This window comes from Microvirga massiliensis, assembly GCF_001006805.1.
Taxonomy (GTDB): Bacteria; Pseudomonadota; Alphaproteobacteria; order Rhizobiales; family Beijerinckiaceae; genus Microvirga; species Microvirga massiliensis.
Map to the genome: position 1 here is coordinate 563,324 of NZ_LN811350.1, position 115,343 is coordinate 678,666.

Below are 115,343 nucleotides of genomic sequence, written 5' to 3' on the forward strand. Positions count from 1 at the left end.
GGGATGAGGCTTTCCTCATCCGTGATGAACGTTCCTGCGCCAAGCTGGCCGACAATCTCGTCCGCTACTTGGCGCGTTATGACAGGTCGATGACCTCACCCGAATTTGCTTGGAAGTGAACCATGGCACGCCAGGACGCCAACGAGACCTTTCTGCAAACTGCCTTTCTCTACGGGGCGAATGCCTCCTACATCGAGAATCTCTACGCTCGTTACCAGGACGATCCCGGCTCGGTCGACGCCGAATGGCAGGCCTTCTTCGCAGGCCTGAACGACGACAGACAGGCCGTCACCAAGAACGCGCGCGGCGCATCCTGGAAGCGGCCCAACTGGCCGGTTCCGGCCAATGGTGAACTCGTCTCGGCGCTCGACGGGAACTGGGCGCAGGTCGAGAAAGCCATCGGCGAGAAGATCAGCGCGAAGGCGCAGGCCAAGGGTGCCGTGATTTCCGCGGCCGACGTGCAGCTGGCGGCGCGCGATTCCGTCCACGCCATCATGCTCATCCGCGCCTACCGGGTTCGCGGACACCTGCACGCGAAGCTCGATCCGCTCGGAATCCAGCCCCATCCGAACGACGAGGAATTGCATCCCTCCCATTACGGCTTCTCGGAAGCGGATTGGGACCGCAAGATCTTCCTCGACAACGTGCTCGGCCTCGAGTTCGGCACCGTGCGCGAGATCGTTGCGATCCTCGACCGCACCTATTGCCAGACGCTCGGCGTCGAGTTCATGCACATCTCCGACCCTGTCGAGAAGGCATGGATCCAGGAGCGCATCGAGGGACCCGACAAGGAGATCGCCTTTACCCGGGAGGGCAAGCGCGCGATCCTGAACAAGCTCATCGAGGCCGAGGGCTTCGAGAAGTTCCTCGATCTCAAATACACGGGCACCAAGCGCTTTGGCCTCGACGGCGGCGAGTCTCTCATTCCGGCGCTCGAGCAGATCATCAAGCGCGGTGGCAATCTCGGCGTGAAGGAGATCGTCTTCGGCATGGCACACCGCGGCCGGCTGAACGTTCTCACGCAGGTGATGAACAAGCCGCATCGCGCGCTGTTCCACGAGTTCAAGGGTGGCTCCTTCGCGCCGGACGACGTCGAAGGCTCGGGTGACGTGAAGTACCATCTCGGTGCATCATCCGATCGCACCTTCGACGGCAACAACGTGCATCTCTCGCTGACCGCGAACCCGTCGCATCTTGAGATCGTCGATCCGGTCGTTCTCGGGAAGGTGCGCGCGAAGCAGGATCAGCACAACTGCTCTCCCGACGATCGCCGGGCGGTCATGCCGCTGCTCATTCACGGCGATGCGGCCTTCGCCGGCCAGGGCGTGGTGGCCGAGTGCTTCGGTTTGTCCGGCCTGAAAGGCCATCGCACCGGCGGCTCGCTCCACTTCATCATCAACAACCAGATCGGCTTCACGACCGATCCGCGCTACTCGCGCTCTTCGCCTTATCCCTCGGACGTCGCCAAGATGGTGGAGGCGCCGATCTTCCACGTGAACGGGGACGATCCGGAGGCTGTCGTCTTCGCCGCGAAAGTCGCGACCGAATACCGGCAGAAGTTCCAGAAGCCGGTCGTCATCGACATGTTCTGCTATCGCCGCTTCGGCCACAACGAGGGCGACGAGCCGGCCTTCACGCAGCCGCTGATGTATCGGCGGATCCGGTCGCATCCCTCCACGCTCGAGATCTATTCGAAGAAGCTTCTCGACGGGGGCATCGTCACCGAGCCCGAGATCGAGGCGATGAAGACCTCGTGGCGGGCAACGCTCGATGCGGAATTCGACGTGGCCCAGAGCTATAAGCCCAACAAGGCGGATTGGCTCGACGGCCGCTGGTCCGGGCTCAAGGCCGTGCGCGAGGATTGGGATGATCCGCGCCGCGGGCGGACGGGTGTCGCGGTCGCAACGCTGAAGGAGATCGGCACCAGAATCACTACGGTCCCGGAAGGATTCCACGTCCATCGCACGATCCAGCGCTTCCTCGACAACCGGCGCAAGATGCTGGAGACCGGCGAAGGGATCGACTGGGCCACGGGCGAGGCACTCGCCTTCGGGTCGCTGCTTCTCGAAGGTCATCGCGTGCGCCTGTCGGGACAGGACGTCGAGCGCGGCACCTTCTCGCAACGCCATTCCGTGTTGACCGACCAGGAGAACGAGGAGCGCTACACACCGCTCAACCACCTTCGCGAGGGCCAGTCCCGCTACGAGGTCATCAACTCGATGCTCTCGGAGGAGGCCGTGCTCGGCTTCGAATACGGCTACACCCTTTCGGAGCCGGATGCGCTCACCCTGTGGGAGGCGCAGTTCGGCGACTTCGCCAACGGCGCGCAGGTGGTCTTCGACCAGTTCATCTCGTCCGGCGAGCGCAAGTGGCTGCGCATGTCGGGGCTCGTCTGCCTGCTCCCGCATGGCTACGAGGGGCAGGGGCCGGAGCACTCGTCGGCCCGGCTCGAGCGCTTCCTGCAGATGTGCGCCGAGGACAACATGCAGGTGGCCTATTGCTCGACGCCGTCGAACTACTTCCACGTCCTACGCCGGCAGCTGAAGCGGGATTTCCGCAAGCCGCTGATCCTGATGACGCCAAAGAGCCTGCTGCGCCACAAGCGCTGCGTCTCCAGCCTCTCGGAATTCGCCGAAGGAACATGCTTCCATCGCGTTCTCGAGGATGATGCGCAGCGCGCAAGCGACGGCATCAAGCTCGTGAAGGACGACAAGATCCGGCGCCTGATCCTGTGCACCGGCAAGGTCTATTACGATCTCTTCGAGGAGCGCGAGAAGCGCGGGATCGACGACGTCTATCTGATGCGCGTCGAGCAGCTTTATCCGTTCCCCGTGAAGTCGCTGGCCGCCGATCTCGCCCGGTTCAGGAATGCCGACGTCGTCTGGTGCCAGGAGGAGCCCAAGAACATGGGCTCCTGGTCCTTCGTCGAGCCCTATCTCGAATGGGTGCTGAAGACCGCAGGATCCAAGGTGGAACGGCCTCGCTATGTCGGGCGGCCGGCCTCCGCGGCAACGGCGACCGGTTTGATGTCGAAGCACACCGCGCAACTTCAGGCCTTCCTCGACGAGGCCTTCGCAGCCTGACGTGACAACGACGACGGCCCGCACGGGCCGGCCGCAGCAGAGACAGAAAGCAGGGGCCCCGTATGGCGACCGAAATCCGCGTTCCGACCCTGGGTGAATCCGTTTCCGAGGCGACCATCGGGAGGTGGTTCAAGAAACCCGGAGATGCCGTCAAAGCCGACGAGCCGCTCGTCGAGCTCGAAACCGACAAGGTGACGCTCGAGGTGAACGCGCCATCGGCCGGAACGCTCGGCGACATCCTCGCGAAAGACGGCGAGACCGTTTCGCCTGGTGCAGTGCTCGGTTCGATCGTCGAGGGCGGAGCCGCATCCGCTCCGCCGGCGAAGGCGGAAGCCGCACCGGCTCCCAAGGCCGAAGCCCCGAAGCCGGCTCCGGCTGCTCCGGCGCAGGCACCGGCGGCCAGGGACAGCGGCCCTGCCGTTGCCCGGATCGCGGCCGAGAGCGGTGTCGACCCTGCCAGCCTCGCTGGAACGGGCAAGGGCGGCCGGGTCACGAAGGGCGACATGCTTGCCGCGATCGCCACCGGCGCCGCCGCAGCAGCACCGGCTCCGGCTGCACCCGTTCAGATGCGGGCGCCGTCCGTGCCGGACGATGCCGCACGCGAAGAGCGTGTGAAGATGACGAAGCTGCGCCAGACGATCGCGCGGCGTCTGAAGGATGCGCAGAATACCGCCGCCATGCTCACGACGTTCAACGACGTCGACATGAGCGCCGTGATGGGTTTGCGCACCCAGTACAAGGACGTGTTCGAGAAGAAGCACGGCGTGAAGCTCGGCTTCATGGGCTTCTTCACGAAGGCCGTCGTCCAGGCCCTGAAGGAGATCCCCGCTGTCAATGCAGAGATCGACGGCCAGGACATAGTATACAAGAACTACTACCACATCGGCATAGCCGTCGGGACCGAGAAGGGCCTCGTCGTGCCCGTCGTGCGCGATGCGGATCAACTCTCGATCGCCCAGATCGAAAAGACGATCAGCGATTTCGGCCGGCGCGCCCGCGACGGGCAGCTCAAGATCGACGAGATGCAAGGCGGCACCTTCACGATCACGAATGGCGGCATCTACGGTTCGCTGATGTCGACGCCGATCCTCAACGCACCGCAATCCGGAATCCTCGGCATGCACCGCATCGAGGAACGGCCCGTAGTACGCAACGGGCAGATTGTTGCGCGGCCGATGATGTATCTCGCGCTTTCCTACGATCACCGCATAGTCGACGGCAGGGAGGCCGTCACCTTCCTGGTGCGCGTGAAGGAGGGGCTGGAGGATCCGGCGCGCCTGGTGCTCGATCTCTGAGTTCGTTCCGCAGATGAAAGGCGGCCTGCGGGGCCGTGTTCTCCGGCCGTGACGGCCGGGCAGGTGGAGATTTTCGATGTCCTACGATCTCGTCGTCATCGGCACCGGCCCCGGGGGCTATGTGTGCGCCATCCGCGCGGCGCAGCTCGGGCTCAAGACCGCCGTCGTCGAGAAGCGCCCCGCCCATGGCGGCACCTGCCTGAACGTGGGTTGCATTCCGTCGAAGGCTTTGCTGCACGCCTCCGAGGCCTTCGAGGAGGCGAAGAGCCATCTCAAGGATCTCGGGATCTCCGTCGGCGAGCCGACGCTCGATCTCGGCAAGATGATGACTTTCAAGCAGGAAGGGATCGACGGCAACACGAAGGGCGTCGAGTTCCTTCTGAAGAAGAATAAGATCGACACGTTCCAGGGGCTCGGGCGCATTGCAGCAGTAGGGCAGGTCGAGGTCTCGGGAGACGATGGTTCGAAGCAGGTTCTCGAAACCAGGAACATCGTGATCGCGACGGGCTCCGACGTCACGCGCCTGCCCGGCGTCGAAATCGACGAGAAGATGGTCGTGTCATCCGAGGGAGCTCTCGAGCTCCCGCAAGTCCCAAAGCGTCTTCTCGTGATCGGTGCCGGCGTGATCGGACTCGAACTCGGCTCGGTCTGGCGGCGCCTCGGCTCCGAAGTCACTGTCGTGGAGTATCTGGACAGGATTCTTCCCGGCATGGACGGTGAGGTCGCCAAGCAGTTTCAGCGCATCCTCGGCAGGCAGGGCTTTCAGTTCAAGCTCGGCACGAAGGTCACGACCGTCGAGCGCCGCAACGGCGTCGCCTCGGTGACCATTGAGCCGGCTGCCGGAGGGACTTCGGAGAATCTCGAGGCCGACGTCGTGCTCGTCGCGATCGGGCGTGTGCCGTATACCGAAGGTCTCGGGCTCGAGCACGTCGGCGTTCAGAAGGACAACCGTGGACGGATCCAGACCGACGAGCATTTTGCGACGAACGTGACGGGAATCTACGCGATCGGCGACGTGATCGATGGCCCGATGCTCGCCCACAAGGCCGAGGACGAGGGCATGGCGGTCGCCGAGATTCTCGCTGGCAAGGCGGGACACGTGAACTACGACGTGATCCCGAGCGTGGTCTATACCTATCCGGAAGTCGCTTCCGTGGGTAAGACCGAAGAGGAGCTCAAGGAAGGCGGCATCGCCTACAACACCGGCAAATTCCCTTTTACGGCGAACGGACGCGCGAAGGTCAATCGCACAACCGAAGGTTTCGTGAAGATCCTCGCAGACGCGAAGACCGATCGCGTTCTCGGCGTGCACATCGTCGGCCCCGATGCCGGCAACCTGATCCACGAGACGGCGATCGCGATGGAGTTCGGTGCGTCATCCGAAGACATCGCGCGCACGTGTCATGCGCACCCGACGCTCAACGAGGCCGTGCGCGAGGCGGCGCTCGCCGTGGAGAAGCGCGCCATTCACATGTGAGGGGTACTGAGCGCACCACATCATCACGGAGGCCATTCCCGCGGAGTCCGTGACGGTCTCGGGCCGAATTGACCGGGCCCTGCGGAAGAGCTTGGCACATGGCTCCTTCTCATCGTCTGAGCCGTCTCGTGATCTTGCCACGCGCTGAACCCGCATCGTCATAGGTGTTTGTCCGCACCGCCTTGACGCTACCGTCGCCAAGAGTGGGGTCGAGGCGTTCGCCACTCCTATGAGCAAGCTGACCCGAGAGCTTCGGTTTCGCCTCGGCACGCAGCCGTTCGACATGATCACGGCCTTTCGCCCGGTTGGAAGCGCCTGCGCGCCTGGCCTCAAGAGAGCTCCGCAGCGAAACACCGGTTGAACCCACGAGACAAAGCCTCCTGGGTGTTTGCTCCAGTCATGGCTCGAAAGAGGGACTGGCGCGTCGCTGTCCTCCAGAAGATATCCGTAGATTACGCCGCCACTTGAGCTGATCTATTCCGACACAATTCGGCAGATTGCCGCTTATTTCCATGTCGTGTGTGTGGTTACCAGATCGACCTTAACAGTGGCGGTCCTCAGGGATACGGGCGCGGATGGGTCGGATCTCCCTCTCCATCACCCTTGCCAGCAGCTCGTGCACTCGGACGATTGGCTAAAACACAATTTTACGCTTGTCACAAAGTCAAAAAGTTGATAAAAAATTACCCGAAGCCGAGGCACACAATAAGACCTGACCAAGTTCGGGCATGAAGGCGTCCCGGTAAAAATTAACACACTGGCAAAAAGCGGCGTTGCGCGCCCAGCCATCCGGCAAGCGAGGCGCTAGCTCGTCGGCGCGGCGTGCGGTGACGACAAAGGGCAATGGGATTTGTTGCCGCGTCCGAGATCGCTCTCTCGGGTGAATGCGGGCGCGCGCAAATATCTCGGAGGGTTCTATGAACTATTACTCGCGGCATGGCTTGATCGGCCCGGGCGATGGCCTGGACTCATCTCGTCGCTCCTCCGAGACGGTATCCAAGACGGCACTCGTCACGGGCGGAGCAGGCTTTCTTGGCTCGCATCTTTGCAATCGTCTCATGCGAGACGGCGCTCGCGTGGTGTGTCTCGATAATTTCACCACCGGAAGCTTCGAGAACATCGCGCACCTCATCGACGATCCTCACTTCGCCACCGTTCGGCAGGACGTTTGCGAGCCGCTGCTCGCAGAGGTCGACGAGATCTACAATCTCGCCTGCCCGGCATCTCCGCCTCACTACCAGGCGGATCCGGTTCAAACGATGAAAACAAATGTCTTGGGCGCGCTCAACGTTCTGGAGCTTGCCCAACGCAGGGATATTCCCGTGTTCCAGGCCTCCACATCTGAGGTGTACGGCGATCCTCAACTCCATCCGCAACCAGAGGGTTACTGGGGTCATGTCAATCCGATTGGGCCTCGCTCCTGTTACGATGAAGGCAAGCGCGCCGCGGAAACGCTGTTCTTCGACTTCGCGAGGATGCACGGAACCAAGATCAAAGTAGTTCGGATCTTCAATACCTACGGGCCTCGGATGAGACCCGACGACGGCCGCGTCGTATCGAACTTCATCGTCCAGGCGCTCAAGGGTGACGACATCACCATCTACGGTGACGGCAGCCAGACCAGATCATTCTGCTATGTGGATGACCTCATTGAAGGTTTCGTTCGTTTCATGCGGGCGCCGGCCCATGTGATGGGGCCGATTAACCTGGGCAATCCAGGCGAATTCACGATACGGGAACTCGCCGACCTCGTTGTCGATATCACGAACTCTCGGTCGCGCGTCGTGCACGTCTCGCTGCCGATCGATGATCCCAGGCAGCGCCGCCCGGATATCACTCGGGCTGACCGTCTGCTCGGCTGGCAGCCTCGGATCCCGTTGGTCGACGGGCTCGCCCGGACGATTGCCTACTTCGATATCTTGCTCAGCGCCGGGCGAAAAGCCCTGCCGGAGGTCGTCGCGTGAACGGCCGGCCCGTCTTCGTCACCGGCGGTGCCGGATTCATTGGCAGCCACACATGCAAGTTGCTGTCGTCAGTCGGCATCGAGCCTGTGGCCTTCGACAATCTGTCGACGGGGCATCGCGAATCCGTCCGCTGGGGCCCACTCGTCGAGGGTGACATTCTCGATACCGACCGGCTTGGCGGCGCTCTGCGGATCTACCGGCCGTCCGCAGTGATTCACTTCGCGGCCTCGGCCTATGTCGGAGAGAGCGTCACAGATCCCAGCAAATACTATCGGAACAACGTCGTTGGCACTCTCTCGCTGCTTGAGGCCTGCCGAGCGGCCGAGGTATCCAACGTCATCTTCTCGAGCAGTTGTGCCACCTACGGCACTCCCGCCTCGTTTCCCATCGACGAGGAAACGCCACAGCAGCCCATCAACCCGTATGGGCGCAGCAAACTGACATGCGAGCAGCTGCTGCGCGACTTCGCGGATGCATACGGACTGCGCTTCGTCAGCTTGCGATATTTCAACGCCTGCGGTGCGGATCCCGACGGAGAGCTCGGAGAGTGGCACGACCCGGAGACACATCTGATCCCGCGTGCCCTCATGGCAGCTGCTGGACGGCTGCGCTACCTGCCGGTGTTCGGGGATGATTATGACACGCCCGATGGGACATGCATCCGCGACTACATTCATGTCTGCGACCTGGCGCGGGCTCACGTCGAGGCGGTGCGCTATCTGGCTGCCGGTAGTGAGAGCATAGCCCTCAATCTCGGCGCCGGCCGCGGGCTGTCGATCCTCGATGTCCTCTCGGCGATCGAGCGCGTGACGGGTCGGCAGGCCCCGATTCTCTTCGAGCCGAGGAGGCCAGGTGATCCGCCTGTGCTCGTAGCACACACGAAAGCAGCCAAAGAGCATCTCGGTTTTTCGGCAGAGCTGTCCGACATCGACACGATCATCCGCACAGCGGCCCCGTGCTTCGGCCTTGGAGTGCAGACATGACCACAATCCTCCCGGATCGTGGCACCGGGCCAATCACGGAAATAGCGGGCGCGGCGGGAGCCCCGCGTCTCGAGCCTCTCCATTCGCGCTTTCAGAAACTGGAATATCTAGCTTGGTGCGCGCTCTGGGTGCTCGCGCTCGGAAGCTTCTGGATCTGGTGGTTCGATCCGGCTCACAAAATCGGCCTTGGTCCCTTCATCCTGATTACTCTCGTCCTTGCGTGGATCACGCTGCTTCCGATCTATTTCCTCCTCATTTACTTCGGCGCTAGGCGCCAAATCGGACCGCTGTGCCTGCCGCCCGCAAGTCGCGTAGCCATGGTCGTCACCAAGGCGCCCTCGGAGCCGTTCTCAGTTGTTCGCCAAACGCTGGAGGCGATGCTCGACCAGGATCTGCCTCACGACACCTGGCTTGCCGATGAAGACCCTGCTCCGGAGACGCTGGCCTGGTGCGCGGCGCGCGGAATCAGCATTTCAACTCGCCGTGGAAGGCCCGACTATCATCGTGCCACCTGGCCGCGGCGGACGCGATGCAAGGAAGGCAACCTTGCGTATTTCTACGATCATTTCGGATACGAGCGCTATGATTTCGTGGTTCAGCTCGACGCCGACCACGTTCCGACGCGGACATATCTTCGCGAGATGCTGAAGCCCTTCGCAGATCCACGCGTCGGCTATGTCTCTGCGCCAAGCATCTGCGATCTCAATGCACGCGAGAGTTGGTCGGCCCGAGGCCGCCTGTATCTCGAGGCCAGCCTCCATGGCGCGCTCCAGGCAGGCTACAACGGAGGCTGGGCTCCGCTTTGCATCGGTTCCCACTACGCCGTGCGGACGAAGGCCCTGAGAGAGTGCGGGGGCTTGGGGCCCGAACTCGCGGAAGACCATTCCACCACGCTGATGTTGAACGCAAGCGGCTGGCGGGGCGTGCACGCCATCGATGCAATTGCGCATGGCGACGGACCACGCACCTTCGCGGATCTCGCGACGCAGGAGTTCCAGTGGTCACGAAGCCTCGTTACGATCCTGCTTCAATACGCGCCGACCCTGGTGCGGCGGCTGCCTCCCAGGCTCAAGTTCCAGTTCCTGTTCTCTCAGCTCTGGTATCCGCTGTTCTCGCTGTCGATGGCGATCATGTTCGCCCTGCCGATCATCGCCCTTCTGTCCGGCAGGAATTTCGTGAGCGTCTCCTATCCGGACTTTCTCACGCGGTTCGTGCCGATCTCGGCGGTGCTCGTCCTGATGGCGCTCAGGTGGCGCGCCGCAGGCCATTACCGCCCTTGCGACGCGAAGGTGCTGAGCTGGGAAGGCACCCTTTTCCTGTTTGCACGATGGCCCTGGTCGCTGTGGGGGTGCATCATGGCCGTGCGCGACTGGACGACCGGGTCATTCGTCGATTTCCGCGTGACGCCAAAGGGCAATGGCAAGGTCGGCCCATTGCCTCTGCGGGTGATTGCTCCCTACGCCATTCTCGCCCTGATCTCGGCGTTGCCGCCGCTTCTGGTCGCGGATGCCGGGGCCGCCCGAGGCTTCTATGCCTTCGCGATCCTCAACGCCTTCGTATACGCAGGACTGTTCTGCGCGATCGTGCTTCTGCACGCCCTCGAGAATGCACTTCCGCTCCTCGAGGCGCCTCGGCCCATCCTGGCGCAGGCCGCGATAGCCGCGATCCTCCTCTTCCTTCCTGCGGTCGCGACAACCACTCGTGGCCCCAGCGGTGTCGAAGCACTGACCTGGGGGGCTCCTGGCCTACAGCTCACGCACGCCGAGTTCCGGGTGGCCGGGGCCGGCCAGGGCGGAGCTGCTCTGCGTAAGGTCAGGTTCCGGTCGTGGTCCGCCATTCCGCGGACGGGCTGACGTCGATGTTGCAGATCGGATCGGCAAAATTGGAGAGATGGCTTCCCGCAGATCCGATCGCTGCGCGAGGCCAAGCAGAGAGCAAGGTTGCGGCTAAGGGCAAGTGAGCAGGGCGGCATGAATTCGATCACGGCAAGATTGTTGAGCTTGATAATGGCGGCCGCTTGGCTCGGTTGGAGCGGAACTGGTCACGCATCCGAAAGCCGCGATCCGGGAGGAACGGTTCTTTCCGCAGGCGAGCTCTATGAAATCTACAAGAATCGGACCTGGCTCTGGGACAAGGGTGCCGGCCATTTCGCCGTCGACCGTAGATTCACTGCTTGGTCTGGAGATGGCTCCTCGGCGACCTATGCGGACGGACGCTGGCACGTGACCGATAAGGGCCAAATGTGCTTCAGCGCTGTCTGGCACTACCAGGGCGGCGAGAAACCGGTTGTCACATGCTTCGGGCACCGGAAAGTCGGCCGCGTGATCTATCAGCGCAAAGAACCTTCAGGATCCTGGTACGCCTTCCGCAATTTTCCCCGGAAGAGAACCGACGAGAGCGAAAAGCTCGTCTCCGGAAATCGCGTAGATGGTGATTTCAACAAAGCCGCAGCGCTCGTCGCCGGTTCCCGATGATTGCGGGAGCCGGCTGCGACATCAGGCCGGCTCCGCTCGCCTTCCAGATGGCAGAGGAGTGGACAGTGAAGCATAGAAGCCTTTCCGCAGCCCTGTGCTTCGGCGTGGTGCTCGCAGCCGCCACAGTGGCATGTCCTGCGGCGGCGCAGACAAAACGCCTGCCGTCGGATGTCGGGGCTGCCGGCACGAGCAAGATGCCGGTCATTCATCCTGACGGGATTGCGCTTGGGGCGTATGACCCCCATGGCGACTTCTCCAATGTCGAGAAGGCTACGATCGAGCATCTTTTTCTTCCTTGGCTCGACGTCGATCTTTCGTCTCTGCTGGAGGCGGATGCCTATGCAAGCAGCCGAGGCCGGAAGATCCTCGTGACGGTCGAGCCCTGGTCCTGGTCCGAGAACTGGAGCATGTCCCCTCAGGACCTCCGGGACAGGATCTTGAGCGGCGGGTACGATGACAACATCGATGCCGTCTGTGGGATGATTGCCCGCCTGCGCGCTCCGGTAACCATCCGCTGGGCGCATGAAATGGACGATACGTCCGGACAGTTCCCCTGGTCCCAGTGGACACCTGAACGCTACGTCAAGGCCTACCAGAAATTCGTGACCCGCTGCCGGTCATCCGTTGCCCGGGCGGAGTACATGTGGTCCCCAATCGGGAACGAGAATCTGGCCGAGTACTATCCGGGCAACGACTACGTGGACGTCGTGGGATTGTCGGTATTCGGGCTTCAGCAATACGACAACGACAAGTTCGGTCGGGATCGCTCATTCGCAGACATCCTGAAGCCGAAATACGAAGCGGCAAAGATCTTCAGCAAGCCTATTGTCGTGGCCGAGCTCGGTTATGAAGGTAACACGGAGTACGTCGAGAATTGGGCCAACGCGGTAGCCCTGAAGAACCCGGATTTTCCGGAACTCGCCGCGGTCGTCTACTTCAACGACAGAGAGGTCTATCCGTGGCCGGAAAATTACGGACTGCCGAACTGGCGGGTCGCAAGAGAGGCCGCCGAGTGACCGTATCCGAGCCGGAGAGAGGAATGACTCGATCGGTTTGATGAATCTTGCTCTTCATTCCGTGGGCGACCGGGCCCATTCGAATCCGGCTCGACGGAATGAAACCTGACACGACGAGAGGCAAGATCACGGCTCGTCAAGGCTAATGGATTCTTCATGAGAATTTTAGTGGCCCGTTTCATCGGAACTGCAGGCGGTGAGCGTTTCTTCTTTCGCCATCCATGGCGAGGGAAGAAGACTCATGTTGTTCAGGCAAGGCGAAAGCTCTCACGGATTCAAGCTCAGGATTCTCGCGCAAGTCTTGCTGACCAGCGCTCTCCTCGCAGGCTGCACCTCAACTCAGGAGGCCAGTCTTTCGGCTTTTCCGCAGAGCGACCCAGAGCATACCGGCACAGTCGCGCGGAGCGCCAGTGGGACAGCACCACTCCTGCGGTCGCCGGAGCTGCGCCGCACAGCGCTCTCCTATCTCGGCTCCGCGGATTACATCTGCACGCCGAGTGGCTTTGGCAGGATGTCCCGCTGCTTCGCTCGCCCGCGCTAGAGCAAGCTTCCTGGCGTCCGGTTCATACTGACAAGCACGCGCTGCCCTACGGCGAATCGCACGATTCAGACCCGCGGCTCCTCCTGACCGAAGGCGCCGGTCTCACTCCGTATGAAGGGCATCCGCATGTTACTTAGAACTATCCTTGTCATGGCCGTGCTCGGCGCTCCGGCCGCCGCCCTCGCCGCCTCCGGGCGGACCGTTCCCGCAGTTACGGCCGCGGTGGATCCCGGCAAAGGTGCAGCCTCGGTGCCGCAAACGGATCGTTTCGATGCCGTACGGGCCCGGATCGGCAAGGCGATCAAGAATCCGAAGGTGGCCGTAGACGCTGCCGTGCTCAGGATGTTCCAGGCGGAAGCCGACAGGCTGAAATCCGGAGATGATGCACTCCTGCTCGGCTGGCTCGGCTTCGCGCGCAAGGACTGGGACACCGCGATCATCTGGTTCCGCCGCGCCAAGGCCTGGGGCAGGGACAAGCAGGCCGACGAGGGGCTCGTCTGGGCTCTCAACGGGGCCGGCCGCTTCGCCGAAGCCGAGGACTTCGCCTATGCGCGCCGGGCAACCGGCAAGTTCGGCAAGATCTACGTCGACGTTGTCTCGACACAGCTCTTCGGTCCCAAAGCTCGTGCCCTGCCGCGTCAGCGCCTCAACCGCTTCGAGCGGACTGTGCGGGAAACACGCTCCGCCGCCGGCGCGGAGGCGCTTGCCTGGCACCTATTCAAGCGCAAGGCATACTCGCGCGCCAAACCCTGGTTCGAGCGGGCCATCGCCTGGGGAGCAAATGAATCGCGGGTGCTCGGACTTGCCTATACCCATCAGAAGCTCGGCGAAATGGGCGCGCTACGAAGCCTCGCCACCCGGCACGGCAAACGCTATCCGGCCGTCGCAACCTTCGAGCGACATCTGCGAATGGCTGCCATCCAGGCCAAGGCTGAAAGTCGCAAGTCCAAGGAGGCGGGCGCCCTCTATGATGAAGCCGTCACCCACTTCAAGGCGTGGCGCTACAAGGAGGCAATGGCAGCCCTCGAGGCCCACGAGCGGCTCCTGCCCGGGAATGAGGCGGCTGGGGTCATGCGCGGTTGGACCCTTTATATGCAGCACCGCTATCAGGAGGCGCAGAACCTCTTCGCCCAGATGAACCGGCGGCGCTCGACCAAAGACACTCTTCAGGGGATGTACGAATCCTGCGCGGCCTATACGCCCGAGCAGTTCTGCTACAACCTTAGTCGGTGAGGCGTCGGCGATAGCGACACGTCGGCCATCGACTCTCCAAGGTCGAGGTTCGAAACAGGTGCCCATCAGGTCTTACATAAGGAATGCACCTCGCATTGGCCCGCCAGCGCCGCCTCAGACGACCGAATGAAGCTGGCTCGCCTGAGAACAGTTTGTCGAGGCAGGGCGAAGAGTCTTGCTCGACCAGCGCGAAGTTTGCGCTGAGCCGATCGCTCAAGGCACTTATCTCGAACCCAGTCGATGCAGCCCTGCCTCGATTCCGGACTAGTCAAGTGGCTGCAGATCAGCGTCTCCATGAGGAAGAGGTCATGCCTGATGACGGCTCCCGTCCTCACCATGAGAATATTCGGCGCGAGGGTGCATATACATGCTGACCCTCACGCCAGGGCACCTGCAGGCCTCGCTTCGGCTCTCTCATGGAGAGAGCCGAAGCGATGGACATAATGATACCACGCGGCCTACCGAACGGACTTACGACGGCCGGACGCTTCCCGCCTGGCCCGCGCTCTCGCTATTTGTCCACGGACGCAAGGCCTCAGGCCCGCGCATGTCCCGTGGCGTCTCGAATCCGTCGCGTCGTGCGGTGCCGCGCATGTCCGTCGGCGAGCGTGGGAAGCCGGAGCGGTCGCTATAGTCGCGCAGTGGCGGCAACGGATGCGGGCTTTCTCTGCTGAGCGCCTGGGCGCAGTAGAGATCGAGCGCCGTGACGCCCGCAACGGCGGCCGCAGCGATCCCGACGTTGTCGCGTTTCCGGTTGCCGCCATCGAGGCTTCCCGCGAGCGTGGCGAGATCCAGCGCATCGCCGGCGACGCGACCCCAGATCCATGGCGTCGGATCTCTCGACGCGAGAATGCCGATGCCGGTCGCGATCTCGCGCAATCCATAGGCGCGCACCAAGGATTCCTGGCCTCGCATGCCGAGGGCTCGCGTCAGCGAGTGTGACGCCGCCAATTCGAACAATCCGAGGCCTATCGAGAACACGCCGAGCCCGCGTGCCAGTGTGTCGGTGGTGGAATCCGGATGTCCGCGGCGTCCCGATCTTTGCGTCTCGTAGCGCATCGTTCACCTCCATTACGGTTTTCAGTCCCGTCGTCGCGATTCACCGCGCCCATCCGGGCCAGCGGCTGTTTCCTCGGAGATCGTTACGGCTTGAGCACCACCTTGATGCAGTTGTCCTTCTTGTCCCGGAAGGTCTGGTACATCTCGGGTCCGCGCTCGAGCGGCTCGGTATGCGTGATCACGAAGGATGGATCGATCTGACCTTCCTGAATCCGGCGTAGGAGATCGTCGGTCCAGCGATTCACATGGGTCTGGCCGGTCCGCAGGGTGAGGCCCTTGTTCATCACCATTCCGAACGGGACCTTGTCGATCAGGCCGCCATAGACGCCGGGAACGGACAGCGTTCCGGCAGGGCGGCACACATAGATCATCTCGCGCAACACATGCGCACGATCGCTCTCCAGCATCAGTGCCTGCTTGGCGCGGTCATAGATTGCGTCGAGGGTCGCCGTGGCGTGTGCCTCCATCCCAACTGCGTCGATGCATTTTTCCGGGCCCTTACCTTGCGTGAGATCGTTCAATCTCTCGACGACGCTCTCGTCTTCGAAATTGATCGTGATCGCGCCGCCGGCGCGGGCCATGTCGAGCCGCTCGGGAACACGGTCGATCGCGATTACCTGCTTGGCGCCGAGCAGAATCGCGGAACGGATCGCCATCTGGCCGACCGGGCCGCAGCCCCAGATCGCCACCGTGTCGGTCGGCTCGATGTCGCATTGCACCGCCGCCTGCCAGCCGGTCGGGAAGATATCGCCGAGGAAGAGCACCTGCTCGTCAGTCAGGCCATCGGGGATTTTCACGTGTGTCTTGTCGGCGAACGGAACACGCACGTATTCGGCCTGTCCGCCCGCATAGCCGCCCGTCAGGTGCGTGTAGCCGAACAGGCCCGCCGTGGTATGCCCGAATACCTTTTCGGCAATCTCCTTATTGCGGTTCGAGCGCTCGCAGACCGAGAAGTTGCCCCGTTTGCACTGGTCGCACTCGCCGCAGAAGATCGTGAACGGCACGACGACCCGGTCTCCGACCTTGAGCGCATGCCGGGCACCCGGTGCAACCTCGACGACCTCGCCCATGAACTCGTGACCGACGATGTCGCCCTTCTCCATGCCGGGCATGAAATGATCGTAGAGATGAAGATCGGATCCGCAGATCGCGCAGCTCGTCACCTTCACGATCGCGTCCCGCTCGTCCTCGATCCTGGGATCCGGGACCGTGTCGCAGCGAATGTCGGTCGTGCCGTGCCAGACGAGAGCTCTCATGACGCGCGTCCTCCAGGAGTGATCCGGTTCTCGCGCCCTTCGGTAGTGGCGATACCGTGTCCGAGTTCCGCAGCCGGTCCGGAGCGGGTCGTGCACGCGTCTCGACCGCAAAGGGCCGACGCAAACGCCCGAGGGCGCGAGATGTTGCAGCTCGGCCATATGGACAGGCGAAAGCGGCCTACCGACCGCCGTCCGGGCAATCAGCCGGCGATCGGTGCCCGCTTCGCGCGGGGATGCGCGGAATCGAACGCATCGAGGAGGCGCGTCGTGTCGACCTTGGTATAGAGTTGCGTGGTCGAGAGCGAAGCGTGGCCGAGCAACTCCTGAATGGCGCGCAGATCGCCGCCGCCGGCCAGCAGATGAGTCGCGAAGGAGTGGCGCAGCGCATGCGGTGTCGCGCTGTCGGGCAAGCCGAGCGCACCGCGCAATTCGGCGACGGCGAACTGGATGATCCGGGGCGAGAGCGGTCCGCCCCGAGCCCCGACGAAGAGCGGGCCTTCCGGAGGAAGCACGTAGGGACAGCCGCGGAGATATTCCTCAACCGCCTCCGCGACGGCCGGCACGATCGGCACGCTGCGCTGCTTCCCGCCTTTGCCCGTCACCGTGATCGCGTCGATGCCGCGCAGCGGTGCATCCCGCCTCTGGATTCCGAGCGCTTCCGAGATGCGCAGGCCCGCACCGTAGAGAAGTGCGAGCACGGCGGCATCCCGCGCGAGGATCCAAGGTTCGCGCTCGGTCGCGCCTCGCGTGTCCGGGTCCGTCAAGGCCACGGCGGCCTTCGCGGTCAGGGGACGGGGCAGGTTGCGCTCGACCTTCGGGGTGCGGATCGCCGCAAAGGCCGAGGCGGTGCCATGGCCCTCCCGCTCGAGATGTCGGGCAAACGAGCGGAGCGCAGCGAGCTGGCGCATCAGCGAGCGGCTTCCGATCCCGGCCGCACGCCGCCGCGCCAGGAAGGCCCGGATGTCGAGAGGCGCGAGCGCCAGGATGGCCGCGACGTCCGGCGGCCCGCCGAGATGTTCCGCCAGGAAGACCAGGAACTGTCGAAGATCGCGTCCATAGGCCTCGACGGTCTTCGGTGACAGGCGGCGCTCCCGGGACAGCATCGAGAGCCAGGACAGCATCGCGCGAAAACTGTCGCCGGTCCCGGGAAAGCCGGCGCCGGCTCTATCAGGAGTGGGTGAACGAGCGCTGCTTCTTCCCATGGCGCCATGTGCCACGCCGATGGTTTCCAAACTCTTCATCGCCCCGAATGCACAACCTTGACTTCGTGGCGACGTATGCGACGCACGAGAGTCTCCGCCGATCCTCGATCCCTGGACACCCGCATGGCCTATCCTCCCGTCCCGCCTCGGCTCACCCGTGTGACGATTCCCGTCGCGGGATCGCGGGCGGTTCGGAGGATTCTCGACCGATGAATCGCGGCATGATCGAGGCCCCTGTCGCATCGGCTCTCGGAAGCCAAAGGCCTGCCTTGCCCTCGATGACGCGCGGTACGGGAAAGACGGAGCCATGAGCACCCGCATCGCCGATGTTCTGATCCCGCTCGCGCTCGACACCGCCTACAGCTATCGGGTTCCGGAGGATCTCGGCCTCGTCGAAGGCGACGTGGTCGTGGTGCCGCTCGGCACCCGCGAGACTGTGGGCGTCGTCTGGGGCCTGAGCGAAGGCGGCGGCGCGAACCTCAAGGCGGTATCGGGGAAGGTCGACGCGTCACGTCTCTCGCCCGCGCTGCGCAAGCTGTTCGACTGGCTCGCCTGGTACACGCTCGCTCCGCGAGGCTCGGCGCTTGCGCTCGGCCTGCGCGTTCCGGAGCCGCGCCCCGAGGTGCCGCGAGTGGGCGTGCGCCTCACGGAGCGCGTGCCGGTGCGCATGACTGCGGCCCGACGCCGGGTGCTCGAAGCCGCGGCCGACGGACTCACGCGGTCGAAGCGCGAACTCGCCGATGCGGCTGCCGTGAGCGCATCGGTGATCGACGGCCTCATCGACGAGGGGGCGCTGGAGACCCTCGCCCTCGCCGCGGATCCGGTCGCGAAGATCCCCGATCCCGGTTTTGGGCAAGCCGAGCTCTCGGAGCAGCAGCACGAGGCCGCGCGCGCCGTCTGCGCGGCTTTTCATGACGCTCCGCCGCCGGTCATTCTCCTCGAGGGCGTGACGGGTTCCGGCAAGACCGAGGTCTATTTCGAGGCGGTGGCGGAGGCGCTTCGGGCCGGCAAGCAGGTCCTCATCCTGATGCCCGAGATCGCGCTCACCGCGCAGTTTCTCGAACGCTTCGCGGGGCGGTTCGGGGTGCCACCGGCCGTCTGGCATTCGGGCGTCTCCAGCCGTCGGCGGGAGCGGCTCCATGCCGGCGTCGCGACCGGCGAGGTACAGGTCGTCGCGGGCGCCCGCTCGGCCTTGTTCCTGCCGTTCGAGCAACTCGGATTGATCGTCGTCGATGAGGAGCACGAGACGGCCTACAAGCAGGAGGACGGCGTCCACTACCATGCCCGCGACATGGCGGTCGTCCGCGGCAAGCTCGAAGGAGCGACCGTCATCCTGGCCTCGGCGACGCCCTCGCTCGAGTCCCGGGTGAACGCCACGCGTGGCCGCTATCGCCGGATCGTGCTGCCCGAGAGATTCGGCGGACGCACGATGCCCGAGATCCGCGCGATCGACCTTAAGCGGGAAACGATGCCGCGGGGGCGCTTCATCTCGCCGACGCTCGCCTTCGCCGTTGAGGATACGCTGGCGCGGGGCGAACAGGCGCTGCTCTTCCTCAACCGGAGGGGCTATGCGCCGCTGACCCTCTGCCGCGCCTGTGCCTATCGCTACGAATGCCCGAACTGCTCGGCCTGGCTCGTCGAGCACCGCTTCCGGCGGGCTCTCGTCTGCCACCATTGCGGCCATATCGAGCGCACGCCCGAGGCCTGCCGGAGCTGCGGCAGCGTCGACTCGCTCGTCTCCTGCGGGCCCGGCGTCGAGCGCATTGCCGAAGAGGTGACGGAAATCTTTCCCGGACGGCGGAGCATCGTGCTGTCGAGCGACTTCCCGGGTGGCGCCGAGCGATTGCGGGCGGAACTCGCCGCCGTTGCGGCCGGAGAGTTCGACCTCGTGATCGGAACCCAGCTCGTCGCCAAGGGACACAATTTCCCATTCATGACCCTCGTCGGAGTCCTGGATGCGGATCTCGGGCTGGCCTCGGGCGATCCGCGGGCCTCCGAGCGCACCTTCCAGGTCCTCCAGCAGGTCACCGGACGTGCAGGCCGTGGGGAGAAGCCCGGGCGAGCCCTCGTCCAGACATGGCAGCCGACCCACCCGGTGATCGCGGCACTCGTCTCAGGGGATGCGGAACGCTTCTACCGGGAGGAGGCGAGGGCGCGTGAGGCTGCCGGGCTGCCTCCGTTCGGACGTCTTGCCGCAATCGTGGTCTCGGCTGCGGAGCGTGAAGCTGCCGAAGCGCATGCCCGCGGGATGGCTCAGGTCGCGCATCCTCTGCCCGGCGTCATGGTTCTCGGCCCCGCGGAGGCACCGCTCGCCGTCATCCGCGGACGCCACCGCTTCCGGCTCCTGGTGCGCACGGAGCGCGAGGTCGATCTTCAGTGCTATCTGCGGGACTGGCTGGCGCGCTGCCCCAAGGCTTGCGGGAGCGTGCGGGCCATCATCGATATCGATCCGCAGAGCTTCCTGTGACGTCATGGCTCCGCCCGGTCCAGGGCAGGAGCCATGCGCTGCAAGAGGCCAAGCGGATGCCGGGCGCTGCATCGGGAGAGGGCAGGCCGCCCGTGGCCGGCGCCCATTCCGCAGCGCGGCATTGCCTTGCGCCCCCCTGGAACCCGTGCTAGTGCACCCCCGCCTTCCCGGCGGGTTTCCGCCCCCGTGACTGCGCCTACCCCATAGCTGACGGGCCTGTGCTGCCGCTTCCTGCGATGCCGGCCATTGCTCGTAATGAGAGAGACGCTCAGTGGCTGAAATCGGTCAGACGTCAGGAACCCTTCTCGCGGGTGTCGCGGGCCGTTACGCGTCCGCCCTGTTCGAGCTCGCCCAGGAAGCCGGCCAGGTCGACGAGGTCGGCCGTGATCTCGATCGGTTCGACGCCATGGTCGGCGAGAACCCGGATCTCACCCGGCTCCTGCGCAATCCGGTCTTCACGGCCGACGAGCAGGCCCGCGCCGTCGGCGCCGTGCTCGACCACAGCGGCATCGGCGGCCTCGCTGGCAATTTCATTCGTCTCGTTGCCGCCAACCGGCGTCTCTTTGCGCTCCCGCAGATGATCCGCGCCTATCGCGAGCTCGTCGCCCATGCGAAGGGCATCGTGCGCGCCGAGGTGACGCTTGCCGCTTCTCCGTCCGATGCCGTCATGAACGACATCCGCGCGGCCCTGAAGGATCTCGCGAAGTCCGAGGTCGCCATGGACGTGAAGATCGACCCGAGCCTCATCGGTGGCCTCATCGTGAAGATGGGCAGCCGCATGGTGGATGCCTCTGTTCGTACCAAACTCAATTCCATTCGTCATAGCCTGAGAGAGGTCCGCTGATGGACATTCGAGCCGCCGAGATCTCCGCGATCCTCAAAGAGCAGATCAAGAACTTCGGAACGGAAGCCGAGGTCACCGAAGTTGGGCAGGTCCTGTCCGTTGGTGACGGCATCGCCCGCTGCTATGGACTCGACAAGGTCCAGGCCGGCGAGATGGTGGAGTTCGAATCGGGCGTGCGCGGCATGGCCCTCAACCTCGAATCCGACAATGTCGGCGTCGTGGTCTTCGGCAGCGACCGTGAGATCAAGGAAGGCCAGACCGTCAAGCGCACGGGCGCCATCGTGGACGTGCCCGTCGGCAAGGGTCTCCTCGGTCGCGTCGTCGACGCTCTCGGCAATCCGATCGACGGCAAGGGCCCGATCGAGTCGACCGAGCGCCGCCGCGTGGACGTGAAGGCTCCCGGCATCATTCCGCGCAAGTCGGTGCACGAGCCGATGGCGACCGGCCTCAAGGCGATCGACGCGCTCATCCCGATCGGCCGCGGCCAGCGCGAACTGATCATCGGCGACCGCCAGACCGGCAAGACGGCCATCGCCCTCGACACGATCCTGAACCAGAAGCCGCTCAATCAGAGCGACGACGAGAAGGTGAAGCTCTACTGCGTCTACGTCGCAGTCGGGCAGAAGCGTTCGACCGTCGCGCAGTTCGTGCGGGCTCTCGAAGAGAACGGCGCTCTCGAATATTCGATTATCGTGGCCGCGACGGCCTCCGATCCGGCGCCGATGCAGTTCCTGGCGCCGTTCTCGGGCTGCGCCATGGGCGAGTTCTTCCGCGACAACGGCATGCATGCCGTGATCATCTATGACGACCTGTCGAAGCAGGCGGTCGCCTATCGCCAGATGTCGCTGCTGCTGCGCCGCCCGCCGGGCCGCGAAGCCTACCCCGGCGACGTGTTCTATCTCCACTCGCGCCTCCTCGAGCGCGCGGCGAAGATGAACGATACCATGGGCGCCGGTTCGCTGACCGCGCTGCCGGTCATCGAGACGCAGGCCAACGACGTGTCGGCCTATATCCCGACGAACGTCATCTCGATCACCGATGGCCAGATCTTCCTCGAGACCGACCTGTTCTACCAGGGCATCCGCCCTGCCGTGAACGTGGGCCTCTCGGTGTCGCGGGTGGGCTCCTCGGCCCAGACGAAGGCGATGAAGAAGGTCGCCGGGCGCATCAAGGGCGAGCTCGCACAATACCGCGAGATGGCGGCCTTCGCGCAGTTCGGCTCCGACCTCGACGCGACGACGCAGCGCCTGCTCAACCGTGGCTCACGCCTGACCGAACTCCTGAAGCAGCCGCAATTCTCGCCGCTGAAGATGGAAGAGCAGGTTGCGGTGATCTATGCCGGCGTGAACGGCTATCTCGATCCGCTTCCGGTCGATCGCGTGCGCGCCTTCGAGGATGGCCTCCTGAGCGTCCTGCGCGGTAAGCACACGGACATTCTCGAGTCCATCCGGACGACGCGCGATCTGACGGATGAGACGGCGGCGAAGCTGAAGGGCGTTGTCGAATCCTTCGCCAAGTCCTTCGCGTAAGCACGAGCTGGGATCCGCTCGATGGCGAGCCTGAAAGATCTGCGTAACCGCATCGCCTCCGTGAAGGCGACGCAGAAGATCACCAAAGCCATGCAGATGGTCGCGGCGGCGAAGCTCCGCCGCGCCCAGAGCGCCGCTGAGGCTGCGCGCCCCTACGCCGAACGCATGGCGCAGGTGCTCAGCGGGCTTGCTGCGGGAATCACGATCGGGCCCGAGACACCGCGGTTGCTCGCGGGCACGGGCTCCGATCAGACCCATCTTCTCCTGGTCTGCACGGCCGAGCGCGGCCTGTGCGGCGCCTTCAACTCATCGATTTCGCGTCTGGCGCGCGATCATGCCAACCGGCTCATTGCCGAGGGCAAGACGGTCAAGATCATCTGCGTCGGCCGGAAGGGTTACGAGATCCTGCGCCGCCAGTTCGGCGACCGCATTATCGACGTCGTCGACCTGCGCTCCGTCCGTCAGCTCGGCTACGAGCATGCGGACTCGATCGCGCAGAAGCTGCTCTCCCTCTTTGAGCAGGGTGAGTTCGATGTCGCGACCGTATTCTATTCCCGCTTCCGCTCGGTGATCGCGCAGATCCCGACCGCGCAGCAGATCATCCCGGCTCAGATCGAAGAGACCACGGCCGCTACGTCGGACGCGGTCTATGAATACGAGCCGGACGAGGCCGAGATCCTTGCGACGCTTCTGCCGACCAATGTGTCCGTGCAGATCTTCCGCGCGCTCCTCGAGAACGCTGCCTCCGAGCAGGGTGCACGGATGAGCGCGATGGACAACGCTACGCGCAACGCTGGCGAAATGATCAGGAAGCAGACGATGACCTACAACCGGACTCGTCAGGCGATGATCACCAAGGAACTCATCGAGATCATCTCGGGCGCCGAGGCGCTCTGACCCGTTCAGGAAGGACCAATCATGGCCAACACCGCAACCCCCGGGAGCAATAAAATCGGCCGCATCACGCAGGTGATCGGCGCCGTCGTCGACGTGCAGTTCGATGGCGACCATCTGCCTGCGATCCTGAATGCTCTCGAGACGACCAACCAGGGCAATCGCCTCGTGCTTGAGGTCGCGCAGCAGCTCGGCGAGAGCACTGTGCGCTGCATCGCGATGGACACCTCTGAGGGCCTGACCCGCGGCCAGGAAGTCACCGACACCGGCGCGCCGATCATGGTGCCCGTCGGGGACGGCACGCTCGGACGCATCATGAACGTGATCGGCGAGCCGGTCGACGAAGCAGGCCCGGTCCCGGCGGAGGCCACCCGCGCCATCCACCAGCCGGCCCCGTCCTATGCGGAGCAGTCCACCGAGGCGCAGATCCTCGTCACCGGCATCAAGGTGATCGATCTTCTCGCCCCCTATGCCCGCGGCGGAAAGATCGGCCTGTTCGGCGGCGCCGGCGTCGGCAAGACCGTGCTGATCCAGGAACTCATCAACAACGTCGCTAAGGCGCACGGCGGCTATTCCGTCTTCGCCGGCGTCGGCGAGCGCACGCGTGAAGGGAACGACCTCTATCACGAGATGATCGAGTCCGGCGTGAACAAGGATCCGCAGGAGCATGGCGGCTCCACCGCCGGTTCGAAATGCGCCCTCGTCTATGGCCAAATGAACGAGCCTCCGGGCGCCCGTGCCCGCGTCGCGCTCACGGGGCTGACGGTTGCCGAGCATTTCCGCGACCAGGGCCAGGACGTGCTGTTCTTCGTCGACAACATCTTCCGCTTCACCCAGGCGGGCTCGGAAGTGTCGGCGCTGCTCGGCCGCATTCCCTCGGCGGTCGGTTACCAGCCGACGCTTGCGACCGACATGGGCACGCTGCAGGAGCGCATCACGACGACGACCAAGGGTTCGATCACGTCCGTGCAGGCGATCTACGTGCCGGCCGACGACCTGACCGACCCGGCTCCCGCGACCTCCTTCGCCCACCTCGACGCAACGACCGTGCTCTCCCGCGCGATCTCCGAGAAGGGCATCTATCCGGCCGTGGATCCGCTCGACTCGACGTCGCGCATGCTCGATCCCCGCATCGTCGGTGAGGAGCATTACCAGGTCGCGCGCCGCGTTCAGCAGATCCTGCAGCGCTACAAGGCCCTCCAGGACATCATCGCGATCCTCGGCATGGACGAACTCTCCGAAGAGGACAAGCTGACTGTCGCCCGCGCGCGCAAGATCGAGCGCTTCCTGTCCCAGCCGTTCTTCGTGGCCGAAGTCTTCACGGGCTCGCCGGGCCAGCTCGTTGCGCTCGAGGACACGGTCAAGAGCTTCAAGGGACTCGTGGAAGGCCAGTACGATCACCTTCCGGAAGCGGCCTTCTATATGGTCGGAACAATCGAACAGGCCGTGGAAAAGGCCCAGCGCCTCGCTGCCGAGGCTGCGTAACACCGATCGCAAAAGCCGGAGCGTACGCGCGCTCCGGTCTTCTCCTGCCCGAGCTCCCGGAGCCGCACCGTCATGGCCAAACTCACATTCGAACTCGTGGCGCCCGAGCGGATCATCTTCTCCGGCGACGTCGACGCCGTCGTTCTGCCCGCATCCGAGGGCGACATGACAGTTCTCCCCGGGCACGCGCCGCTCATGACCGCGCTGAAAACGGGCTTTCTCGTCATCACGGACACCGTCGGCAACGGCCGCCGCGTGCTCGTGCGCGGCGGCTTCGCCGACATGAACCCGCAGGGTCTGACCGTGCTCGCGGCGCGCGCACTTCCCGAAGAGGAGATCACCCCGGAGATCCTCGACAGGGAAATCCTCCACGCCGAGATGCTCTACGATGCCACGAACGACCTCGGCGGAAAGCTGGCCGCGGAGGCTGCGATCGCGCAACTCCGAGAAGCCCGCGCAGCCCTGAGTTTCTGAATGACTGGCCGGCCTCGCGCCGGCCTTTTCATTTCTTGGACGTTCCCGCGTTCCGATCGTCATTGTGAGCGGAGCGAAACAATCCAGGCTACCGCGCTAGGAAGAAGCACTTTGCCTGCAAATCGGAACGACGAAATGACATCTGTCACGTCCTGTCTCTTTGCCACACCAGCCTACCGTTCCTGCATGGCCGGAGGCATCGCGTCTCGATTACGCGTCTCGCTCACTCCTGACAGACACCGCCATTCCAAGAAAAACCAGCATGGCTCGATTGAGGCGAAGGACATCCTCGTCATCCAAGCGTCCGATACGAGAGCCAATTTTTGACTTTGGGACGGTGGTGATCTTGTCGACCATCAGACGGCAAGGCGCACGCAAACCATTACGCTCGTTTGGCTCGATCAGAATGCGGAACAGCGGCGCCTCCGTCTCGTCCGTGGTGAAAGCGCAGATCGTGACGGAGTTGGTCGCGTCGAAGCTGTCGTCCTGTACGATCGCGACGGGGCGCGGCTTTCCTGCGTAATCCTTGCCACCAGAGACCGTCCAGATCTCGCCTCGCCTCATTCGTCATTCCAGTTCGACACCGCATCGATGAACGCCTGATCCTCGCGAGCATGGGCGCTCGCGGCGACGGCCCGTGATTGACGATGCGCTTCGGAACGAAAGGCCGGCGCGCGTACGTCCGGTACCCAGATCTGGATCGGGCGCAGGCCCTGACGGCGCAATCGCTCTCGATGCTCTTGTACTTTCACGCGGGAGGGCTTGGACCGAGGCGCCGACGTCATGACCATTCTCCAGGCGGGGTTACATGTAACCTATCACGAGCTGGTCGGTTCAGCCAGTCTCAAGCCCCGGAGGTCACGATGCCGTGCCGAGCTGCAGAGAACTCCCGAACTCCTACACCGATCTATGGGCGCGATTTCCGCAGCCAGATGCCGCCCTCTCCCCCAATCACTCCCCCATCGCGATCAGCGTCGCATTCCCACCAGCCGCGGCGGTGTTGATCGTCACTGTCTGCTCGGTTGCGAAGCGCGGGAGGTAGAACGGTCCGCCGGCCTTCGGGCCGGTGCCGGAAAGACCATGTCCTCCGAACGGCTGCACGCCGACCACGGCGCCGATCATGTTGCGGTTGACGTAGACATTGCCGACCGAGAGCCGTTCGATGATGCGCTCCACGGTGGTGTCGATCCGCGAATGCACGCCGAGTGTCAGGCCGTAGCCGCTGGCCTCGATCGTCTCGAGCACGTGATCGAGATCGCGCGCGCGATAGCGCACCACGTGCAGGATCGGTCCAAAGACTTCCTCCGCCAGAGCCCTTGCGTGCGGCAACTCGAAGACATGCGGCGCGACGTAGAGCCCTTCGGGCGCTATGCCCGCATAATGCACACGAGCCGAGGACTTCTCCATGGCGACGATGTGCGCACCGAGGCGCGCCATCGCATCCGCGTCGATCACGGGCCCGATCTGCGTCGCGATTTCCCGCGGGTCGCCGACCTTCAGCTCGCGGGCCGCGCCGGCGATCATCTCGATCATCCGGTCAGCAACATCCTCCTGGATGCACAGGAGACGCAGCGCGGAGCAGCGCTGGCCCGCGGAGCGGAACGCGGATGTCATGACATCGTCCGCGACCTGCTCGGGCAGCGCCGTAGCATCGACGATCATGGCGTTGATGCCACCAGTTTCGGCGATCAGCGGAACGATCGGTCCATCCTTGTCTGCCAGCGTCCGATTGATCAGGCGGGCCACCTCGGTGGAACCCGTAAAGACGACGCCCGCGACCGCAGGTGACGCCACGAGCGCGGCGCCGATCGATCCGTCACCCGGCATGAGATGAAGGGCCGAAGCCGGAATTCCGGCCTCGTGCAGCAGGCGAACCGCAAGAGCGGCAATGAGGGGCGTCTGCTCGGCAGGTTTCGCGACCACGGCATTGCCGGCGACGAGCGCGGCCGTGACCTGTCCGAGAAAGATCGCGAGCGGGAAATTCCACGGAGAGATCGCCACGAACACGCCTCGCCCGCGCAGGCGAAGCACGTTGCTCTCGCCCGTCGGACCGGGCATGAGCGTGCCGGGTCCGAACAGGCGCTCGCCTTCGAGAGCGTAGTAGCGGCAGAAATCAGCCGCCTCGCGAACTTCGGACAGCGCATCGTCGAGCGTCTTGCCGGCTTCCGCCTGAAGAAGATGCAGGAAGGCGCCCCGGCGCTCCTCCAGGAGATCCGCAGCCCGCCGCAGCGCCGCAGCCCGCTGTTCGACCGGCGTCTCCGCCCACGCGCGAAAGCCTGCCTGGGCCCGTTGAAGGGCAGTCGACGCATCGCCGGGGCTCGCTTCGACCACCTGTCCCACGACAAAGCCGTCGATCGGGCTCGTAACCGCACGCTCCCGACCGGAGCGCTCGCGTCCATCCACCAGCAGAGCCGCGTGGAACGGTTCCGTAGTGCCGCGGCGAATCTCCGCCAGGAGTGATTCAAGGGACGCTTCGTGCCCGAATTCCACGCCACGCGAGTTCGCCCGCTCCGGACCATAGAGATCGCGCGGCAGCGGGAGCTTCGGATGCCGGGCCGCAGCCGGCATCCCGACGAGGTCGGCAGGCCGTTCGAGCAGCGTCTCGACCGGAACGGAAGGATCGGCTGCCTGCGAGACGAAGGAGGAGTTCGCACCATTCTCGAGAAGGCGTCGGACGAGATAAGCGAGAAGATCCCGGTGCCCTCCGACCGGGGCATAGGTCCGGCACGCCGCGCCGGGATTGGCCTCCAGGACGTGAGCGTAGAGCGCCTCGCCCATTCCGTGCAGGCGCTGGAACTCGTAGCCCTCGACGCCGCCGGCCATCTCGATGATCGTCGCAACGGTCAGCGCATTATGGGTCGCGAATTGCGGGAACAGGCGCGGACGGTGCGCCAGCATTCTCTCCGCACAGGCCACGTAGTTCAGATCCGTCATCGCCTTGCGGGTGAAGACGGGATAATCGTCGAGCCCGCGCTCCTGCGCGCGTTTCACCTCGGTGTCCCAATAGGCGCCCTTGACGAGGCGCACCATGAGGCGCCGCCCGAGGTGCTCGGCAAGGCCCGCCACATAGTCGATCACGGCTTCGGCGCGCTTCTGGTAGGCCTGGATCGCGAGGCCGAACCCCGTCCAGTCGGCTAGAGACTCATCGCTCAGAACGGCGACTATGACGTCGAGGGACAGTTCGAGCCGGTCCGCCTCCTCGGCATCGACGGTGAAGTTGAGATCGTATGCTTTCGCGCGCCGGGCGAGATCGAGCACGACCGGGACGAGTTCTGCCATGACGCGATCGCGACTCAGGGCTTCGTAGCGGGGGTGGAGCGCCGAGAGCTTCACCGAGATGCCCGGCCGGTCGGGCAGGAGATCGTTGCCGGCTGCACGCCCGATCGCTTGGATCGCCGCGGCGTAGGAGTCACGGTAGCGCGCGGCGTCGGCGGCCGTCCGGGCTCCCTCTCCGAGCATGTCGAAGGAGTAGCGGAAGAGCCGACCGCTTCCCGAGCGTGCACGGCCGAGCGCTTCATCGATTGTCTGCCCGAGCACGAAGTGATTGCCCATCACCCGCATGGCCTGGCGGGTTGCTGCGCGCACGGCCGGGAGGCCGATGCGCTTTGCGAGCTGCCCCAGGATGCCCTCCGGGGTCTCGCCCGGCTGAATAATTCGCGTGGTCACGCCGAGCGCCCAGGCCGAGGCATTCACCAGGAAGGCTTCCGAACGGGCCTCGTGCCCCGCGAAATTTCCCTGGCCGAGCTTGTCCTCGATCAGCCGGTCTGCCGTGGCTGCGTCGGGCACCCGGAGCAGAGCCTCCGCGAGGACCATCAGCGCAAGGCCCTCCTTCGTGGAGAGCGAATACTCGCGAAGCACTTCCTCGACGCCGCCTAAGCCCCCGCCGTGAGACCGGATCGCTTCGATGAGGCGTGTTGCACGGTTGTCGATCCGGCGTTCCGCATCGGTCGAGCGGCGCGTGGCGGCGAGTAAACGAGCCGCGATCGCCGCATCGTCTTCGGCAAAGGGCGCTCGGAAAGGGGGAAAGGGCAACCGGTCCGGCATTCGGGAACTCCTGGGGCTGCCTTGAACATAAGCGATCTCGAGCCGTGGTTCGATGGGCATTTGGCCAGGATTGCCGTAGTATAATCTAGCAAAGCATCATTACGTAGTGAAAATGACTGACATCGACAGAACAGACCGTCGAATTCTCGGTATCCTCCAGGTCGACGGCCGGATTGCTACCGTTGAACTGGCGGACCGGATCGGACTTTCCCCCACTGCGACGAGCGAGCGCCTCAAGCGCTTGCAGCGGGACGGCTTCATCGTCGGGTATTCGGTGCGCATCGATCCTGCGCGCCTCGGGCTCGGCCTGCTCGTCTTCGTGGAGGTCTTGCTCGACAAGACGACGCCCGATGCCTTCGAGCGGTTCAGTGCGGCCGTCCGGCGCGCGCCGGAGGTTCTCGAGTGTCATATGGTAGCCGGTGGCTTCGACTACCTCGTGAAAACTCGGGTTGCCGACATGGCGGCCTACCGGCGCTTTCTCGGTGAGATCCTCCTGGCACTCCCGGGGGTGAAGGAAACCCGGACCTATGCGGTGATGGAGGAAGTGAAGAGCGATGGAATCCTGCCCGTCTGAGCGGGGCGGCGATCGGATGGCCCGATCCCATCGGACCGTGGAGCGATGACACCCGACCCGACGAGACGAGGCCCGTGCTTCCAAGCGAGCGCCCCGTTTCTTGTCTTTTCACCTCGTCACGAGCGAGGCGCTCGATTGTTCGACAAGCTCTTGACCCAATGCAGCCTTCGTCCTGCAATGCAACTCATCATGGCAGAGATGGCCCTTTCTCATCCCAACGGCATGAGGTTTGCAGTGGGAATCGGAGTTGCGTGGCCGGGCTGTTTGTTTGCGGCAGGAAGACTGTGAGAGGGGGGGAGATGTCGAAGACGAGAGGCGGCGGGCATTCCATCCTGGGGCGGCTCTGGCTGGCGCCCATCTGCGCAGCCCTGGTGGTCCTGACGGCCTTGCCGGCATCTGCGCAGACGCCGGTCCGATTCAGCCTCGATTGGCGGTGGGAGGGACCGGCCGCAATCTTCGCTGTGGCTCTGGACAAAGGATATTTCAGAGAGGAGGGGCTCGATGTCACGATCGAGCCGGCGAGCGGCTCACGCGAGCCGATCTCTCGCATCGCATCCGGAACCCACGACATGGGCTTCGGCGACGTGAATTCGCTGGTCCGCTTTCGGGACGAGCATTCGACGACCGGGCTCAAGGCCGTGATGATGGTTTACGATCGCCCGCCCTTCTCCATCATCGGCCGCCGCAGCCGTGGCATCACAAAGGAGGTCTCCAGCCTCGAGGGGAAGAAATTCGGTGCTCCGGCGACCGATGGCGCCTTTGCGCAGTGGCCGATCTTCAAGGTCTTGAACCGCATCGACGACAGCAAGATGCAGATGGAGAACGTAGGCTTTCCGGTCCGTGAGCCGATGCTCGCGCAAGGCGAGGTCGACGGCATCTTCGGCTACGCGATGACCTCCTACATCAACCTGAAGGCGCGCGGTGTTCCCACGGACGACATCGTCGTCCTTCTGATGAGTGATTACGGGCTCGAACTCTACGGCAATGCCATCATCGTCTCGGAGAAATTCGCCGAGGAGAATCCCGAAGCCGTCAAGGGCATGCTGCGTGCAATCGCGAAGGGGATACGCGATACCATTGCCAATCCGGATGCAGCCGTCGACTCCATTCTCAAGCGCAACGAAATCGCCAAGAAGGATGTCGAGCTCGAACGGCTCAAGATGACTCTCGAGAATTATGTCGTCACACCATACGTGAAAGCGAACGGATTCGGCGGGATCGACAAGGAGCGCTTCAGCCGGACCCTGGATCAGATCGGCCTGGCCTTCAAATACAAGAACAAGCCCGCGATCGACGACATCTTCACGGATGCCTATCTGCCGGCGGCGGAACTCCGCAAGGCGGATTGAGACAATCGAACGGCAGGGCCGGTGCAATATCGTCCCGTGTGAAGGCGGAGACCGACCCGAGCGTTTCGTCGGTCTTCGCGATGTCGCTTGAGCCGATACAGGTGCAGATTGCGGGCCGCTGGTTCGGTCGGGCCGTTTGCTGGAACCCCCGATGAAGGCTTGGTAGAAAGGCGGTTCGGAGCGGAGAGTCCGATCATGCTCGAATACGGCACCGACTACGAGACGCTCGTCGGGCGCTTCCGCTGGAGGATCCCCGAGCGGTTCAACATCGGTGTCGCCGTCTGCGATCGCTGGGCCGAACGCGAGCCCGATCGTGTCGCCGTCCTCGATATTGCGCCGAATGGCGATGTCCGTCCGCTGACCTATGGCGAATTGCGGGACGCGTCGAACCGGCTTGCGCGCGCCCTGCAGGCTCGGGGCATCGGCCCCGGTGACCGGGTCGCGGTTCTGCTACCGCAAGGTGCGACGGTCCCGATCGCGCACGTGGCGATCTACAAGCTCGGCGCGATCGCTCTGCCGCTCGCTGCGCTGTTCGGCATCGATGCGATCGCCTATCGGTTCCATGATGCAGGCGTCAAGGCGCTCGTCACCAACGCTGCCGGCCTCGCGAAACTCGCCGAGCTCGAAGAGCCTGTTCCGACGCTCGACGTGATCCTGTCGGTCGACGGCGCAGAAGGCGCGGCGGAGAGTTTCCACGCTGCCCTCGCGAGCGAGGAGCCCGCCTTCGATCCGGTGGATACAGGGCCGGATGATCCCGCGATGATGATCTATACGTCGGGAACGACAGGAGCCCCGAAAGGCGCTCTTCACGCGCATCGCATTCTCCTTGGGCACTTGCCGGGCGTGCAGATGCCGCACGAGTTTCTGCCTCGCGAGGGGGATCGTCTCTGGACGCCCGCCGACTGGGCCTGGGCGGGCGGTCTCCTCAACGTGCTCCTGCCAGGCCTCTATTTCGGCGTGCCAGTCATTGCGCGGAAGTTCGAGAAGTTCGATCCCGAAGAAGCCTTCCGGCTAATGGCGGATTATGGCGTGCGCAACACCTTCGTGCCCCCGACAGCCCTGCGCATGCTGCGCACCGTCCCAAATCCCCGCGGCCGCTTCGATCTCGCCCTGCGCACGGTCGCCTCCGGGGGTGAATCGCTCGGGGCGGAGACCTTTGCATGGGGTCGCGAAGCTCTCGGGCTCACCATCAACGAATTCTACGGCCAAACCGAATGCAACCTGGTCCTGTCCTCCTGTGCCGAGATCGGCGTGGCGCAGGCCGGCGCGATCGGCAAGCCCGTCCCCGGCCACGAGGTCGGGGTCATCAGGGAGGATGGCAGTCGCTGCGAGCCCGAAGAAATCGGGCAGATCGCCGTGCTGCGGCCCGATCCGGTGATGTTTCTGTCCTACTGGAACAAGGCCGATGCCACGCGCGCGAAGTTCCTGTGCGACTGGATGACGACCGGAGACCAGGGAATGATCGACGCCGACGGCTACGTGCACTTCATCGGGCGCGACGATGACGTCATCACCTCTGCGGGCTACCGGATCGGTCCCGGCGAGATCGAGGATTGCCTCATCCGCCACCCGGCTGTTGCGCTCGCTGCCGTCGTGGGAAAGCCGGATGCGATGCGTACGGAAATCGTCAAGGCCTTTGTGGTCCTGAAGGACGGCTATTCGCCCTCCGACACGCTCGCCGCCGACATCCAGGGCTTCGTGCGGGCACGGCTTTCGGCCCACGAATACCCGCGGGAGATCGCCTTCCGCGCCTCTCTGCCCTTGACCACGACCGGCAAGGTGATCCGGCGCCTCCTGCGCGAAGAGGCCTGACGCTCGCCGCTTATGGCGCGAGATCGGCTTGCTGCCGCTCCCTCTCTGCTACCGCCGCAGCGAGAGTGGGTTGTCGGTCAGGGCCTGCGCATCCGGCTGGTCGATGCCGGCCTTGCCGAGGAAGGCATTCCAGAGATGCTCGACATAGGTGCGGTCGAGATCGTCGACGATCAGCACCAGACGGCTGGTGCGATCCTCGCTCGGCCAGGACGGCAGAATGGCCGGCACGTGCACGACGTGCTGGACACCGTGGATCACGACGGGGTGATCGGGGTCTTCAGCGAGCGCGACGAGACCTTTGAGCCGCAGGAGCTTCGCTCCGCTCGATGATCGCAGGAGGTCGAGGAACATGTCGAGAGTGCCCTGGCTGATCGGCTCGGCACTCGTCAGACAATAGGCGCGGATGCGCTCGTCATGCCGGTTCACGTCATGCGCGTGATCGTGGTCATGGGCGGCGTGATCGTGCCCGTGGCTCGCATGGGCATGCCGCGCCCGCTCGTCGGCCTCGATCGCCTCGGCCCGGAGCCAGTTCGCGACGTCGGCGACCCGGCCCGACAGGTCGAACAAGCCACCGGCGAGGAGGTCCGTGCCCGTCGTGATTGCAGCGGCATCGGCGATGTCGGCCCCGGGATTGAGGGCATGGACGCGGGCCTCGAGCCGGGAGCGGCCTTCGGGATCGATGAGAAGATCCGTCTTGGTGAGGATAATGCGCTCCGCCACGGCGACCTGCCGGCGGGCCTCGACGTGCCGGTCGAGCGTGGCCTCGCCGTTCACCGCGTCGAGGGCGGTCACGACTCCCTGGAGCGCGTAGCGCATCGACAGATAGGGGTGGTAGAGGACGGCGTGCAGGATCGGTGCGGGATCGGCGAGACCGGTGGTTTCGATGATGACCCGCCGGAACGGCATGATGCGGCCGTTGTCGCGCTTGCGCAGGAGGTCCTCGAGCGTCGCGACGAGATCTCCCCGCACGGTGCAGCACAGGCAGCCCGCGGACAGGAGAATCATTCCCTCATCCATGGTTTCGACGAGGAGATGATCGAGACCGATCTCGCCGAACTCGTTGATGATCACCACGGTATCGGAGAATGCCGAATCCTGGAGAATCCGGTTGAGAAGCGTCGTCTTGCCGGCCCCGAGGAATCCCGTGAGGACGGTGAGGGCGATCGGAGGGCCGGGCCGGCGCGGTTCCGTGCTGGTCTCGGTCATTGGGGTGAGTCCGCCATAGCCAGGTCGCCGCTCCGTGGGGTCTGGTTCTCTCGTAACACGTTGGCGATGATCGCAGCGATTACGAGACCACCCCCGAACAATTGAACCGGCTCGATCCCCTCTCCGAGGATGAGGGTCGACGCGAACGCTGCGACGACCGGCTCGAGGCAGAAGGCGATCCCGGCCATGACGGCCGGGATCCGCACCAGAGCCATCAAGTGCAGGGTGAAGCCCAGGACGTAGCCGGCGAGCGTCATGCCGACGCCCAGAGGCTCCAGGGCGAGCGTTGCGGGACCGGTGAGCGTCGCGGTCACGAGGCCGATGACGGCGGAGGCCGGGAGCACGAAGATGTGGACCCAGAATACCTTGGCGACGGTTCCGGTGCGCCGACTGCGTCCCATCGCGAAAAATTGCATCGCCGCCGCGATGCTGGCGCCGAGCGCTAAGGCGATTCCTCGCCAGTCGAGCGCATGGAAGGCCGGCCCGACGACGAGCGCCACTCCAATCAGGGCCAGCACTGCATTCCCGAGGAGAAAAGGCGTCAGGCGCGTGCCCTCGACGAGCGGGCTCGCGAGCACGATCACGACCGGAAAGGTGTAGAAGAGCGCAACGGCGACGGCCACCGGCACGAAGCTGACCGACGAGATGTAGCAGATGCCGACGAGCGTGGTGACGAGTCCGAGGACCACGACGGTGGCCCGCTCGGACGGCGCGACGGCGATCGACCGACGGGTCACGAGAACGAACGCCAGGACTACCGCCAGCATCAAGAGGACGCGGTAGAAGACGAGAGTCGCGCCGCTCACCCCGGCAAAGGATGCGAGGCGTGCATAAGGGATGTTCAGCCCGTAGAACGTCGCCGCGATCAAGGCGCAGGCCAAGCCTGCCCCGACGCGGTGAGGATTTCCGGTCACGGAATTGGCTGCATCAGGGGCCGGCCGCCGTGGACCTGCAACTTACTGAGCTTTCGACGTCTGCTTGGACTCGGCCTTTGCTGCCGATTTCCCGCCATTGAGCTGAAGCGGCTTGCCTGCCGCAGCCTTACCCTTCGACTTCGCATTCGAGGGCGCGGATTCCTTTGCCTCGGCGGCGGCCTTCTTATCGCTGGACTTTGCGGAGGCAGCCTCCTTCTTCGAGCCGCTCACCGGCTTCACGGAGATCGAGGCCCGCCCATCATCCTTGTCGACGACCTTCGTCGATGACGACTTCTTACCCTTCTTCGAGCTGGCTGCCTTCGTGGCCTTGCTGGCCTTCTCGCTGGCTTCTTCTTCCTCGGCCTGCTTCGCAAGCTCCGTCTGGCTGGGCGGGTTGAGGCCGAGCCAGACGCGAATCGGCTGAACGGGACCTCTCGGCTCGAGGATGGTGGGCGCTCCGGGAGCCAGTTGCGGCATGCCCGCGAAGGCGAGGAGGCCGGATGCCAGCGGACCGGACGGGACCGTTCCGGCCATCGTCTGCGACTGGCTGTCGTCCTCATCCGGAACTGGGCCGCGGCGATCGCAGATCACCGAACGCATGTTCGGCGGTTCCGTCGTCGCGGAGGCAGGCAGGAGGTCGACCATCGGGTTCAGGATGCCGGCACTCGCGCCGAAGCCACGATCAAACAGGTTCGCCGCCCGCATCGTGCGTTCGTTCGCGGAGGGAGCCCCGAGAACGACGGTGATCAGGCGTTTTCCGTCGCGCTCCGCCGTCGCGACCACGTTGAACCCGGCCGCGCAGATGAAGCCGGTCTTCATTCCGTTCGCGCCGGGATAACGGCCGATCAGGCCGTTGTGGTTGCGCATGATGCGCCGGCCATACTGGATCGCGCCAATCTCGAAGAGCCCGCCATATTCCGGAAATTCGCGAATTAGGGCCCGGGCCAGGATCGCCATGTCACGGGCGGATGTCTGCTGCCGGTCGTCCGGGAGGCCGTGTGGGTTGACGAAGTGGCTCTCCCGCATACCGAGCTTCGCCGCGGCATCGTTCATCATGCCCGCGAAGGCCTCGGCCGACCCTCCGAGATTCTCGGCAATGGTCGCCGCGACGTCGTTCGCGGACTTCACCATGATGATCTTGAGCGCGTTGTCGAGGCGGATCTGGGAGCCCGGCTTGAAGGCCATCTTGGAGGGCGGAAGACGCGCCGCATCCTCGGAGACGCTGAGCAGCTGGTCCATGGACGCACGCCCGTCCCGCACCATGTCGAGCGCCACGTAGGTGGTCATCAGCTTCGTGATCGAGGCGGGGAACCAGGGTTCGGTTGCCCTCTCCGCATGGAGGACGCGACCCGAGTCGACGTCCACGACGAGAGCGGGGCCATTCGCGTATGCTGTCCCGGAGACAAGAACAGCCACGGCAAATGCAGCAACGCGAAAAGCGTAGCGAAGTGCCATGCGAGACTCCTTACTCAACCTGTCGATGGTTGCGGAGCGATCCCCGCACCGATGAAGCGGAGCCTATTGTTTAGCCCCAGCCGAGGTTATTGCATAGTATGCCGACTCGGGCGACGAGCCTTGTGCAGCACCTTCCTTCAACCGAATCCATGGCAAGACCGTGGCACCGAGGCCGGGCGGACCTTTCTTGGACCTGACGCAACTCTGGATTCCCGCAACGCTCGCGGCAGCCGCTGCCCAGACGGCCCGGAACGCAACGCAGCGCACCCTTACGGAGACGCTCGGAACCGTCGGCGCGACTCAGGTGCGCTTCCTGTACGGGTTTCCCTTCTCGCTGATCTTCCTGGCCGGCGTGATCACCGTCACGGGAGAACAACTCCCGTTGCCGGGAGCCTCCTTCGCGGGCTACCTGATTCTTGGGGCGATGGCGCAGATCCTCGCAACGGCGCTGATGCTGGCTGCCATGCGCGAGCGCTCTTTCTCGGTCGTCACCGCGCTCATCAAGACCGAGCCCGTTCAGACTGCGGTCCTCGGCCTCGTCCTGCTCGGAGACGTGTTGACGCTGCCCCTCCTGGCCGCAATCGTCGTCGCAACGGTCGGCGTCGTTCTGATGTCGATGAATCCGGCCGCTGTGGCCGCGAAGGCCTCTCTCCGGCCGGTGGCGCTGGGAATCGGTGCCGGAGCGTTGTTCGCGCTCTCGGCAACGGGCTTCCGGGGAGCGATCCTGGAACTCCCCTCGGGCTCGTTCCTGGTTCGCGCCACGACGACCCTCGCCTGGTCCCTCGGAGTCCAGACCCTTGTTCTCATTCTGTGGCTCGCCGTGTTCGACCGTGCCGCCCTGTGGGGGAGCCTGAGGGCCTGGCGGCCATCCCTCGGCGCCGGCTTCCTGGGCGCACTTGCCTCGCAATTCTGGTTCATCGGCTTCTCGCTGACGAGTGCCGCGAACGTGCGCACTCTCGCCCTTGTGGAGGTCCTGATGGCGCAGGCGGTATCGCACCGTCTCTTCCGCCAGGAGACGAGCGCCCGGGAACTCCTCGGGATCGGCCTGATCGTGATCGGGGTCGTCCTGCTTCTCGCCGCGCAGTCCTGACGGATAACTGCCCGGCGGGTCGATATTGGGCCCGCACCCGGGTTCCGTTCGACAGTCGAATGGACCTGTATGGTTGGCAGAACGGTCCAGGAGCCGCGATTTACGACGGCCGGCGGACGGCGGGATGCCTTCTGATTCGATTGGGCAGCACATAGAGCGCCCCCAGTCCCAACACGATCAACGTCAAGGCCATCGAAGCCGATACCAAAAGAAACCCCGCCAAGCATGACGTGACCGGGCGGGGCAGGATTGGGAGACGAGCCGGATGAACCGACCTGACCGTCAGGCTGCGCCCGGATGGTTAACGATGGGTTAACGGCCGGTGGTTTTCGAAGGGCAGGCAGGGGCAGAGCATCGGCACCCCTCAGAGAAATCTGCCCGCTCGGCCGGCTCGAGCGTCCCGTAATACCTTGGCCGTATCGGCCCCAGCGATTTGCCGAATAGATTGGCCATCATCCTCCAGCTTACCTTGCAGAACGAATCGCCGGGCAAGAAAGCAGCCATCTCCGGCTCGGCGATGCGCTGGGGATTTTCAGATGACCTGTCACTTTTGCCTCCCGCCATTGACGGCGCGCGCTCTCGATCCGGACGACCTGCGCCTTGCCTCCGCTGTCTATGAGACGGCGCTGGCAGCCATCGACAGACCGGTCCCCGAGGCCTTTCGCGTGTTCCTGGCGCGGCTCATTCTCGAATGCCTGTTCCACGGCGAGCGTGATGCGGACCGTCTGAATGCCGACGCGCTCAAATACGTGAGGTTGGCCTTCCGGAGCACTTGACGGACACGACGATCGGCCGAAGGCGCATGAGAAGTCCGTTGGACTCGAATGGCCGGTCCGAGATCCGGGTGCACTGGCCGCGAATAAGGCCCTCGTCCGGCTGAGCACCGAACGAGGGCCTTGTTGCCTCGGCGGGCCCTTACGCAACGCTGGCCCGAGATCAGACTGTCTCGATCGGGTTAAGGAGATGTTGACGTTGCGGAATGTGTAGGGTGTCTCGTGCCGCTTACGACCGTGGTCAACGACCAACATCCAAGGCCAAGCTCATGGCTGGAGCGGCGGTCGCGAACGCGCTTCCGGCCGAGCCGTCGCAAGAGATCCTCCGCGCAAATGGCTCTGCGCCCTCGACATGTCATCCTGCATCCCGTGCGCCTTGCGAGCCGGCCTCTCTCGTCGCATCTTGAGGCACGAACGGAACGTGAGACGAACCATGACCGCATGTATCGTGGGCTGGGCCCACACCCCCTTCGGCAAGCTCGATACGGAGACGGTCGAGAGCCTGATCGTGCGTGTGACCGACGAGGCGCTCGCCCATGCCGGCATCTCCGTCGAGGACGTCGATGAGGTCGTGCTCGGTCACTTCAACGCGGGCTTCAGCCCGCAGGACTTCACGGCGAGCCTCGTGTTCCAGGCGAATGACGGATTCCGGTTCAAGCCCGCCACCCGGGTCGAGAACGCCTGCGCGACCGGATCGGCCGCCGTCCAGCAGGGCATCAAGACCATCGAGGCCAAGCGCGCCAAGGTCGTGCTCGTCGTCGGTGTCGAGCAGATGACGCGGACGCCCGGCCCGGAGATCGGCCGCAATCTCCTGAAAGCCTCCTATCTCCCCGAGGACGGCGACACTCCGGGAGGGTTTGCGGGCGTCTTCGGCAAGATCGCGGGCCTATATTTCCAGCGCCACGGAGACCAGTCGGACGCCCTCGCCCTGATCGCCGCCAAGAACCACCGCAACGGGGTCGATAATCCCTATGCCCAGATGCGCAAGGATCTCGGCTACGAGTTCTGCCGCGCCGAAAGCGAGAAGAACCCGATCGTCGCCGGACCGCTGAAGCGGACGGATTGCTCGCTGGTTTCGGACGGCGCTGCGACGATCGTTCTGGCCGACACCGAAACGGCCCTGCGGATGAAGCGAGCGGTGGCGTTCCGGTCCACGGCGCACGCCCAGGATTTCCTGCCGATGTCGAAGCGGGATATCGTCTCCTTCGAGGGCTGCGCCGTGGCTTGGCAGCGGGCCCTCGCTCAGGCGGGCGTCCAGATCTCGGATCTCTCCTTCGTCGAGACCCATGACTGCTTCACCATCGCCGAACTCATCGAATACGAGGCCATGGGCCTGACGAAGCCCGGCCAGGGCGCCATCGCGGTGAAGGAGGGCTGGACCGAGCGGACCGGGAAGCTCCCGGTGAACCCGTCCGGTGGCCTCAAGGCCAAGGGGCACCCGATCGGCGCCACGGGTGTCTCGATGCACGCGCTCTCCGCGATGCAGCTCTGTGACGAGGCCGGCGGCATCCAGGTGCGCAATCCGGTGCTCGGCGGCATCTTCAACATGGGCGGAGCCGCTGTCGCGAACTACGTGAGCATTCTCGAGCGGATCAAATAATCCGCCTCGATCCGTTCATGTGCAGGGTACGCGGGAGGGGAGCCGCGCCGCATCCCGGCACAGGGTGCGTCCGGTGGCTTCTCGCGCTCGCCTTTCTTGTCCTGCCGCTTGCCGCGTCTGCGCAGGCGCGTGAGTACCAGCAGAGTGAGGCCGTCCTGGCGGGTCTGGGGCCGATCCCCATCACCCTCGATTCGCCAGCTCTCACCCCGGGCCACCGGACGCTCACGACCTACGACGAAATGCTGGCTCATGTGAAGGGCTTGGCGTCCAGGTCGCCAAATCTATACCTGGGCCGGCTCGGCTTCAGTCGGCAGGGCAGGGAGCTTCCCGTCCTGGTCTTCACGGCCGAAGGCCTCCGTGAGGCCGCAGCAATTCGCGCCTTGGGGCGTCCGATCCTCTGGCTCATCGGCCAGCAGCACGGGAACGAGCCGGCCGGCGGCGAGGCGATGCTCGCGATCGCCTCGGCCCTCGCCACCGGAGAATTGCGCGGCTCGCTGCAGCGGGTCACGGTCGTCATCGTCCCCAGGCTCAATCCCGATGGGGCGGAGGCTGCGACCAGAACCGCCGCCGATGGGAGCGATCTGAATCGCGACCACCTGCTGCTCACCTCGCCGGAGGTCAGCGCGCTTCACGCCGCGATGGCGGAAATGCCGCCGGATCTCGTCCTCGATGCGCACGAGTTCCAGGTCGCAGGGGCTTGGCTCTCGCAGTTCGGAGCCATCCAGAAGAGCGATGCGATGCTTCTCCAGGCGACGCATCCGGCCGTGGTGCGGGAAATCGCCTCTTATGCCGAGCAGGTCTTCATCCCCGCGATCGGGCATGCCTTCGAGCCCGTCGGGCTGAGCTGGTCCTGGTATTACACCGCGATGGGGCGGGAGGTGTCGCTCGGAGGGAACTCTCCCGGGATTTCACGCAACAATTTCGCGATGAGCGGGGCCGTCTCGATCCTCGTCGAAACCCGCGGAATCGGCGTCGGCCGCCAAGGCTACCAACGGAGGGTCGCAACGCATTATCTCGCGGCCAAGGCCGTAATCGAGCAGGCCGCGACGGAACCCGACGCTCTCCTGAGCCATGTCGGGGCCGCGCGGCGCAGGATCGCCGAAACCGATGAGCCGATCGTCATCGAGTATCGGACGGAAAGCGCGTCGGGGGAGATCCCGCTTGCCGATCCCCGGACTGCCGCAGAGATCCGGATGCCTGTGGATTTCACGGATACCCGCCGGGTGTCGATCACGCGCACGCGGCTTCGACCTGTGGGCTACCTGATCCAGCCCGCGGCACAGGCCGTCATAGACGCCCTGAAGACGCGCGGCGTCCATCTCTGCGAGGCGCGGACGGAATCGGTCGTGGCCGAGGCTTTCCTGATCTCCGCGAAAGAGGCGCCGTCGAGACCGCGAAGCATCAATCCCGAGGGGACCGTCGAGGTGAGCCTCGTCAGGCGTGCGATCACCCCGGCGAAAGGGGCCGTCGTCGTGCCGATCAGGCAAGAGGCGGCGGTCATCGTCTCGGCAGCTCTCGAGCCCGATTCGCCGGGCAGCTTCATCGGCTCGGGCCTGATCCCGGTCGAGGCTTCCGGCGAGACATCGATCTACCGGCTCCTGCCCGGGGAACCGCTGCCGGTCTCCGCCGATTGCCCACTGTGATCGTGGGTTTCGCGGCGCCCGCTATTCACCGGGTGCGCGAGCCTTCACGGCAAGGGCGTGAATACCACGGTCGAATGCCTCGCGGACGCTGTCATTGACCATTCGGTGCCGCTCGACGCGACTCTTGCCGATGAAAGCCGGTGATACAATATCAATGCGAAAGTGAGTTTGCCCGCCTTCGCGCCAGCCGCTATGGCCGCGATGCTGTTCCGACTCGTCGATAACGGCGAGTTCGCTCGGTGCGAGACGCTCGTTGAGCATTCGGGTTATCAGGTCTTTCAGGTTCATCGGTTTCCCTCGTCAGCAGGCCTGCGGCGAAAAGCGTTCGGGCCTTGCCCGCACTCGAAGACTCCTCATAATCGGCCAGTCATGGATCTCAATTCGCCCTTGTTCGATCGCATCCGGATCAAGCCGAATTGCGAGGAGCCTCGCGAGTCGCAAGGTCCGGCTTGCGAGCATCCCGGCTGCAATGCGGCGGGGACTCATCGCGCGCCCAAAGGCCGGAACCATGAGGGGCAGTATTTTCGATTCTGTCTCGATCACGTTCGGGATTACAACGCGTCCTACAACTACTTTGCCGGAATGACCGATGCTGCCGTCGCAGAATTCCAGAAGGATTCGGTGATCGGCCACCGTCCGACCTTTCCGATGGGCGTCAACCGCAGCGGCGGCGCGGGCGAGGAGTCGCGATCCCGCGACTGGTCCTATTTCGATCCGCTCGGGATTCTGCAGGGCCAGGATTTCCGTACGGCCAAAGCCAAGGTTGAGGCCCCGGAGGTGAAGCGGCCCCGTCATTCCGGTCCGGTCCGCCGCGCGCTCGATATCCTGGGCCTGGACGAGAATGCCGACGGTCCCACGATCAAGGCGCAGTACAAGGCCCTGGTGAAGCGGTTTCACCCAGATGCGAATGGGGGAGATCGATCTTTCGAAGGGCGTTTGCGCGATATCATCAAAGCGCACGATACGCTCAAGACGGCAGGGATGTGCTGACGCCGCATCCCTGGTGCCGAACTGGAATCACGCAGAATCCTCACCCAATCGGGCCCGGCTCGAAAGAGGCCGCAGGTCAGCGATGCGGAGCGATTCTCCGTGGGGCCAGACGCGCAGGCGAGTTCAGGGCGGGAATGCTGACCCGGACCGTCGACCTGTCGCAGAACCGACCCGCGCGCAGGGGCGTTGTGCAGAAAGCGAAATTGCACCGCTGCGCTGCGGCCTATATGACACCCTGACGCAGTAGCTGCCATTACGATCAAGAGGCCTCCATGCTGGCATCGCCCGAACCGCTGAGCTCAATCCCGGACATGAAGGTCTCCGTGCGTCAGGTCTTCGGCATCGATTCGGATTTCGAGGTGCCGGCCTTTTCGCAGCCCGAGGAGCATGTGCCGGATCTCGATCCCGATTATCTGTTCGATCGGGAGACGACGCTCGCCATCCTCGCTGGATTCGCCCGCAACCGCCGCGTGATGATCACGGGTTATCACGGCACCGGAAAATCGACCCATATCGAGCAGGTAGCGGCGCGCCTGAACTGGCCCTGCGTCCGCGTGAACCTCGACAGCCATGTCTCGCGCATCGACCTCGTCGGCAAGGACGCGATCGTGCTCAAGGAGGGCAAGCAGATCACCGAGTTCCGGGACGGCATCCTGCCCTGGGCGCTGCAGAACAACATTGCTCTCGTTTTCGACGAATATGACGCCGGACGACCGGACGTGATGTTCGTGATTCAGCGGGTTCTCGAGCAATCCGGCAAGCTGACGCTTCTCGACCAGCGCCGGGTGATCAAGCCGCATCCCGCTTTCCGGCTGTTCGCGACGGCGAATACGGTCGGGCTCGGCGACACGTCGGGCCTCTATCACGGCACCCAGCAGATCAACCAGGGTCAGATGGACCGCTGGTCGATTGTCACGACCTTGAATTATCTGCCGCACGACAAGGAAGTGGACATCGTTCTCTCCAAGGCGAAGCACTACCAGGACAGCTCGGAAGGCCGCGATATCGTCAACAGGATGGTTCGCGTCGCCGATCTCACCCGGAACGCCTTCATCGCCGGCGACCTCTCGACGGTGATGTCGCCGCGCACGGTGATCACCTGGGCGGAGAACGCCGAGATCTTCGGCGATCTCGGCTTTGCATTCAGGGTGACGTTCTTGAACAAATGCGACGAGCTCGAGCGTCCACTCGTGGCAGAATTCTACCAGCGCAGCTTTGGCAAGGAGCTGCCCGAGAGCGCCGTCAACGTCGCTCTCAGCTAGGCACCTTCACGGGCCAGGGCCCGTACGCGGATCTCAATGTCGATCTCGAATCGTAAAGCCGGTGAAAAGAAAGAGGCCCCCGTCGAGCCGCTGAAGCGCGCGATTGCGGGATGCATGCGCGCCGTTTCGAGGCATGCCGAACTCGAGGTGACTTTCGCGTCCGATCGACCCGCTCTCATGGGCGAGAAGGCCCGTCTCCCCGAGCCGCCACGGCGGCTGTCCGAGCAGGACATCGCCGTTCTGCGCGGGCATGCGGATTCGATGGCTCTCCGCCTCGCCTGCCACGATCACAATGTGCATCGGCGCCTCGCACCCGACGGGGCGGCGGCGCGCGCGGTGTTCGATGCCGTCGAGCAGGCGCGCGTCGAGGCCATCGGCTCGCGGCGCATGAGCGGAGTCGCGAACAATCTCTCCGCAATGCTCGAGGATCGCTATCACCGCGGCGGCAAATACGAGAACATCACGGATCGTGCCGACGCACCCCTCGAGGACGCCGTGGCGCTGCTCGTTCGCGAGCGTCTGACCGGACTGCGGCCACCTCCCGCGGCGACGAAGATCGTCGATCTCTGGCGCGACTTCATCGAGGAGCGTGCGGGACACGATCTCGACGCGCTCGCGCGGAACATCGAGCGGCAGCGTGATTTCGCGAGAAGCGTGCGCGACATGCTGTCGGCGCTCGATATGGTGGACGATGCCGCGCTCGATTCCGATGATGAGGAGAGCGACGAGGAAAGCCAGTCGGACGAGCAGCAGGGTGGCGAGGGCGAATCCGAGCAGGATGCGCAGGGGGATCGCGCCGAGATCGAGGTCTCCGATGATGGCAGCGAGGATCTCGAGGACGGCGCTTCCGAAGCGGCCGATGCCCCGAGCGGCGAGTTTCCCGACGAGGCCGAAGACGCGGACAGCGATGATGCCGCGGAAGCCTGGCGTCCGCCTCCATCACGCTCGAACGAGCCACGTGCTCCGGACTACAAGGCCTTCACGCAGCGCTTCGACGAAATCGTTCATGCCGAGGATCTTTGCGATCCGGACGAACTGTCCCGGTTGCGCGCTTATCTCGACAAGCAGCTCGCGCATCTGCAGGGCGTCGTCGGGCGTCTGGCGAACCGGCTGCAACGGCGGCTCCTTGCCCAGCAGAACAGAGCCTGGGAGTTCGACCTTGAAGAGGGAATGCTCGATCCGGCGCGGCTGCCGCGGGTCGTCGTCGATCCATTCCAGCCTCTCACCTTCAAGCAGGAGAAAGACACGAATTTCCGGGATACGGTCGTCACGCTCCTCCTCGACAATTCGGGCTCGATGCGCGGCCGGCCGATCACCGTCGCCGCAAGCTGTGCGGATATCCTCGCGCGCACTCTCGAGCGCTGCGGCGTCAAGGTCGAAATCCTCGGATTCACCACGCGGGCCTGGAAGGGTGGGCAGTCGCGCGAGAGCTGGCTTCAGAGCGGGAAGCCCGCGAATCCCGGGCGCCTGAACGATCTGCGCCACATCATCTACAAGGCCGCCGACGCACCGTGGCGTCGTGCCCGCAAGAATCTCGGGCTCATGATGCGCGAGGGTCTGCTCAAGGAGAATATCGACGGCGAGGCGCTCGACTGGGCCCACAAGCGGCTCCTCGGTCGGCCCGAGCAACGGCGCATCCTGATGGTGATCTCGGATGGGGCGCCTGTCGACGACTCCACGCTGTCGGTCAATCCCGGCAACTATCTCGAGCGCCATCTCCGCTACGTGATCGAGGAGATCGAGACGCGGTCGCCCGTGGAACTGATCGCCATCGGAATCGGACATGACGTCACGCGGTATTACCGTCGGGCCGTCACGATCGTCGATGCCGAGGAACTCGGCGGCGTCATGACGGAAAAGCTCGCCGAACTGTTCGAGGAAAACTCTGCGCCGCCCCCGCGCAGTTCGCATCGCACCAGGGCCATGGCGTGAGGCTGTCGCGACGGTCGGTTCTCGCTGGGCTCGCGGGGATTGCCGTCTGCGGCGTGGCTGCAGGCCGAAGTGCCTGGAGCCGGGCTGATCTGCGTGAACCTGTTGCGATCGAGATCAAGGCCGAACCTCTCGAGTCCCTTACCATCGAGGAGCCTGAACATCGCCGATTCGGGGAGCTTCATTTCCGGAGCGGGCTGATCCTCTCGAGTCCGTTCGAAGCCTTCGGAGGACTCTCCGGATTGTGGCGCTCTCGCGACGGCCGTTCGCTCGTCGGCATCACGGATCGGGCCTGCTGGCTGACTGTGCAGATCGTGAGCAGCGACGGACGGCTCACAGGACTGCGCAATGCCGTGATGGCGCCGATCATCGGCGCGTCCGGCGAGCCTCTGAGCGGCACGCACCACTTCGACACGGAAAGCCTCACGATCGTGCGGGGCGTCGCCTATGTAGGCGTGGAACGCAAGCATGCGGTCTTCCAGTTTCCCACCTTCGATCGTGATGGCGTGAAGGCTCGTGCCCGGCCCGTGCCGCTACCGGTCCTTGGCCCTCTGAAATCGAATCAGGGCCTCGAGGCGATCGGCGTCATCCCGGCGCCCCGCGATCTCGCGGGCTCTCTCGTGGCGATCGCGGAACGTGTCGACGATACGACGACGCGCGGATTCATCATCACGGGTCCGCAGCGGGGTGAATTCGAGATCGTGCTACGCGACGGCTTCGACGTGACGGACCTCGCATTTCTCGACGACGGAGACATGCTCCTGCTGGAGCGGCGGTTCACCATCCTGGGGGGGCCGGCCGCCCGAATCCGCCGCTTCCCTGCGGGCGTCATCCGGCCGGGCGCCACGCTCGACGGGCCCGTTCTCTTCGAGAGCGGAGCCGGAACGTGGATCGACAACATGGAAGGCATGAGTGTGCACCGCGAAGGGAGCGCCACCATCGTCACGCTCGTGTCGGACGACAATTTCAGCCCTCTGCAGCGCACGCTGCTGCTCGAGTTCGCTCTGACGCGCTGACCGCGCCTCCCCGTCGTTGCGAGCGCAGTGAAGCGATCCAGGAGCGCATCCGTCGACGGATAGATTGCTTCGCCTCCGGCTCGCAAGGACGGTAGAGGATCCAGCGCCTGCTCTCGTTTCCGAGTGTGCTCTTCCCTCCCTCACGCCCACTTCTTCATTGCGAACGAAGTGAAGCAATCCAGGTCACGGCGTCAGGATCAAGCACATCGCCGGCAGCTCGTTATGACGAAGTGGGCTTCGTAACGGCGCGATGGATACGACAATGGATTTCGTACGATTCCGCGCTGCTCTCCGGCAAAGGCGATCCGTAAGACCTACCGCATCGCCGGACGCGCTGCGACGAAGGCGCCGTAGGGCAGGATCGCGAGCGCCGCGATGGCGAGCTTCACGCCGAAATCCGCGAGCGCGAGATTGATCCATGGAATCATGACGCAGCTATCGGAAATCCCGATGTTGCCCAGAGTCTCGCTGATGGTCAGGCCGAGCCCGGGTATAGGTGCGCAGGAGAAAGCGATCGAGAAGAAGATCGCCGTGTCGAGACCCGACGATACGATCGACGACACGAAGGGAGGCAGCCACCAAGCCCGCTTGCGCAGACGATCGAAGATTGCGATGTCGAGGAGCTGGGCTACGAGAAAAGCGCTCCCGGAGGCGATGGCGATGCGCGGGGTCGCAAAAGCCACAGAGAGGATCACGGCCGCCAGGAAGCCGACATAGACGATCCGCCTCGCGCCGCGCGGGCCGAAGCGCCGGTTGGCGAGATCCGTGACCAGGAAACCGAAGGGGTAGCTGAATGCGCCCCAGGTCAGCAAATCCTCGCGGCCACCGATGTTGATCGGATACTGCACGAGAATGTTGGATGCGAGCACCACCGTCGCCATCGCCGCAACCGCAGCGAGAAAGGTGCGGTGGTTTTCGATCCGGGACGAAGTCATCGCAGAAAAGTTTCGGCTGTGCCAATGTCTCGCCGCGAACGCAAAAAAGGCGGCCCGAAGGCCGCCCGATGCAACCGAAGCCGGCGCCCTTTGCGTCAGGCGGCGGGCTGGAGCTTCTTCTGGATCTCGCGCTTCAGGGCGAGAGCGTTCGGCGACAGATCCTCTGCCTTCGCCTTGGCCAGGAAGGCGTCGAGGCCGCCGCGATGCTCCACGGAGCGAAGCGCATGGGCCGAAATGCGAAGCCGCACGGCCCGCTGCAAGGCATCCGACCGAAGGGTCACATTGCAGAGGTTCGGCAGGAAACGACGCTTGGTCTTGCGGTTCGAGTGACTGACAAGATTGCCGGTCAGAACGGCCTTGCCGGTCAGTTCGCAGCGGCGCGACATGATCTCAATCCCATTGTTGAAGGTGTCGCAGCCGCATGGCCGTGGGTTTGCGAAACGCAGATCCCACGCCGGGAGGACACCGGAAGTCCTGGAAGGCGCGAGCCTATAGGCCAGGAAGGGGTCCCGCGTCAAGAATGCCATGCCTGCCGCCTCGCATTTTCGGAGGCGCTGGGCCACGATTTGCTCCGATTCGTGTTGGACAAGCACCCGAGACTTCTTACGGAATCCTTTCATGCGTCGCTTGTCGATCCTGGCAGTTCTGATGCTGATGCCGGCCGGGCAGGCCGCCGCTGGAGGCGAGACCCTCAAGGTCGATTACGCCATCACCCTGGCGGGCCTGCCCCTCGGCAATGCCGATCTCGCATCCACTTTCGAGGGTGGAAAGTATCAGCTACAGCTCGCGGCAAAGTTGACCGGCCTTGCCGGAATGCTGACGGGGAGCAAGGGCGCCGCGACGGCATCCGGCGCGGTTGCGAGCCCGAACGTGCAGCCTGCGACCTTCGCCCTGACCTCCAGGACCTCGAGTGACCGGCGCACGATCCGGATGGGCATGGCAGGGGGCGGCATCGCGGCTCTGGAGGTCATGCCCCCGCTCGAAGAGAAGGCGGACCGAGTGCCGCTCGAGGAGGCCCACAAGCGCGGGGTGCTCGACCCGGTGAGCGCCCTCGTGATGCCCGTCATCGGAAAGGACCTCACGGATCCGGCCAATTGCAACCGAACCCTGCCGATCTTCGATGGCGGAGCGCGCTTCGACATCGTCCTGAGCTATGGGGAGACCAAGAGAGTCGAGAAGCCCGGCTACAGCGGCCCCGTTCTCGTCTGCAACGCGCGCTATGTTCCGGTGGCAGGTCATCGCGCCCTGCGTCCGGCGACCAAGTTCATGGAAGAGAACAAGGACATGTCGGTCTGGCTCGCTCCCGTCCCGGGGGCGCGCGTTCTCGTGCCGCTCCGGATCGCCGTACGGACCATGATCGGGATGAGCGTCGTCGAGGCCTTACAGTGGAATGCCCAATCCGAGGGGCAGCTTCAGCCTGCGGTCGGACGCCCGGTCCGCGCTGGGGCCGGCCGCTGAACCGATTCGGGGATCGAGGACCGGAGCGAGTTAACCCTGCCGAGCGGAATGGATTGCCAGATCCCGGCCTTTGGGCTCCGGTATCATATGCTTCGCCTCGGCATTATCCTGTCGACTTTCCTCATGGTGCTTCCCGCGGGCGCGAACACGGTCGCCTGCGGGGGCAACAGCCATTCCTATGCGGAGATCGTCGGGGGGCGCGGCCCGCATCGCCGGCCTGCCCCGCTCGAGGTGATGCCCGATTCGCTCTGCGCCGATCTGATCGAGGTGCGTCGCCGTGAGATCGATTCGATCGAACTCATGATCAATTCGGAAGGCTCGCGCGACTCCCAGGCGGAAGGATCCGACGGGATCTCACCGGGGAGGTCTCGGCCCGGACGCCCGCCCTATGGTCCGGGACGCTGAGCTGGGCTCCGGACGGGATCGTCCGCCGGGAACAGCGGGCCGAAGACCAGGGAAGATCGAGCTCGAGCAGGAGCTTGGCAGACAAAAGGGCTTCCATTCGAGGCGATTCCGCTCTGGCATCCCCGATCTCCAGGCTCCATATAGGCCTTGCCCGAGTCGCTCCCGGTGCGCGCCGGCTGTCGCTCCGGTTCGGGCTCGACCCCCGCAGCGGTTCCGGCGAGGGGGCTCCCATTTCCACCAGCGCCAGGAACCTTGAGGCGTTCGCCCGACACTTCCTCATGGCTCGCCGTTCCCTCCTTCCGCAGCTGCGTGCACGCGGCGTAACGGCCATTCTCGGCCCGACGAATACCGGCAAGACCCATTTCGCGATCGAGCGGATGCTCGGACACGAGAGCGGCATGATCGGGTTGCCCCTGCGCCTGCTCGCGCGGGAAGTGTATCAGCGGGTTGTCGAGAAGGCCGGTGCGGCCAACGTCGCCCTCATCACCGGCGAGGAGAAGATCAAGCCGGACCGGCCGCGCTATTGGATCTCGACGGTCGAGGCGATGCCGCGTGATCTCGATCTGGCCTTTGTGGCCGTCGACGAGATCCAACTCGCCAGCGATCTCGACCGCGGCCATGTCTTCACCGATCGGCTCCTCAACCAGCGGGGGCGCGAGGAGACGCTCCTGATCGGGTCCGCAACGATGCGGCATCTCGTCGAGGCGCTGATCCCGGGCGTCCATATCGTGACCCGGCCACGCCTGTCGAAGCTCACCTTCGCGGGGGAGAAGAAGATTTCGCGCCTGCCGCACCGCACGGCAATCGTCGCGTTCTCGGCCGAGGAGGTCTATGCCATCGCCGAGCTCATCCGGCGGCATCGCGGCGGCGCCGCCGTCGTGCTCGGAGCTCTGTCGCCCCGGACCCGCAACGCACAGGTCGAGCTCTACCAGTCGGGCGACGTCGATTACCTCGTCGCGACCGACGCGATCGGGATGGGCCTCAACCTCGACGTCGATCACGTCGCTTTCGCGTCGGACAAGAAGTTCGACGGCTTCCGCTTCCGGAAGCTGTATCCTCCGGAGCTCGGGCAGATCGCCGGCCGGGCCGGGCGCTTCATGCGCGACGGGACCTTCGGGACGACCGGACGCTGCCCGCCCTTCGACAATGAGACTGTTCAGGCTCTCGAGAACCACTTCTTCGACCCCGCTCGCGTCATCCAATGGCGCAATCCGGATCTCGACTTTTCGTCGCTGTCCTCCCTGCGTGCGGGACTCGCGGCGCCTCCGGTGGAGCACGGGCTCTTGCGGGCCCCGATGGGCGAGGACGTGGCGGCGCTCGAGGTCGTCTCCCGCGAGGACGACATCGGCAGGCTGGCTCGCTCGCGCGGCTCCGTGGAGCGGCTCTGGCAGGTCTGCCAAGTCCCCGATTATCGCAAGGTTTCGCCGCAGACCCATGCGGATCTCGTAGGCCAGCTCTACCGCTTCATCATGCGCGAGGGCGCCATTCCCGCGGACTGGTTCGCGCGGCATATCAGCATGGTCGATCGGACGGATGGCGATATCGACACCCTGTCGAACCGCATTGCCCAGGTGCGAACCTGGAGCTTCGTCGCGAACCGTCCGGACTGGCTGAAAGATCCGGAGCATTGGCAGGGCGTTGCCCGTCAGGTAGAGGACAAGCTGTCGGACGCCCTTCATGAGCGGCTCGCCCAGCGCTTCGTTGACCGGCGCACGAGCGTTCTGATGCGGCGCCTCAGAGAGAATGCGATGCTCGAAGCTGAGATTACGGCCGCTGGCGATGTCACCGTCGAGGGCCAGCACGTCGGCCACCTGCACGGATTTCATTTCGTGCCCGACCCGCAGGCGGAGACTGCCGAGGCCAAGACCCTACGCAACGCCGCCGGGAAGGCACTCTCGGGAGAGATCGAGGCGCGTGCGGACCGGTTCGAATCGGCGCCCGACGCCACGATCGTGCTCTCGAATGACGGGACGATCCGCTGGCTCGGCGACCCTGTCGCGAAACTCGAGCCCGGAGACAAGGTCTTCGAGCCGCGCTTCCGCATCCTGGCGGACGAGCAGCTCACCGGGGCTGCGCGCGACAAGGTGGAGAACAGACTCCGCGCCTGGCTGAAGGCCTATGTCACGCGGCTTCTCGGCCCTGCGATGCAGCTCGAAGTGCTACCCGAGCTCACCGGAATTGCCCGGGGCATCGGGTATCAGATCGCCGAGGCCTTGGGTGTTCTCGAGCGCTCGAAGGTGCTCACGGAAGTGCGCGGCCTCGATCAGGAAGGGCGTGCCGCCCTGCGCCGGGCCGGCGTGCGCTTCGGCGCCTATCATCTCTATCTTCCGGCGCTCCTGAAGCCGGCGCCCCGTACTCTGGCGGCCCAGCTCTGGGCCTTGCAGAACGGTGGCCTGGACCAGAAGGGCATCGATGAGATCGCTCATCTCGCGGGATCCGGACGGACCTCGATCCCCGTGGATTCCAGCATCGCCCCGGGCCTTTACCGGGCGGCCGGTTTCCGGGTGTGCGGCGCGCGCGCCGTGCGCGTCGACATCCTGGAGCGACTCGCCGATCTCATTCGGCCGGCGATCGCCTATCGACCGGGCACGACGCCTGGCGATCCGCCGGCAGGGGCAGCGGACGGTGACGGCTTCGTGAGCACCGTCGCCATGACCTCTCTCGTGGGCTGCTCGGGAGACGATTTTGCATCGATCCTGAAGTCGCTCGGCTATGTCATGGAGACACGGCAGGGCCCTGCCATCACGGTTCCTCTCGTGCCGGCCGCGGCCTCGGTGCCCGTGACACCGGCGAACGGACCTGCTGCCGCCTCGCCCGACAATGTCGCCGCTGAGCCTTCGGGAAGCGAGGAGGCCGGCGATGCTCCGGTCGCGGAGGATGTGGCACCCGCGGACGAGGCGATCACGCAGGAGGCTCCCGAGGATGATCGGCCGGCAGATCATCCCGCGGCGGCTGCAGGCGAGCCCGAAGCTGTTTCAGCCGTAGAAGAGCCCGCCGACGAGGTCGAGGCTGTTGGCGTTTCCGATGCGACCGCCGAGGCGGGGACCGAACGGACCGAAGAGGCCGACACGGCCGCGCCGGTCGAGGCTTCGCCTGCGGAGGGTGCTGCGCCGACCGAGGGAGAAGCCTCCGCCGAGACTGCTTCCGCAGAATCGGAAGAGATCCGGGCCGAGGGCGCAGTGGACGCGGCTGCAACGCCCGAGCCGACCATGATCGAGGTCTGGCATATCGGCCGGCGCCATCACGAGCGGCGCCCGAACCGCAATCGCGGCAAGGGGCGGGGGAGCGACCAGGCCGGAGAGCGGCAGGAGCGCCGTCCCCATCCGCGGGGTGAGCGCCCGGACCGCCGTGACCGGCCCCAGCGTCCCGACTTAGCTGCCCGGGACGGGGCTTCCGGTCCTGCCGGCGAGGGCCGCCCGGCTCGTCCCCAGCGTCCTGGGCGTCATGACGAGCGGCGTGGCCCGTGGCCCGACCAGCGGCATGAGCACCGGGGCGATCAGAGGCGTGAGCGTCCGGATCACCGTCGCGAGGAGCGGCGGGACCGCGCTCCGGACCCCAATTCGCCTTTCGCCAAGCTCCTCGCACTGAAGGCGCAGCTCGAAGACAAGGGAAACCGCTGATCGAGGGCTCCGCTCGCACCGAACGGAGTGCGGGCCGAGCCGGAGGATGTCTGGGCCACGATGAGCCGCCAGGACCGGCAACGCCTCGACAAGTGGATTTGGTTCGCGCGTCTCGCCAAGACGCGCACGCTCTCTGCGAAGCTCGTCGCGTCCGGCTTCGTGCGCGTCAATGGGCATCGGGTCGAGACCCCCGCGAAGCCTCTGGCGATTGGTGACGTGGTCACTGTCGCGCTCGGGCGAACCACTCTGGTGTTGCGCGTGGAAGGCCTCGGGTCCCGCCGTGGCCCCGCTGAGGAAGCCAGGACGCTCTATACGGACCTCGCCCGCGACGACAGCCCCCTTGCTCCCGTGGACGGCAAGAGCTAAGCGCGACTGCACGCCGGTGAGGGAGTGTTCGAGCCGGTGCGCAGAAACGAGAGGCTCATGACCTACGTCGTTACTGAGAACTGCATCAAGTGCAAATACATGGACTGCGTGGAGGTATGTCCGGTCGACTGCTTCTACGAAGGCGAGAACATGCTCGTCATTCATCCGGACGAGTGCATCGATTGCGGTGTGTGCGAACCTGAATGCCCGGCCGAGGCGATCAAGCCCGATACAGAGCCCAGGCTTGAGCAGTGGCTCAAGCTCAACGCCGATTTTGCCAAGACCTGGCCGAACATCACGCAGAAGAAAGAGCCTCCTTCGGACGCGAAGGAGTTCGACGGCAAGCCCGGAAAATACGAGACATATTTCTCTCCGAATCCGGGCGAAGGGGACTGATTCTGGCTGTGCCGATGTTCCGTTACACGAGGGATCGGCGCTGTCGCCCTGGAATTCTTTTGCTTTTTTCGCGATCCTGTGATAGGTTCCGCGAATGCCGTCGCACGCGCCCGGCGTGCCGACTACTCCCGCAGGCGAGCGGTTCACAGAAGATGATGAATTGACGTGAACGTCCCACGACCAAGACGGCCCAACAGCGTCGCGGTCAGGGAATCCTGGGCGTTTGCCACAAACCGGTGAGCATGGGAGTTGGCGAAACGAAGGTTTCGCGGCGGATTGTGTGTTGTTCCTGCGGGCATCCCGTCGGAACTGGATCATGCCCTGCCGTCAGGCACGGGTGTTGTAGGAGGCCTTTCTCGCATGACGACCGCTAAGAAGTCTGCCCCGCGTCTGGGATTCAAACCCGGTGAAGCAATCGTTTATCCGGCGCACGGCGTCGGGCGCATCACCGCGATCGAAGAGCAGGAGATCGCAGGCTTCAAGCTGGAGTTGTATGTCGTCTCCTTTGAGAAGGACAAGATGGTTCTTCGCGTTCCGACCGCGAAGGCAGCCAGCGTCGGCATGCGCAAGCTGGCCGAGCCCGTCCTCGTCGGAAAGGCTCTCGAGGTCCTGACCGGGCGCGCGCGCGTGAAGCGCACCATGTGGTCCCGTCGCGCCCAGGAATACGAGGCGAAGATCAATTCCGGCGACCTGATCGCGGTGGCCGAGGTGGTCCGTGACCTCTACCGCTCCGAGGCGCAGCCGGAGCAGTCCTACAGCGAACGTCAGCTCTACGAGGCCGCCCTCGACCGGATCGTGCGCGAGATTTCCTCGGTCAACAAGATCACCGAGACCGAAGCCCTGAAGCTCATCGAGCAGAGCCTCGCGAAGTCGCCGCGGCGTACGAAAGCCACGGAAGAGCCCGAGGATCTGCAGGACGAGGCTGCCTGACGCGGCCGCTTCCTTCCCGCAATGCGCGAAAAGCCCGGCTTGGCCGGGCTTTTTGCATATCTGCACAGGCTCCCTTGCATGAGCCTGCCGTTTGGACTTCTGCAAGCAGTAGTCTCCCCTCGAAGACTCGTTTCCATCCGGGCGTGACGGCCCGTCGCAGCGCAAATCGGGTGGCGTGGCAAAAACTTGACCGTCCGCCTCGAACTTTTTGCCTCTCCGTAAGTTGCATAGGGGGCAAGGGAGGCCGCGATGGGAGAAATCTCAGGGGTACGTCGTCGTTTCGTCCGCGCCGCGATGGACGCCCCATTCCTGGAACGTGAGGAAGAACGTGAACTAGCTGTACGCTGGCGAGAGAAGAGGGACGAAGCGGCACTCCACCGCCTGACCTCGGCGCATATGCGCCTCGTGATTTCGCTCGCGACACGGTTTAGGCATTACGGGCTTCCGATGGCGGATCTCGTTCAGGAGGGGCATGTTGGCCTTCTCGAAGCGGCGGCCCGGTTCGAACCGGAACGCGACGTGCGCTTCTCCACCTACGCGACATGGTGGATCCGCGCCTCGATTCAGGACTACATCCTGCGCAACTGGTCAATCGTCCGTGGCGGCACGAGCTCGGCCCAGAAGGCGCTGTTCTTCAACCTGCGCCGTCTCCGCGCCCGGCTGACCCGAGGCGGCGAGGAGCGGATTGCCGACGAGGTGCACGGAAAGATTGCCGAGGCGATCGGCGTCTCGCGCAAGGACGTCGCGCTCATGGATGCCCGGCTCTCGGCGCCGGACACCTCCCTCAATGCGCCTATGCAGGACGCCGATTCCTCGGGTTCCACCGAGCGAGTCGAGTTTCTCGTCGACACCAGCCCGCTCCCGGACGAGAAAGTCAGCGAAGTCATCGACAACGAGCGCCGGGTACGCTGGCTCCAGCAGGCGCTCGAGGTTCTGAACGAGCGCGAGCTCAGAATCCTGCGGGCGCGCCGTCTCGACGACGAGCAGGTCACGCTCGAGTTCCTCGGAGATCGACTTGGTATCTCGAAGGAGCGCGTCCGACAGATTGAGAACCGCGCCCTCGAAAAGCTGAAGCGCGCCCTGATCGACCGCCACCCACACGCGACCGGCGCTTTCGTGTGAGGGGCGTTCAGCTTTCGAATGCAGAGCAGCCAACCTAATCCGCTGCCCTTCGGGCGTCGACCTTGCCCGCTGGGTGAGAGGTGAAGACCGTGGCGCTGCACATCACTTCGCCTCGTGTGAGAGAGGTCGCCCCGATTTGGCAGAACGAACCCAAAAGTGATGTATTCACAGTGCCATATCTTCACTTCACTCCTTGTGAGAGAGGTTGCCCCAGAGGCGGGTGAGGGGAAACGCTGCGCTTTCCGATAAGGCTCTTTACTCGACCACGATCTTATAGCGTTCGCCAGCCTTGAGCGGCACCGGGCGGTCAAGGCCGTTCAGGAGCAGGAAGCGCTCCAACGGCCGATCGGAGGCCATCCGGGCCGCCATGGTTTCAGCCGTGTCGCCCTGTGTCGCTGTGACCACCTGCAGGCGCAGTGGCCGGATCGAGGCCGCCTCTTCGGCGGACAAGGCGCGCACCGTCGGCAAGGTCCGGCGGAAGAGCGCCTCGACATCGTCCACCCCGGCCCGTGAGGCGAGAATCAGACGGAAGGTGGTGCTGCCGATCCTGACGGCGGCCAGCCTGAAGGCCCAGTCCTTGCCGCGCGACAGGGCGACGACCGCCGGCAGGCCGTTGACCATCATCGTCTCGACACTGTCGGGTTCGATTGTGTCGGACCAGGTCGATCGCAGCACCTCCTCGAGGCTCTGGCCGCTCGGCGTCTCGGTCGCATCGAAGAGCAGGCGGCGAGTCCCATCGCCGGTGGCGCCCATGACGGCCTGCGCCGTGTTCTCGAGCGTGAAACCCTCGGGCGCATCGAAGGCGACGCGTAGGCGCCCGTGCAGGAACCGGCGCCCCCGGACGACGCCGTCGGCCGGATCGTCCCCGTAGGCGAGATTGTCGATCGTTTCGAGGTAGCGCCGGCGGTCACTCTCGCCGATCCCCGGGGCGCCGCTGCGGCGCGCCGCCTGCGTCGCGAGGTGGATCCGCTCCTTCGTACTCGGATGCGTCGACAGCATGTCTCCTACGGGCCGGTCGTGATCCTCGCTGCCGCCGAGACGCCCGAGCGAGGAGAGGAAACGTGGAGCTCCGAACGGGTCGTAACCGGCCCGCGCAAGGACCTTCACACCGGCCTGATCGGCTTCGTGTTCCTGGCTCCGCGAGAAGCTCGCGAGCACGAAGCGGGATTGCTCCCGCACCACGGCAGCTTCGGCCGGATCGTTCAACACGTCCTGGGCAACCTGGCTGATCAGGGCGGAGCGGGCGACGAGCTCGTTGCGGAGCGCCGCATGGCGCAGGGTGACGTGCGCAATCTCGTGGGAGATCACGGCCGCGAGCTCGGCGGTGTCATTCGCGAGAGCAAGCAGGCCGCGCGTCAGATAGAGGCGGCGGCTCGGCAGCGCGAAAGCGTTCACGACCGGAGAGTTCAGGATCGTGACCTGGTAGGTTTCGTCCGGGCGATCGCTCGCGGCCACCAGCCGTCCGGCGATTTCGGTGGCCAGTCGCTGGGCCGCCGGTGTGCGAAGCTCACCCCCGAAGGCCGCAACGAGGCGCGCATGATCCCGATCGGCGGGTTTCTCCGCAACGGTCCGCGGTGCCGAAGGCGGAAGGGGAACGGGCGCCGTCGCGCCGACGATGGCGCAGCCGGCCAAGAGCCCGCTTGCCAGCGCGAGACAGGCCAGCCTCCCAAACGGTCTTGCGAGCGCTTTCATCGCCATAGTCCTGCCGGCGCACGGACAGCTTCGATGAAGCTCGCGAGAGGCTCCGTAAGAAAACCCTTGTTCATCATCTCGAAGGCTGCCGCCGGTCGTCCTGCAAGACCTCGATCGTTTCAGGCGCGGTGACTGTGAGCGCGGGCCCGCCTGCATTCTCCACCAGACCGCGGACCCGAACCACGCGTCCCCTCAGCGCATCCGCCGAAAGCCCCGAATCGAGGAGACGGAGCCAAGCCTTTTTCGGCAGGACGACAGTGACATCGTGAGACCAATCCGATCCGAAATTCAGATAAGTGCGACTCTGCCGCTCGCCAACGCTGCGAATCCTTCCCTCGATGAGGACGAATTCTCCAACGAGTCCAAGAAGGCGGGACAGCTCCGCAACGGAAGCGGGCTTATAGCGCTCCAGCTGCCACACACCAAGACCCTGCTGCCGAGCTTCGTTCTCGACGGCCAGGAGGTCGGTGCGGCAGAGCACGGGCGCAGCAGCCGGGTCGACCAAGGCAGGGCCTGCGGAGACGAGATCGGCAGCCAGATCGACCTCGGGAGAGGTCAGGGTTCGCAGATGCGCTTCGATCCGGTTCCAGCGGTCTCGACGGCCATTCGACTGGACGGCGAGGTCGGCGCCGGTCTGGCCGCGCAGACGGCCGAGCGCCTGCTCGCGCTCCGGGCCGGACTCGGGCAGCCGTATGTCGGCCAGTCGGGCGAGGCCAGCCCCGGCGAGCGTTAGGTCACCATTGTCGGCCACGGCCTCGAGCCGATCCGACGAGGACTCCGTAGTACACAGGGTAGTCGGGTCCCGGGCGTGAGCGCCGGAGGCGAGGACGAGCAGGAGGATCAGGGCGATCACGACAGGCATGCCGCCGCGATACACCACCCGCCCGCATAGGCGAAGGTCGAGGCGCTATGAACCGGCTCCTCCAGGTCCAAAACGAGGCGCTGCCTTGCGCCACGTCGAAACCCGCGTTGGCAGGAAGGATCGGGCGATGCTATACGGGAGCCGTGGGTCTCCGTAGCTCAGCTGGACAGAGCACAGGTTTCCTAAACCTGGGGTCGCAGGTTCGAGCCCTGCCGGGGACGCCACCCATCATCGCCATAGTGAAAGCACGCGCTAAGAATGCTTACGACAGCGTGCGCGTCCCATCCGTCGGGCGTGGAACGGTGAATCGTGAGCGGCCGGTCGCTAATCGCGATTTCCTGTAGGCGGCAGCGTGCAGGCCCTGACGTCCCGACCCTCAATCCGTTGTCGCGCCGGCCGCAGCGACGAGCTTCTCGTGTTTGGCGAGCTCGCTCTCGAAGAACTTCTCGGCCGTTGCCGGATCGCTTCCGATAATCGTCACGCCTTGCGAGGCGAATGCATCCTTCATCTTCTGCGTTGCCAGTACGGTCCTGGTTTCCGAGTAGAGCCGATCGACGAGCGGCTTTGGAAGACCTGCAGGAGCGATCATCGCGATCCAGGCATCGAAGCTGTAATCTTTCAGCCCTGACTCGGCCAATGTCGGAACGTCCGGAAGCGCCTCGATTCGTGTCGGCGTGGAGACCGCTATGGCGCGCAGCGTGCCGCTCTGAATTTGAGGAAGGGCCGCCGTCGCTGACAGAAAGCCGATCTTCACATGGCCGGCGATGAGGTCGTTGGTCAGTGGTCCCGTCCCACGGTAAGGCACATGACGCATGTCGACGCCTGCTTCCGTCGTGAACAGCACTCCTGCGAGATGCAGCGCGCTGCCATTGCCGGCCGATCCATAATCGAGGGCTCCGGGTTTCTCCTTTGCGAGAGCGATCAGGTCCCCGGCCGTTCTGACAGGCAAAGAGGGATGCGTGACGAGTACGAGCGGAACCGTGCCCACGACCGTAATCGGGGTGATGTCTTTGAGACTGTCGAACGAGATCGACTTGATGATGAACGGACTGATGACGTGGTTGGATGACGTCATGCCGATCGTGTAGCCATCCTTCTCCGCACGGATCATCTCACCGGTTCCGATCACACCGCCTGCGCCGGGCCGGTTGTCGATCACGAATTGTTGGCCCATCGTAGTGGCCAGTTCCTCGCCGAGCGCGCGGGCGACGATGTCGACGGTCGATGCCGCTGCGAGCGGAACGATCACACGGATAGGGCGGCTGGGGTATGTCTCCGCCGAAGCAAGCGATGTAGCAAACGAGAACGACAGGAGCGATGCGCCCAGGAGCAGCGTGCGCCGGATTATGTTGTTCGAAGTAACCATGAGGCTCCCTCCCGATGATGTTCGACTCATGACGAGTGTTGTTGGCGCAGCTCGTCGAACGAGACGAGCACGCCGGCTATGGCGCTGGCTGCCACCGTCGGAGGGCTTGCCAGCCAGACTTGTCCGGGGCCGGAGCGGCCCGGGAAATTGCGGTTGATCGCGCTGACCGTCACCTGGTCGGCGCGGACCGATGAGCCCGGGCCGCAATTCGCGCAGGCGCCGCAACTCGGCTCGAGCAATTCGGCGCCGACCCGGCGGAACGTGTCCAGGTAGCCTTGCTCCACGCAGTAGTCCCGGACTGCGGCCGTGCCGAACTGCAGATACAGCTTCACATGCGGAGCGACCTTGAGTCCCTGGGCGTCCGCCCAGGCGAGGACCTCGTGGTACCGATCGAAATCCTCGCGCTTGCCGGCCGTGCAGGATCCGCCATAGGCGATGTCGAATCTCACCCGCTCGGCAAGATCATCCAGCTTGATGCCGTTGCCTGGGTCTCCCGGCGCGGCGACCATAGGCACGACGCGCGCGCAGTCGACTTTGATGACGTCTGCATAATGGGCGCCGTCGTCGCTGCGCATCCAATCTTCGATCTTGAATGTGATGCCGCGGCGTTCCCGCAGAAAGCGCACCGTTTCTGCATCTGGCGCGACGATTCCCGTGAAGCCGCCAAGCTCGGCGGTCATGTTGGTGAGCGTCGCCCGCTCGTCGGTCGTGAGTTCCGATATCGCCGATCCGGCGAACTCGAACACTTTGCCGACTCCCGTGCCGGATTTCAGCGACGGCAGCGCCAGAAGGTGAAGAACGATGTCCTTGGCGGTGACGCCCCGCGGAATCGGTCCCACCAGCTCGACGCGCAGCGCTTCGGGAACGGTGAGGCGCACGGCGCCCGTCACCATGCTGTTGGCCATGTCGGTCGTGCCGACGCCGAAGGCAACACAGCCGAGTGCCCCGCTGTGAGGCGTGTGGGAATCGGTGCCGACGATCAGCTGGCCCGGCAGTGCGTAGCTCTCGGCCATCATCGCATGAGAGATGCCTTCGGACCCCTCTCCGCTGGCCAGATAGCCGTGGGAACGCAGACCATATTCAGCGACGAAGTCGCGGTGTGCCGCCGAGAGTCCACGCACTTCCGGGATCAGGCCGGCCTGGACGTGAACCGGGCTGCGATGGACATACGAGAGATGATCCTCGAAGCAGATGATGGTGCCGGAGTCCCGGAGCGGAGCGGGCTTTCCGAAGGTCTTGTGCAGGAGATGACTGCACATGCCGGTGTAGTATTCGTGGATGAACCGAAAGTCCGCCCTCACGAACCCACCGGCGCCAGGGCGCAGGACTCCGGTATCCGCAGTCTTCACTGCATGACGCGCAATGATCTTTTCGAAGAGCGTTTGTGGCTTGGCTGACTCGGCCGCCTGTTCGGGCCCGGTGTTCACCCGCGAAGTGAGAAGCCGCTGCTGGCCGTAGCGCAACAAGCCGCCGCTGCGCAGGATGGTCGCCGCGAGAGCGTCTCTCCCGGCAACGAGCTCCTCGATATCGATCTCCTCTCCCCGCGCGATGCGGTCCAGCAGACCGAAGTCGGTCGATGTGAACAGGCCGAGATTGTCCGCATTCTGCCGATAGATTCGCTCGAAGCTCTCGGCGATGACGAGACGGATCCCGGCCGCCAGTTCCGCAGCCGGACTGTGCTCACGCGATGAGCCCTTGCCGTAGCGGCGCCCGGCTACCGTGATGCCGAAGCCGCCACTCCGGATCGCATTCTCGCCGATGGGGCGGACGTCCCCTGCTTTGAAGCCCGTATAGGGATGCGCCCCGAGACGGTCGTCATAATAGACGAGCGACGGAATGGGCGTGATCTCGTCCGTCGAAATGTCGTCCCGGAGAGGAAGGGCCTCAACGAGCGTCAGCCGGCTGCCATCGAGTTGTGCCTGCACCTTCGCGGGATCGGCGCTGAGGAAAAGGGTTCGACTGTAGAAAGAAAGTTTCGTCATGGGTGGCTCTCGCGCATCATTATCGCGAGGATGCCGCACGCTGGCTTGCTAAGACAGGATGGGGGGCATCGCAGAACGCGATGGCTCAGGCTGGCCCCGGAGATGACGACACGGATGGCGCCTCAGCCCTGCAGGACATTGATAAAGGCCTGAGTGGCTGGCGGGCATGGGGTCTTCCGCAATGCGCAGATATGTAAGTTCCGCTCGCTCCAGGATTCGGCAAGCATCCGCCGGGCGAAGCGATTGGTGCCAGCATAGGCAGATGCGGCGCTCTTCGGAACGATGGCAATCCCGAGACCAGCTTCGACCATGCGGCAGACCGCATCGAAGCTGTTGACCGACACACAGATGTTGAGGGGCAGATCCGACTCTGCCGCCTTTGCGCGGATCAGGCGGTCGAGGGAGCCTCCCGCCTGGATGGTGACCATCGGGTGAGAGATCACTTCGGCGAAGGTGAGAGACTGCTTCCGTGCCGCATCATGGCCCCTCGGGAGCACCACCATCAGGGGGTCCTGTGCGAAGAACCATGCCTCGATCCCGGACGGGACCTCGAGGGCGACGCCGATGCCGACATCCGCCCGATCGTCGAGGCAGGCGCGCACCACCTCCTGCGAAGAGCATTCCTGGAGTGCCACATCGATGGCCGGATAATCGGCGCGAAACGCCCTCAGCCGTTCGGGAAGGTAGCCCACGATGGCCGACGCATTCGCGACGACCCGCAACATCCCCGAAAGCTGACCGGTCTGGGCCTGAATGTCTCGCGCGAGGGAGCGAAGGTCCGCCTCGATCCGGGTAGCGCGATCAAGCGCAATTCGCCCGGCATCGGTCAGGGCTATTCCTCGGGGTGACCGGACGAACAATGGCGCACCAAGCACCTGCTCCAGATCTGCGATCCGGCGGCTCAGGGCCGATGTCGCGATATGCTCCTTCTCGGCGGCACGCGCCAGGGAACCCTCGCGCGCCGCCGACAGGAACAAGCGCAGACTGTAGGGATCAACGCGAAGCGCCAAAGCTTTCCTCGGCCCAGGAGGGCAGAACTGCCGATATCACTCGGTGACGGCAGTAACATACGTCAACGGCCCCGCTGAAACCCTCCCGCGTCAGGATCGTTCACCCGGTTTGGCGGCAAATCAGGAGAGAGGCATGGGACGAGCGATCAGCCGCAAGAAGGCCCTCGTGGTCGAGGACGAGGAGACGCTTCGGGATCTCGCCGCCGCCATGCTCGAAGAGACCGAACTCGAAGTGGTCGAATGCGCCTCGGCCGAAGCCGCCGTGGCTTATCTGGATCGATGCGCTCCCGACGTCGCTCTGATCTTCACCGATGTATGGCTCGCAGGCGCCATGGACGGGGTTGAGCTTGCTCGTCGAGTCGGGAAGAACTGGCCTTGGGTTCGGGTCGTCGTGACCACCGGTTTCCCGGATGACCGGGTGCGGCAACTGCCCGCAAACGCAATCTTCATGTCGAAGCCCTGGCGAGCCCTCGAAATATTGATGCAGGCAGAGCGCGCCTCATTGAGGCAGTAGTCTCCACCACGATGATGCTGCGGATACTAGTCGTATTCGCAAACAGAGTTCGACCCATACGCCTCCGCTTGTGAGCGACCGGGCCTTTCGTCACGATTAGTCTATGTGAATGCCGTTGCGGAAACCCCCTGTAGGATGACCTCAGTCAGGGCAGGCCGTCGAGCCGCCCGGTTGAGGTTGCCGAGCAGACATGAAAGTACGAATCCGTAGAAGTTGCGTCGCTCGGGGCAGAGGGTCCTCGGGACGGTCACACCTGCTTGCGACGAGCACGCTCGTCATCCGCTTCGGCCTGTGCCGTGTTCCTCCCAGGATTCGGGCACGGAACGCAGTCGTGTCCGTCGGTGTTGCATGACATCGGGATCTGCACCGAAGGAACAGGCACATAAGCCTGCCACGTTCTCCCGATCCGAATTGCTTGGCGCTCTGCCGCATCTGCGCGCCTTCGCGATCTCGTTGACCGGCAATGTCGATGCCGCCGACGATCTCGTTCAGGACACGCTCGTGCGCGCTCTGTCGAAGGATCACCTGTTCACGCCGGGCACCTGCCTGCAGGCGTGGCTCTTCACCATCCTGCGCAATCTGTTCCATACGCATCATCGGCGATGCCGTCGCGAGATGGAGGATCCCGACGGCAACCACGCACGGCGCCTCTCCGTCATGCCGAACCAGGTCGGGGTGATCGAGTTCGGCGAGCTTCGCGAGGCGCTGGCGCAATTGCCCGCGGAACAGCGCGAGGCGCTTCTGCTCGTGACCGCAGAGGACTTTTCCTATGAGGAGGCGGCGCGCATCACCGGCGCGCAGATCGGTACCATCAAGAGCCGCGTGAATCGCGCACGCAACCGGCTCGCCGAGATCATGCAACTCGACGATCTCGACGAAATTGGTCCCGACCGTGTCGTGCGGGCTATTCTTTACAGCCCTCACACGGGAAGATGAATCCTGTCGGGCCATGATGCGGATCAACGTGAGAGGCGCGCAACGATTCGCATCGACAGACAGGAGCCCGGGCGAGCCGGTCAGAAACGAGCCGCAGTGCTGCGGTTGCCGAAGCGGCAATCCGTCAAGTGCCTTCTCGTTTCCTCGCGACTGGAAGGACACCTCATCGCGCCGTCGTCGTGGGCTCGCTGCCGGCAATCTGCCGTGCCCCGGGTGGAAGCTGCAATTCCTTCGTGATCGTGATCTGCCCGATCGGTTCTGCAAGGGAGCTTCCGCCGACGAAAAGCTGGATGGCTCCGGCTTCGACGACATAGGTCCCGTCGTCGCGATGGAATCCCAGATCGCGGACCGGGACGGACAGGACGACCGAGCGTTGCTCGCCTGCCTGCAGCGCAACCTTCCGGAAGGCTTTGAGTTCACGCAGCGGCCGAGAGCGGCTCGCAACCGGATCACGGATATAAAGCTGCACGACTTCCTGCCCGGGCCGCGCACCGGCATTCCGCAGAGTGACCGTCACTGCGAGAGTATCACTGGGCGTCAGCATCGTGTCCGCGATGGACGAACCGAGATATTCGAAGCGGCTGTAGCCGAGCCCATATCCGAAGGGGAACAGCGGCGTCACCGCCTCGTCGATGTAGTTCAGGGTGAACCGATTGTTCTCCAGTGTCGGTCGCCCGCTCGGAAGCCTGTTGTAGTAGATCGGGATCTGGCCGACGCTGCGAGGCCAACTCACGGGCAGCTTTCCGCTCGGTGTGACATCGCCGAAAAGAACATCCGCGACGGCGGAGCCGCCCTCGGTCCCCGGATACCAGGCCATCAGGATGGCCGGGATCGTCTCGGCGAGGTCGTCGAGAATCAAAGGGCGCCCGGCGACGAGCACGAGCGCCATGGGCTTTCCGAGTTCGGCCAGAGCGCGCAGGATCGCGGGCTGCCGGCCGTTCAAGCCGAGGTGAGCCCGCGAGGCGGCCTCTCCCGAAAGAGTCTCCGGCTCACCGAACACCGCAATGACGAGATCCGCCTGCCGGGCCGCCTCGAGTGCCTCGGCAAACCCGTCGTCGCGGGAACAGAGCCGGTCGCAAGCCGCGTGATACGAGACCGCGATCCCGCTCGATCGGGCACGCCACTTTATACCTTCGAGGATCGTAACGCTGTCCGAAGCATGCGCACGCGCCGCATGAGGCCCGAGCTGGTCGCGAGGCGCATCGGCCAAGGGGCCGATTACCGCTATGCGGCGGACGTCCGGTCCGATCGGCAGGACATCGCCCCGGTTGTGCAGGAGAACGAGCGTCTCGCGTGCGACCGCGCGGCTCGCCGCACGGGCCTCGGCGGATGGAAAGACTGCATCGACGTGGGCGGGATCCGCATCCGGACGGTCGAACAGGCCAAGGCGAAACTTCACGCGCAGCACTCGGCGCGCGGCTTCGTCGACGGCCTCGATCGGAACCCGTCCTGCACGGACCTCGTCGGGAATGTGCTGGATGTAGAGCTCTCCCATCATGTCCATGTCGACGCCGGCGAGCAGAGCTTTGCGTGCGGCCTCGGCCTCGGTCGCGGCCACGCCGTGGCCGAGCAGCTCGTGAATTCCCGCCCAATCGGACGTCACGAAGCCATCGAAGCCGATCTCGTCGCGCAGCACCTTTTCGAGAAGCCAGGAATTGGCGGTTACCGGAACGCCGTTCAGCGCAGTGAAGGCAGCCATCACGCTCACGGAGCCGGCGGCAAAGGCGGCCCGGAACGGCGGGAGATAGAGGTCGCGCAACTCGGCCGGAGGGATGGAGGACGCGTCGTAATCGCGCCCGCCCTGCGGCGCCCCGTAGCCGGCGAAATGTTTCACGGCCGTCGCAAGCCCGCCCTGGCGGAAGCCCTCCACGCGGGCTGCGGTCAGGACGGCCCCGAGATGCGGATCTTCCCCGAAGCCCTCGACGATCCGGCCCCACCTGATGTCACGGGACAGGTCGGCCATCGGCGCAAAAGTCCATTGCACGCCGATATGAGAGGCCTCCCGCGCGGCCCAGGCCGCGGCCTCGCGGGAGCGCTCCGGATTGAAGGCAGCCGCCTCGCCGAGAGGGATGGGGAACTGCGTGCGAAAGCCATGCAGGACGTCGAGGCCGAACAGCGGCGGGATTCCGAGACGCGATTGCCGGGCAAGCGCCTGCGCCCTGGCGATGTCTCCCGCGGCATTGAAGTTGAGGAGCGCGCCGATGCGCCCCTCCGAGATCTCGTTCCATTTCAGGGGCGGGCCGTGCGAGACGAGATTGAGTTGTCCGATCTTCTCCTCGAGGGTCATTCGCCGGAGGAGGTCCTCCACTTGCGTCTCGACAACATCGTCCCGCGCCGTCGCGGGCCATCCCGAAACCGCAGGGTCGGCTTTGCTTTCCTGGGAGACGATGGGCGAATTGAACGGGAGCGTCGCGAGGATCACGACGAGAGCACGGGCGAAGCGAAGCGGCAACGGAGATCCCTCGATGACCCTCCGGAGATAGAGCGGCGCCCGTCGAAGTGCGATTCCTCTCCGGGGCTGAGGACTTGCGACGCTCGGCTACGCATGACAAGCCGGATCGTGGCGGGGAGGAGCCTCTTGGGCTCGGCCCCGGGTGCGGGATGTGCAGCCGTGCGGAAATCAATGGCGCTTCCTACACGAAGGCCCAGAATCGTTCATGTGTGGTGCAATTCACGGATCCGGGGGACGCTCCGTGCGTATATCTTCATGAGTCGACGGTCGTGTGGCGTGCGAGGCGCAGGATGAGGCGTCATCGGGATACGAGAACTGTCCTTACGGCCGCGTGGGGTGGAGTCGCGCTTGCAGGGCTTCTGCTCATCCTCCTGATCGCCACCGGCGCACCCGGACCGGTGCTGGTCGGGTTGGGACTTCTCCTCGTTATCGGGGCAGGGGCCGCTTTCCTGTGGCAGAGGCGGCTCCTCACGGTCGAGAGGGCGGGATTCGGGCAGATCGCAGAGAGTGTGCAGGCTCTCGCTTGGATCGTTGGCCAAGATGGCCGCATCATTCATGCGAATAGCCGGGCCTCCGCGTTCACGGGCCCCGCTCCGGCCGGCGACGCCATCCTGCAGAGCCTCGTCGACCCGGCCGATTCGCGGTTTCGGGGTGCCCTGCCGCGTCTTCTGGGAGAGGGGCGTCCCCTCTCCCTCGAAGCCGGACTCAGGCACCGGGATGGGTCCATCCAACCGTTCGTCTTCACGGGTACCCCGCTGTCGTCCTCCGGAGACGGGAGGATCGATGCCGTCCTGATCACGGCCTTGGAGCCGGCCGCGCCCGTGGCGGAAGCAGAACCCGGCATCGAAGCGACCACCCTTTCGGAAGAGCCAGCCCCCGACGAAGCGGCGCCGCTTCCGGCCGACGATCGGCTTCGCTGGTCGCAGAAATTCGACGCTCTGACGCGGCTGACCGGAGGCCTGGCGCACGATCTGAACAACCGCCTGATGGTCATTACCGCAAGCATCGATTCGGTCGCGAAACACATCAAGGATCGTCCCGATCTGCGCCGGCGTCTCGTCTCGGCCCTGGTTGCGGCCGACCAGGCCGAGGCCTTGATTTCCAAACTGCTCGCTTTCGCGCGACAGCACGAATCACAGGCGCAATACATCGATACGGCCGAACAGCTCGGCTCCATTGCGACATTGCTGGAGCGTTCCTTCCCGGGACATTCCGCGGAACTCGTCATGACGGTCGACGAGGATCTCTGGCCCGTGAAGGTGGATCCCGATCGCCTCGAGACCGCCATCGTGAACCTCGCCGTCAATGCCCGGGAGACCATGAGGGAAGGCGGCACCGTGCATCTGGACGCGCACAACGCCGTCATCCGGCGCGGCTCCCTTTCCGATCCCGAGCTGAGCGGCGAATTCGTCGAGATCCGGGTCAGCCAGAGTCCCGCCGGGCGAGCGGCTGATATCCAAAGCGAGCCGGAACAGGCCGCCGTGATCGCGGGGGCTCCGGGAATGCAGCTGATTCAGGATTTCGCGAGGCAACACGGCGGAATCGTCGAAATCACGAGCCGAGAGGGAGAGGGGGCGTCCGTGTCTCTCGTCCTGCCGCGTTCGGATCTGCCGGCGCGGATCGGCGGGAAGCCTCGCGCCGAAGACCTCGTCGAGGACGAGGAGGAGACGGAGCCCGCGGCAGAGGTCCTCGTCGTTGACGACGAGGAGGAGGTCGCTCTTGCGATGCAGGGGCTCCTTGAACGGGCGGGATACGCGACCCGCGTTGCGATCGGAGCCGACCGGGCGATCGAGTCCATCGCGGCCCGGCGGCCTGCCGTCGTTCTCACGGACGTGACCATGTCCGGGAAGTTGGACGGGATCGCGCTGGCTCATCTCATCCGCGATCGCGATCCGACCCTCCCGGTGGTTCTGATCACTGGCAATCCGATGGTTCACGCGCGGGAATGCCCCTTCCCGGTCCTCCACAAGCCCATCTCGAGCCGTGACCTCCATGCCGCCCTTCAGAGGCAACTGCAGCCCTCTGAAGATCAGAAGGTCTTGCCGTTCTCGCGGAGACCGGCGTAGCAAGCACGCCAGATGGAACTACACGGCCGATAGCGCGATGGGCAGCCGTTCCGGTGCCGTGCGGGCTGCCTCCGCAAGCGCTGCAAACAGGCGCTGCTGCGGCTTCTTCCAGACGAGCAGCTCGGGGTGCCATTGCACGCCGACGAGGAAGGGCGCGCCCGAATCCTCGACGGCTTGCACGATCCCACTCTCGTCGCGGGCGACGATCGCGAGGCCACGTCCGAGCCGGTCCACCGATTGGTGATGGAGTGCGTTCACCCGGCAGGGATCACACCGCATGATGGCGTCGAGCCGGCTGCCCTTAGTGATGTAAATGGTCTTGCGAGGCAGCACGGTTCGCATCCGCGGCGCCTGCGCATAGACCTCGTGAATGTCCGCGTGGAGCGTCCCGCCGAGGGCGACATTGATCATCTGCGAGCCGCGGCAAATCCCGAGGATCGGCAGGCGCGCCGGAATGGCAGCCTCGAGGAGATGCAGTTCCAACCGGTCCCGCTCCGGATCGATCCGCACATCGGGAAGCACCTGCCCGCCATAGATCTCGGCGCCGATATCGTCGCCGCCGCCGATCACGAGTCCGGCCAGCGGCTCGGCGGGGGAAGGCGCTCCGCTCACGAGCCGGATCGCGCGGGCGCCGGCGCGCCTGAGCGCGAGCCGGTGCATCAGGTAGCTTCTCCAGCCTCCTCTTTTCGAGGTCGTGACGCCGATGAGGGGACTCGCCATCAGAATGCGATCCGCTCCACGGTATCGCCCCAGCTCTTCTCCTCGCCCTCGTATGCAAGGAAGGCGAGGCCGACGCTCTCGAGGCGCTCGCGGTCGGACGCGAGCCGCTCGACGGCAACCCAGCGGTTCCAGTCGGGAGCCACGCTCCAGCCCGGATCGCTCACGCGGGCATCGGGCAGGCGGTAATGGAAGGCGGGCCGGCCATTGATCTTCTCAGTTGGCAGCGCCGCCCGAACCCTCGCCTCATCGAGATGGAGGAGGAGTGGCAGCATGTCGAGGTCGCGGTTCCGGGTCGGGTTGAACGCGAGATAATCGTCGATGAAGCCCGGAAGCTCCGGCCAGTAGTCGGGCGCCACGAGCAGGCGTGCATATTCAGTGGGGAACGGATCCGCAAAGCCCAGCAGGGCGCGTGTCGTATCGGGCGCCACGACTCTGCGAAGCCATGCATTGAGAAGCACGAAGGCCTTCAGGATTGCGATGATCGACGGGGCGTCCGACCGGGGAATTTCCGGGTTGAAATGCAGGCCGAAGGCATAGAGCGGGGCGTCCTGCGTGCCGCGTGCACCGGCCTCGCGAAGGATCTGAAGGAGGCCATCGGCCTCGTGGAGGCGATCCATCGGGATCGGGGACGTCACCAGCTCGCAGGGGATCAGAAAGCTCGCCGCCGAGCCGAACCAGGCGGCGATCTTCGGCATGACGCCGCCGAGGAGCCCCGGCTTCTTGCCGGGATGGACGATTCGGCTGTCGAGTTCGACGCGGATCCGGCCGAGGCTCGAATCCTCGAGGCGGAATGAGTGCGGATCCTCTTGGACGACACGCCCGCCAAGCGCGTCGGATAGACGCTTGGCGATGCTCTCGGCCGTCGGTCCGACGAACTCGATCTCCACTCCGACGCCCCGCACCGCACCGGATTCCGTGTGGAGGATCGGGGGCAGAAGAAAATCTGCGGGAGTAGGAAGCAGGGGCGCCGCCTGCGCCATCGGTGACCTCGTCGCTGCGACCACACGGGGCAGATGGGCAACGGACGCTGTCCTGCAGAGTTCCGTGGTCTGTGCCATGCACGGTGTCTCTCCCCCCACGGGGCTCGCGGGCAGAAGGCCATTGCTCGCGAAGCGATGGCCCGCCGACGAGGACCCGGCTAGAAGCCCCCCATGAGCATGCAGGTCGCCGCTTCGCGTATTGACAATGGGCTCGACGCCGGACGGGCGGCGTGGTGGGCCGAGTTCCGGGCGACCCTCGCCCTGAGCTGGCCTCTCGTCGCGACGAATGTCGCCCAGAATGCGCTCTTGACGAGCAACGTCCTCCTGATGGGCTGGCTTGGGCCACAAGCCCTTGCGGCGGGCGCCCTGGGGACGAATCTCTACTTTGCCCTTCTCACTTTCGGGATCGGCCTCGTGACCGCGACCTCGCCGCTCGTTGCGCACGAAGTCGGCCGCAAACGGCATTCGGTGCGCGAAGTGCGCCGCACCGTGCGCCAGGGCCTGTGGGCGGCGCTGGTCGTCGCCGTCCCGATTACCGCCATCGCGTGGCAGGCCGAGGCCATCCTGCGAGCCATGGGCCAGGAGCCGAGGCTCGCTGCACTCGCGGGGCCGTATGTACGGATGCTCTGCGGCAGTCTCGTCCCGTTCCTGGCCTATCTCGTGCTCCGGCATTTTCTCGCGGCGCTCGGCCGCCCGGGCTGGCCGATGGTGATCGGGCTCCTCGCGGTGCCCCTGAACTTCGGCATCGCATGGACCCTCATGTTCGGCCACTTCGGAGCACCGGCTCTCGGGCTTCCCGGCGTCGGCGTCGCAACAGTCGTTTCGAGCACCTTCACGCTGATCGCCGTGATCGTCTCGGATCGGCGCTTGCGCCGGTACCATGTGTTCGGCCGGTTCTGGCGTCCCGACTGGCCGCGTTTCCGCGCCGTCTGGCGACTCGGCGTGCCGATCGGCTGCACGCTTGCCTTCGAGACGACGGTCTTCAATGCCGCGGCCTTCCTGATGGGCCGCATCGGGGCGGACGAACTGGCCGCGCATGCGGTCGCGATTCAGATCGCATCCTTCTGTTTCATGGTGCCGTTCGGGATCGGCCAGGCAGTCACCGTGCGGGTAGGACGCTTTCAGGGGGCGCGGGATCCGTCCGGCGTCACGCGGGCTGGATGGACGGCCTTCGCACTCGGCGTCGGCTTCATGACCTTCACGGCGCTGACGATGCTGTTCGCGCCGCAGCATCTCCTCGGTCTCTTCCTCGATTTCGGGCAGCCCGAGAACATGCGGGTCATCGGATTTGCGGTGGAGTTCCTCCTGCTCGCAGCCATCTTCCAGGTTGCCGATGGGGCACAGGCCGTTGGCGCCGGCATGCTTCGCGGCCTGCACGATACGCGCATGCCGATGCTGTTCGCAGCCCTCGGGTATTGGGGCGTCGGCCTGCCGCTGGGATTCGGCCTCGCCTTCGGGACCAGCCTGCGCGGGATCGGGATCTGGATCGGCCTCGCGGCCGGGCTTGGGGTCGTGGCGGTGCTCATGCTCCACCGCTGGATCAACCGCGAGCGCCTCGGACTGGTGCGGACCGCAGGCGCCTGATCACGCGCAGAGTCGGGTATCGGGGCGCCGGTCTGATTCCGACTCGGGGCACCTGTCCATCATGCATCGCCCGTCATTGCTTCACGTCGTTCGCCATGACGAGGAGACATTGGGATGGGCTGCGTCGTGTGCCGACCACGGCTCGCGGTGGCGGTAGCCAGTCATGATGGCATACCCAGGCTAAAGTCCTGAAAAGGCAGCGTTGAATCACGAAAATCGGGGCCGCGCGAATCGAATGCAGGCTATCGAATCGATCTGACGGAAGCGGAAGTTCCCCCGTTTGCCAATGGAGGTGCCTTATTCTCGCCGTGTTTGACCGCTGGTTGATGGCATCAACGGCTGATTAAGCACGATCAAGGGGAACCGATGCGCAAACTACTGTTGCGGACGCCGATCTTCGCGCCGATGATCTTGCTTGCCGCCTGCAATACTGGCGCAACCAATACGGCATCTCTCGATATCGCCGCGCCAGAAGCAGCGTCGAAACCCGCCGGCCCCAAGATCCAGTCCGGTTCAGCATCGTGGTACCAAATGGGTCGGCGAACGGCGAATGGAGAGGCCTTCCGGCCGGAAGGTATGACGGCGGCCCATCGGACGCTTCCCTTCGGTACCCGCGTACGTGTCGTGAACGAGAAGAGCGGCCGCTCCGTCGTGGTCCGTATCAACGATCGCGGTCCCTTCACGGGCGGGCGCATCATCGATCTCGCGCGTGGGCCCGCCAAGGAGCTCGGAATGATCGGTGAGGGCGTGAGCTACGTTTCGCTGCACCAGGTTATCGAGTGAGTCGACCGCAGTTTCGGGAAGTTCGGGGCTTCTCCTGACCCGGCAGTGCATTCGCAGAGCCGCCAGACAGGGTTAGAAGCTTCTTAATCCATCGACGCGACTATCAGCCCGATTCGGGTCAAGGGTTGCGTCATGGACACGGAATCGCTGCCAGCGAACGTCATTCGCTTCCGGAGTGCGCGTTCGCCTTTCGCGGCACGGCGGGATCAGCGGAGCCTTATGGATGCCGTCTATATGGCGGGTTCTCTGCCCATCGCCGCTGACGACAGCGCCACGAAAGCCATGGCGACGCGCCTGACGATCTTCGGTTTCGTGGTCATCGACGAGATCCAGGCGGACGGCAGCGCCCGGCGCCTACGTCCCTCGGAGGCTGTCCGGGCCTCCACGGACCGTCCCTGGCGGGTCGCGAAGCCGACGAGCCGTTATGCTCTGGCCGACGGCATTCCGGCGAGCGATGCCTCCTTGTTCAAGGCGAGTCCCGCCTAGACGCCTCTGGAATTTCCCACCCGGCGTGCCGCCGGGGAGAATGCTGTAGGCTCGGCGCTGGTCGGCCCCGTTTGCCGCCCTAGAGTAAGGCTCATGTATCTCGTCCAGATCCTGCTCCCCCTCGCTGACAACGATGGCGTCGCGTTCACGCGCGAGGATTTCGCGCAGGTGCGGGGCGAGCTCGCCGAACGGTTCGGAGGCATTACGACGTTTACGCGCGCGCCTGCGGAGGGCGTCTGGACGGAAGTCGGCGGGTCGCGTCGCGATGATCTCTTCGTTTTCGAGGTCATGGCCCGCGACATCGACCATGCGTGGTGGGAGCGCTATCGTGCCGAGCTCGAACGCCGGTTTCGCCAGGAAACCCTGGTAGTTCGCTCCATCAAAGTCGACATGCTCTAAAATCGCCTCACCGGATCGCCCCCGAGACGGAAGGGGTCATTGCGCCTCGAATTGATGCGATTGCGTTGCGACCGGAAAGCGGAGCCGCCCGGATGGAACCAATGCGGGCGCTACCGCCTTTCACGATGGCGGAGATCAGCATGACCACCAAGCCCCTAATCGTTTCAATTCCCCATAACCTCGGCAAGGCCGAGGCGATGCGCCGGCTTCAGGCCGGCGTTGGGAAAGTCCATGGGCAGTTCGGTGCATCTCTCGCCTCTCTCGAGGAGAACTGGAACGGCGACCGCATGGACTTCCGAGTCGGCGCTCTAGGTCAAACCATTACGGGTCATCTCGACGTTGCGGATGACGCCGTCAATGTCGAAGTGCAACTTCCTTGGGTGCTCGCCCTGGCGGCCGAAAAAGCCCGCAACTTTATCCGCAAGCAAGGGCAATTACTTTTGACCAAGCAGTAAAGATGTCGACCTTCGCCTTAGGTCAATTGGCGTGAAATAGCAGTAGATCCGAGTTTCGCTGGCGGCAGCGAGTGCCCTTGTCTGATCCGTTCTCGTCGTTACCGGTGCACGATAGAGGCGAGCACACCATTCAACCATGTGAGTAGCGCTGGAACCTTTTGCGGGTATGAGCGTTATGTCGTGGATCCCCTATCTCCCGGCTGATCCACCGACATCGACATCCCCTTGCGTGGGCTGTAGCGCCTGCCCGAGATGCTGTGTCCGACATAAAGGTTCGCGCATGCAAGAGCGTTCGACTGTGCCGTCGTATGCTGCTCGTTCATTTGTTGCCAATTCCGAGAAGCCGTTTCTTTTCTGCTTTTCCCACCTGCGATGGGACTTCGTATGGCAGCGGCCTCAACATCTCTTGAGCCGCGCGGCGCATCATTACCATGTGCTGTTCATCGAAGAGCCGTTGTTTCGCCCCGGTATCGAGCCCCGTATGGAAATGACCCGCCATCCGGAAGGTGTCACGGTTGCGGTTCCCGTTCTCCCCGAAGGACTGAGTTCCGAAGACGTCATTCTCGAGCAACGAGAACTCGTCGAGGACTTGGTCATAAGCCAGGGGGACGGTTCGCGCGTGTTCTGGTACTACACGCCGATGGCGATGGCCTTTACGGCTCATCTGGACTGCGAACTGTGTGTCTACGACAACATGGACGAGCTCTCGCTCTTCCGCGGCGCGTCTCGCGAACTCCTCGATTTCGAAAGCGAATTGTTCGGACGGGCGGACGTCGTCTTCACGGGTGGAATGAGCCTCTATGAAGCGAAGCGGCAGCGCCATCACAATGTGCACAGCTTTCCATCATCGATCGACTTCGATCACTTCTCAAAAGCCCGCGTGATTGATGCGGATCCCGATGATCAGGCTTCGATTGCGCATCCACGGCTCGGGTTCTTCGGCGTCATCGATGAGCGTATGGATATCGATCTGGTGCGCGAGGTCGCGTCCCTGAGGCCCGCGTGGCAGCTTGTCATGATCGGGCCTGTCGTGAAGATCGATCCTGCAGGGCTGCCCCGGCTCGCCAATATCCATTGGCTCGGCTCGAAATCATACAAGCAGCTTCCCCAGTACCTGGCCGGCTGGGATGTCGGCTTTATGCCGTTCGCCCTCAACGAAGCGACACGCTTCATCAGTCCGACGAAGACTCCCGAATTCCTCGCCGCGGGCGTCCCCGTCGTGTCGACTCCGATCACGGACGTAGTGCGTCCCTACGGCGATAAAAGGTTCGTCGAGATTGCGAAGTCTCCGGCGGACGTGATCGAGAAGGCCGAACTGCTCATGCAGCGTCCGCGTGAGCCGTGGCTGCAGCGGGTCGATCGGCATCTTGCGGCAGGATCCTGGGACAAGACCTGGGCCGCGATGCACATGCTCATGTTTGAGTCCCTCGACACAGGTCTCAGCACTACGGCCACGACCCGCACCTATTTTCCCACTCCCGCTGAGTGAGCGGTCCGGCGCAATCGCGACTGCATCCTGCTTCTATCCCTGAACCACGAGTGTATTCATGTATGACTGGCTGATCGTCGGTGCAGGTTTCGCTGGCAGTACCCTGGCAGAGCGCCTCGCGAGTGTACGCAACGAGCGTGTGCTTCTGATCGACCGCCGCCCCCATATCGGCGGCAATGCTTACGACCGGTACAATGACGATGGTCTGCTCATCCATCAGTACGGTCCCCACATCTTCCACACGAACTCGCAGCAAATCTTCGATTATCTTTCCCGCTTCACGGAGTGGAATTTCTACGAGCATCGAGTGCTTGCGCAGGTCGACGGCATGCTCGTACCGATCCCGATCAACCTCGATACGATCAACCGGCTCTATGACCTGACTCTGACCTCCGATGATCTCGAAAAGTGGTTCGCGGCTCGCGCCGAGCCGGTCGAGGAGATCAGAACCTCGGAGGACGCCGTTGTCTCGAAAGTGGGACGCGAACTCTACGAGAAGTTCTTCCGCGGCTATACACGCAAGCAATGGGGCCTTGACCCGTCGGAACTCGACAAATCGGTGACGTCGCGTGTTCCGACGCGCACCAATCAAGATGACCGCTACTTCGGCGACGAGTTCCAGTTCATGCCGAAGCACGGTTACACGCGTATGTTCGAGCGGATGGTGGATCATCCGAACATTCACGTGATGACCCAAACGGATTATCGGGACATTCGTGATATCGTACCCCACCGCCGGGTAATCTTCACCGGCCCGATCGATGAGTTTTTCGACTTTCGCTTCGGGAAATTGCCTTACCGCTCCCTAGGCTTCAAGCATATCACCCTCGACAAGGCCTGGTATCAACCGGTCGGAGTCGTGAACTTTCCTCAGACGGAGGCTTATACCCGGATTACGGAATACAAGCATCTGACTGGACAAGAGCACCCCAAAACCGCACTCACGTATGAATACCCGTCTGCGGAGGGAGATCCCTACTATCCCATTCCCAAACCCGAAAACCAGGAGCTGTTCAAGCGCTACGAGCGCCTCGCTCTGGCAACACCGAATGTCTGGTTTGTCGGTCGGCTCGCGACGTACCGCTACTACAACATGGACCAGATCGTAGGGCAGGCTCTCGCCACCTTCAGGCGGATTGGCGACGCCGTTCCGCTTCCATCGGACCAGATGGTGGTCGAAGTCATCAGGAGCAAGGCGTCTCTCGCGTCCTGATCCGAGTCAAACAACTAGCGAGAACCAAATGCAGGATCTCAAGCTCTGGGGCGGGATCGAATGCACCGTTGCCCGGATCGGCAGCGAGGTGCGGGATCAATCCCGGAAGACGGGTCACCATGCTCGGCTCGACGATCTCAATCGCATCGCCGAACTCGGAATCAGGACGCTGCGCTATCCAGTCCTGTGGGAAACCGTCTCTCCAGCTTCTCCGGATTTGGCCGATTTTTCATGGCACGACGAGCGCCTTACGCGTTTGCGGGAACTCGGCATACGACCGATCGTGACGCTCTGCCATCACGGCAGCGGGCCAAGCTATACCAGTCTCACAGACCCGGATTTTGCGGATCTCTTCGCGGCCCATGCGAGGAGGGTCGCCGAACGCTATCCGGAGGTGACGCATTACACGCCGGTGAACGAGCCGCTGACGACCGCACGTTTCAGCGGCCTCTACGGACACTGGTATCCACACGGGACGAGCTACCGCTCATTCCTGAGGGCCCTTGTCAACGAATGCACGGCCACGGTCCTCGCAATGCGGGCAATCCGGGAAGTGCGCCCGGATGCTCAGCTCGTCCAGACGGAGGATTTCGGGAAGACGTTCTCGACGCCTCTTCTCGACTATCAGGCGAGGCACGAGAACGAGCGGCGCTGGCTGACATTCGACCTCCTCTGCGGACAGGTTCGGCGGGACCAACCGTGGTGGCGGATCCTGCTGGATCACGGAATCTCGGAATTCGAGCTCGAGCTCTTCCGCGCGGGCGATGCAGCGCCGGATATCATAGGGATCAACCACTATCTCACCAGCGAGCGCTATCTCGACCAGCGCCTGTCGCGCTATCCGGAGCACCACTGGGGCGGCAACGGGCAGCACCGCTACGCCGATGCCGAGGCCGTCAGGGTGCCGCTGCCCCGAGAGCAGATCGGTCCCGCGCCGCGCCTGCGCGAGGTCTGGGAACGTTATCGCCGTCCGATTGCCGTCACGGAAGTGCACCATGGTTGCACACGGGAAGAGCAATTACGGTGGCTGGTCGAGGTCTGGAATGCCGCCCGCCAGGTCAGATCCGAAGGCGCCGACATTCGCGCCGTCACGGTCTGGTCCCTGTTCGGAACGGTGGACTGGAACAGCCTGCTGACGCGAGCGGACGGTTGCTATGAACCGGGGCCGTTCGATATCCGGGGGCCGGCTCCGCGCCGAACAGCCCTCGCTCGGGCAGCACAGGCGCTGGCTGAGCACGGACATTTCGATCATCCGGTACTCGACCGGGCAGGATGGTGGCGGCGCGACGTCCGGTTTTACCGTCCGCCGCTCGTAGCATCGAACAAATGCCAGCTCGCCGGGTCGCCCCGCCGGCTCCTCATCACCGGGGCAACCGGTACGCTCGGGCAGGCCTTCTCCTGCATATGCGCCCTGCGCGGGCTCGACCATGTGCTGGTCTCCCGGAAGGAGATGGACATCGCTGACCCCGCGAGCGTGGCGGCGGCTCTCGCCTGCCATCGCCCGTGGGCGGTGATCAACACCGCGGGCTATGTTCGGGTCGCCGATGCGGAACGGGATCCGGAGACCTGCTTTCGTGAGAACGCCGCCGGTGCGGAAGTGCTGGCCAAGACCTGTGCCGAGGCCGGGCTCCCACTCCTGACATTCTCGTCGGATCTCGTCTTCGACGGACGAGCTGAGCGAGCTTACATCGAGACGGACGAAGTCGCTCCGAGTTGCGTTTACGGCGCCAGCAAGGCGGAGGCGGAGCGGCGCGTTCTCTCCGTTCACCCGGATGCCTTGATCATTCGAACGAGCGCCTTCTTCGGTCCATGGGATCGCTACAACTTCGCCTTTGACGTGTTGCGGAAGCTTTCCATAGGGGAACACGTCATCGCCGGAATCGACAAGGTGTCACCGACCTATGTGCCGGATCTGGTTCACGGCGCTCTCGACCTCCTGATCGATGAAGAGACGGGCATTCGCCACTTGGCCAACGAAGGTGAGATTTCCTGGCACGACTTTGCCGTTGCCGTTGCCGAGCGGGCGAGCTTCAACAAGGCCAGGGTCGCGGCCGCGGCCGACACTCCCGTGCTCAACACGGCTCTGTCGACGGCGCACGGAGCCATCCTTCCCGTTTTCGAAAGTGCGCTGGACCGCTTCTTTGCTGATAGCAAACTCGATTGGACCGTCGACACCTCGAGAGTGGCTGCGGAGTAGGCGCACTCGCCAATGCGCACAAAGGCTGCAAGGCGGGAGTGTTATGAGACTTCAGAGGTCAGCACCGCCGATTCACCCGCCGCTCTTCGGGCCGAACTCGCCCGTGGAGGGCGAGACAGAGCCGCACCTCTTCCCCAGCGGCATAGGTGGGACGCGAAGCATCTGAGGGACAGGGGAGTCGCGACCCTGCGTGATGAAGCTCCTATGCTCCGTGATCCGCAATCCTCATGCCGCAGCCTCCGATTCGGAGAACGCATTCTCGAGCCGAGGCGCTCGGGTTTCGACGGCGACTTCCACCATGGAGTCGACGAGATTCGTCGCCGTCGGGTCCGCAAGCGGCTCGTCGCGGAACGGACGGAACGTCGTCGCAAGGAGTCGCCCGCGTCCGTAGGAGCGTTCGACCCCAAGAGCGACCGGCTTGTGGATCCATCCGACGACCATGCCTGCGAAGACCCGCGCCTGAAAGTCGAGAAGATTGCAGTTGACGATCACATGGTTGGGCAAGACCCGGTCCATGGTCTCGTCGAGGAGGGGGCCGGCCGGAAACCGCGCGAACTGTCGCGACCGACGTAGCCACGCAAAGGAGGAGGCCCAGTCGCCGCTCCAGAGCGTGCCGTCCCGGTTCTGCACCCTCACGGCCTGCCAATGGGGAAAGAACGGGTAGAGGCTCATGTCCTCTTCGGCAACCAGCAGGAGGCTCGCGCCCTGGCGCACCCGATCAGCAATCGCCTTGTCGTGCCTGCGTGACACGATGAGGCTCGCATCCTCGAGGCTACGCGCCGAGGCATAGCCGAGCGCCTGGAAGCGCGCCCGCAGGTCCTCGTCCGAGGCGTAGACGCGCTGGCGCGCTTCCTGCGGCCGCTGCCGGCGCGGATGCACGGCCAGATCGAGATGATTCACCGCCAGGAGTCGACCGACCGGGTCGCGCAACTCGAAGGTCATCCGGCGGAGGCCTGCCTCGCCGAGATCCGGCACTGCGAGGTCCAGGACTCCGAGATCGAGCACTGCCGGAGCCTCGATCCGCGGCAGGCTCAGGCGTCGCTGGTCGTCGCCTAGCCCGATCTCCAGTTGGCAGCCATCCAGGACAGGTCCGGCTCCATGCGCGATGCTGATCCCGACGCGTGCCGACTCGCCCGCCCAGTAGGAGAGACGCCCCCATTTCGGGACGATCACCGTATCGCTGTTGATGGTGTGGAAGAGCTCATGGAACACGCGCGGGTTGCGACGCATGTCGAGGAGCCCGTTCGACTCCCAATGACAATCGTGCAACTCCGTAATGACATAACCGGCGAGACTCGGCTTCCGCCGCATCGATTCGATTTCGTATTTCAGGGCGCGGAACTGCTGCCACTGCGCAGCGGTGACGAAGTTGCGCAGGTCTCCGAAGACGCGGTCGAGGCTCCAGTCGCTGAAGCGGTTCTCGACACCGTGGGCATACATAACGCCCTCGCCCCAGTCGTGGCCGGTCTCGAACCACCAGGGCTCCTGCCCGTTGGCGTCGTGCAGATCCTTCGGATAGGGCAGTCCCCAATTGCCGAACTCGGAGCACATCAAGGGCTCGCGGCCGGTGATCACCGCATCTCCATGAGGCGAATACAGCCAGGACGCCCGATCGGCGAGCTCGTCGACGAAGCGATCCCACTCGTGCCGATGATCCGGGAAAGCGGCATAGAAGTGGTAATCCGCGATGTCCGATTCGACGTGGAAGCTCGGCGCCAGAGGCGAATTGTCGACGACGAGACGAGTCGGATCATAAGCCTTCAACCAGGCAAAGATGCGCTTCAGCCAATCCCGGTGTTCCGGATCATTGACGAGATCGACGCCCCAATTCTCGTTGATGATCGTCCAGATGATGATCGACGGATGGTTGCAGTCGCGGTCGACGATTCCCTTGAGGAGCTTCTCCTTTCGTCCCCGCGAGCGGTCTGTCGCCATGCCGCCGTTCGGCAGCTCCGTCCAGATGAGCATGCCCATGCGATCGGCGACTTCGTAGTAGCGCGGGTCGGCGGCCTTGATGTGGCAGCGCAATGTATTGAGCCCGAGTTCCTTCGCCTTTCGGAACTGATCCTCGAGGAACTCGATGGATGGGACGGTGCAGATCGTGTCGGGATAGTAATCCTGATCCAGCGCGGCTCTCAGGTAGAGAGGCTCACCGTTGAGATAGAGCTTCCCGTTGCGGGTCTCGATCGTCCGGAACCCGAAACGATCCTCGATCGCGTCGAGCGCCATGTCGCGGGTGAGCTCGAGTGTGATGTGATACAGGTTCGGCTCATCCGGAGACCAGGACTGGACGTCCGCGACCGTGAAGGCGAACGGCATGCTGGTCACGCCGGCCGGTGCCTCGTGCACCTCCTCGAACACCGTCGCACCTGACGGGTCACGGACCAGGACTCTGACGTCCGTCTGTTGCGCAAGAGGACGCGCAAAGAAGACACTGGCCGTGACGCGCCCGGTCTCCCGATTGGGGACGAGCCGGACCCTGGTCATGTGATCGGGAATGCGTCGCTCGAGGTAAACCGGCTGCCAGATCCCGGAGAGCGGGCCGTACCAGCTCTGCTTCCCGAACGGAATCTCCGCAAAGGGGGAGTCGGGAAACTCGGCTGGATTGTCGGTCGGACTGTCGACGCGAACCTTCAGCTCGTTGGCACCGGGATGCAGATACGGCGTGATGTCGAAGGAGAACGGCAGAAAGCCGCCCTCGTTCACACCAACCAGCGTGCCGTTCACGAAAACGCGCGTATTGTGAAAGACGGCTCCGAAGCGTAGCCATACGGAGTCGGAAAGCCACTCTTCCGGAATGTCCACGGTGCGACGATAGATGCCGATACCGGCCCGCATGCGCAGGTCCGAGAACTGAGCCTGCCAAGGGCTCGGTACCTCGATGGTGCGGACCTCCGCCGGGCCCGACTGACGATCATCGGCAACGTGGAGAAATTCCCACGTCCCGTCCAGACTGATGCGCGATGCACGCATACCCTTCCCCGCAGTACGCAATCCTGGCGGAAGACTCCCCGAGAAGTCGAGCGCTTCTCAGGGCTTCCGCGGCAAGGACAATGTTTGAAGCAAAATCAGATCCCGCCAGAGGCGACCCGATCGTGTTGAAATCGTGACTGATGCCGCCCGAAACAACGATGCCCTAACGTCACCATGTTCGTCCCCGGAGCCGTTGCTATCGGCCCTTCGAACGCGAAACGGCAATTGGCTTTGTGGCCAATGCCGATGACACTTGATTCCCCGGAGCCGAATCAGCGGCTGATTTAGACAATGGTGGGTCGGCACTTCTCCGGCAACTGCCCGAGCCGGGATTGGATCCGCTCATTTCGTCTCACCCCCGATCGCGAAGCCTTCAGCGCCGGAAAGCGTCCGTGTCTTCGTGGCCAGCGGCCCCCTGGAGACCTGCGCAGAGCAGCTCAGGGAGCCTTGAGAGCGAACGTCTGATGTGAGGGAAAAGGCCCGGATTCACTGGAAACGCTCAGTTTGGTTTGGTCTCGCGAAAGATTTCCCGGAGGGCGCCGAGGAGGGCAGATTGAGCCGGCTGCCCTTGGGTGAGTGAGAGAAAATCGTTGATCCCGAAACGCTCCATTCCGTTCAGCATCTGACCGTCAGAGTGGGGAGCCGCATACCGCCATGTATGCTCGATGTAGATGCCCGGAGCATCGGTATCCAAGATGAGATGCCACCAATCTCCAGTCATTTCCAAAGGTCGGACTGGAGAGAACGCCAATTCGCGCTTGAAGACAGGCACCGTGACCTCCGGATCGGGGCGAGGACTTGCGGTCGAATCGAAAGTTCTAGGCCATACCGGTGCCGGTTGGAAGAACAGGACGCCTACGGTCCTCGAAAGCTACCGCCCGCGCTCCGGCTCAGGTGCGAGGGATCTCCGTCTTGTCCGAGCAGCGCTCATCTGCCCCGCCGAATCATGTGCCTGCGCGGCCCATAGGAAAATGTGAGACCCTCGCTCAGGCGGCGTCCTCTCTCGCTTCATCGAGGGACAGCCCCTCAGCCTGTAGACGCCACATACGTTCGAAGAGGCCACCTTGGCGGCGCAACTCGCTGAACGTTCCATCCTCTACCGCGGCTCCGCCCACCATCACGATGATCCGGTCGAAGGCCGTCAGGGTGGAGAGCCGATGGGCCACCGCGATGACCGTTCGGTCCCGCATCAGCCGGACCAAGGCGCGCTGGATCTCCATTTCGGATTCAGTATCGAGTGCGGAGGTCGCCTCGTCGAGGATGATGATCGGCGCATCTTTCAGGAAGGCGCGAGCGATCCCGATGCGCTGGCGCTGGCCACCCGACAGCTTGGTGCCTCGCTCTCCGACGATCGTGTCGTAGCCCTGAGGAAGGGCGCGGATGAATCCATCGCAATACGCTGCTTTCGCGGCAGCAAAGACTTCCTCGTCCATCGCCTCGGGGCGTGCAAAACGAATGTTGTCCATCACGCTGCGATGGAAAAGGGTGATCTCCTGCGGCACGACGGCGAGCGTGGCACGCAGACTGTCCTGGGTTACAGCAGTGACCGGTTGCCCATCGATGAGCACCTCGCCCTTTTCGACATCGTAGAGCCGCTGCAACAGGTGAATGAAGGTGGATTTCCCGGCTCCTGAGGGACCGACGATCCCGATCTTCTGCCCTGCCGGGATCTTCAGATTCAGGTTGTGAATCGCATCCCGCTTGCCGCCATAGGCGAAGCTCACGTTCCTGAATTCGATCGATCCGCCACGAGTTATCAAGCTCGGAGCACCGGGCGCATCGCAGACCGTCTGCGGCTGCCCGATGACCTGCAACGTCTCTTCGATATAGCCGAATTGCTGCACCATATCGACGAGGGACAGTGCCAGATCCCGTGAGCCGTGCAGGATCCGAAACGTCAGGGCACTCACCAGCACCACGTCGCCAGGTGTGATTCGTCCAATGCTCCAGAGGTGGACGCACCAGGAGAGCATCGAGCCGGCCATCACGAGAAGAGTGACGTCATGCAGAACGCGTGCCTTTTCGGTATACATCCAGCTCGCGCGCTGAGCGATTGCTTCAGACTTGAAGCGGCTGGAGAGCAGAGCATGCTCCCGGGCTCGAGCGGAGAACGCCTTCACGGCCCACATGTTGGAGATGACATCGATCAATTCGCCGCCGACGGCGTTTGCGCTCCCGGCGTAGGATCGGTGGTGGTGACGTCCTCGCTCTCCGAAGTTGATGAGACCGGCCGTGTTCAGCACGACGAAGAACGCCAGGGCTCCCATCATGCGCCAATCGACGATCGAAAATACCACCAGTGCACCGATGAAATCGATACAGGGCGGGAGGACCCGCCAGACGACGGTATTCGTGAGCGCTCCGAAGTTGCCTGCCGTCGATGTGATGCGCTGGCCCAGCGACCCTGCGAGGTTCTCCGCGAAGTAGCGCATCGGCTGACCGTTCAGATAATTGAACAGGTCGAGGCGCACATCGACGCCGATCCCGACGGTTGTCCGGCAGCCGAGCCAGCCGCTCAGCCTCCATAAGATGCTCTCCACTGCGGTGAGACCGATGAATGCGCCGAGCGCCCACCAGGCGGCGGTGTTTCCCTCCCGTGGTCCCGCCATGGCATCGACGAGGAGTTTCATCACATATTGCACGCCCACCGCGCAGCTCGCCGCGCCTGCAACCATTACGAACAGAGCTGCGAAGTGAAGCGGCCGGGCTGCTACATAGTGAAGGATGAATGCCCGTGGCCCGCGCAGGAACGGAGGCGCCAGTCTCGGTGCTGTCGAGCGAGCTCTCTCCATCGCATAGAACCGTAGAGGAGCACTCAGATCGGTCCACATCCGATCACCCCGCCGCTCGGAGAAGGGACGCCCGGCCAGGCTCGCCGACGACGCCTTCGAAGATGGCCTGTTGGCGGTGAAGCTCTTCTGCGAGGGGAGCGCAGAGGGTGCGGTGCCCATGTTCCATCGCGCTGGACATGAGCCCCGTGTGGCAGGTGCGCTCGTCCTCCCATCCCGGATAGTCGAGAATAGGATAGAGACAGATCCCCGTGACGGGTACGCCTGCTCGTATGGCACTGCGAACTTCAGAGCAGACGTAGTGCAGCCAGGCCGGGCGCCCCGACCCTTCGGCTCCCGTCTCCGCGATCAGCAGCGGTCGACCGAAGCGTTCATGAACTTCGATCAGCATGTCGTGAAGTGGCCGGTAATGCCGATGTCCCATCGGGATCGTCGGTCCGGCATGGTACCATTGGTTCTCCGGGTAAAAATTGACGCCGACAATGTCGAGATATTCGGCACCACCTCCAAGCGTCGGCTCAAGTTCACCATTGAGCATGTAGAATGCCTCGAATTGTGACATCCGCTCGGATTCCGAGGCCAGGTTGTGTTCCAGGACCGGTGAACCGCAAACAAGATGAATCATAGGCTCGGCCGTGATGAAGCGCGCTCTCGGATCAACAGTGCGGACTGCATCGATGGCCGCGATGGTGGCTCGGACCAACTGCCGCTTCAGATCGGCGCCGCGCCCGTGAACACTCGGATTGAAGCGACCTGCCTCCGCGCCGGCCCAGGCCCAGAAGGAGATCTCGTTGACCGGGCAATAGAAGGGAACCTCGTCGCTCTCGTCCTGCACCACTGTCGCAGCCGCGGCCGCGAATGCGGCAAAGCGGTCGATGAAAGCCGGAGACCAGATATCGATGTCGTCTGGCCAACCATAATGGCAAAGATCCCAGATGACCTGCATGCCGGATTCGCGTGCGGCCCGAAGCATGAGAAGAAAGCTCGACCAGTCATAGTGCCCAGGCGAGGTTTCGATGAGATGCCAGCGCACACCATCTCGTGCCGCAGAGATCCTCTGCTTCCTCAATTCGCGATAATCTGCGCCAGCATGCTGATCGTGTCCGGTTGCAGCGAGGAGGTCGAGACGCTGTCCATCGTTTCGGCGGTGACACGAGCACTCGAAACCCGCAAGGAAGTGACTGCTGAAGAGCGAATCAGTCGTCGACTTCATGATCGTCTTGTTCCCTTCGCGAGTCTCGATGGACCGCCCATTGCAGTACAGCCGGTTACTAGGCGTGAGAACGCATACTCCCTGACTTCTGCAATTGAATTCGTGAGTGTTTTAGGGCTGGATCCCTGAACGTGAGCCCAACAGCCGGTCGGGAGGTTGAGTTCTCAGTTCCCGCGGGGAAGCTCTGGACAAGGCGTGATCCGGGACAGTTCACGTCCAGTGATAAACGAATGCTCACAAACGAGGATCGGCGACATTGGTTCGGCCAATGAGTGTTTCTGTACGGAACCGTACGGTACGCAGGGGCTGCAAAGCTCCGGGAACGTAACCGGGACCGTGTGCTTCTGAGGCAGTGGGCTGAATCTCGAATCTTTCACTTTAGCGTTGCGCGTATTCACTCATTTCCCGTTCCGAAGGGAGGACCAAGGCACTCCGATCAGACGCTCGTATTCTGCTTCAGGAGCGCCGTAGCTGCCGGCTGCTCTTTCCACGAGCTCGGGACGACTCCGGATGGTGATCAGGCTTCTTTGTGCTCTAATGATCCGCTCCCCCTCAAACATATGCAGGGCCTCCGTAATGCCGGAGCGCCGCACACCGAGCATGAGCGAGAGAAATTCATGGGTAATGGGGAGATCTTCACAATCGATTCGGTCGTGGCACATCAGGAGCCCTCGGGCCAAGCGCTGCTCGATCGTGTAGCGCCCGCCTGCGAGAGCCGTCGCGGCAATCTGGACCATGAACACATGGGCGTAGCGGAGGAGAACAGCTTTCAGCAGCGGGTCGGTGTCTACGGCCGCGCGCAAATCCTGAGCCCTGATCCTCAGCGCTGATCCGCCCACCTCCATGGAGGTCCTGTGTGGAGAGGTGTCGACGCCCAGGAACGCAGAGAGCCCGGAGAGGCCCTCCCGGCCGACACAACCCGTAGCAATGCGCTCTCCATTTGGGCTGATCGCAATCTCGGAGGAGAGACCTTCCTCGAAAAAGTAAACGTATTCGATGGGCCGATAAGGCTCGGACAGGACGTCGTGCTGTCTCAGGGTGACGGGTGTGCATAGCGCCTCGAGAGTCGTACGCTCCTCGGCCGGGAGAACTGCGAGAAGACCATTACGGATCTGCGTTCCGGATAGCTTAGCCATGCTCTATTGAAATCTCCGGACCGTGTGCTGCAAGTCAATTCCCACAATCGCCTGTCTTTTGCTCGACGCAGCCAGTCCTCATGCTGAAGAAGCGTGCGAACTTTCATTTGGCGGGAACACGCCGCCCAGCTCTTCGCACGGGACCTGCGATCTGCCTCCGGGAGCAAGTATTCGGATGTGATCCGCAATCCTTCAGGAACCGCCGCTCTTGATCCGGCGTTGCCCCGCGGAAACGTAACCTTTCCGGTGCGGAGCCGGACCGACGCGAGGAAGCCATGACGAAAATCGTTCCCGAGGATCGCGCAAGGCAGGGGCCGAAGGGCCGGCCGGTGCTGATGGTGCTGATTGGAGCCTTTGTCCTGATCGGGATCTATCTGGTCTCGATGATGGTATGGTCCAGCTCCGAGTCTCCCGACAGTCCGGCACAGGAAGCCTCTCGTCAGGCGACGACCGGATCATCGTCGGGCTCGAGCGTGAACCCAACGAACCAAGTCCCTCCGGCCAATCCGGCCTACCCAGTTCCAGCCGATTCGAACGCAACCGGCTCTACGCCGCGCTGATCCTGAACGCGGCCGCCCGGAGTCTTTTGGGCTCATGGGGCGGCCGCTTCGCATTGCCACGCTCGATCAGCCGGGCGAGTTTTCGCCTCATTGATTCGCGAGAGGGCCCTCTCCAGCGAATTTAACACAGGGGCACCCCGGCAATGACGGTTTGCGCGACGCGGCGATGGCTGGCCGCAGCGATTGTGGTTTGGACCTACGCGTTCGCATTCCTTCCTATCGTCTCTACGCCCACGAAGGCCGCCGAGGTTGCGGTTTCGGCCGAGGTCAAGGACATCCGGTCCAAACTGGAAGCGATTCGCGCCAACCTCGACCAGAAGGAGGCCGCCCTGGAGCGGCGTGACCTGCCGGATCGTGACCTGCAGGCCCTCCGCCAAGAGGTCGAGCCGTTTGCAAGCCAGATCCGGGAGATGATTGCGGCGCTGGCTCCAAAGGTCGACGCAGCCCGGGCGCGACTCGAACAGCTCGGTCCCAAGAAGGACGACCAGCCGGAAAGCGAGGACGCCGCCAGGGAGCGAACGGAGCGCCAGGCCGCTTTCGCGGAATATGACGAGACACAGCGGCTCGCGAAGACACTGCTCGTCCAGGCCGAGCAGCTGAGCGTCCAGGTCGGCGACCGCCGCCGTTCCCTGTTCACGCGCGCACTCTTCCGGCAGAGCGCCGGATTGGCAGGCCCATCCCTGTGGAGCGACGTGATCGATGCTCTGCCCAGGGAGCTCTACGCGGCTCAGACCGTGCTGGGAGATACGGTCGCGTGGCTGCAGCGTCACTCGTCTCCGGGGGCTCTGCTCGCCGTGGGCTTGGCGCTCGGCATAGCAATTGCCTTGTATTTCGGCCGTTCATCTCTCGGGCCGCGGCTCATCCGCCGCGACCCAGCCGTGGAGGATCCCGGCCGGAACAGACGGCTCATGGCTGCGCTCGGGGTGCTCCTGATCGGAGCAGGCCCTGCCGTCGCGGGCAGCTGGATCATCTGGGCAGCCCTGGATGCCGTCGATCTCCTCCCGCCGCGCATCGAGCCGGTGGCCCAGATGATCCTCCGGGCCCTTGCTTGGTTGGCCTTCGTTCGGGCTCTGGCCGACGCGGTTCTCGCCCCCGGTCGCGGAGCGTGGCGGCTGGTTTCGGTGAACGATTCGACGGCGCATCGCCTCGTGGCATTCGCGATCGCGTTCGTCGGCTTGGTTCTGATCGGCAAGGCGGTGGACTCGGTCAACGAAGCCATCGCTGCTTCGCTCCCCATCACGGTTGCGACCCGCGGAATTTTTGCGATCGGCGCTGCTCTCGTGCTGGCCGCGGTCCTGCGGAGTTGCGCCGGATCTGCCCCGGCCGCGGAGTCCTCTCCCGGCACCCGCTCGACCGGTCAAGCCGAACTCGGGGGACCTCTCCGGATCGTCGGTTGGACTCTCGTGACCTTCGTTCTCGGCAGCGCCCTGTTCGGCTACGTGGCCTTCGCCTCGTTCCTGATCGAGCAGGCGATCTGGCTCTCGATTCTGCTGACGGTCCTGTTCTTCCTGATCGCGCTCGTCGACGAATTCATCGGCGGCTCGCTGCGCGGGCAGACGCGACTCGTCAGAACGATCCAGGCGAATACCGGCCTTCGGCAACGCTCGCTGGAACAGCTCGGCATCCTGGTGAGCGGCATCCTCCATGTCGTGCTGATCGTCCTGGCCCTGATGGCCATACTCGCGCCGTGGGGCATCGAGTCGACGGATCTCTTATCTTCGGTCCGTGCCGCCTTCTTCGGCTTCCAGGTCGGCGACGTCACGATTTCGATCTCGTCGATCGTCGTCGCGCTGCTGCTCTTCGGCATCGGCTTCGGCGTGACACGTGTCGTGCAACGTTGGCTCGACTCGACCTTTCTTCCTGCAACGGACCTCGATGCCGGTCTTCGCAACTCGATCCGTACGGTATTCGGCTACGTCGGCGTCATCATCGCCGGGACGGTTTCCTTCTCGTATCTCGGTCTCAGCCTCGATCGGATTGCGATCGTCGCCGGTGCCCTGTCCGTCGGTATCGGTTTCGGATTGCAATCGATCGTTAACAACTTCGTGTCCGGGCTGATTCTCCTGTGGGAGAGGCCGATCCGAGTCGGCGATCTCGTGGTCGTCGGAGATGGGGAAGGACATGTGCGGCGCATCAACGTACGCGCAACCGAGATTGAGACCTTCGATCGCTCAGTGGTCATGGTGCCGAATTCGAATCTCATCTCAGGCATCGTGCGCAACCGCGTGCGCAACGACCGCATCGGACGGGTGAACGTCACGATGCCGGTGCCGCGGCTGTCCGACCCCGACGAAACCGCTCGCATCATGCGGGATTGCGCTCTGGCGCATCGGGAAGTCATGAGCGAGCCCTCCGCCAGAGTGCTCTTCAAGCGCATCACCGATACGGCGCTCGAGTTCGACCTCGTCTGCTTCGTCGATGATGTCGAGGTTTCGGGCCGCGTCAGCAGCGACCTGATGTTCGCCTGCCACCGAGCCCTTCGCGAGGCGGGCATCATGCCGTCACCTCCAGCGCCGGACCATGAGGCGGCCGGGGGAGAGCCGAAACCCGAGGTCCCCTCTGAAAGTCCGAGTCAGCCGCCTGCAGGAGCAGCGGCGGCCCGCGCGGAGTCCGACAGCATTCCGAAGCCTACGACATCCGCCGATAAGGAGGAGCAGTCGCCTCCACCCAGGAAGGAGCCCGCTCGGCAGTCCGCTCGCGCGAGCCGCGTGAAGGTGCCCTCGTGAGCATCATGCGTTTACTTCGCTTGTCTCTGGTCATCGCAACGGGGCTGGCTCTCGCCGGCTGCATGGCCGAGGAGGCGCGCAGGCCCGAGACCCTCGACCTCTATCGGTCGCTCGCACAGCCCGGCGCGCGCGTGGACCCGGGCACCGCCGAGGCAATGATCGGAGCCTATCGGCACAACCGAGGCCTTCCGCCGCTCAGAATCGATCCGGACCTGCAGCGCATCGCGGAGGACGAGGCGCGCGCCATGGCAGCAGCGGAGAAACCGCGTTCGGCGCAAATCCTCAAGGCAGGCCTCGTGGAGCGTGGCTTCAAGGCTCCAGGAGCGCATCTCACGGCAGGTTACCTTACCTTTGCCGAAGCGTTCTCGGGCTGGCGCGAGAGCGCCCAGCACGACCGCGTGCTGCTCGATCCGAATGCCACTCGGATGGGTGTGGCGACGGCTTTCGCGCCAGGGTCAAAATATCGAGTCTACTGGGTCTTCGTGACCGCGGGCGCGCCCTGATTCCGCTCGGTCACCGCCGACGGAGAACCGGTCTGCCGGCCCTATGGTTGCGCTCCGAATGGGATCGGCGGGGCCTCCCGCAGCAGGGTGATCGTCACACGCCGGTTCGCGGCAATATACGGGTTGTCGGGGAAGAACGGCTCGGCATCGGCCTTGCCCGCAACGGTCGCAAAGCGGTCATCCGGCATTCCGCTCGCGGCGAGAATCTCGCGGACCGAGATCGCGCGGCCGGCCGACATCTCCCAGGGCGAGTCCTTCGCGAAGGCTCCGGGCCGAGGCGAGGCGGTGTGCCCCGTCACGGCAACCCGGTTCGGCATGCGGCGGAGGGTTGGAGCGATGGCCTCGAGAACACGCCGGGTCCGCTCATAGGGCTGCGTCGAGCCCTCCGGGAACATGGAGCGGCCATCCTGGTCCACGAGGGAGACGTTGAGGCCTTCCTTCGAGACGTCGATGACGATGTGCTTCGATAATTCGGCGATTTCCGGCAGATCCTGCAGGGCTTGGCGCAGGGAGGCGGCTGCGAGCGCGAAGGCTCGGTCGTGGCCGGCCAACGAGATCCCTTCGATCCGGGTCAACTCGTTCGGCGAGGTGCTGTCGGACGCAACATCGGGAGATTCGGTTCTCGCGTTCTTCAGCAGGGTCTTCGTCGGGATGCCCTCCTGCTCGATGATGCCGGCGAGGCGGGAATCCTGGCGCACGCCGAAGGCGTCCCGCATCGAGCCTGCAACGAGCTGCAGCTTGCGCTGGTCCTGCGTCGAGTAGGCAGCGACCATGACGAAAAAGCTCATGAGCAGCGCCATGAGATCCGCGAAAGTCACGAACCAGCCGTGCCCGTGGGCGACATGCCCCTTCTTGCGCAAAGCCATGATCAGGCCTCGACGAATTCTGCGCGACTGTTCTCCGGCAGATAGGAGACCAGCATCTCGCGGACGAGCGCCGGGCTCTTCGAGTCGCGGATCAGGAGAATGCCGTCGATGATCAAAGAGCGCGATACGTTCTCGTCTTCGAGTTTCACATGCAGCTTATCGGCGATCGGAAGCGCGAAGAGGTTGGCGATAAACGCGCCGTAGAGCGTCGCGAGAAGAGCGGTCGCCATGGCGGGGCCTAGCTTCGACGGGTCCGACATGTTCGCGAACATCATGACCATGCCGAGGATCGTACCGATCATGCCCCAGGCCGGCGCGCAATCGCCGATCGCACGGTAGACCTTCGATCCTTCCTCGAGATGAAGGAGGAAGATGTCGCGATCGCGTTCCATGGTCTCGCGGATGAATTCACGGTCATAACCGTCGGCAACGTAGCGGAGCCCCTGCGCGAGAAAGCTGTCTGCGACCTGCATGTTCTCGATCGCCATCGGGCCGCTTTTGCGCACCACCTCGGCAACCTGCGTGATCTCGGCGATCAGGTCATGCGGATTGTTGCTGCGAAGGCTAAAGGCATAGCGTAGACCCATCGGCAACCCGTGCACGATGACCGAGAAGGGAAAGCGCACCATCGTGGCAGCCATGGCGCCACCGAAGATGATGATCACCGCGTGCTTGTCGAAATAGGCCCCGAAATTTCCGCCATCGATCAGGATGATGGACACGACGGTTCCGATCCCGGCTATGAGACCTATGCCAGTCGCGATATCCATGAATTCACCTGACGCCTGCCCGATGCCCTTCTGGCAACACGGGCCAAGGTAGGTGCCGGCGCTGAAGGAAGGGTAAACCGCTCCTGACGTGGATTGGCAAAATCGCTTGCGGGTTCCGGCGCATCAGAGCAAGGGCGGCGTCTTTCACCCGTATTCGAGTGTTCTGACTGGGTTGCCTGACTGGCAGATGAGGACGATTGACCCACCCCGTCATTGCGAGCCGGAGGCGAAGCAATCCAGCCCTTCAGCCTCTGTGCCGCTGGATCGCTTCGCTCCGCTCGCGATGACGAGAGGGCAGGCTGGATACCGATGAGGTCTCCCTTGACCGCCAGGGGTGCCAAACCGCGATGCGCCGGAGGTCCCCTTCCTTCGGGCAAGTGAAACGGACGGCTCGACTTGCCGTTATTAAACGAGCTCGCCATCGTGCGGCTTATCATCTCAGGTTGCAGGCACCGCCGCATCATGTCGCTCTTTCGCCTCTACGCTCGCGTCCTCGGTCAGCTCGGGTCCGATCTGCGGGTCGGCATCATGCTCGCACTGGCGAACATCGCCCTCGCGATCGCGGCCTTCGCGGAGCCGATCCTGTTCGGGCGGATCATTGACCTTTTAAGCAGCGCGCAGGCCACGCGAGAGCCGGTCTCGTTCGGCAACCTGATGCCCCTGATCATCGCCTGGGTCGGTTTCGGGCTGTTCACGATCGGGGCCGGCGTGCTCGTCGCGTTGTACGCGGATCGCCTCTCGCATCGCCGGCGCCTCGCCGTCATGGCGTGCTATTTCGAGCACGTGCTCGAACTGCCGCTGGCGTTCCACACCTCGACGCATTCCGGGCGCGTCCTGAAGGTCATGCTGGAGGGCTCGAACGGCATGGCCTGGCTGTGGCTCGGCTTCTTTCGCGAGCATTTCGCCGCCTTCGTAGCCCTCGTGATCCTCTTACCCCTCACTGTTTTCCTGAACTGGCGCCTCGGCCTGCTGCTCGTCGTGCTCGTGGCGGTTTTCGCGGTGCTCACGGCCGTCGTGCTTCGCAAGACCGAGACGCTCCAGGGCTCCGTCGAGAGCTACCATTCCAGCCTTGCGGAGCATGCCTCCGATGCCCTGGGGAACGTGCCGGTGATCCAGTCCTTTACGCGGGTCGAGGCGGAAACACGGGCTCTGCACGGCATCATCCACCAGCTCCTCCAGGCCCAGAATCCCGTCCTGTCCTGGTGGGCCCTGGCTTCCGTCGCGACGCGGGCCTCCGCGACGATCACGGTTACCGCGATCTTCCTCGTCGGAACCTGGCTTCACCTCAACGGGCTCGCCAGCATCGGTCAGATCGTGTCGTTCATGAGCATCGCGACGATGTTGATCGGCCGTCTCGAACAGGCGGTGAGCTTCACGAACCAGCTCTTCATGCAGGCTCCGAAGATGCGCGAGTTCTTCAGCATCCTCGACACTGCTCCCGCGGTGCACGACCGCCCGAATGCGAAGGTCATCGATCGCTTTGTCGGCCGCGTCGCCTTCGAATCCGTCAGCTTCTCCTATGACGGCAGGCGCCCGGCGGTGCTGGACGTCTCCTTCACCGCGGAGCCAGGCGAGACGGTTGCCCTCGTGGGCGCGACGGGCTCGGGCAAGTCGACGACCCTCGGGCTCCTTCACCGCGCCTTCGATCCGCAATCAGGCTGTATCCGCATCGATGGCGACGACATTCGCGACATTGCCCTGTCTTCGCTGCGCCGCAATATTGGAGTCGTCTTCCAGGAGCCGATGCTGTTCGCGCGCTCGATTCGCGAAAACCTCCAGGTCGGACAGCCGGACGCGACCGATGCGCAGATGATCGAAGCTCTGGAGCGTGCGCAGGCGAGCGAGTTCATTGTCAGGCAGACGGAGGGCCTCGATACGATCATTGGAGAGCGGGGGCGCTCTCTCTCGGGAGGCGAGCGCCAGCGTCTTTCAATCGCGCGCGCGCTCCTCAAGGACCCGCCGGTGCTGATCCTCGACGAGGCAACCAGCGCCCTCGATGCTGCAACCGAACGCAAGCTGCAACTTGCGCTGGACGAGGTCATGAGGGGCCGGACGACCTTCGTGATCGCCCACCGGCTCGCGACCGTCCGCAACGCCGACCGTATCCTCGTCTTCGACCAGGGGCGCATTATCGAGACCGGCACCTTCGACGAACTCGTCGCCAAGGGTGGGCGTTTCGCCGAACTCGCCCGGGCCCAGTTCATGGTAGAAGAAGAGCGCCCGCGGACACGGATCCGGGCAAGCGAGGTCGCCCAAACCTGAGGGGTGGGATGAGCGCTGCGCCGCCGCCCGGCTTCAAGGCGTTCCGCCGCAAGGTGAACGGCATTGTCCTCGAAGGAGTCGAGGGCGGTCCCGCCGACGGTCCGCTCTGCATCCTGCTGCATGGATTCCCGGAGTTCTGGTGGGGCTGGCGTCATCAGCTCGAGCCGCTGGCCGCAGCAGGATCCCGGGTCATCGCACCGGACCAGCGCGGCTACCGTCGAAGCTCGAAACCGGTCTCGATTCGCGACTATCGCCTCCCTGATCTCGGCGAGGACATCGTCTCGCTCATCGAGGCCTCAGGATGCCGTGAGACCTTCATCGTTGGTCATGACTGGGGAGGTGTGGTCGCCTGGTGGGTAGCGGCGCGCCGGCCCGATCTGGTTTCGGGACTCGTCATCCTGAACGCACCGCATCCCGACGTGATGCGGCCGTACCTGACGGAGCATCCGACGCAGCTCCTGCGCAGCGCATACGTGCCGTTCTTCCAGCTTTCCTTCATTCCGGAAGCGCTTCTGCGCGCCTTCGACTTCGCATTGCTGAAGCAGGCGCTGTGCCGGACGAGTCGCCCAGGAACGTTCTCGGACAGGGATCTTGAGATCTACGCGAATGCATGGCGCGAACCCGGCGCACTGTCGGCGATGCTGAACTGGTATCGGGCTTTACGTCATGAATCCCCTGAGGCCGGAGTCGTGCCGGTCAGGACACTGGTGCTGTGGGGCGAACGGGACGAAGCCCTTCAATCCGGCCTCGCGCCAGCCAGCCTGAACCGGTGCAAGGATGGTATGCTGCGACGTTTTCCGGACGCAACGCATTGGCTCCATCTCGAGGAGCCGAAGGCGGTGACAGCCGCCACCGTCGAGTTCTTGAGGGAAGCTACTCGGCCGCGCGCCGGGGACGTACCGTCAGGGGCGTGATCTTGAGGGCGGTGATCCGGTTGCGCGATTTGCGCAGCACTTGGAACCGGAAGCCGTGGAAGGTGAAAGCCTGCCCGGCATCGGGAATGGCGCGTGCTTCATGGATGACCAGTCCGGCGATAGTGGTCGCCTCCTCATCCGGCAGGTGCCAGTCGAGGGCGCGGTTGAGATCGCGGATCGGCACGGAGCCGTCGACATTCACGGAACCGTCCGGCTGCGGGCGGACGCCCTGCAGCGTGATGTCGTGCTCGTCCCGGATGTCGCCGACGATCTCCTCGAGGATGTCTTCGAGCGTCACGAGGCCCATGACCTCGCCGTATTCATCGACGACGAGCGCGAAATGCGTCTTCTTGGCGAGGAAGGCTTTGAGCTGATCACGCAGCGATGTCGTGTCGGGCACGAACCAAGTCTCGAGCGCGATGGCTTCGACGCGCAACTGGCTCGCATCGCCCCCGACGGCATCAAGTGCGCGCAGCAGGTCCTTGGAATGCAGGACGCCGATAATGTTTTCCTGACTCCCGCGCCAGAGGGGCAGGCGCGTATACGGAGAGGACAGCACTTCGCGCACAATCTCCTCGGGCGGCAGATCCGCATTGATCGTTCGCATCTTGGTGCGGTGGACCATGACCTCCGAGACGGTGAGATCCGCAAGATCGAGCAGGCCTCCGAGCATGTCGCGCTCGTCCTTCACGACGCCGCCTTCCTTGTGCAGGAGGTCGACCTGTCCGCGAATTTCTTCGGTCGCCGAGAGGATCGGTTGGTTCGCGCCGATCCGGATTCCGAACGGCCGGAGCATAAGCCGCACGAGGCGCTCGACGGCGAGCGCCAGCGGTCCCAGCACGGCGACGGCGGCGGAGACGAAGCGCGAGAGCAGAAGAGAGGCCGCATCCGGCGCCGTGATCGCGAGCGTCTTCGGCAGAACCTCGGAGAAGACGATCACGAGGACCGACATGATGACGGTTGCATAGAGCGCGCCGTGGTCGCCGAAGATCCCGACCAGCACGCTCGTCGTGAAGGCGGATACACCGATATTGACGATGTTGTTGCCGATCAGCATCGACCCGATGAAGCGCTCGCGCATGTTCAGGAGGCGCGTGACGATCCGGGCCCTCGGATCGCCGGCCCGCTCGAGGCCGTGCATGCGGGCGCGCGACGCCCCCGTGAAGGCCGTTTCCCCGGCCGAGAAGAAGGCGGACAGGATCAGGCAGGCGATCACGATCGGAATCGCGAACCACGGATCGAGGGACGTGTCGTCAGTCATGAATGGTCAACGCATTGTCTCGGCCAACCGGCGAGATGGGCTGGCGTCTTTTGTTTCGGCGCCGGGCCAGATCGGCCTGGTCGAGCCGGAGAGGTACCTCGGCCGTCTCAGGATCCGATATCGTTCGGTGCTGGCCCCGCCCAAAGGCGGCCGGAGCGCCTCAGCGCGCCGCTTCCTCGCTGAGGAACGCGCGCACGGCATCCGCGGGCACGCGAGGGGCGATGAAGCTCTGTCCGATCCCTCTCGCGAGAATGAAGGTGAGGGCACCGTCCTTCACCTTCTTATCCTGCGCCATGGCGGCGAGGACATCGTCGACGGAGCCCCAGCCACCCGGGATCTGAGCCGGCCGCACCGGGAGGCCGACACTCTCCAGATGAGCGACGACCCGCTCCGCGTCGGAAGGCGGGCACAATCCCTGGCGCACGGAAAACCGGTACGCGAGAGCCATGCCGATCGCGACGGCCTCGCCATGAATCAGCCGTTCCGGATCATAGCCGGCGATCCGTTCGAGCGCGTGCCCGAAGGTATGGCCAAGATTCAGGAGGGCGCGGTCGCCCTCCTCGCGCTCGTCCCGGGCGACGATGGCCGCCTTGGCGCGGCAGCACTGGGCGACGGCCTCGTCCCGCTCCGCGCCGCCGGCGAAGATCGCGGGCCAGTGCCGTTCGCACCAAGTGAAGAAATCGGGATCGTCGATCAGCCCGTACTTCACGACCTCTGCGTAGCCGGCCCGCATCTCGCGCGCAGGCAACGTGTCGAGGAGGGCCGTATCGGAGATCACGAGGCTCGGCTGGTGGAAAGCGCCGACGAGGTTCTTACCCCAGCGTGAATTGATTCCGGTCTTCCCGCCGACTGACGAATCGACCTGCGCGAGGAGAGACGTCGGGATCTGCACCAGCCGGACGCCCCGGCGCACGATCGCGGCCGCGAAGCCCGCGAGATCCCCGACGACGCCGCCCCCGAGGGCGACGACGAGATCGCCTCGCTCGATGCGCGCGGCGAGAATGGCGTCGCAGACCCGCTCCAGTTCGGCAAAGGACTTCGAGCCCTCTCCTGGTGGCACCACGACGGTCTCGGTTCGCAGGCCCGCTTGGCCGAGAGCGGCCCGCAGCTTCGCGCCGTGGCTAGCCTCGACATTCCCGTCCGTCACGACCGCGGCGGCACGGGCCTGCAGCGCGGCGAGGAGTTCGCCCGCCCGTGCGAGAAGGTCCCGGCCGACGAGAATCTCATAGCTTCGGTCGCCGAGGGCAACGGGAACGCGGATCTCGTTTCCTTCGGGGAGTCTGGGCGCAGGCGAGGTGCTCACGGCGCGACCTCGCGACTTTCGTCGAGCCACCTCGTGAGGGCGCCCGTGATGTCCGAGACGATCCGGTCGTGCGGAGCGTCATAGGACTCGATGGTCAGGTCGGACTCTCCGTAGACGGGATAGCGTACGTCGATCAGTTTCCTCATCATGCCTTCGGGGTCCGGTGTCTGGAGGAGGGGGCGGTTCGAGCGGCGTCGCACCCGGCGCATCAGGACGTCGAGGTCCGCCCTCAGCCAGATCGAGATCCCCCGCTCGGCAACGCGCTGGCGGGTCTCCTCGCTCATAAAGGCGCCGCCTCCGGTCGCGAGCACGATCGGTCCTTGCTGGAGGAGCCGTGCGATGACGCGGCGCTCGCCGTCGCGGAAGTAGTCCTCGCCATAGACCGCGAAGATCTCGGGGATCGTCATCCCGGCGGCCGTCTCGATCTCCTGGTCAGCGTCGAGGAAGGGCAGGCCGAGCTTCTGGGCGAGACGACGGCCAATCGTGCTCTTCCCCGCGCCCATCAAGCCGACGAGCACGAGAGACCGCCCGCCAAGCCGGCGGGTGAGGGGATGTATGCCTGCGGCGTGACCCAGGCCGCGCTCGCTCGGCGGAGGGAGCGCGTGGGGGCCGCTCATCTCGTTCATGTTCCTATCCGTAGCACGAGAGGAGATGCCGGCAAGAGTGGAGCGTGGTCGTCGAGCCCTCTGGCAACGGGAATGCGCCCGGAATCTCCACCTCTCTCCTTTAAGAATTCGGCACCCGCCGGCATGTGGCTCGGAGCTGCTGGCGTGTTCCGCGCGGCTTCGTATCCGGCATTCGGTTTTCGGCTGTGGCCACGCTGCTCTTGCCATCGGGGAGCGCCCATGGTGTAGGGTCCCGAACTTGCTCGAGATCTCAGTGCCGACCCTTTTCCGGTTTCTTTTCGTTATCGCGATCATCGCCGGTCTCGTCTACGCAGCCATGTTCGCCCTCGCGACCCTGGTGGAGCCCGAGCCGCGCGAGATGACCATCACGGTCCCGAACAATCGCCTGTCGGGACGATGATTGCCCGGCTGCGTGGCCTCTCGAAGTCCCGTCGTCCGGAGGGCATCGTTCCGCTCCGCTGCATGTCACCTGCGTCATGAGTGCCGGACGCCACGCGGACCTGTTTCTCGACATGCTGGCCGCAGAGCGGGGCGCCGCGCGGAACACCCTGGAGGCCTACAGGCGGGATCTCGTCGATTATCTGGATTTCTGCCGAGAGGCCGGGATCGAGCCCGCCCGCGCCAAGGCGAGCCATATCCGGGCCTTTCTCGCGAGCCTCGACGAACGGGGATTGAAGGCGACCTCGGCGGCCCGCCGGCTCTCGGCCGTGCGGCAGTTCCACAAGTTTCTCTATACCGAGGGTTATGCCCCCGAGGATCCCACGGCCGCCATCGGCGCCCCGAAGCGCGGCCGAGGGTTGCCGAAGACCCTGTCCGTCGACGAAGTCGACCGCTTGCTCGCCGTGGCGCAGGAAGGCGCAACGCTGGCCGAGAGCAGCGGAGCCCGGCTGCGCGCGCTGCGCATGGCCTGCCTCCTGGAACTCCTTTACGCGACGGGTCTGCGTGTCTCCGAGCTCGTGGCCCTCCCATTGCGGGCCGCCAAGACCCGGGACCGCTTCCTGATCGTGCGTGGGAAGGGGAGCAAGGAGCGCCTCGTTCCGCTGACCGATGCCGCGCGAGAGGCCTGCCGGGCCTACGTGGCCGAACTCGAGAAAGCCGACCGCGTTGGCGGCGCATGGCTCTTCCCGGCCGATAGCGAGAGCGGGCACCTCACGCGACAGGCCTTTGCCCGGGATCTCAAGGTGATCGCTGCTGCGGCCGGTCTGCGCACCGACAAGGTAAGCCCGCACGTCCTTCGCCATGCCTTTGCGAGCCATCTCCTGCAGAATGGTGCCGACCTCCGCGTCGTGCAGGAGCTCCTTGGGCACGCCGACGTGTCGACGACGCAGATCTACACACATGTCCTCGACGAGCGCCTGAAGAGCATGGTGCGGGATCTGCATCCGCTCGCGCAGAAGGAGTGATCGGCAGTCTAGTCGGTTGCGCTCCGCACCGGCGAGGCCAGTCAGAGCGACCACGGCGGCGATCTGGTGACGGGACGGTGCACCTTGGATCACTTCGCTCCGCTCGCGACAACGGTACGGACGCGATAGCGCGAGGAGCACGACCGAGAGCGGCATGGCGCCGGACACGCTGCGTCATTGCGAACGAAGTGAAGCAATCCGGGCTTCGAGTGGGGTCCCTGATACGACCCAGTCACTCTGCATCAGCACGGGAACCCGACCTTGGCCGTAGCCGTTGTTTTTCTCTCGGAGGAATCGCGATGCGCGTCGGGCTTACTGGTTTGATACTCCTGTCGATGTGCTCGGCTGCCGGTGCCGCGGACTACCGCCAAGAGCTCGTCGGTTTCGTGGAGCCCTACGTCATCGAGGCTTATCCGCCCGTTCGCATCATTCGCGAAAGACCGCTTCCCTGTGCCCGATGCCGTGGCGATTTGCTGCCCTGGGGAGGGCTGCGCAAGACCTACAAGGTGGGGCTCCCCTGGGGCGGGTTGCGGGACGATTGCGCGCCCGTCCGGCCCGTGCGGAGAACCGTGATCTCCGTGAAGGGATAGCGTCGGCTCCTCTCAGCCGCGCCGCAGCAGGAAGACGGCCTGCTCGCCGAACATGTTCCAGAACCACCAGGGAAGGACGACCTGGATCGGCCGGCCTCCTGCGTTCAGGGCCACGGCTCTCTCGATCCGGGCTCCGACCTCCCGGCAGAGCTCCACGAAATCGCGGATCGTGCAGAAGTGGATGTTCGGCGTGTCGTACCACGAATAGGGCAGGTTGCTCGTGATCGGCATCCGGCCGCGGGTGAGGAGATCGAGCCTAACCTTCCAGTGGCCGAAATTCGGGAAGGAGACGATCGCGTGCCGGCCGATCCGCAGGAGATGCTCGAGCACGACGCGCGGCTGCCGCGTCGCCTGGATGGTCTGCGAGAGGATCACGTAGTCGAAAGCGTCGTCCGGATAATCGGCAAGATCCGTGTCGGCGTCGCCCTGGATCACCGGCAGGCCTTTCGCGAGACAATCGCTGACGCCTTCGCGGGACAGTTCGATGCCGCGCCCGTCAGTGCCCCGCCGCTCCTGCAACAAGGCCAGAAGCGTGCCGTCGCCGCAGCCGATGTCGAGCACCCGGGAGCCTGGCGCCACCATCTCGGTCACGAGCAGGAAATCGAGACGTGTCTGCGGAGCCTCGATCATGCGATGCCCCGGGCACGGGCAGCGGCATCGATGAAGCCATGCGCCGCTGCGAACATCTCGGGTTCGTCGAGCAGGAAGGCGTCGTGGCCCTTGTCGCTCGCGATCTCGACGAAGCCGACGGAGGCCCCGGCGGCATTCAGGGCATGCATGATCGCGCGGGAATCGGCGGTCGGGAACAGCCAGTCCGACGTGAACGAGATCAGGCAAAACCGCGTGCGGCTTCCCTGGAAGGCGCGGGCGAGCACGCCGCCATGCTCGGCGGCGAGATCGAAGTAATCCATTGCGCGCGTGACGTAGAGATACGAATTCGCGTCGAAGCGCTCCACGAAGGTGAAGCCCTGGTAGCGCAGATAGCTCTCGATCTGGAAATCGGCGTCGAAGGAGAAGGTCGGTGCGCTCCGATCCTGGAGATTGCGCCCGAATTTGCGGTGCAGCGCCTTCTCGGAGAGATAGGTGATGTGGGCTCCCATGCGGGCCACGGCGAGTCCCTTCGTCGGGCGCGTCCCCGCTTCGAGATAGCGTCCGCCGCGCCAGTCCGGATCGGCCATGATGGCTTGGCGGCCGACCTCGTGAAACGCGATGTTCTGCGCCGAGTGGCGCGCGGCCGCCGCGATCGGCAGAGCGCTGAACACGCGGTTCGGATAACGGGATGCCCACTCGAGCACCTGCATGCCGCCCATCGATCCGCCGGCGACGCAGAAGAGGGTTTCGATCCCGAGCCGGTCGATCAGCTTCGCCTGGGCGCGCACCATGTCGGCAATCGTCACGACGGGGAAATCGATGGCGTAGGCTCGCCCGGTTGCAGGATCGCGTGAGGCCGGCCCGGTCGTCCCCATGCAGCCGCCGATCACGTTGGCGCAGATCACGAAGAACCGGTTGGTATCGAGCGGCCGGCCGGGGCCGACCATCGTCTCCCACCAACCTGGCTTGCCGGTCACCGGATGGATGTTCGCGACGTGCTGGTCGCCCGTGAGGGCATGGCAGATCAGGACCGCGTTCGAACGGTCCTCGTTGAGGACGCCATAGGTCTGATACGCGATCTGCCAGGGTGCGATGGAGACACCAGCATCCATCCCCAGGGGCTCATCTGGGCCAAAATGGGCAACGAGGCTGGCGGGGGCGTCGATCTGGCTGGTCGGCTCGGCGAACAGCCGTTTCGGCTCGGTCACGGTCATGTCGTTCGGTTACACGAACGCACCGGTAGAAGGAACGGATACGTCCGTCAACGAAGCGGGGTCCGAAAGTGGCTTCCATCCCTTGGCAGGAGCCCTCCGGCTTGCGAAAGGATGGCCGCGTATGGCTGGACGTTTCATGACCGCGAAATCACCTGCTCCCGACCTCTCGACCCTGAGGGCCGAGATCGATCGCCTCGACGAAGCGATGCACCGTCTCCTGATGGAGCGCGGCAGGATCATCGATCGGCTCATCGCGACGAAGGGCACTTCCGAATCGGGCCAGGCCTTCCGGCCGGGCCGGGAAGCCGCCATGATGCGGATGCTCGCCGCCCGGCACGCGGGCCTCCTGCCTCTCGACACGGTCGAAGGGATCTGGCGGGTGATCATCGCAACCTTCACCTACGTTCAGGCCCCCTTCTCGGTTCACGCGGACATCTCCGGCGGGGACGCGCCTATGCGGGATTCGGCGCGGTTCCATTTCGGTTTCACGGTCCCCTATGTGGCCCACGCCACGGCCTCCGATGTCATCGAGGCCGTGGCCAGCTCCCGGGGAGACCTCGGCATTTTCCGCCTCGATCAGGGTGCGTCGGCCGGAGCCTGGTGGCGTTCGCTCATCAGTGCCGGACGCCCGCGCATCATCGCCCGGCTGCCCTTCATCGAGCGCCCGGACCACCCCGCGGGAACGCCCGTCTTCGTGATCTCACAGCCCCTGGCCGAGGCGGCGGTTCGCGACGAGATCCTGTATGCGATCACGTTCGAGCGCTGGAACAGGGCGGCGGCAAAGGCTCTCGACCGGCTCGGATGCGAGGTCATCGCCAGTGCGGCCGATCCGATCGGCCTTTCCGGCCTCGTTGCGGCTCCGGGCGCGCTGATGCCGGAAAAGATTTCGGCTGCGCTCGCCGCTGCAGGGGCCCATCCCGGACCCCTCGTGGAGGTCGGCTCCCACGCGAGTCGGTTCAGCCTCGGTGGGGAGAGCCGCTGAGCCTCACGCGCGAGATTTCCAACGCTGGGATCGGGAAGCGCTCGGTGAGCTGCGGCCGGTGCATGTCCGACCAGCTGATTTTTGAGGACGCGCCCTCTCCCCTTCACCCAAAAATGTTCTAGACCGCTCGCGCAAAGCGAGACCAAGGACCCTGTCATGAGTGCCGCCGTTCGACCCCAGCCCCGCCCGGGCGTCCTGCAGATCGAGGCCTATGTGCCGGGCAAGAGCGCCGCTCCGGGCGTGTCGAAGGTCCATAAGCTGTCATCGAACGAGACGCCGCTCGGACCTTCTCCGAAGGCGCTCGCAGCCCTGCGCGCCCTCGACCATTTCGAACATTATCCGGACGGCGCGGCCTCGAAACTGCGGGCTGCGATCGCTGCGCGGTACGGGCTCGATCCCGAGCGCATCGTCTGTGGAGCCGGCTCCGATGAACTCCTGGCGCTCGTCACGCATGCCTATATCGGCCCGGGTGACGAGGGCCTGTTCACGCAGCATGGCTTTCTCGTCTACCGCATTGCGATTCTCGCAGCCGGGGGGACGCCCGTCGTCGCTGAGGAACGGGACTATCGCGCCGACGTGGATTCGATCCTCGCGAAGGTGACGGATCGCACCAAGGTCGTCTTCCTCGCAAATCCCAACAATCCCACGGGAACCTATCTGCCGTTCGACGAGGTGAAGCGGCTGCATGCCGGATTGCCGCCGCATGTCCTCCTGGTGCTCGATGCCGCTTACGCCGAATACGTGCGTCGCAACGATTATGCGTCGGGTCTCGAACTCGTCGCGACATCCGAGAACGTCGTGATGACGCGGACCTTCTCCAAGATCCACGGACTCGCGAGCCTGCGCCTCGGATGGATGGTGGGGCCTGCCCATGTGATCGACGCGATCAACCGCATCCGCGGCCCCTTCAACGTCAACGGACCGGCCCTCGCGGCAGGCATTGCCGCCATCGAGGATGAGGCGCATGTCGCCGCATCGATCAGCCACAACGACACGTGGCTGGCTTTCCTGACGCGGGAGATCGAAGCGCTCGGGCTCACGGTGACGCCGAGCGTGGGGAACTTCCTGCTCGTGCATTTTCCGAACGAGCCCGGCCGCACCGCCCGTGAGGCCGACGCTTTCCTGACTTCGCGGGGTCTCGTGCTGCGGCGGGTCGATGCCTACGGGATTCCGGGAGCTTTGCGGCTGACGGTCGGTACCGAGGAGGCTAACCGCCTCGTCGTATCTGCGCTTCGGGAGTTCCTGAAGGGAGCGAAGTCTCATGCCTGAGCGGCTCGGGCCACCCGCGGAGACGCCGCTCTTCCAGCGTCTCGCGATCATCGGCTTCGGCTTGATCGGGTCCTCGCTCGCGCGCGCGGTACGGCATCTCCGGATTGCGCGCGAAATCGTGGCGATCGATCAGAGCCCGGCTGTGCTCGAGCGCATCGAGGCGCTCGGGCTTGCCGACCGTGCGACCGGAGACGCACGTGAAGGCGTGACCGGCGCCGATTTCGTGATCCTGTGCGTTCCCGTAGGAGCCTATAGCGCCCTTGCGGAATGCATCGCCTCAAATCTCGAACCCGGCACCATCCTTTCCGATGTCGGCTCGGTTAAAGGCTCCGTCATTCGGCAGGTGGAGCCGCATCTGCCGGCGGGCGTTCATTTCGTGCCGGCGCATCCCGTGGCGGGAACGGAATATTCGGGTCCCGATGCAGGTTTCGCGACCCTCTTCCTGAACCGGTGGTGCATTCTCACGCCACCCGACGGGGCCGACGCGCAGGCGATCGAGAAGGTGCGCCAGTTCTGGTCTGCCCTGGGATCGAATGTCGAGATCATGACGGCGCAGCATCATGATCTCGTCCTCGCGATCACGAGTCACGTGCCGCATCTCATCGCCTATAATATCGTCGGCACGGCTGCGGATCTCGAGACGGTGACGCAATCGGAGGTCATCAAGTTCTCGGCCGGCGGCTTTCGGGATTTCACGCGCATTGCCGCATCCGATCCGACGATGTGGCGCGACGTCTTCCTGCACAACAAGGATGCCGTGCTCGAAATGCTCGGGCGGCTCAACGAGGACATCGCCCTTCTCGCCCGGGCGATCCGCTGGGGTGAGGGCGACAAGCTCTTCGACCTGTTCACCCGCACCCGGGCGATCCGCCGCGGGATCATCTCGCTCGGGCAGGAGACGGCGGAACCCGATTTCGGGCGACGACGCGAGACACCCTGATCGGCAGCGGCAATTGCAGTCGACGATCCGGACGATTCATTCTGATCGAGAAACACCATCGCGAGTACGAGCCGTCAATATAACGGCGGCAGGCGCAAATTCGGGATCGCGAAGGGGCCGATGAGAACGCGGCCGTTTTCCAGCTGCAGCGGCGGCAGCGGCGTGAGACCGTTCGCCGGGCCCGTGCCGGGCTCTGGGGCTTGCCCCAGGATGGCACCGAGGAGCGCTCCCGAGCTGCGATTGCCGGTCAGGCGCGAGATCAGACCCGTAAGGCCGGCGGCGGCAACGTTGAGCTCGCCTTCGAGCCGGTGCAGCTCGTCGAGCTGCAGGCCGCCCTTGGCCTGGAGCCGGCTCGTGCCTTTGGAGAGAGACAACATCAGGATCTCTAGCTTGCCGTTCGCTTGGCGCCACCGCTCGAGCTCCTGGGCAATGGGGCGGCCCCGGAAACCCTCCGCCTCGGTGGCCGTGAGGTCGACTGCGAGATCCGCTGCCTCATTGCCGCCGAGCAGCTGATCGAGGAGAGGGAGCCTCGTACGGACGGTGCTCAGCGCGACATCATAGGCCTTCTCGGCCGGCCGGCGGGGATTGGGCCGCAGATGAGCCTCGAGGTGCTCGCTTTCGAGTCGCAGCAAATCCGGCGCGACCCCAGTGATCTCGATACGAGGGCGTTCGGTGACCAGCGAGGCGCGCTGGAAGCCACCCTGGATGCCATGGAAGCTCGTTTCGAGCAGATCCCAGGCGCCGGTGACGGAGATGGTGTCGTCGCTCAGCCGGAAAGGACCTTCGAGGGACGTGATGATGTGGCGCGGCTTGTAGACCTGAGCGACGGCGAGGAGGCGGCCGGCCGACGCCGTGACCGGCCCACGCTGGAGTGCGACCGTCTTGCAGGAAACCTCGATTCGGAATGGGTAACCGCTGACGGATCTGTCCTCGCAGGTCCATTGCCGGCCGGCTGCGGCCTCCACGGCCAGGAATCGATCGATTGCGGAGACAGCACGATCGCGCACGACGAACCATCCCGCGCTCCAGGCAATGGCGATGAGAATCAGAAGCGTGAAGGGTGCGTAAAGCCAGAACCTGTTGCGACGGGTCGCCGAGATGTCGTTGCTTGCCATGCAAATCTCCTCTGCGCTCGATGGGCAGATTTCTTTAGTCGCATTGTCGGAATCTCACCTGCGCTCCGCGTTGCAGGCTTTTGGCGGTGCCGGCTGGATCCGCCATCCCATGCGGTTGGAAAATTCGTCCGTGATGTAAAGAGGCCGATACCACCCCGCGCGAAAACGCTATAGCCCCGGATCCCGGCAGAGATCGGGCGAGGACCTCAATCAGAATGGACACGACCGGCGCAGGCGCTGCTGATCTGTGGGTGTTCGGATACGGGTCTCTGATGTGGAGACCCGGCTTCCCATTTGTCGAACGACGATACGGCCTGATCCATGGCTATCACCGGTCTCTCTGCGTCCTGTCCCATGTGCATCGCGGCACGCCCGAACGGCCGGGGCTGGTGCTCGGGCTCGACCGAGGCGGGTGCTGCCACGGGGTCGCTTTCCGGATCGCAGCAGAAGAAGTCGCCGGGACGGTCCACTACCTGCGTGAGCGCGAGCAGGTGACGGGTGTCTACCGCGAGCGGCATCTGCCTGTCCGGCTCGATGACACGCGCCGCATTACGGCCTTGGCCTATGTGGTCGATCGGGCTCACCCGCAATATGCGGGACGGCTCCCGGACACCGAATTGCTGCGCCTCGTGCGTCAGGGCGAGGGCGTTTCCGGCCCGAACACGGATTACGTCCGCTCGACCTACGAGCACCTGCAGGCGATGGGGGTCGTCGACCCGATCCTCGCAGGTCTGGCCACCAAGCTCGTTTGATCCGGTTCAGACCTCGGAGCGTTGTCTGGGGCGCCGTCCGCCGCGCATGAGGTCCCTGACGATCGCTTCTCGCTCTCCGGCATCGTCCGCAAGGCGGTGAATGTGGATCTCGGTTGCACCCAGATCCCGCGCGCGCGCAAGCCACTCGGCATTACGCGCCTCGCATTCCGAAGCTCCGATCGCCACGGCTTCCAGAATGCGGGCGTCTCCACCGGGCATCCGCCGCACGGCGAGCATGATGGCTTCGGTCGCGCCAAGTACGCTCGCCTCATCGGAAAGGGAATGTACGCCGACGACATAGCGCTGGCCCGACCGTCCGCGCCAGGACGTCAGCAACAGACCGATATGCCGCAATCCGGACGCCGCCTTCAGGCGCTCCTCGCGGACCATCGCGCTCACCATCCGTTCCTCCAGCAGCGACTGCATGCCATCCCCCAAACGAATGTTCGTGATTTGTTCTCAACTTAGCCGGAGGACCGTCGCTGCGTCAAGAAGCGCCTCGCGTCAGAGAGAGGGAAGGGCGCTCGCCCTTGGCACCAAGGCTTGTGAATATCCAGCGCACCCGAGGCGCGACTGTCGCATGATGGACATGCTGTCGGCCGCTATGCCCCTGGCGCCGGGGCCAGCGGACCGAGTTCGCGCAGGCCCTCTTCGAGGAGCCTGTTGGAGCCTTCCTCGAGACGCGCTTGGAGCTGGCGGAAAAACTCGTCGCGGGGGAGGCCGGGCGGGATCGGGTCGAGCACTTCGACTACGATCGTGCCGGGCCGGCGCAGGAACTTGCGCCGCGGCCAAAAGAGTCCCGAGTTCAACGCGACTGGAAGGCAAGGAGCGCCGATATTCCTATAGAGATGCGCCACGCCGAACTTGTAGGCCGGCGGCGCTCCGGGCGGACGGCGCGTCCCTTCCGGGAAGATGAGGATCTGGCGGCCCTCCCGCACGGCCTCGCGCGCACGGAGATTCAGCGCATTGAGTGCGGAGGACCCGCCTTTCCGGTCGATCGCCACGCTCTGGGCCTTCCAGGCATACCATCCGAAGAGCGGGATCCACATCAACTCGCGCTTCAGGACGAAAACGGGATCATCGAAGATCCGCAGAAGGGCGAAGGTTTCCCAGAGCGACTGGTGCTTGGCTGCCACGATCAGGCCGCCGGGCGGGATCTTCTCGCATCCCCGGAACTCCACGCGAGTGCCCGCGACGACACGAAGGAGGAACAGGGAAGAGCCGGCCCAGAGCCGTGCTGCCTGCATGAAGACAGGCCTCGGCAACAGGAGCGTCGGGCTGATGGCGATCATCCAGACGATGAGATTGAGATAGTAGAGGGTGTTGAAAGCGAGAGAGCGGAAGACGAGCATGGGGCCGGGTTGGGAAGGGCAGGCCCGTTTAGGACATTTTCGGCCACATGGGGAACGGGCCTGACGACAAAGTTCGCATTCTCAGGGGGCCAGGAAGGCCGTTTCGGTGAGTTGGAAGCTTCCGGGCCGGGGATGCGTGGGGAGATAAGCCTGCTCGAAGCAGGCTCCTCGCTATTCCGAGCTGTCCTCGGTCAGAATCTTGACGGGCTCACCTCCGAAGAGGGTGGTCGCAGCGGAGGTCTCCGGGTCGCCTTCGAGCAGCCGGCGCAACCGCATCACCACGAACTTCACGTATTCCGATGCGAGAAGCCGCGCCGTTGCGGGATCGTGCCACCAGGTCGCGGGGTCGAGGTTCGGGGTCACGACGGAATGCGGGATCTTCCGCAGGTTCGGCATCACATGGTCGAGCTCGTCGAGAGTCCGCGGCATGTGATAGGCCGAGGTGACCACGATGAGTGAGCGGAACCCATTCCGTTCCGCCCAGCGCCGTGTCTCGATCGCGTTTCCGATCGTGTTCCGCGCCCGGTAATCGAGGTCGACACAACACTCGACGAGGCGACGCTGGCCGGGATTGAGGCGAGCGATCTCCTCCCGGCTCGTGCGCTCGTTGACTCCCGAAATCAGAAGACGATGGGCATAACCCTGGGCCAGGAGATCGATTGCATCGCCGATCCGCTGGGCGCCGCCCGTCAGAGCGACAATGCCGTCCGCCCGCTCGGCCGGGAGCCGCTCGAGCCGCTCGAGAGACTGCACGAAAACGAGGAAGCCGATTGCGAAGGCAAGAACGGTGGCCGTCGACGATACCGCGACGCCGAGGAGCGCAGCGCGCAAGTGACGGCCGGTGCGCCGCGCCGGAGCCGGCACGGCACTCGCCGCCTTGCTCCAGCCCCAACCAAGTGGCTCAGGCATGCGGACGACACCGAACGATGCGACGTTGCGCAAATGTGCGTTCATGGGAGCGAGGATAGGGGCGAATAGGGCAGCGTGGAGGCAGGTCGCTCGGGAAACCGTGAAGGCAGGTCATCCGGGAAACCTATGTGCCGTTATCGTTAACAAATCCAACTCGTGGAGCGCGGAAACCAAGACCGTATGCGCCGTTAAGAAACCGGCAGCCGAGAGCCTATACGCCGTTGTCGCTGAGAAATCGCCTGACCGTCACGCGGGAGACGATGCCGGCGATCGCGGAAACCATGAAAGCAATGAGAACAATGATGGCATAGCCCCGCCAGCCGATCGAGAAGCTCCCGAAAAGCGCCTCGATCTGGTCACCTGCCGGACTCGCCCGCCAAGCCTGTGCCAGCAGGCCGAACAGGATTGTCAGAAGGAGCGCCGCCGCAGCCCCGACGATGCTGCCGCGCAGGCCGAGCCGGAAGAAACGCCGCTGGAATTCACGCGCAATGTAGTCGTCATTCGCTCCCACGAAATGCAGCACTTCAACGACCTCCCGGCTGCCCGCCATGGCGCCGCGGGTGGCGAAGATCACGGCCAGAGCGGCCGCAGCAAGCACCAGGGCGACCAGCGCCAGACCGATTCCCACGACGGTATTCGCCATTGTGGACAGGCGCGACACCCAGAGAGCGTGGTCGTCGAGGGACGCCCCTGGAACCTGGTTCCGCAATTGCTCGCGGAGTTCCGTGAAGTCGGGTCGCGCCTCGTCCGCAAGCTGCAACACGATCAGGCGCGGCACCGGCAGATCGCTGAAATCGAGGCCGGTTCCGAGCCAGGGCTCGAGCAGCCGTTCCGAGTCCGCCTGAGTAAAGGGCTGGGCGCTTTCGACGCCTGGGACGGCGCGCGCGAGGGCGGCCGCGCGCTCGACATCGGCCTCGATCGGGCGCTGCGCGTTCGGGCGGATCTGAATCGTCACTTCCCGAGTGACGGCAGCCCGCCACTCGGCCGAGCTTGCCGCAACGAGTTCGGCCCCGCCCGCGCAGAGAGCGGCCAGGAAGGTGAGAATCCCGATCACCGCCGCGAGCGCCCGTCCGCCAGTGGTGTCGACCGGCACGAGCGGCGCGCCACGGCGCAGAGTCGCCGGCAGGGGCCGCATTTCGGGAGTTGGCCGGGAGGGTTCCTCTTCCAAGACGTCCTGGTCGTAGATCTCATCCATGGGCAATCGCCGCTCTCACGCTCCATCTCGGCAGGATGCCTGCCCTCCAGTGGGGGATCGTGACCCAGCCATAGACGATCCACCGCGACAGGTCGCCCCGGCCGGATCCGATCCATGGCGAGGACATCTGCACGGCGACCTCGGCGCTGCGACCCCGCGGGCCCGGTGCGAGCAGCTGGCCAATCAACCGATCTGTCCTTTTCGAGTTGCTAATCGTCGATGTGGAGTTGTCCATCGCCGAGGACGAGCCGGCGTGCATCGACCTGGTCCATGAGCGTGAAATCGTGGGTTGCGATCACGACCGAGGTTCCGAGGCGATGCAATTCCAGGAAGAGACGCAGGAGGCGCCGCGCCAGGGGAGGATCGACATTCCCGGTCGGCTCGTCGGCGAGAAGAAGATCCGGACGTACGATGAGTGCGCGAGCAATTGCCGCACGCTGCTTCTCACCGCCGGACAGGACGGGTGGGAGGACATGCATCCGGTCTCCGAGCCCGACCCAACGAAGGAGTTCGACGACCTCGGACCTGTAGCTTGTCTCTTCGCGGCCCTGCACGCGCAACGGCAGCGCCACGTTCTCGTAGGTCGTGAGGTGATCGAGGAGGCGGAAGTCCTGGAACACGACGCCCATCCGCCTCCGCAGCTCCGTGAGTTCCTCCTTGGAGATGCGCGAAACATCCTGCCCGAACAGGGACACGAGGCCACGGGTCGGCCGCACCGACAGGAGGATCACGCGCAGGAGCGTCGTCTTCCCCGCGCCCGACGGGCCGGTGAGAAACTGGAAAGAGTGTGGTTCGATCGAGAATGTCAGATCGCGCAGGACCTCCGGACCCATTCCGTATCGGACGCCGACATTCTCCAGATGGACGGCCGGAGGCCGGACTTCGAATTCGTTCTCGAACAGTGCTTTCACCCGAACTTAACCGCGAGGGGACGATAAAACCGGCATGGAGGCTCGCGCCCACCGGCCCTGATTCGCCATGCTCATCGTCTGTCCCTCCTGTGCAAGCGAATATACGATCGATCCGGCGAAATTGGGCACGGACGGGCGGCGCCTGAAATGTGCCATCTGCCGGGATATCTGGTTCTGCCGCTCTGACGGGACTGCGGGTGACATGCCCTCCTCGGCCGCGCCTGCGCTCGATGCGGCATCGGTCGGGCCGCCGCAACCGGCTGGCCGGGCCCGGCGGCTCTCGATGCTCGCGTTGTGCCTTGTCCTCGCAGCCGCGGCTATTCCGGTAGCACCGCTCATTTTCCCCCGCATCGAGGCCCTGGGCGAGGCGCTCGCGGTTCCTCTCACGCTCGACGGGATCGACCCGGTTCTCTCGCAGGACGGCCGCGAATTGGTGGTCCGCGGCGTGATCGGCAATGCGGGAAGCCGGGAGCACGGCATCCCGACCCTTGAAATCGCCGTCCAGAGCGGGGATGAAGAGGTGCTCGCCAGTTCGACGCATGCGCCCCCGAGACCTGTTCTGGGGCCGGGCGAATCGGTAGAGTTCGAGGTCCGAGTTCAGTCCCCGCCTGCGGACGGGCGCCAAGTTCGGGTTCAGTTCACGCGCTCGGGCCTTGCGGTTGCGTCGCGCTTCCTTCGGGATGGATCCTTATGACAGCTCCGCGACGCGTTCGCGTTCTTTTTGACGAAGCCACCATCGCCCGGCGCAATGACGAGCTGGCGCGCGACATCGCCGCCGCCGAGCCCAAGGACCTGCTGGTCGTTGCGGTGCTCAAAGGCAGCTTCATGTTCGCGGCAGACCTCATCCGTGCGCTCCATCGCGTGGGTTTGGACCCGCAGGTCGAGTTCATCCATCTGTCGAGCTACCGCGCGAGGACCAGTTCCTCGGGACAGGTGACGATCCTGCGCGATGTGGAAAGCGACGTGAAGGGTCGCGACGTGCTGCTCGTGGACGACATTCTCGAGTCCGGGCGTACGATCGTCTTTGCGAAGGATCTCCTGATGGCCCGCGGCGCTAGGCGCGTCCTCACTGCCGTTCTCCTGGAGAAGCCCGGCAAGCGCTCGGTCTCGATCGATGCGGATTTCGTGGGGTTCACCTGCCCCGACGTGTTCGTCGTCGGCTACGGCATGGACATCGCGCATGCCTACCGCCAACTCCCCTTCGTCGGGGTCGTCGATCATCTCGACAGCGAGCCCGACCTCTTCGGCGGGACGTGAGACATGGCCCGGGTTCTTCTGGTCGATGACGAGGAGCCGGTTCGCGCGCTTCTGAAACGCGGCCTCGAGATGGACGGACATGTGGTCACCACGGCCAGCGATGGCGGAGACGGGCTCGATCGCCTGCGCGAGAATCCGGGCTCCTTCGAGGTTCTCGTGACCGACATCAGGATGCCGGTCATGGACGGGATCGCCCTCGCGCTGGCCGCGAAGCGCGACGAGCCGGCTCTCGAGATCATCCTGATGACGGGCTTTGCGGATCAGAGAGAGCGCGCCAAGAATCTCGAGGTGATCGTCGCCGACGTGCTCACTAAGCCGTTCGGCCTTGCGGATCTGAGAAATGCCGTCGCAAGGCTCGTGAGCTGAAGATCTCCGGTGATGTTCAGGCGTTGAGCCACCATATCGATGCGTTCAGGGCGGTCGCGTAGCAAACCCATGCTGCGTAGGGGACGAGAAGCCATCCGCTCAATGGATCGACATTCATGAAAGCACGGACCGTTGCCGCGATGGCGAGGAGAAGAAGCAGGATGACGATGAGCCCGGCGGCAGGGCTCTGCAATGCGAAGAATGCGAATGACCAAACGGTATTCAGAGCAAGCTGAATGGAAAATGCCAGAATGGCATTCCGCCGGTCCCGGCCCGTTTGCACGAGCGCGAGAATGCGCCACGCTGCGAGCCCCATCATCGCATAGAGCACCGTCCAGACGGGTGCGAAGACCCAGTTGGGCGGCGTGAAGGCAGGTTTCTCGAGCCCTGCGTACCAGGTCGGGATGTTCGGCGTCGTTGCGACACTGCCGAGAAAACCAGCGCCAACGACCATCAGCCCAGCCAAGAGGGCGTTCCGGCCGGGATCAGCGGGTCGTGGATTGAGCGGAGGTGTGTTGCGCAACTGATCGGTTCCCTGTGCGATGGCAAGTTCACTCGGATGTGTTCCGGTGTCCTGCGCCGATATAGGGCGCCAGATCGGGCTACCGCCTGCGTGTCCATTCCACCGCCTCGTCAGCCAAGCATGCTAGGACATTACCGCGATGCGGCGACGGCAAAGTGGCCCACAAACGCGAGGAGCCTTCATGAGCAGCGATCCAGCCTGGACTAAGCGCAGCCTCGTCGCACAGGCGCTCGGGAAGGTCGATCCTCAAACGCGCGCGGTCGTTCCACCGATTCACGTTGCTACGACCTATATCCGCGATCCCGACAACAGCTATTCCTCGGGATACATTTACGGCCGCCCCGACAATGCCACCGTTCGCGATGCGGAAGCCGTGATCGCGATGCTGGAGGATGCGTCGGGTGGGGCTCTCCTCTTCGGATCCGGCATGGCCGCGGCCATCGCGCTATTCCTGTCGCTCGCGCCGGGAGACCACGTCGTCGCTTCGCGGGTCATGTACTGGGCCCTCCGGAACTGGCTGGCCGGAGAAGGGGCCCGCTTCGGGCTTGCCATCGATTTTGTCGAAACCGACAATCTCGATCAGTTGCGGAAAGCCGTGGTTCCAGGCCGCACCAAGCTGGTCTGGGTCGAAACCCCATCGAACCCGCTCTGGACGATCACCGACATCGCGTCTGCCGCCGAGATCGCGCACGCCGCCGGCGCTCGCCTTGCGGTGGATTCG

The 115,343-nt window shown here is 64.3% G+C and carries 99 protein-coding genes and 1 tRNA gene (1 of these 100 cut by a window edge); 61 read left to right on the forward strand and 39 right to left on the reverse strand.

Features of this window, described 5'->3' with window-relative positions; translation table 11 throughout:
- Positions 1–122: 122 nt before the first annotated feature.
- From BN1233_RS02635 to BN1233_RS02680, 9 genes are all read left to right on the forward strand, one after another.
- Positions 123–3,083 (forward strand): 2-oxoglutarate dehydrogenase E1 component, encoded by a 2,961-nt coding sequence (locus BN1233_RS02635; protein ID WP_046861890.1) that lies wholly within the window; start codon positions 123–125, stop codon positions 3,081–3,083.
- A gap of 62 nt (positions 3,084–3,145) precedes the next feature.
- Positions 3,146–4,378, forward strand: a complete 1,233-nt coding sequence (gene odhB, locus BN1233_RS02640; protein ID WP_046861891.1) for a 2-oxoglutarate dehydrogenase complex dihydrolipoyllysine-residue succinyltransferase — start codon at positions 3,146–3,148, stop codon at positions 4,376–4,378.
- A gap of 76 nt (positions 4,379–4,454) precedes the next feature.
- Positions 4,455–5,855, forward strand: coding sequence for a dihydrolipoyl dehydrogenase (gene lpdA / locus BN1233_RS02645; protein ID WP_046861892.1), 1,401 nt, complete (start codon positions 4,455–4,457; stop codon positions 5,853–5,855).
- Between the two features lie 917 nt (positions 5,856–6,772).
- Positions 6,773–7,819 (forward strand): UDP-glucuronic acid decarboxylase family protein, encoded by a 1,047-nt coding sequence (locus BN1233_RS02650; RefSeq protein ID WP_046861893.1) that lies wholly within the window; start codon positions 6,773–6,775, stop codon positions 7,817–7,819.
- Positions 7,816–8,802, forward strand: a complete 987-nt coding sequence (gene galE / locus BN1233_RS02655; protein ID WP_046861894.1) for a UDP-glucose 4-epimerase GalE — start codon at positions 7,816–7,818, stop codon at positions 8,800–8,802. Before BN1233_RS02650 ends, galE begins: the two co-directional genes overlap by 4 nt.
- The gene (locus BN1233_RS02660; protein ID WP_082145103.1) at positions 8,799–10,655 is read left to right on the forward strand and encodes a glycosyltransferase family 2 protein; all 1,857 of its coding nucleotides are present in this window, start codon (positions 8,799–8,801) and stop codon (positions 10,653–10,655) included. The genes galE and BN1233_RS02660 overlap by 4 nt, the downstream gene beginning before the upstream one ends.
- 117 nt (positions 10,656–10,772) lie before the next feature.
- Complete coding sequence (locus BN1233_RS02665; RefSeq protein ID WP_046861895.1) at positions 10,773–11,276, forward strand: DUF995 domain-containing protein; 504 nt, start codon at positions 10,773–10,775, stop codon at positions 11,274–11,276.
- Positions 11,277–11,323: 47 nt separating this feature from the next.
- Complete coding sequence (locus tag BN1233_RS02670) at positions 11,324–12,292, forward strand: glycoside hydrolase family 26 protein (protein ID WP_046862410.1); 969 nt, start codon at positions 11,324–11,326, stop codon at positions 12,290–12,292.
- Positions 12,293–12,959: 667 nt separating this feature from the next.
- Positions 12,960–14,066 carry a hypothetical protein gene (locus BN1233_RS02680; RefSeq protein WP_147706933.1) on the forward strand — a complete coding sequence of 369 codons (1,107 nt, stop codon included), beginning with the start codon at positions 12,960–12,962 and terminating at the stop codon, positions 14,064–14,066.
- Positions 14,067–14,537: 471 nt separating this feature from the next.
- On the opposite strand, the gene BN1233_RS02685 is transcribed toward BN1233_RS02680, so the two are convergent.
- From BN1233_RS02685 to BN1233_RS02695, 3 genes are all read right to left on the reverse strand, one after another.
- A complete protein-coding gene (locus tag BN1233_RS02685; RefSeq protein ID WP_046861898.1) occupies positions 14,538–15,125 on the reverse strand; it encodes a hypothetical protein in 588 nt (195 codons plus the stop codon).
- A gap of 83 nt (positions 15,126–15,208) precedes the next feature.
- Positions 15,209–16,381, reverse strand: a complete 1,173-nt coding sequence (locus tag BN1233_RS02690; protein ID WP_046861899.1) for a zinc-dependent alcohol dehydrogenase — start codon at positions 16,379–16,381, stop codon at positions 15,209–15,211.
- 200 nt (positions 16,382–16,581) lie between these two features.
- The gene (locus BN1233_RS02695; protein ID WP_046862411.1) at positions 16,582–17,583 is read right to left on the reverse strand and encodes a tyrosine recombinase XerC; all 1,002 of its coding nucleotides are present in this window, start codon (positions 17,581–17,583) and stop codon (positions 16,582–16,584) included.
- Positions 17,584–17,890: 307 nt separating this feature from the next.
- Here BN1233_RS02695 and BN1233_RS02700 point away from each other — a divergent pair, with 307 nt between their 5' ends.
- The 6 genes from BN1233_RS02700 (at position 17,891) to atpC (ending at position 25,276) form a co-directional block, all read left to right on the forward strand.
- A complete protein-coding gene (locus tag BN1233_RS02700; RefSeq protein ID WP_046861900.1) occupies positions 17,891–20,050 on the forward strand; it encodes a primosomal protein N' in 2,160 nt (719 codons plus the stop codon).
- 271 nt (positions 20,051–20,321) lie between these two features.
- Positions 20,322–20,894, forward strand: coding sequence for a F0F1 ATP synthase subunit delta (locus tag BN1233_RS02705; RefSeq protein ID WP_046861901.1), 573 nt, complete (start codon positions 20,322–20,324; stop codon positions 20,892–20,894).
- Positions 20,894–22,423, forward strand: a complete 1,530-nt coding sequence (gene atpA / locus BN1233_RS02710) for a F0F1 ATP synthase subunit alpha (protein ID WP_046861902.1) — start codon at positions 20,894–20,896, stop codon at positions 22,421–22,423. The genes BN1233_RS02705 and atpA overlap by 1 nt, the downstream gene beginning before the upstream one ends.
- A gap of 21 nt (positions 22,424–22,444) precedes the next feature.
- Entirely contained in the window at positions 22,445–23,320 is an 876-nt protein-coding gene (locus tag BN1233_RS02715; RefSeq protein ID WP_046861903.1) for a F0F1 ATP synthase subunit gamma, read from the forward strand.
- Between the two features lie 21 nt (positions 23,321–23,341).
- A complete protein-coding gene (atpD, locus tag BN1233_RS02720; protein ID WP_046861904.1) occupies positions 23,342–24,802 on the forward strand; it encodes a F0F1 ATP synthase subunit beta in 1,461 nt (486 codons plus the stop codon).
- Between the two features lie 72 nt (positions 24,803–24,874).
- Positions 24,875–25,276: an ATP synthase F1 subunit epsilon gene (gene atpC, locus BN1233_RS02725; RefSeq protein WP_046861905.1), complete on the forward strand. Its 402-nt coding sequence runs from the start codon at positions 24,875–24,877 to the stop codon at positions 25,274–25,276.
- A 210-nt stretch (positions 25,277–25,486) separates the two neighbouring features.
- On the opposite strand, the gene BN1233_RS02730 is transcribed toward atpC, so the two are convergent.
- From BN1233_RS02730 to putA, 3 genes are all read right to left on the reverse strand, one after another.
- Positions 25,487–25,840, reverse strand: a complete 354-nt coding sequence (locus tag BN1233_RS02730; RefSeq protein ID WP_046861906.1) for a type II toxin-antitoxin system PemK/MazF family toxin — start codon at positions 25,838–25,840, stop codon at positions 25,487–25,489.
- On the reverse strand, positions 25,837–26,061 hold the full coding sequence (locus BN1233_RS02735; RefSeq protein ID WP_046861907.1) for an antitoxin MazE family protein: 225 nt from the start codon (positions 26,059–26,061) through the stop codon (positions 25,837–25,839). The genes BN1233_RS02730 and BN1233_RS02735 overlap by 4 nt, the downstream gene beginning before the upstream one ends.
- Positions 26,062–26,227: 166 nt before the next feature.
- Entirely contained in the window at positions 26,228–29,320 is a 3,093-nt protein-coding gene (gene putA, locus BN1233_RS02740) for a bifunctional proline dehydrogenase/L-glutamate gamma-semialdehyde dehydrogenase PutA (RefSeq protein WP_046861908.1), read from the reverse strand.
- 112 nt (positions 29,321–29,432) lie between these two features.
- Between putA and BN1233_RS02745 the strand changes: the two genes are divergently transcribed.
- The 3 genes from BN1233_RS02745 (at position 29,433) to BN1233_RS02755 (ending at position 33,055) form a co-directional block, all read left to right on the forward strand.
- The gene (locus BN1233_RS02745) at positions 29,433–29,894 is read left to right on the forward strand and encodes an Lrp/AsnC ligand binding domain-containing protein (RefSeq protein WP_046861909.1); all 462 of its coding nucleotides are present in this window, start codon (positions 29,433–29,435) and stop codon (positions 29,892–29,894) included.
- A 299-nt stretch (positions 29,895–30,193) separates the two neighbouring features.
- Positions 30,194–31,243 carry an ABC transporter substrate-binding protein gene (locus tag BN1233_RS02750; RefSeq protein ID WP_052763680.1) on the forward strand — a complete coding sequence of 350 codons (1,050 nt, stop codon included), beginning with the start codon at positions 30,194–30,196 and terminating at the stop codon, positions 31,241–31,243.
- 195 nt (positions 31,244–31,438) lie between these two features.
- Entirely contained in the window at positions 31,439–33,055 is a 1,617-nt protein-coding gene (locus BN1233_RS02755; RefSeq protein WP_046861910.1) for an AMP-binding protein, read from the forward strand.
- Positions 33,056–33,103: 48 nt separating this feature from the next.
- On the opposite strand, the gene BN1233_RS02760 is transcribed toward BN1233_RS02755, so the two are convergent.
- Genes BN1233_RS02760 through BN1233_RS02770 form a run of 3 tightly spaced genes read right to left on the reverse strand, consistent with a single transcriptional unit; the run spans position 33,104 to position 36,630 of the window.
- Positions 33,104–34,261, reverse strand: coding sequence for a CobW family GTP-binding protein (locus tag BN1233_RS02760; RefSeq protein ID WP_046861911.1), 1,158 nt, complete (start codon positions 34,259–34,261; stop codon positions 33,104–33,106).
- Positions 34,258–35,175: an EamA family transporter gene (locus BN1233_RS02765; RefSeq protein WP_082145105.1), complete on the reverse strand. Its 918-nt coding sequence runs from the start codon at positions 35,173–35,175 to the stop codon at positions 34,258–34,260. The genes BN1233_RS02760 and BN1233_RS02765 overlap by 4 nt, the downstream gene beginning before the upstream one ends.
- A 42-nt stretch (positions 35,176–35,217) precedes the next feature.
- Positions 35,218–36,630 (reverse strand): D-alanyl-D-alanine carboxypeptidase family protein, encoded by a 1,413-nt coding sequence (locus BN1233_RS02770; protein WP_046861913.1) that lies wholly within the window; start codon positions 36,628–36,630, stop codon positions 35,218–35,220.
- A 187-nt stretch (positions 36,631–36,817) separates the two neighbouring features.
- Here BN1233_RS02770 and BN1233_RS02775 point away from each other — a divergent pair, with 187 nt between their 5' ends.
- From BN1233_RS02775 to BN1233_RS02790, 4 genes are all read left to right on the forward strand, one after another.
- Complete coding sequence (locus BN1233_RS02775) at positions 36,818–37,720, forward strand: DMT family transporter (protein WP_046861914.1); 903 nt, start codon at positions 36,818–36,820, stop codon at positions 37,718–37,720.
- Between the two features lie 536 nt (positions 37,721–38,256).
- Entirely contained in the window at positions 38,257–38,496 is a 240-nt protein-coding gene (locus BN1233_RS02780; RefSeq protein WP_048708843.1) for a hypothetical protein, read from the forward strand.
- Between the two features lie 430 nt (positions 38,497–38,926).
- Positions 38,927–40,093 (forward strand): acetyl-CoA acetyltransferase, encoded by a 1,167-nt coding sequence (locus tag BN1233_RS02785; protein WP_046861916.1) that lies wholly within the window; start codon positions 38,927–38,929, stop codon positions 40,091–40,093.
- 17 nt (positions 40,094–40,110) lie between these two features.
- The gene (locus BN1233_RS02790; RefSeq protein WP_046861917.1) at positions 40,111–41,736 is read left to right on the forward strand and encodes a M14 family zinc carboxypeptidase; all 1,626 of its coding nucleotides are present in this window, start codon (positions 40,111–40,113) and stop codon (positions 41,734–41,736) included.
- A gap of 21 nt (positions 41,737–41,757) precedes the next feature.
- On the opposite strand, the gene BN1233_RS02795 is transcribed toward BN1233_RS02790, so the two are convergent.
- Entirely contained in the window at positions 41,758–42,024 is a 267-nt protein-coding gene (locus tag BN1233_RS02795; protein ID WP_046861918.1) for a BolA family protein, read from the reverse strand.
- Between the two features lie 81 nt (positions 42,025–42,105).
- On the opposite strand from BN1233_RS02795, the gene BN1233_RS02800 reads away from it, so the two are divergent.
- The 4 genes from BN1233_RS02800 (at position 42,106) to BN1233_RS02815 (ending at position 46,933) form a co-directional block, all read left to right on the forward strand.
- Entirely contained in the window at positions 42,106–42,726 is a 621-nt protein-coding gene (locus BN1233_RS02800; protein ID WP_046861919.1) for a J domain-containing protein, read from the forward strand.
- Between the two features lie 272 nt (positions 42,727–42,998).
- Positions 42,999–43,988, forward strand: a complete 990-nt coding sequence (gene cobS, locus BN1233_RS02805) for a cobaltochelatase subunit CobS (RefSeq protein WP_046861920.1) — start codon at positions 42,999–43,001, stop codon at positions 43,986–43,988.
- Between the two features lie 36 nt (positions 43,989–44,024).
- On the forward strand, positions 44,025–45,920 hold the full coding sequence (cobT, locus tag BN1233_RS02810; RefSeq protein WP_046861921.1) for a cobaltochelatase subunit CobT: 1,896 nt from the start codon (positions 44,025–44,027) through the stop codon (positions 45,918–45,920).
- Complete coding sequence (locus tag BN1233_RS02815) at positions 45,917–46,933, forward strand: esterase-like activity of phytase family protein (RefSeq protein ID WP_046861922.1); 1,017 nt, start codon at positions 45,917–45,919, stop codon at positions 46,931–46,933. The genes cobT and BN1233_RS02815 overlap by 4 nt, the downstream gene beginning before the upstream one ends.
- A 314-nt stretch (positions 46,934–47,247) precedes the next feature.
- Here BN1233_RS02815 and BN1233_RS02820 read toward each other — a convergent pair whose 3' ends face one another.
- Positions 47,248–47,868 (reverse strand): queuosine precursor transporter, encoded by a 621-nt coding sequence (locus BN1233_RS02820; protein WP_046861923.1) that lies wholly within the window; start codon positions 47,866–47,868, stop codon positions 47,248–47,250.
- Between the two features lie 95 nt (positions 47,869–47,963).
- Positions 47,964–48,254 carry a 50S ribosomal protein L28 gene (gene rpmB, locus BN1233_RS02825; protein ID WP_046862413.1) on the reverse strand — a complete coding sequence of 97 codons (291 nt, stop codon included), beginning with the start codon at positions 48,252–48,254 and terminating at the stop codon, positions 47,964–47,966.
- A 232-nt stretch (positions 48,255–48,486) separates the two neighbouring features.
- Between rpmB and BN1233_RS02830 the strand changes: the two genes are divergently transcribed.
- From BN1233_RS02830 to BN1233_RS02860, 7 genes are all read left to right on the forward strand, one after another.
- Positions 48,487–49,326, forward strand: a complete 840-nt coding sequence (locus BN1233_RS02830; protein WP_046861924.1) for a DUF3108 domain-containing protein — start codon at positions 48,487–48,489, stop codon at positions 49,324–49,326.
- A 48-nt stretch (positions 49,327–49,374) separates the two neighbouring features.
- Entirely contained in the window at positions 49,375–49,731 is a 357-nt protein-coding gene (locus BN1233_RS02835) for a hypothetical protein (protein WP_046861925.1), read from the forward strand.
- A gap of 278 nt (positions 49,732–50,009) precedes the next feature.
- Positions 50,010–53,351, forward strand: coding sequence for a helicase-related protein (locus tag BN1233_RS02840; protein ID WP_046861926.1), 3,342 nt, complete (start codon positions 50,010–50,012; stop codon positions 53,349–53,351).
- Between the two features lie 60 nt (positions 53,352–53,411).
- Entirely contained in the window at positions 53,412–53,717 is a 306-nt protein-coding gene (locus BN1233_RS02845; protein ID WP_046862414.1) for an RNA-binding S4 domain-containing protein, read from the forward strand.
- 57 nt (positions 53,718–53,774) lie between these two features.
- Complete coding sequence (fdxA, locus tag BN1233_RS02850; protein ID WP_046861927.1) at positions 53,775–54,113, forward strand: ferredoxin FdxA; 339 nt, start codon at positions 53,775–53,777, stop codon at positions 54,111–54,113.
- Positions 54,114–54,473: 360 nt separating this feature from the next.
- Positions 54,474–55,043 (forward strand): CarD family transcriptional regulator, encoded by a 570-nt coding sequence (locus BN1233_RS02855; protein WP_046861928.1) that lies wholly within the window; start codon positions 54,474–54,476, stop codon positions 55,041–55,043.
- A gap of 249 nt (positions 55,044–55,292) precedes the next feature.
- Complete coding sequence (locus BN1233_RS02860) at positions 55,293–56,165, forward strand: RNA polymerase factor sigma-32 (protein WP_046861929.1); 873 nt, start codon at positions 55,293–55,295, stop codon at positions 56,163–56,165.
- A 255-nt stretch (positions 56,166–56,420) separates the two neighbouring features.
- Here BN1233_RS02860 and BN1233_RS02865 read toward each other — a convergent pair whose 3' ends face one another.
- Positions 56,421–57,857, reverse strand: coding sequence for a M48 family metalloprotease (locus BN1233_RS02865; protein ID WP_046862415.1), 1,437 nt, complete (start codon positions 57,855–57,857; stop codon positions 56,421–56,423).
- Positions 57,858–57,930: 73 nt separating this feature from the next.
- Positions 57,931–58,719, reverse strand: a complete 789-nt coding sequence (locus BN1233_RS02870; protein ID WP_074078249.1) for a hypothetical protein — start codon at positions 58,717–58,719, stop codon at positions 57,931–57,933.
- A 147-nt stretch (positions 58,720–58,866) separates the two neighbouring features.
- Between BN1233_RS02870 and BN1233_RS02875 the strand changes: the two genes are divergently transcribed.
- Positions 58,867–58,943 (forward strand) — tRNA-Arg (locus tag BN1233_RS02875).
- Positions 58,944–59,095: 152 nt separating this feature from the next.
- Here BN1233_RS02875 and BN1233_RS02880 read toward each other — a convergent pair.
- The 3 genes from BN1233_RS02880 to BN1233_RS02890 all read right to left on the reverse strand — a co-directional run bounded on the left by BN1233_RS02880 (position 59,096) and on the right by BN1233_RS02890 (position 63,077).
- Positions 59,096–60,085 (reverse strand): Bug family tripartite tricarboxylate transporter substrate binding protein, encoded by a 990-nt coding sequence (locus BN1233_RS02880; protein WP_052763681.1) that lies wholly within the window; start codon positions 60,083–60,085, stop codon positions 59,096–59,098.
- Positions 60,086–60,111: 26 nt separating this feature from the next.
- Positions 60,112–62,067 (reverse strand): aconitase family protein, encoded by a 1,956-nt coding sequence (locus BN1233_RS02885; RefSeq protein ID WP_046861930.1) that lies wholly within the window; start codon positions 62,065–62,067, stop codon positions 60,112–60,114.
- 122 nt (positions 62,068–62,189) lie between these two features.
- Positions 62,190–63,077 (reverse strand): LysR family transcriptional regulator, encoded by an 888-nt coding sequence (locus BN1233_RS02890; protein ID WP_046861931.1) that lies wholly within the window; start codon positions 63,075–63,077, stop codon positions 62,190–62,192.
- Positions 63,078–63,210: 133 nt separating this feature from the next.
- Here BN1233_RS02890 and BN1233_RS02895 point away from each other — a divergent pair, with 133 nt between their 5' ends.
- Entirely contained in the window at positions 63,211–63,591 is a 381-nt protein-coding gene (locus BN1233_RS02895; RefSeq protein WP_046861932.1) for a response regulator, read from the forward strand.
- A 348-nt stretch (positions 63,592–63,939) separates the two neighbouring features.
- The gene (locus tag BN1233_RS02900) at positions 63,940–64,527 is read left to right on the forward strand and encodes a sigma-70 family RNA polymerase sigma factor (protein ID WP_082145107.1); all 588 of its coding nucleotides are present in this window, start codon (positions 63,940–63,942) and stop codon (positions 64,525–64,527) included.
- Positions 64,528–64,690: 163 nt separating this feature from the next.
- On the opposite strand, the gene BN1233_RS02905 is transcribed toward BN1233_RS02900, so the two are convergent.
- On the reverse strand, positions 64,691–66,979 hold the full coding sequence (locus BN1233_RS02905; RefSeq protein ID WP_244470841.1) for a glycoside hydrolase family 3 N-terminal domain-containing protein: 2,289 nt from the start codon (positions 66,977–66,979) through the stop codon (positions 64,691–64,693).
- Between the two features lie 290 nt (positions 66,980–67,269).
- Here BN1233_RS02905 and BN1233_RS02910 point away from each other — a divergent pair, with 290 nt between their 5' ends.
- Positions 67,270–69,045, forward strand: a complete 1,776-nt coding sequence (locus tag BN1233_RS02910; RefSeq protein ID WP_187144242.1) for a response regulator — start codon at positions 67,270–67,272, stop codon at positions 69,043–69,045.
- An 18-nt stretch (positions 69,046–69,063) separates the two neighbouring features.
- On the opposite strand, the gene BN1233_RS02915 is transcribed toward BN1233_RS02910, so the two are convergent.
- Positions 69,064–69,765: a gamma-glutamyl-gamma-aminobutyrate hydrolase family protein gene (locus BN1233_RS02915; protein WP_046861934.1), complete on the reverse strand. Its 702-nt coding sequence runs from the start codon at positions 69,763–69,765 to the stop codon at positions 69,064–69,066.
- Positions 69,765–70,823, reverse strand: coding sequence for an amidoligase family protein (locus BN1233_RS02920; protein ID WP_082145109.1), 1,059 nt, complete (start codon positions 70,821–70,823; stop codon positions 69,765–69,767). The genes BN1233_RS02915 and BN1233_RS02920 overlap by 1 nt, the downstream gene beginning before the upstream one ends.
- Positions 70,824–70,916: 93 nt before the next feature.
- Between BN1233_RS02920 and BN1233_RS02925 the strand changes: the two genes are divergently transcribed.
- The 8 genes from BN1233_RS02925 (at position 70,917) to BN1233_RS02960 (ending at position 79,351) form a co-directional block, all read left to right on the forward strand.
- Complete coding sequence (locus tag BN1233_RS02925) at positions 70,917–72,329, forward strand: MATE family efflux transporter (RefSeq protein WP_244470840.1); 1,413 nt, start codon at positions 70,917–70,919, stop codon at positions 72,327–72,329.
- Between the two features lie 405 nt (positions 72,330–72,734).
- A complete protein-coding gene (locus BN1233_RS02930; protein ID WP_425311676.1) occupies positions 72,735–73,112 on the forward strand; it encodes a septal ring lytic transglycosylase RlpA family protein in 378 nt (125 codons plus the stop codon).
- 132 nt (positions 73,113–73,244) lie between these two features.
- Positions 73,245–73,598: a hypothetical protein gene (locus tag BN1233_RS02935; RefSeq protein WP_046861936.1), complete on the forward strand. Its 354-nt coding sequence runs from the start codon at positions 73,245–73,247 to the stop codon at positions 73,596–73,598.
- Positions 73,599–73,691: 93 nt separating this feature from the next.
- On the forward strand, positions 73,692–73,997 hold the full coding sequence (locus BN1233_RS02940) for a hypothetical protein (protein ID WP_046861937.1): 306 nt from the start codon (positions 73,692–73,694) through the stop codon (positions 73,995–73,997).
- 140 nt (positions 73,998–74,137) lie between these two features.
- Positions 74,138–74,452: a polyhydroxyalkanoic acid system family protein gene (locus BN1233_RS02945; protein WP_046862422.1), complete on the forward strand. Its 315-nt coding sequence runs from the start codon at positions 74,138–74,140 to the stop codon at positions 74,450–74,452.
- Positions 74,453–74,933: 481 nt separating this feature from the next.
- Positions 74,934–75,941: a glycosyltransferase gene (locus tag BN1233_RS02950; protein ID WP_244470839.1), complete on the forward strand. Its 1,008-nt coding sequence runs from the start codon at positions 74,934–74,936 to the stop codon at positions 75,939–75,941.
- 58 nt (positions 75,942–75,999) lie between these two features.
- The gene (glf, locus tag BN1233_RS02955; RefSeq protein ID WP_046861938.1) at positions 76,000–77,154 is read left to right on the forward strand and encodes a UDP-galactopyranose mutase; all 1,155 of its coding nucleotides are present in this window, start codon (positions 76,000–76,002) and stop codon (positions 77,152–77,154) included.
- Between the two features lie 28 nt (positions 77,155–77,182).
- Entirely contained in the window at positions 77,183–79,351 is a 2,169-nt protein-coding gene (locus tag BN1233_RS02960; RefSeq protein WP_046861939.1) for a family 1 glycosylhydrolase, read from the forward strand.
- A 225-nt stretch (positions 79,352–79,576) separates the two neighbouring features.
- On the opposite strand, the gene BN1233_RS02965 is transcribed toward BN1233_RS02960, so the two are convergent.
- The 5 genes from BN1233_RS02965 to BN1233_RS02985 all read right to left on the reverse strand — a co-directional run bounded on the left by BN1233_RS02965 (position 79,577) and on the right by BN1233_RS02985 (position 87,462).
- Positions 79,577–82,324, reverse strand: a complete 2,748-nt coding sequence (locus BN1233_RS02965) for a glycoside hydrolase family 2 protein (RefSeq protein WP_046861940.1) — start codon at positions 82,322–82,324, stop codon at positions 79,577–79,579.
- A 499-nt stretch (positions 82,325–82,823) separates the two neighbouring features.
- Complete coding sequence (locus BN1233_RS02970; RefSeq protein ID WP_046861941.1) at positions 82,824–83,096, reverse strand: hypothetical protein; 273 nt, start codon at positions 83,094–83,096, stop codon at positions 82,824–82,826.
- Between the two features lie 214 nt (positions 83,097–83,310).
- Positions 83,311–85,155 carry an ABC transporter ATP-binding protein gene (locus tag BN1233_RS02975; RefSeq protein ID WP_244470838.1) on the reverse strand — a complete coding sequence of 615 codons (1,845 nt, stop codon included), beginning with the start codon at positions 85,153–85,155 and terminating at the stop codon, positions 83,311–83,313.
- 4 nt (positions 85,156–85,159) lie between these two features.
- Positions 85,160–86,326, reverse strand: coding sequence for a beta-glucosidase (locus tag BN1233_RS02980; protein ID WP_046861942.1), 1,167 nt, complete (start codon positions 86,324–86,326; stop codon positions 85,160–85,162).
- A 398-nt stretch (positions 86,327–86,724) separates the two neighbouring features.
- On the reverse strand, positions 86,725–87,462 hold the full coding sequence (locus tag BN1233_RS02985; protein WP_046861943.1) for a Crp/Fnr family transcriptional regulator: 738 nt from the start codon (positions 87,460–87,462) through the stop codon (positions 86,725–86,727).
- 275 nt (positions 87,463–87,737) lie between these two features.
- On the opposite strand from BN1233_RS02985, the gene BN1233_RS02990 reads away from it, so the two are divergent.
- The 3 genes from BN1233_RS02990 to BN1233_RS03000 all read left to right on the forward strand — a co-directional run bounded on the left by BN1233_RS02990 (position 87,738) and on the right by BN1233_RS03000 (position 91,251).
- The gene (locus BN1233_RS02990) at positions 87,738–88,022 is read left to right on the forward strand and encodes a hypothetical protein (RefSeq protein ID WP_046861944.1); all 285 of its coding nucleotides are present in this window, start codon (positions 87,738–87,740) and stop codon (positions 88,020–88,022) included.
- A gap of 143 nt (positions 88,023–88,165) precedes the next feature.
- The gene (locus BN1233_RS02995) at positions 88,166–90,748 is read left to right on the forward strand and encodes a DUF3772 domain-containing protein (RefSeq protein WP_052763682.1); all 2,583 of its coding nucleotides are present in this window, start codon (positions 88,166–88,168) and stop codon (positions 90,746–90,748) included.
- Between the two features lie 5 nt (positions 90,749–90,753).
- Positions 90,754–91,251, forward strand: a complete 498-nt coding sequence (locus BN1233_RS03000; RefSeq protein ID WP_046862426.1) for a CAP domain-containing protein — start codon at positions 90,754–90,756, stop codon at positions 91,249–91,251.
- Between the two features lie 41 nt (positions 91,252–91,292).
- Here the strand turns inward: BN1233_RS03000 and BN1233_RS03005 are convergent, their stop codons facing one another.
- A complete protein-coding gene (locus BN1233_RS03005) occupies positions 91,293–92,117 on the reverse strand; it encodes an OmpA/MotB family protein (RefSeq protein ID WP_046861945.1) in 825 nt (274 codons plus the stop codon).
- Between the two features lie 2 nt (positions 92,118–92,119).
- Positions 92,120–92,887: a motility protein A gene (locus tag BN1233_RS03010; RefSeq protein ID WP_046861946.1), complete on the reverse strand. Its 768-nt coding sequence runs from the start codon at positions 92,885–92,887 to the stop codon at positions 92,120–92,122.
- A gap of 462 nt (positions 92,888–93,349) precedes the next feature.
- Here BN1233_RS03010 and BN1233_RS03015 point away from each other — a divergent pair, with 462 nt between their 5' ends.
- Positions 93,350–95,149 (forward strand): glucan ABC transporter ATP-binding protein/ permease, encoded by a 1,800-nt coding sequence (locus tag BN1233_RS03015; RefSeq protein ID WP_046861947.1) that lies wholly within the window; start codon positions 93,350–93,352, stop codon positions 95,147–95,149.
- Positions 95,150–95,157: 8 nt separating this feature from the next.
- A complete protein-coding gene (locus BN1233_RS03020; RefSeq protein ID WP_046861948.1) occupies positions 95,158–96,063 on the forward strand; it encodes an alpha/beta fold hydrolase in 906 nt (301 codons plus the stop codon).
- Here the strand turns inward: BN1233_RS03020 and BN1233_RS03025 are convergent.
- From BN1233_RS03025 to BN1233_RS48205, 3 genes are all read right to left on the reverse strand, one after another.
- The gene (locus BN1233_RS03025; RefSeq protein ID WP_046861949.1) at positions 96,023–97,324 is read right to left on the reverse strand and encodes an HlyC/CorC family transporter; all 1,302 of its coding nucleotides are present in this window, start codon (positions 97,322–97,324) and stop codon (positions 96,023–96,025) included. The two genes, BN1233_RS03020 and BN1233_RS03025, sit on opposite strands and share 41 nt — an antisense overlap.
- A 160-nt stretch (positions 97,325–97,484) precedes the next feature.
- Positions 97,485–98,627 (reverse strand): 3-dehydroquinate synthase, encoded by a 1,143-nt coding sequence (gene aroB, locus BN1233_RS48200; RefSeq protein WP_046861950.1) that lies wholly within the window; start codon positions 98,625–98,627, stop codon positions 97,485–97,487.
- Positions 98,624–99,253: a shikimate kinase gene (locus BN1233_RS48205; protein ID WP_425311670.1), complete on the reverse strand. Its 630-nt coding sequence runs from the start codon at positions 99,251–99,253 to the stop codon at positions 98,624–98,626. The genes aroB and BN1233_RS48205 overlap by 4 nt, the downstream gene beginning before the upstream one ends.
- A gap of 253 nt (positions 99,254–99,506) precedes the next feature.
- Here BN1233_RS48205 and BN1233_RS03040 point away from each other — a divergent pair, with 253 nt between their 5' ends.
- The 3 genes from BN1233_RS03040 (at position 99,507) to BN1233_RS03050 (ending at position 101,246) form a co-directional block, all read left to right on the forward strand.
- Positions 99,507–99,653, forward strand: coding sequence for a hypothetical protein (locus BN1233_RS03040; protein WP_046862428.1), 147 nt, complete (start codon positions 99,507–99,509; stop codon positions 99,651–99,653).
- Positions 99,654–99,729: 76 nt separating this feature from the next.
- Positions 99,730–100,656, forward strand: a complete 927-nt coding sequence (gene xerD, locus BN1233_RS03045) for a site-specific tyrosine recombinase XerD (RefSeq protein ID WP_046861951.1) — start codon at positions 99,730–99,732, stop codon at positions 100,654–100,656.
- Positions 100,657–100,955: 299 nt separating this feature from the next.
- Positions 100,956–101,246 carry a hypothetical protein gene (locus tag BN1233_RS03050; protein WP_046861952.1) on the forward strand — a complete coding sequence of 97 codons (291 nt, stop codon included), beginning with the start codon at positions 100,956–100,958 and terminating at the stop codon, positions 101,244–101,246.
- A 12-nt stretch (positions 101,247–101,258) separates the two neighbouring features.
- On the opposite strand, the gene metW is transcribed toward BN1233_RS03050, so the two are convergent.
- A complete protein-coding gene (metW, locus tag BN1233_RS03055) occupies positions 101,259–101,876 on the reverse strand; it encodes a methionine biosynthesis protein MetW (RefSeq protein WP_046861953.1) in 618 nt (205 codons plus the stop codon).
- Positions 101,873–102,949 (reverse strand): homoserine O-acetyltransferase MetX, encoded by a 1,077-nt coding sequence (gene metX / locus BN1233_RS03060; RefSeq protein ID WP_244470843.1) that lies wholly within the window; start codon positions 102,947–102,949, stop codon positions 101,873–101,875. The genes metW and metX overlap by 4 nt, the downstream gene beginning before the upstream one ends.
- 238 nt (positions 102,950–103,187) lie before the next feature.
- Here metX and BN1233_RS03065 point away from each other — a divergent pair, with 238 nt between their 5' ends.
- From BN1233_RS03065 to BN1233_RS03075, 3 genes are all read left to right on the forward strand, one after another.
- Positions 103,188–104,033, forward strand: coding sequence for a chorismate mutase (locus tag BN1233_RS03065; RefSeq protein ID WP_046862429.1), 846 nt, complete (start codon positions 103,188–103,190; stop codon positions 104,031–104,033).
- A 156-nt stretch (positions 104,034–104,189) separates the two neighbouring features.
- The gene (gene hisC / locus BN1233_RS03070; protein WP_046861955.1) at positions 104,190–105,302 is read left to right on the forward strand and encodes a histidinol-phosphate transaminase; all 1,113 of its coding nucleotides are present in this window, start codon (positions 104,190–104,192) and stop codon (positions 105,300–105,302) included.
- Positions 105,295–106,242 carry a prephenate/arogenate dehydrogenase family protein gene (locus BN1233_RS03075; RefSeq protein ID WP_046861956.1) on the forward strand — a complete coding sequence of 316 codons (948 nt, stop codon included), beginning with the start codon at positions 105,295–105,297 and terminating at the stop codon, positions 106,240–106,242. Before hisC ends, BN1233_RS03075 begins: the two co-directional genes overlap by 8 nt.
- 74 nt (positions 106,243–106,316) lie before the next feature.
- Here the strand turns inward: BN1233_RS03075 and BN1233_RS03080 are convergent, their stop codons facing one another.
- Complete coding sequence (locus BN1233_RS03080) at positions 106,317–107,357, reverse strand: DUF2125 domain-containing protein (protein WP_046861957.1); 1,041 nt, start codon at positions 107,355–107,357, stop codon at positions 106,317–106,319.
- 215 nt (positions 107,358–107,572) lie between these two features.
- Between BN1233_RS03080 and BN1233_RS03085 the strand changes: the two genes are divergently transcribed.
- On the forward strand, positions 107,573–108,109 hold the full coding sequence (locus BN1233_RS03085) for a gamma-glutamylcyclotransferase (RefSeq protein WP_046861958.1): 537 nt from the start codon (positions 107,573–107,575) through the stop codon (positions 108,107–108,109).
- Positions 108,110–108,115: 6 nt separating this feature from the next.
- Here BN1233_RS03085 and BN1233_RS03090 read toward each other — a convergent pair whose 3' ends face one another.
- The 5 genes from BN1233_RS03090 to ftsE all read right to left on the reverse strand — a co-directional run bounded on the left by BN1233_RS03090 (position 108,116) and on the right by ftsE (position 112,467).
- Positions 108,116–108,535, reverse strand: coding sequence for a hypothetical protein (locus BN1233_RS03090; RefSeq protein WP_048708840.1), 420 nt, complete (start codon positions 108,533–108,535; stop codon positions 108,116–108,118).
- Between the two features lie 176 nt (positions 108,536–108,711).
- The gene (locus BN1233_RS03095; protein WP_046861959.1) at positions 108,712–109,461 is read right to left on the reverse strand and encodes a lysophospholipid acyltransferase family protein; all 750 of its coding nucleotides are present in this window, start codon (positions 109,459–109,461) and stop codon (positions 108,712–108,714) included.
- Between the two features lie 171 nt (positions 109,462–109,632).
- Positions 109,633–110,370, reverse strand: a complete 738-nt coding sequence (locus BN1233_RS03100) for a YdcF family protein (RefSeq protein WP_046862431.1) — start codon at positions 110,368–110,370, stop codon at positions 109,633–109,635.
- A gap of 211 nt (positions 110,371–110,581) precedes the next feature.
- Entirely contained in the window at positions 110,582–111,505 is a 924-nt protein-coding gene (locus tag BN1233_RS03105; RefSeq protein WP_052763701.1) for a cell division protein FtsX, read from the reverse strand.
- Between the two features lie 269 nt (positions 111,506–111,774).
- On the reverse strand, positions 111,775–112,467 hold the full coding sequence (gene ftsE, locus BN1233_RS03115; RefSeq protein WP_046862433.1) for a cell division ATP-binding protein FtsE: 693 nt from the start codon (positions 112,465–112,467) through the stop codon (positions 111,775–111,777).
- 76 nt (positions 112,468–112,543) lie between these two features.
- Here ftsE and BN1233_RS03120 point away from each other — a divergent pair, with 76 nt between their 5' ends.
- From BN1233_RS03120 to BN1233_RS03130, 3 genes are read left to right on the forward strand one after another with little or no spacing between them, the layout of a single operon-like run.
- Positions 112,544–113,170 carry a zinc-ribbon domain-containing protein gene (locus BN1233_RS03120; RefSeq protein WP_046861961.1) on the forward strand — a complete coding sequence of 209 codons (627 nt, stop codon included), beginning with the start codon at positions 112,544–112,546 and terminating at the stop codon, positions 113,168–113,170.
- Positions 113,167–113,733, forward strand: a complete 567-nt coding sequence (gene hpt, locus BN1233_RS03125; RefSeq protein WP_046861962.1) for a hypoxanthine phosphoribosyltransferase — start codon at positions 113,167–113,169, stop codon at positions 113,731–113,733. The genes BN1233_RS03120 and hpt overlap by 4 nt, the downstream gene beginning before the upstream one ends.
- Before the next feature lie 3 nt (positions 113,734–113,736).
- On the forward strand, positions 113,737–114,099 hold the full coding sequence (locus BN1233_RS03130) for a response regulator (RefSeq protein WP_046861963.1): 363 nt from the start codon (positions 113,737–113,739) through the stop codon (positions 114,097–114,099).
- A 16-nt stretch (positions 114,100–114,115) separates the two neighbouring features.
- Here the strand turns inward: BN1233_RS03130 and BN1233_RS03135 are convergent, their stop codons facing one another.
- Complete coding sequence (locus BN1233_RS03135) at positions 114,116–114,622, reverse strand: TspO/MBR family protein (RefSeq protein WP_046861964.1); 507 nt, start codon at positions 114,620–114,622, stop codon at positions 114,116–114,118.
- Positions 114,623–114,803: 181 nt separating this feature from the next.
- On the opposite strand from BN1233_RS03135, the gene BN1233_RS03140 reads away from it, so the two are divergent.
- Positions 114,804–115,343: the 5' end (the start) of a trans-sulfuration enzyme family protein gene (locus BN1233_RS03140; protein WP_046861965.1), read on the forward strand. 621 nt of this gene lie beyond the right edge of the window; only the first 540 of its 1,161 coding nucleotides appear in the window; the start codon lies at positions 114,804–114,806; its stop codon lies off the right edge, out of view.

Coding starts and splice junctions, on each gene's coding strand:
- BN1233_RS02635 (WP_046861890.1), top strand. CDS start 123: ATGGCACGCCAGGACGCCAACGAGACCTTTCTGCAAACTGCCTTTCTC.
- odhB (WP_046861891.1), top strand. CDS start 3,146: ATGGCGACCGAAATCCGCGTTCCGACCCTGGGTGAATCCGTTTCCGAG.
- lpdA (WP_046861892.1), top strand. CDS start 4,455: ATGTCCTACGATCTCGTCGTCATCGGCACCGGCCCCGGGGGCTATGTG.
- BN1233_RS02650 (WP_046861893.1), top strand. CDS start 6,773: ATGAACTATTACTCGCGGCATGGCTTGATCGGCCCGGGCGATGGCCTG.
- BN1233_RS02660 (WP_082145103.1), top strand. CDS start 8,799: ATGACCACAATCCTCCCGGATCGTGGCACCGGGCCAATCACGGAAATA.
- BN1233_RS02665 (WP_046861895.1), top strand. CDS start 10,773: ATGAATTCGATCACGGCAAGATTGTTGAGCTTGATAATGGCGGCCGCT.
- BN1233_RS02670 (WP_046862410.1), top strand. CDS start 11,324: ATGGCAGAGGAGTGGACAGTGAAGCATAGAAGCCTTTCCGCAGCCCTG.
- BN1233_RS02680 (WP_147706933.1), top strand. CDS start 12,960: ATGTTACTTAGAACTATCCTTGTCATGGCCGTGCTCGGCGCTCCGGCC.
- BN1233_RS02685 (WP_046861898.1), bottom strand. CDS start 15,125: ATGCGCTACGAGACGCAAAGATCGGGACGCCGCGGACATCCGGATTCC.
- BN1233_RS02690 (WP_046861899.1), bottom strand. CDS start 16,381: ATGAGAGCTCTCGTCTGGCACGGCACGACCGACATTCGCTGCGACACG.
- BN1233_RS02695 (WP_046862411.1), bottom strand. CDS start 17,583: ATGGGAAGAAGCAGCGCTCGTTCACCCACTCCTGATAGAGCCGGCGCC.
- BN1233_RS02700 (WP_046861900.1), top strand. CDS start 17,891: ATGAGCACCCGCATCGCCGATGTTCTGATCCCGCTCGCGCTCGACACC.
- atpA (WP_046861902.1), top strand. CDS start 20,894: ATGGACATTCGAGCCGCCGAGATCTCCGCGATCCTCAAAGAGCAGATC.
- BN1233_RS02715 (WP_046861903.1), top strand. CDS start 22,445: ATGGCGAGCCTGAAAGATCTGCGTAACCGCATCGCCTCCGTGAAGGCG.
- atpD (WP_046861904.1), top strand. CDS start 23,342: ATGGCCAACACCGCAACCCCCGGGAGCAATAAAATCGGCCGCATCACG.
- atpC (WP_046861905.1), top strand. CDS start 24,875: ATGGCCAAACTCACATTCGAACTCGTGGCGCCCGAGCGGATCATCTTC.
- BN1233_RS02730 (WP_046861906.1), bottom strand. CDS start 25,840: ATGAGGCGAGGCGAGATCTGGACGGTCTCTGGTGGCAAGGATTACGCA.
- BN1233_RS02735 (WP_046861907.1), bottom strand. CDS start 26,061: ATGACGTCGGCGCCTCGGTCCAAGCCCTCCCGCGTGAAAGTACAAGAG.
- putA (WP_046861908.1), bottom strand. CDS start 29,320: ATGCCGGACCGGTTGCCCTTTCCCCCTTTCCGAGCGCCCTTTGCCGAA.
- BN1233_RS02745 (WP_046861909.1), top strand. CDS start 29,433: ATGACTGACATCGACAGAACAGACCGTCGAATTCTCGGTATCCTCCAG.
- BN1233_RS02750 (WP_052763680.1), top strand. CDS start 30,194: ATGTCGAAGACGAGAGGCGGCGGGCATTCCATCCTGGGGCGGCTCTGG.
- BN1233_RS02755 (WP_046861910.1), top strand. CDS start 31,439: ATGCTCGAATACGGCACCGACTACGAGACGCTCGTCGGGCGCTTCCGC.
- BN1233_RS02760 (WP_046861911.1), bottom strand. CDS start 34,261: ATGACCGAGACCAGCACGGAACCGCGCCGGCCCGGCCCTCCGATCGCC.
- BN1233_RS02770 (WP_046861913.1), bottom strand. CDS start 36,630: ATGGCACTTCGCTACGCTTTTCGCGTTGCTGCATTTGCCGTGGCTGTT.
- BN1233_RS02780 (WP_048708843.1), top strand. CDS start 38,257: ATGACCTGTCACTTTTGCCTCCCGCCATTGACGGCGCGCGCTCTCGAT.
- BN1233_RS02785 (WP_046861916.1), top strand. CDS start 38,927: ATGACCGCATGTATCGTGGGCTGGGCCCACACCCCCTTCGGCAAGCTC.
- BN1233_RS02790 (WP_046861917.1), top strand. CDS start 40,111: ATGTGCAGGGTACGCGGGAGGGGAGCCGCGCCGCATCCCGGCACAGGG.
- BN1233_RS02795 (WP_046861918.1), bottom strand. CDS start 42,024: ATGAACCTGAAAGACCTGATAACCCGAATGCTCAACGAGCGTCTCGCA.
- BN1233_RS02800 (WP_046861919.1), top strand. CDS start 42,106: ATGGATCTCAATTCGCCCTTGTTCGATCGCATCCGGATCAAGCCGAAT.
- cobS (WP_046861920.1), top strand. CDS start 42,999: ATGCTGGCATCGCCCGAACCGCTGAGCTCAATCCCGGACATGAAGGTC.
- cobT (WP_046861921.1), top strand. CDS start 44,025: ATGTCGATCTCGAATCGTAAAGCCGGTGAAAAGAAAGAGGCCCCCGTC.
- BN1233_RS02820 (WP_046861923.1), bottom strand. CDS start 47,868: ATGACTTCGTCCCGGATCGAAAACCACCGCACCTTTCTCGCTGCGGTT.
- rpmB (WP_046862413.1), bottom strand. CDS start 48,254: ATGTCGCGCCGCTGCGAACTGACCGGCAAGGCCGTTCTGACCGGCAAT.
- BN1233_RS02830 (WP_046861924.1), top strand. CDS start 48,487: ATGCGTCGCTTGTCGATCCTGGCAGTTCTGATGCTGATGCCGGCCGGG.
- BN1233_RS02835 (WP_046861925.1), top strand. CDS start 49,375: ATGGATTGCCAGATCCCGGCCTTTGGGCTCCGGTATCATATGCTTCGC.
- BN1233_RS02840 (WP_046861926.1), top strand. CDS start 50,010: ATGGCTCGCCGTTCCCTCCTTCCGCAGCTGCGTGCACGCGGCGTAACG.
- BN1233_RS02845 (WP_046862414.1), top strand. CDS start 53,412: ATGAGCCGCCAGGACCGGCAACGCCTCGACAAGTGGATTTGGTTCGCG.
- fdxA (WP_046861927.1), top strand. CDS start 53,775: ATGACCTACGTCGTTACTGAGAACTGCATCAAGTGCAAATACATGGAC.
- BN1233_RS02855 (WP_046861928.1), top strand. CDS start 54,474: ATGACGACCGCTAAGAAGTCTGCCCCGCGTCTGGGATTCAAACCCGGT.
- BN1233_RS02860 (WP_046861929.1), top strand. CDS start 55,293: ATGGGAGAAATCTCAGGGGTACGTCGTCGTTTCGTCCGCGCCGCGATG.
- BN1233_RS02865 (WP_046862415.1), bottom strand. CDS start 57,857: ATGAAAGCGCTCGCAAGACCGTTTGGGAGGCTGGCCTGTCTCGCGCTG.
- BN1233_RS02870 (WP_074078249.1), bottom strand. CDS start 58,719: ATGCCTGTCGTGATCGCCCTGATCCTCCTGCTCGTCCTCGCCTCCGGC.
- BN1233_RS02880 (WP_052763681.1), bottom strand. CDS start 60,085: ATGGTTACTTCGAACAACATAATCCGGCGCACGCTGCTCCTGGGCGCA.
- BN1233_RS02885 (WP_046861930.1), bottom strand. CDS start 62,067: ATGACGAAACTTTCTTTCTACAGTCGAACCCTTTTCCTCAGCGCCGAT.
- BN1233_RS02895 (WP_046861932.1), top strand. CDS start 63,211: ATGGGACGAGCGATCAGCCGCAAGAAGGCCCTCGTGGTCGAGGACGAG.
- BN1233_RS02900 (WP_082145107.1), top strand. CDS start 63,940: ATGACATCGGGATCTGCACCGAAGGAACAGGCACATAAGCCTGCCACG.
- BN1233_RS02910 (WP_187144242.1), top strand. CDS start 67,270: ATGAGGCGTCATCGGGATACGAGAACTGTCCTTACGGCCGCGTGGGGT.
- BN1233_RS02915 (WP_046861934.1), bottom strand. CDS start 69,765: ATGGCGAGTCCCCTCATCGGCGTCACGACCTCGAAAAGAGGAGGCTGG.
- BN1233_RS02920 (WP_082145109.1), bottom strand. CDS start 70,823: ATGGCACAGACCACGGAACTCTGCAGGACAGCGTCCGTTGCCCATCTG.
- BN1233_RS02925 (WP_244470840.1), top strand. CDS start 70,917: ATGAGCATGCAGGTCGCCGCTTCGCGTATTGACAATGGGCTCGACGCC.
- BN1233_RS02930 (WP_425311676.1), top strand. CDS start 72,735: ATGATCTTGCTTGCCGCCTGCAATACTGGCGCAACCAATACGGCATCT.
- BN1233_RS02935 (WP_046861936.1), top strand. CDS start 73,245: ATGGACACGGAATCGCTGCCAGCGAACGTCATTCGCTTCCGGAGTGCG.
- BN1233_RS02940 (WP_046861937.1), top strand. CDS start 73,692: ATGTATCTCGTCCAGATCCTGCTCCCCCTCGCTGACAACGATGGCGTC.
- BN1233_RS02945 (WP_046862422.1), top strand. CDS start 74,138: ATGACCACCAAGCCCCTAATCGTTTCAATTCCCCATAACCTCGGCAAG.
- BN1233_RS02950 (WP_244470839.1), top strand. CDS start 74,934: ATGGAAATGACCCGCCATCCGGAAGGTGTCACGGTTGCGGTTCCCGTT.
- glf (WP_046861938.1), top strand. CDS start 76,000: ATGTATGACTGGCTGATCGTCGGTGCAGGTTTCGCTGGCAGTACCCTG.
- BN1233_RS02960 (WP_046861939.1), top strand. CDS start 77,183: ATGCAGGATCTCAAGCTCTGGGGCGGGATCGAATGCACCGTTGCCCGG.
- BN1233_RS02965 (WP_046861940.1), bottom strand. CDS start 82,324: ATGCGTGCATCGCGCATCAGTCTGGACGGGACGTGGGAATTTCTCCAC.
- BN1233_RS02975 (WP_244470838.1), bottom strand. CDS start 85,155: ATGTGGACCGATCTGAGTGCTCCTCTACGGTTCTATGCGATGGAGAGA.
- BN1233_RS02980 (WP_046861942.1), bottom strand. CDS start 86,326: ATGAAGTCGACGACTGATTCGCTCTTCAGCAGTCACTTCCTTGCGGGT.
- BN1233_RS02985 (WP_046861943.1), bottom strand. CDS start 87,462: ATGGCTAAGCTATCCGGAACGCAGATCCGTAATGGTCTTCTCGCAGTT.
- BN1233_RS02990 (WP_046861944.1), top strand. CDS start 87,738: ATGACGAAAATCGTTCCCGAGGATCGCGCAAGGCAGGGGCCGAAGGGC.
- BN1233_RS02995 (WP_052763682.1), top strand. CDS start 88,166: ATGACGGTTTGCGCGACGCGGCGATGGCTGGCCGCAGCGATTGTGGTT.
- BN1233_RS03000 (WP_046862426.1), top strand. CDS start 90,754: ATGCGTTTACTTCGCTTGTCTCTGGTCATCGCAACGGGGCTGGCTCTC.
- BN1233_RS03005 (WP_046861945.1), bottom strand. CDS start 92,117: ATGGCTTTGCGCAAGAAGGGGCATGTCGCCCACGGGCACGGCTGGTTC.
- BN1233_RS03010 (WP_046861946.1), bottom strand. CDS start 92,887: ATGGATATCGCGACTGGCATAGGTCTCATAGCCGGGATCGGAACCGTC.
- BN1233_RS03015 (WP_046861947.1), top strand. CDS start 93,350: ATGTCGCTCTTTCGCCTCTACGCTCGCGTCCTCGGTCAGCTCGGGTCC.
- BN1233_RS03020 (WP_046861948.1), top strand. CDS start 95,158: ATGAGCGCTGCGCCGCCGCCCGGCTTCAAGGCGTTCCGCCGCAAGGTG.
- BN1233_RS03025 (WP_046861949.1), bottom strand. CDS start 97,324: ATGACTGACGACACGTCCCTCGATCCGTGGTTCGCGATTCCGATCGTG.
- BN1233_RS48205 (WP_425311670.1), bottom strand. CDS start 99,253: ATGAACGAGATGAGCGGCCCCCACGCGCTCCCTCCGCCGAGCGAGCGC.
- xerD (WP_046861951.1), top strand. CDS start 99,730: ATGAGTGCCGGACGCCACGCGGACCTGTTTCTCGACATGCTGGCCGCA.
- BN1233_RS03050 (WP_046861952.1), top strand. CDS start 100,956: ATGCGCGTCGGGCTTACTGGTTTGATACTCCTGTCGATGTGCTCGGCT.
- metW (WP_046861953.1), bottom strand. CDS start 101,876: ATGATCGAGGCTCCGCAGACACGTCTCGATTTCCTGCTCGTGACCGAG.
- metX (WP_244470843.1), bottom strand. CDS start 102,949: ATGGATGCTGGTGTCTCCATCGCACCCTGGCAGATCGCGTATCAGACC.
- BN1233_RS03065 (WP_046862429.1), top strand. CDS start 103,188: ATGACCGCGAAATCACCTGCTCCCGACCTCTCGACCCTGAGGGCCGAG.
- hisC (WP_046861955.1), top strand. CDS start 104,190: ATGAGTGCCGCCGTTCGACCCCAGCCCCGCCCGGGCGTCCTGCAGATC.
- BN1233_RS03075 (WP_046861956.1), top strand. CDS start 105,295: ATGCCTGAGCGGCTCGGGCCACCCGCGGAGACGCCGCTCTTCCAGCGT.
- BN1233_RS03080 (WP_046861957.1), bottom strand. CDS start 107,357: ATGGCAAGCAACGACATCTCGGCGACCCGTCGCAACAGGTTCTGGCTT.
- BN1233_RS03085 (WP_046861958.1), top strand. CDS start 107,573: ATGGACACGACCGGCGCAGGCGCTGCTGATCTGTGGGTGTTCGGATAC.
- BN1233_RS03090 (WP_048708840.1), bottom strand. CDS start 108,535: ATGCAGTCGCTGCTGGAGGAACGGATGGTGAGCGCGATGGTCCGCGAG.
- BN1233_RS03095 (WP_046861959.1), bottom strand. CDS start 109,461: ATGCTCGTCTTCCGCTCTCTCGCTTTCAACACCCTCTACTATCTCAAT.
- BN1233_RS03100 (WP_046862431.1), bottom strand. CDS start 110,370: ATGCCTGAGCCACTTGGTTGGGGCTGGAGCAAGGCGGCGAGTGCCGTG.
- BN1233_RS03105 (WP_052763701.1), bottom strand. CDS start 111,505: ATGCGGCCCCTGCCGGCGACTCTGCGCCGTGGCGCGCCGCTCGTGCCG.
- BN1233_RS03120 (WP_046861961.1), top strand. CDS start 112,544: ATGCTCATCGTCTGTCCCTCCTGTGCAAGCGAATATACGATCGATCCG.
- hpt (WP_046861962.1), top strand. CDS start 113,167: ATGACAGCTCCGCGACGCGTTCGCGTTCTTTTTGACGAAGCCACCATC.
- BN1233_RS03130 (WP_046861963.1), top strand. CDS start 113,737: ATGGCCCGGGTTCTTCTGGTCGATGACGAGGAGCCGGTTCGCGCGCTT.